The sequence below is a fragment of the Enterobacter cloacae complex sp. 2021EL-01169 genome, assembly GCF_020733125.1.
Classification (GTDB): Bacteria; Pseudomonadota; Gammaproteobacteria; order Enterobacterales; family Enterobacteriaceae; genus Enterobacter; species Enterobacter roggenkampii.
The window spans coordinates 1-103,871 of sequence record NZ_JAJFTC010000013.1; the positions used below are offsets into that span (position 1 = coordinate 1).

Genomic DNA, 103,871 nt, shown 5'->3' on the forward strand with positions numbered 1-103,871 from the left:
AACTCATCAAGGCGCGGGAATAAAATCCCATTCAGACGCCGGATAGATTCAAGCAAGCCAACTTGTCGTCAAAATCGGTGTTGCAAAAACGGGAGTGACCATAGATTCCGTTTTCTGAGACGACCCCAATATGGGAAACAAACGTAAACAGGCGCGTCGCGCAGCTCGTCAGGCACTGAAGTCAAAGCCACGCATCCACGGCTACGAAATTGACACAATCATCGTTGACGAGCTGGCTGCCGCCCCTGCTCTGCCTCCGAAACCGAAGCGCGACAACTCTCCTCTCGAAGCGCGAAACGAGGCCCAGGCCCACTATCTCATCTCCCTCGATACCAAAACGCTAACGTTCGCCACTGGCGAAGCTGGCTGCGGTAAAACGTACCTGGCCGCGGCCGTTGCAGCGCAGCGTCTACTTAATAAGGAAGTGGACAAGATCATCGTGACTCGTCCGGTATTGCAAGCAGACGAAGATCTGGGCTTCCTTCCGGGCGACATGAGCGAGAAGTTCGCTCCGTTCTTCCGGCCCGTCTATGACGTGCTACAGAAGCGTCTGGGTGGCTCGTTTCTCGAATACTGCTTAAAGCCAGAGGTGGCCAAAGTGGAGATTGCCCCCTTCGCTTACATGCGTGGGCGCACTTTCGAAAACGCTGTGGTAATTCTGGATGAAGCTCAAAACGTGACAGCGTCACAAATGAAAATGTTCCTGACCCGTATGGGAGAAAACGTCACGGTTATCGTTAACGGGGACATCACCCAATGCGATCTTCCTGGCAGCGTCAAATCCGGGCTGGAAGACGCTATGGAGCGCTTTAAGCCGTCTGAATATGTTGGACGGATCGAGTTCGAGAGCGAGGACTGTGTACGGTCTGAGTTATGCAAAATTGCGCTTGAAGCCTACCAATAAGGAGATAAGCGTGACCAAAGAATATCTGCCTCACCAGCAGCGTGTGATAGAGGAACAGGAAGATCTGTCGCGCCGTATTTTCAAGCTGGAGTGCTTCACAGCCACCGAGATTTTTAGTCGTCTCCCTCAAGTCGACCGCAACATGCTCATTAAGCAGCTGGACGCGATGAAAGCCTATGAGCTAATTCTTCGTGCCCGAATCGCTCGTTTTTAACGTAAGGAAACCAAAATGACCGATATGGATATCGAAAAAGAGATTGTGGCCAAAGGCAAAACGGCCGCGCGTGTTACCCCGGAACGCATTGAAGCTGTTATCTCAGGCGAATTTTACTTTACCGGCGCGGACGGATATCGCAGCTCACCGTTGTGGCTGAAGCAGGAAGAGCCTGAACCGGCCCCGCAATCACTCGAACTGCTGACATTCTGCGTTCTTGTGCTGGAGAACGGCTACACCGTAACCGGCGAGTCTGCGTGCGCCAGCCCGGAGAACTTTGATCCGGAGATCGGACGTAAAATTGCACGCCAGAACGCGATTGCCAAAATCTGGCCCCTGGAAGGCTATCTTCTCAAGCAGCAGCTGCACGAGGTGAAGTGATGAAGGTCGTTATCTACGGACGGGATAATTGCTCATACTGCAAACGTGCGGTCGAGCTGGCGAAGCAGCTGCACGGCCACGGCTTTGGCGATTATGAATACATCGATATTGTGTCTGCCGGGATCGACAAAGAGAAGTTGAGCGACCTGGTTGGCAAGCCGGTGGAGACCATACCGCAGGTGTTCGTAAATGGCGAACCTATCGGGGGTTATACGGAATTTGCTGCTTTTGCGAGCACCCTGTAATACAATACGGCTCCTTTTGGGGCCGTTTCTGTTTGTCGCAGTTTCAGGGAACGCGTACACTTAGTTACGAGCCAGCAAAAAGCAGGCAGATAAATCATGAAAGACTCAATCACCAAAATCGCAATGGTTGTGGCACTGGCACTAAGCAGCCTGTCACACGGTTCTTATGCCAAAGATCACACCCATGAACGCAGCGCTATTACTTCAGGGGCGAGCGCACCATCCCTCGCAGAACTGCGCGAAAGTGTGGGTAAAATCCAGGAAGTTACCGCTGATGGCCGTGAAATTTACGCCAGACTGGATGCGTTGGCAGAACATGATTTTGAGCAGGCAAAGTTTGCCGCAAAAGGCTTACGTGCTGATGTAATTGGCTCCCTGGCAATTGCCGAGTTCTTATTCCAGGCATTACCAGAGATGTCGATCATCCGGTCTTACGACAAAAACTCCACTGAATACAAGCTATGCAGGGCTGTCGCTGAGATGCGTCACGGGGCCAAAAATCTCGATAATCTGGTTAATCAGATCCTGACAGTTAGCCCTCTTCGCGAATCAGAAATTAGCCATGCGGCTCTTGCTGTTCTGGCAGCCAGTGGCACAGAGGCTTCGACCAAATGGCTCTGATTGTCGAGATCAACCCCGATACACGCGCCGCATTTTTAGACCCCACTTTCAAAAAGTTCCCTGGATTGGAACAGCAGCTCATAGAGGAATTTATTTACTGCAAGGAGCACAACGCCACAACGGATACCTTCGGCAGTGACGCCGTCTTCACTTTTCCACCTTATGCCGTAGACGCTCAACTCGCTCGCATCCACATCAAGCTACCCGACGAACAGCCCTGGCCACCTCGCACTCCAGATCGGCAGAAGAAGAGTAATACTTATTTAGTTTATGCACAGCATTTGTGGAATCCGGACAGATACTCCATTCTTGCAGTTGTTACCCCAGCACACGATCTCATGAGCGCCGCCAACACACAGTTAATCTCCCACTTTTCAGCCTGTGCTGAAGATTTTCACAACCGCTAAAATCATCTTGCTTGTTTCTCAGATTTAAAAAAATCGACTCTCAATGATTCCATACCTATTAAGTATGGAATCATTGTACAAAACAGGCTATTTTATGGTTGATCATACAAAAACTTAAGCCTAATATACTGTTCATACATACAGTAAAAGGTTTCACTCAGTGAGTGGACGATGAAAAACACCTTTGATAAAGCACGCGCAGCAGAAAACACCTCTCGGGAAGCCATCGAGTACCTCGAACGCGCTTCCGGTTTGTCGGCAGTGTCGACCGCCAATTTCGACGGAGACATGTCGTTTTCTTCCGCCTTCATATTATTCACTCGCTTATCTTTACTGATAACGAGACGTCGACCTGAAATAGCCGTTCATTGTGTTTTGATACATATAATGCCGCATATCTCTGAAGTAAAGGTAAGTGATATAAGTAGGGTCTTGGTCAACCAACTGGTGAACCCACTGATACTGGAAGGCAAGATCGTCCAGGGCAGACGCGTATTCTCCCTAATGAAACAGTTCCTGAGCTGGTGCGCTTTTCAGGGGCTGATTGATACATCACCGTTGAATGATATGTCGCTCAATAGAGTTGCCGGTGGCGCAAAGCCAGTGCCGCGCGAACGTAAGCTGACGGACGCCGAGGTCTGGGTATTCTGGAACGTCTGGGATTACTTCAATGTGTGCGAAGGCACAAAGTGGGCGGCCAGGCTCTGTCTTGTCGCCGCCAGACGACCCGATGAAGTGCTCCGGGCCAGAAAGGATGAGTTCAACCTTCAACGTGATGTATGGAATCAAGGTACGCGAAACAAATCGGCCAGACAGCACGCGCTGCCGTTAAGCCCATTGATGCGCCAATGCGTAGAAGGGTTGTTTGAGTACGGGAAAGGCAGCCAGTGGCTCGTTCCTTCGAATAAGAAGAAGGGCGTGGATACGCCAATGTCTAAGGTGGCCATTGCCCAGGCACTGAGAAGGATACTGGAACGACCTGAGTTGATGGAGGTTGAGTCATTCACCCCACGCGATCTGAGACGTACAGCGCGTAGTTATTTCCCTGCTCTGGGGATTAATCAGGAGGTGGCCCGTAAGATTATGAACCACAGTCTTGAAGGGATAGATCGCGTCTATGATCGCCACGATTATATGGATGAGATGCGAGACGCCTTGAATAACTTCTCAACGTACATCGCATCTATCGTGAATCAAACAGACTTAGACGAGATAGACCACAAATTCAAGGGAGATCGTCTAGCCACCGAGCTTATTCGTGTAAATTTCTCACAGTGACTTGATGGCCTCTACCACCTTTTCTGACGCTCCCTGTTGACCGTCAAAACGGTTACGGAACGCTTCTAGAACGAGTTTTTCATCAGCGGAGAGCGGTGCAGTGCCCTCTTCGCGAAAAAACTCAAGCAGCTCAGGATGACGTTCTTCCAGAACCATCAGCATCAGTCGAACCGGATCTGCATCCAGCGCTTCGGCTAATGCTCGAACCTTATCTACTGGAAGTGGGATTTTGCCGCTTTTGATGAGAGAGAGATTGTTGGCGTTCTTGTACCCAACCTCTTTGGCAATGGTAGCCTGACTTTTAGGCGAGATTGTGATTAACGAGTCAATGTAAGCTGCGTAGCGACCTTGTTTGATCTCTGTTTCGTTGGTAGCCATGTAGTGAACCTTGCGTGTTTTGTTTATCTCTGGTAAGTGCTTACTGATATTACAGCAAAGGCCAGGGTTGTAAAGACTTATCTATTTAATTTCGATAGGCACAAAACCCCAGCATACCGCCATTATACTATGGTTTTTAGGCGATTTGTCACTATTCGCTTACAGAGAAAAGTAAGACGTATCTGATATAGGTGCATTCCATATTGATACAATAGGTAGTAGTATTGCCGAACTTTCAAATGTGTTCAGTTGGATGATATGAAATGAAAAATATAACTTCTAAATTGACCGCCCTTGAGGTTGGACACGCATATGCGATTGGGCTGGATGGCGTTGCGACGATCCTGACAGAACTAGAATCTGAAGAGCTTCCCGTGGAGATGGTTGATACGACGGTTTTCACTTTTGAACTAAAAAATAAACATTTCACACTCATCAATACTGGTTGCGGCTCCCTTGCCGTGAGAACCATTTAACACACATTCCTGCCGATAGAAGCCTGTACGAACAGCTTAGTCGCCTGTTCGTACAGTGATAAATTACGCACATCAGAAAACAAATTGTTTTAATAACAAGGAAATTCTCATGTCCAAAGCCATGACCAGAGCTGTGCTGAAAGAGGTACAGGACTTCCGCGACTGCGTAAAACGAGTTGTAGCGATGCTATCAGGCAAACAGATACCTGTTGCAGAGCGAGGCAATGAAGCATATGTCCGCTACAACCGGCGCGGCGAACCAGTGCTGGTAAACATCCCATCTATACCGGACGACGCGTCACCAACCCTCATGAACGCAGTACGTGGTTTTCTCGACCATGAGGTAGCCCATATCCTCTTTACTGATCCGAAAGTCGCAATGAAGATGCGCGAGAGAGGAAAGGCTCCGTCTACCGGGCTTTGGAACGCGCTGGAAGACGTTTTTATTGAACGCAGAATGGGACAGGTATTCAACGGAACCCGTCGCAATTTACTGGCCACACAGAACCTGGTGATCGACAAATACTTCAAGGGCAAAGTGTCAGAGGCGGTTTCAATCTGCCACGGCAACCAGCGTGAATTGTTCCTGAAATTCTTCCTTTGCCCTGTCGTCCGCGCCTGGGATGGCCAAAGCCCTTTCATCGACTTTATGGAAGAACACTGGCACCTCATCGAGAAGCCTATAGCCTTGCTCAAAGAGCATGGTATCGACGTGGCCGTTCGCAATATGTCGAACACAGAAGACTGTGTGAAGGTCGCAGCTGCTATCGCCCAAATCATGCAGGATATGAAAGACAAGCCAGAGGGCAAATTACCAGAGCTTAAATCGTCTGCTAGGAAGCCGTCGAAGAGTGAGGATGAGTCAGAGGAAACCCCAGAAGCCGGTGATGAACCGACTCATAGTGAATCAGCACCAAAGCGTACCAAAGGCGAAGACGACGACAAGGAAGAGCAAGAAGATGATGCCTCAGAAGAGGAAGAGTCTGGGGATTCTGATTTGCCCGAATCAGTAGATAAGGACTTACCTACAGAAGATAAAGAAATTAGTGATACAGAAAGTAAATATACAGAAGCAGGCGAAGAGGAATCAGGAGACACCCCAGAATCCGATGATGCCGGCATGGAATCAGGTGATTCTGATGACGAAGGTGGTAGTGATGACACTGGCTCTCCAACGCCTGGTGATGGCATTCGCGATGACGCCGATGACTCCGATGGTTATGGCTCTGGCGCCGCTGGCGATGGCGATGGTGATAGTGATGACGGCGAAGACTCCGATGCCGGTCATGGGGAGTCCGAAGGAGAAGGCGAAGAGGAAGATGACGCCGCCGATCACACAGACGGCGAAGGTAAAGAAAATGAGGATGCCGCGGAAGCGCCTGAAGACAGTGAATCAGGCTTTGTTCCTGCTCCGGATGAAATGACTCTGGAGGACGCACTCAAGGCGCTCGACGAGATGGAAGACGGAACAGGCGAAATGACCGAAGACGCACTGTCGGCCACCATCAGCAAAGAGCTTATGAGCACCTCACTTTCTGAGTATCGCCCATACGATCGTTCATACGACTTTATCGGGTTGATTGATGAGGCTGAAGAGCATGTAAAGCGCACCAGAAAGACGTTCGGCGCAATCCCAATGCACTCACCTGTCGATCGCTACCGCATGGTTCCGGAAGGCAGAAAGCTCTTTGAACTGAAAATCGAAAAACATCTGTCAGCAGGCGTTTCTTCGACTCTGGCCAAAGACCTGGAGCGAGCTATCGCCAGCCGCAACCGAGTTCAGTTTATCCCAGGCCAGAGACGTGGGCGGATACATGGCGCGAACCTGTATCGTCTGGCAATGAACGACGACCGCGTGTTCCGCAAAAAAGAAGACCACAGAGCGGTGAACGCGTGCGTCCAGCAAGTGATCGACTTGTCCGGCTCAATGGGCGGCAGGAAGATTCAGTTGGCACTCGCAAGCGCCTACACCATTGCGGATGCTCTGGATCGTATCAATGTGCCTAACATCATCACCGGCTTTACCACGTTTGGTAGCCCAGATTATGAAACCATGTCGAAGCGCGGGTTTACTCGCTTCGAGGCGCTAATGCTGCCCATTATCAAAAACTGGAATGAGAAAGCTAACTCTCCAGAGATCCGCGCCCGCATGGGCTGCGTGTGTGAGACGTTCCCCCTGCTCAATAACGTCGATGGTGAGAGCGTCGCGCAGCTGGCGACTCTGTTTGCAGGGCGAATGGAGGACAAGAAGATCATGCTGGTTATGAGCGACGGGGCGCCATGTGCTGCAGGCGATGGGTTCCATCAGCATTTACGAACCGTCACCAAAGAAATTGAGACGTTGAGTGACATCGATTTGATGGCTATCGGCGTTCTGACCGACGCACCACGGCGTTACTACAAAAATTACGCACTGGTAAACAGCGTAGAAGAGTTAGGGCCGTCAGTCGTCACAGAGCTATCTCGTATCATTCTTGGGTAATTGCTTTACCCGTAAAAATAAGTAATCACTTACTATACAGCCTAATATATTTATATAAGATATACCCCACGAACGACAAACAGTAAGGAAAAACACATGACCGCTACTGCACTACAGCAAGAAGAACATTTGCCGGAAGCCATCGTCTGCAAGTGGTGTGGCAAATCCTTTCATTACCTGAAATCCCATATCTCTATGGGCCGCTGCGAGAACATTCCTGAGTCCGCGAAAGGTCTGGACGTGGACGAGGTGGTGAAAATGTACACCTCTGCGTTTCCGGATGAACCAACGATCTCTCGCACGGCACTGGCCAAACTCAATGAGAAGCGTGCCGAAAAGCATTCAGGCGAAGGAAAAGTAGCGGAGATTAGCGCACATCCGGGCTACGCAGGAACGGTCGAATACAAGACCGAACTGGTGGCCGCGCACGAGCTGCTTGGCGTAACGATCAAAGAGCTGGGAACGCCACGCGGAAAACCACTACAGGTGACAGTCAACGTCAACACGCCATATCCGGAGTTCGTACCGGAAGCGAAGAAGAACTATGTGTATGGCGACTTCGACCTGATTAAAGACATCTTCATGATGCTGGAAATCGGAATCCCAGGCTATCTCTGGGGTCATGCAGGAACCGGTAAATCTTCTCTTCCTACGCAGCTATGCGCCCTGCTGAATCGACCACTGATCCGCGCCCAGCATACGGCGTCTATGGAAGAGGCACACGTTACAGGCCAGATCCTCGCTCGCGATGGTTCCACCTACTTCGAGCCTGGTTTGCTGGCGCTGGCGATGAAAAATGGCTGGGTGTACCTCGCTGATGAATATGACTTCGCGTTCCCGCAGATTCTGGGTGTGTACCAGCCAGTTCTTGAAGGAGAACCGCTGATCATCAAAGAGGCAACTCCGGACTGGCGCCGTATCACTCCGCATAAACGCTTTGCCTTCATTGGCACTGGCAACACTAACGGCTCTGGCGACGAAACGGGTCTCTATCAAGGAACGAACATCCAGAACGCGGCGAACTTCTCGCGCTTCGGCATTGTTTCGAACGTGAAGTACATGAGCACTAAGGCTGAAGTCAACATGCTGGCTGAGGCTGGCGTCATCCGCGAATACGCCGAGAAGATGGTGAAATTCGCGAACCTTGTCCGTGAAGGTTATGAACAGCATCTGATCAGCCAGCCAATCGGCCCTCGCGAGCTGCTGCTGTCCGCAAAAATCGGAATGATGCGCGGTGATTTCTCTGCCGGCATCGAAAAGTCGTTTATCAATAAACTTCCATCCACGTCTGCACAGGCAGCGCGTGAAGTGGTTCAGAAGATCTTCGGTTAATCGTGCGTAAAGGATGTTTCGGCTCTCTTATCGCAGCGTCTGAAACTGGCCGGGCTTGTCTGGCGTGTCCGGATAGGCCCGAGTGCCACCAGTCAGCCAAAGAGGTTGCGATTTCGATGTATGGGAAGTTCGTTGGCTTCCCCAATGACAAAATCAAGAAAACCAGAAAGGTAAAAACACATGAAGGCTCTGATGGTCAGAACTGACTTCTCCCTGGGAGAGTCGGCTCTAAAAGCAGAAAACGCGGTGAAAATCGCGAGAGAAGCTGGCTACACCGCTGTCATTTCCGCTGACAGCATGAACATTGCCAGTGTGATCCCCCTGCAGCGTGCCGCTGGCGACGACATGGCGGTTATTTGTGGTGTTAAGCTGAATGTGGTCGACGATCCGACATACGAGCACCGCGCCCGCCTGGCGAAAGAGTCAGGGGGATGTATGGAATCATTGGTACGTGATCGCAGCTACTGCTTTACGGCACTGATAAAGAATGAGCAAGGTTATCGCGACGTGTGCGAACTGATGACCTTAGCCAACAAGCGCGAGCAATTCTACTTTGTCCCTCGTCTGGCACTTGACCAGCTGGCGACCGCATATGCCAAAGGCAACATCATCCTGCTGACGTCCGACATTGGCAGTGTATTCCAGCGCCGGGACTTCACAAAGATTATCGGGACGCTGGTGACAGCTGGAGGACGCGATAACTTCTACAGCGTGGTTTATCCGCACCCTACCCCATTCTACGACCAGATTAACGTCCGGGCGATGAAAGTAGCGAGCGCACTGAAAATAGAGCCAGTGGCGTTCTATCCCGCTTATTACGAAGCGGTCGACGACGCTGACATTAAAGACATTGCGCACATGGTTACGAACAACATCAAAATCGACCAGCCGCATCGTCTGCGTATTCCCCACCAGCGAGATAATGCCGTTAATGGTCGCCGCCATCTCCTTGAAGCGCTGAAAGCCTTCTCCATTCGAATGGATGTGCCGGTAACAGCTGCAATGGCCTCAACAACGCAGGACACCATTATTGAAGCCTGCACATGGCGCTGGCATGAATTGCCACCAGCACTGCCCAAGATGGCAGACGACGAACCTGCAACGCTGATGAAGCTGGCTGTCGCGGGGCTGCGCAAGCGTCTTACTACCAAAGAGTTTGGCTACACACCACCGGCTTCTGAGCACCGTGTGTATGTTGATCGCCTGAAGTACGAAATGGACACACTGACCCGCCTGGGCTTCTGTGGCTACTTCCTGATGGTGCGCGACCTGATGAATCACAGTCGTGAAACTGGCATTCCTGTCGGGCCAGGTCGTGGTTCCTCTGCCGGGTCTCTGGTGGCGTGGTGCATAGGCATAACCAACGTTGATCCTATCCGTCACGGTCTTCTGTTTGAGCGTTTCATTAACCCTGAACGTCTCGACTTGCCGGATGCGGATCTGGACTTCAGCCAGGCACGTCGTCATGAGGTGATCGAGTATCTGAATGAACGCTATGGCGAAGATTACGTTGCCGGTATTCCGAACTTCACCTATCTGGGCGCTGCTTCGGCGCTGCGTGACACTGCGCGTATTTACGGTGTCGACGCTGCGGATATGGCGGTATCCAAAGAGTTCAAGAATCTGGAAGACGATAGCCTGTCGCTGGAAGAGCTGCGCGAGCAACTGGCCAGCCTGGACAAATACGCCACGAAAAACCCGGAAGCGTTCAAAGCGGCGTGTAAGCTGCAAAGCCTGATGCGTGGTTTTGGTCGTCACGCTGCGGGGATGATCGTCGCTGGTGTTCCATTGGTAGAGCGCACGCCCGTCGAGCTGCGTGGCAATGCTCGCTGTATTGCGTTCGATAAACGTTACTGCGAGGCGATGGGGCTGATTAAGCTGGACGTTCTCGGTCTGGCAACGCTCGATCTGCTGGATAGCGCGAAACGCTACATCAAAGAGAGTACCGGGGAAGACATCAATCTCGATGCTATCCCACTGGACGATCGCAAGGTTCTGGATGGGTTCGCTGCAGGGTACACGCAGGGCGTATTCCAGCTGGAGTCCGGCCCCATGCGTAAGTTACTTAAAGATCTGGGCGGTGGCATTGAGCCAATGAGCTTTAAAACCGTTGTCGCTACTACCGCGCTATTTCGACCTGGCCCGATTCAGTCAGGCATGTTGGACGACTATGTCTCCGTAGCCAAAGGCTTCATGGCTCCACATTCAATTCATCCGCGTCTTGAGGAAGCAACTAAAGAAACCAACGGCGTTTTACTCTATCAAGAGCAGATCATGAAAAGCTCTCGCGTACTCGCTGGATTCTCTATGGCTGAGGCTGACGCTCTGCGTTCCGCTATCGGTAAAAAGAACATGGATAAGATGAAAGCGATCGGCAGCGATTTTGTAGAACGAGCGCAAGCAGGTTGGGTGACACTGTCACTTGAAAACGGAAGCACAGTAGAAGTCCACAAAAAGGCCAAGCTGATGTGCTCTGACGGCAAACGCAGAACCTATGACGAAGCGATTGGTGATAACGCTGATATTGTTGATTTTGGAGTTTGACGGTGGAAGAAATTTGGAAATCCATTCCTGAGTTTGAAGGTTATTACGAAGCATCCAGTTTAGGTCGCATTCGCTCTTTAGATGTTATACGAACAGCCCCCAATGGGGGCGAATGGGTGAAGAAGGGGCAAATCCTCAAACCTCGCGTAATCAATGATTTTGGACATCTGGGCGTGAAACTAAGCGTCAACGGCGTCAAATGCGACCGCACAGTTCATTATCTGGCAGCAACTGCATTCCACGGAGAACGACCAGAAGGCTTACTTATTCGTCATCTTGACGGAAGACCATCAAACAATGCGCCCTCCAATCTCGCGTATGGCACTCAAGTCGACAACATGGCTGACGCCATTGCACACGATACCGTTGAGTTTGGTGAGAGGCGCTACAACGCCAAGCTAACCAACGAAGTCGTCATTGCTATTCGCATTAAAAAGTCAGAAGGCGCTCTGAACAAAGACCTCGCGGCCGAATATGGTTTAACTGAGCTTTACATTCACCATATCGTCACCGGGAAGAAATGGGCACGAGTTGGTGGGCCGATCGTTGTCTCAAGAGCATCCAAAAAACTGGATGCTGAAGCAAGAGCTGAGGTGGTCGCCTTGCGCAAGGCTGGCGCAACCTATGAAAAGTTGCGAGAAAAATTCGGCATCTCTAACACTCAAATCGCAAATATCTTAAAAAAAGCTAGCGTTTGAAGCAAATGACGGGAAAAACACATGAAAATTGCCAAAGTTATTTCCGAGCAGGAAGGTCTTAGCCCTGAGAAAGCCCAAGAAATATGGGACGCCTTTGAGAAGTTCGGTGGATATGCCTTCAACAAATCACACTCCGTTGCCTACTCGCTGATCAGCTATCAGTCTATGTGGTTAAAGACACATTACCCTGCTGAGTTCTTCGCTGCTGCTCTCACCATTCTGGGCGAGGATAAGCACCAGGGGCTGGTTAAGGATGCGCTGACCTATGGCATTCGCGTATTGCCACCAGACGTTAACGTGTCATCTAACCGAATTGAGATCCGCACGCTGGAAGACGGCAGCCAGGTTCTGTATGCGCCATTCTCTGCTGTGAAAGGCTGCTCTGAGAATGGTTGCCAGGCCATCATGAGAGCGCGTGAGAAAGTTGGCGGTAAATTCGAGTCACTTGAGCAATTTGAGGAAGCGGTCGAGAAGCGTGCGTGTAACAGCCGGGTACGCGAGTCACTGCAAAAAGTAGGTGCGTTCGCATCGATTGAGCCTGGCAGTCTGCCAGCGACAGATCCGGAACGGCTGCGCGACCAGGCAGAGTTGATGGGCAATCTGGTGATCGACGCTGTAAAAGCCTCTCGACCGTTCGAGATGAACCCTAAGCGCTCTGCTGAAGTGAATGTACTGATGACTCGCATGGCGGCCGAAATGGGTCTGGGAGACGACCTGATCCGCCCAAGCATTGGCATTAAGCCGAAAATCATGGTCATTCTGGACAACGCGAACGGCAATGATGGGCGTACCGGCTACTTCATGGAGAACGGCTACGACGACTTTAAGGCGAAGTTGCTTACTGCAGGCGATCTGCGTATGGGCGATCTCTACGTCACCGGCGTGTGCAAAAAGGTGAAGGACAAAGAGAAGGACTACACCAAAGACGAAATCGGCCAGTTCATCGACTTTGTGCGTGAAGAGATCAATCTGGTGCGTCCGACCTATGTGCTGACGTGTGGCAGCCGGGCGACGTCACTCTTCAACAACAAGAGCAAACCATCCGACCTGGTTGGACGCAAAGAGTATCTGCCAGAGCTGGATGTGACCGTTTTCTACGGATTTAACCCGAACATTTTGTACTTTCGCCCAGAGGAAGGCGAAAAGCTGGAAGCAATTCTGGCAGAGGTAGCGGAGACTATTAGCAAATGAATAAAGAGAACACCATGAACGAGGCACAGAAGATTGCACAAGCGCTGGCGGCTATCCCCGCGGATTTTCAGGATAAAGCAGTTGCGGCCACCATGCGGTCGCAGTTCTGGGAAATCATCGACTGCCCGGTCACGTTAGATCTGGCGCTGGCGTTCGCCGGGCTGGATGGCGCCGATAAAGTCAGTCGTCTGCGTAAATGTGCCAGAGCGCTGGCGCTTAAAACGCAAGATCCGAAGGCGTGCCAGTATCTGCTGGAGATCTACGAATCAGATAACCCAGAGGAACAGCTGGAGGCATTCAAAGTATTCCGCAATCGGCTGGTACTGAAGGTGGCCAAAGAATTTATGGAAGTTAACAAAATTGGCGATGTGAGACAGTACAGGCTGAAGCGCCAGATAAGAGTCACTCTATCCAACATTTTTGGTAAGAAAGTCGCATAAAGCAAAAACCCGCCAAATGGCGGGTTATATGATCTAAATTATTCCGGTTTGAAGCCTTTGAACCGAACGAATACTGCGCACAAATCTGTCGGCAAAATAATACCTCCCTCAAACCCGCCATTGTTTTTCCCCAACCCAGCATTAACAAATGAGAGTAAAAGCGCTTCATCTGATATTTGATGGTGGTTATTTTCATCGTATTTGGAAAAAGTATCTAACTCATCAATCTCAAAGGAAGGGATACGTTCAAGCGCAACCATTAAGCGACGTAATGTAATAAAATCAATGTGCTCAAACGCAAACGCTTTCAAGAATGCTGCTGCAATTTCTGGCTTATTTTCACTCTCCATGCGGTCAATGATTTCAATCAGTCTATCGCCGGCCTTACCCGCAAATTTGTCATTTTCATTCAACCGATTGGCCATATTTATTCGTGTAGCATCGTCTAGATCGGCGAAGCCAGAGATGAAACGAATTAACTTTTCCGTAAACCGACGATCATGCACTGAGCTAACCGTCTTGAAAATTCCAACGAGAGTATTGAGTAAAGGAATCGACTCAAGCGTTCCCGATTCAAGGGCAGAGTCAATAGCTATCTCACCGTATTCCTTGAACAGATCGGTTACATCATCAGATTTTATAACCTCAACCAATTCACTACCACGCTTGGAGTCTTGGGCCATAATTCCTCAATTGCACATCGTTATTAATATAAAATGGAGGGGCAGTAAGACCAAACGCGTAAGGACTATGAAATAGTTTTACGTCGACGTTCGATTAGTGCTGCCGCTATTGACTCAACTTCTTGAAAATCTTTTGAAGCGCTTGCACGTAAGGCAAGGTTCCATTTACTCAGCACACGAGCGTTATTTACCAAGTTGCTGTCTTCTTTTAATCGACCGTTCTTTAGTAACCATTCGGCTACATCAGCCCAATCCCAGAGTGGGGATTGGCCTTTAATGCGTTGGACTGGGCAAGGGAAGTCGCCGCTACCGCGAGTGCCATCTTTCAACATTGCAATCGCCTGTCGGGACATTTCTGTAATTTCTGCAATGTCGCTCAGGCCAACAAGAGCAGAGTCGACAGATTCAACAATAGCGCCGATACCGGCTGATTCGATATTGTCAATCGCTGATGCAATAGCAGCATCCAGCGATTCGGCTTCGCGGTCGAACTCAACATAGACGGAGTTTCCATATGCGCAAATCAGCGCATCGTCACAGCCGCTTTCGTACAGCGCGTCTTCCAGTCCTTCGGTCTCATACGTTACGCCTGAGAGTGTCAGAGTGAAGTTAAAAAGCGCCATAGTACCTCTTCGTTTAGTATTCAGAGTATTCTCTTATTTATTCGGTAAGGAGTTGTTGTAGCAACTCCTTACCGGGCAAAATCAATCGCAGCGTTTAACCATACGAATGATTTGCTTGGCATGGTTTTCAGCACTTTTCGGCGTTGACCATACACTCATTTGGTGATCTCGGTGTTCACCTTCTGGATTGCCACAGCGCAATTTGCAAAAACAGTGTGCAGAATCGCCTGGTGGAACCCAAACCCAGCCTTGAGTTACAGCATATTCAATGGCCGCTTGAATGTGCTTATTAGGATGCGTCTTCAGATACAATTTATCTCCGGCATATTATATGTTCGATGTTGACAACTGTCAACGGCGAGTAAACTCAATCCGTCCGTATCTCCACCACATTGTCGTACGCTGTCTACGGCCAGCTTTTAACGGGCATAGAGTACCAGAACCGCCTGATTTTTCACTGGCTTACCTATCTCATAACCTCCATTTCATCGTGTCATAATCTCCAATGCCTGTTTCCATTATGATAAAATTGATACATATAAATAAGCAGGCAATTAACACTATGAGCACCGATATCTACGAAAAAATCATGTCCGATCTTGAGTTCGATCGCGACAATCTGGAGGAAGTCTGGCGTCAGCAGCCGCGTCTTTTGATGGAGTACGGCTCTAAGCTGGCGCGGGCAGAACGCGAGGTCGCGGATGCAAAACTCTCCCTCGATGCGATTGAGGCGAAAATCTACGATAATGAGCGTAAGAACCTGAGTATGAACGGCATTAAGTTCAATGAATCCGTACTGGAGGCGAAGGTGAGAACCAACCCGCAATACCTCGCAAAGCGCCAGAAACTCGACGATGCCCGGCACATTGCAGATCTGTACAAGCACGCTGTGGCCGCCTTCTCTCACCGCCGCGACATGATTGTCCAGGCGTCCAAAATGGCTATCGTGGAGATTGAACGTTTGGGCGCCGAACGTTTCCACTCTTCCCGTTAATTTATGCTAGATCGTAAGTAAGTACTGATCTATCATCATTCTCGCTCGAAAGAGCCACGAATAAACGAACGCCCAACGCGCATAGCGCCAATGGCCACAATCACAACAAGGAGAAATATATGTCTAAGTCATTACTTGATCTGCTTAACAAGACCCGTGGCGATATTGCTTCTAAACGTGGCAATAACGTTGATTTGACCCGTCTGAAAGACGGCAATAACTATCTGCGCATTTTTCCGAACAAGGACGACCCGAATGGCGTGTTCTTCCAGACTTTCGGTATGCACTACGTTAAGCATCAGAATGAGGAAGGCAAAGATGTAACAACCGCCTACATCTGCGAACAGCACACCCACGGCCACGCTTGCCAGCTGTGTGAGATGGTTATGGAAGGTCGTGCTCGCTTTAAGGGCAACAAAGCGATGGAAGAGCGCATTAACAGTATGCGTGCTACACCGCGTTATCTGGTCAACGGTGTTCTGTCTGCGCGTGAAGACTTTGCAGACGCAGAGAAATGCCAGTTGATTGAGCTGCCGTCTACGGTCTTCGACGATATCTGCAAAGTGATGTCCGAAGATATTGCGGATGATATCGGCAACCCACTGAGCAAAGAAGAAGGCTATGCGTTCCTGATTAAGCGTACCGGTTCCGGTCGTGACACCAAGTACGACGTATCCCCGAAACGTAAAGTCTACAAAGGCGACATTCCTGAGAAGCTCTGGACTACCCAACACGATCTGATCGCATACGCGAACCAGGCTGACGAAACTCGTCTGCTGTCTACGGCTCGCACTATGGGTCGTCTGATTGGTATTGCGGCTCCGGCAGCAACAATGTCCTCTCCGGCCATTTCTTCCGCTGCAAAATCAGCTGCTGCTGAACTGCCAGGCTTTGGCTCTATCACTGGTCATACGGAAGGCGCAGCTGCTGTCGCTACAGCACACACTCCGGCTCCAGAGTCCACCAGTCTGGTTGATGAAGAGATCCTGCGTGCCGCTGAAGCTGAGTTCAAACCGGAAACTAAACCGGAAGAAGTTAAAGCTCCGGAAGCCGCCGCAGCTGCAAGTGCTTCAGCATCTGCTGCCGCTGCATCTGCACCAGCTGACGAAGGTCTCGACGACCTGCTGGCTGAACTGGACGCTCTGTAATCCCATAACGTGACCAGTAAGGCGTCTACGGACGCCTTACTTTTTGGAAGGAGTGTACCGGTGAATTATCTCTTTGTGGACGGTAACAGCCTGGGCTATTACCACCAGCAATCCGACAAATTACACAACGGCGAGATGGAAGTTCAGGCGGCTTTTGGCTTCGTGAAGAACGTTCGTCGTTACGCCTCAATTCTCCATGCCCGCCCAATGATCTTGTGGGATGGATTCAGCGACAAACGTCGCGACTTCTACCCGGAGTACAAAGCGAATCGCGATGACGACCCGGATATGAAGAAGATGAAAGAAGGCTTTGCCATCCAGAAGCCGTACATCTTGAAAATGATGACCGCGCTGGGCGTTAACCAACTCATTGCAAAGGACGCAGAAGCGGACGACCTGGCTGGAATGCTGGTCTCTCGCCTGGCTCCGCAGCCGACCGTCGATCACATCTACCTGCTGACGGGCGATGGCGACTGGCTCCAGTTGGTTCGCGAGAATGTGAGCTGGGTAAGCCTGCGTGAAGATGCCAAGCACAAGCAGGTGAACTTCGAACAGTTCGCAGAGCTGACAGGTCTGCCAACACCACGCGCGTTTCTGGAAGCGAAAGCGTTGCAGGGCGATAACTCGGACAACATCAAAGGCGTCGGCGGCATTGGTGATGGTGGCGCGAAAGAGCTGCTTCATGAGTGGGGAAGCGTGGCCGCAATGGTACGCGGCATTAACGACGGCTCCATTGTCATCAATAAGGGTCGCTATAAGACGGCATTCAACAAGCTGGCAAAGAACGCCTTCAACGAGAAGACGGGCTGCCGGATGCTCGAAGCCTTTAAGCGCAACATGATGCTGATGAACCTTATCGACACAAAATTCCCACCCAGCGAAATCGAGTCGATTAAAGGCGCACGCGACATGAATGCCTTCGAACAGATGTGTTACGAGCTGAATTTCCGGTCGTTTCTGGAAGATCTGGAAGTGTTTGTTCTGCCATTTGAGAGGTACTGCTGATGCTGAAGTCCATCATTAATGGCGGGGCAACTACGCCAACCATGCTGGCTAAAGAGATTGTCTTCTGCCACGGCGAGCACGCTGTGGTGGCGCTGCCGAACATTCTGGGCGCTGCTGGCATTTCTGCAACTGAGCGCGAGTTCGCGCTGGTCAGCGAGCAGGTCGTGAAGATCATCGCTCGCGTCGCCAAACACCTGAACCACGACGCAATCAAGTTTGACGAAGCCGCTGCTTCGAAGCGAATCAACGAATCAAAAGGAGCCTAATCATGGCAAAAGGCAAATCCGCACTGGCACTGGCGCTGAAAAAGAAAATCGGCAGCAATGACGAGATCCAGAAGGTCTCCCACTGGATTGACTCCGGTTTCCCTCCACTAAACAAAGCCATTTCCGGACGTTACGACGGTGGTTTTCCGTGTGGACGTATCGTTGAAGTCTTCGGGCCACCAAGCGCGGGGAAATGTGTTACCGCAGACACCATGCTGCTGACGGAGCGTGGAATGGTAACAGTGAAAGAACTGTTTGAGATTGAGGGGCACAAAGCAACATGCACTACTCGCGATGTAGAGCATAACGTTGGACTCATCAATGAAAATGGCGTGATAGAGAAGACCTCACACCTGACATGGAACAACCGTCGCAAATTCAAGCGCATTAAGCTGGCATCAGGGGGTTACATCGAGGCTACGTTCCGTCACCCAATTCGTGTGGTTGACGACTTAGGCAATATCGTCTGGCGGTATGCTGAAAAAATCAGTGTAGGCGACACGATTCCTTCAATGGTTGGCACACATCAATTCGGCGATCAGCACTTGGATGCCAATATCGCAAAACTGATGGGCTATTTAATTGCTGACGGATACGTGGCCTCTGAAAATTCTGTGCATTTTTCTAACACAGATCCATTCATCAAGGATGAGTACTACCGCCTCATTTCGCTGGTATCAAACAAGATGCCAGTTACGAGAAAACATAACGGCTCGGAAGACCATGTGCTGTTTAGCAAAGAGGTGCGTTCGCTGCTTTTTAAAGAATATGGTCTGGAGTATGAGAAAGCTGCTGGCAAGCAGGTTCCGTTGAGTGTGCGTCGCGCCAATAGCGAGGCTCAAATTGCATTCCTTCGCGGCTACTTTGAGCTGGAATGCCACGTCAATGATGGTCGCTGCATTGAGGTTGTGAGCGCGAGTGGGCTGCTGCTACAGCAAATTCGCCTCATGCTCCTGAATCTGGGGATTACGTCAACTATCTCTGAAAAACACGTCGCAGGTTATAAAAACATATATTACCGGCTGTCATTCAGTGGCTCTAACTACGACCTTTTCCTGTCAACGATTGGGTTCGAGTCTCCGGCTCGTTTAGCAGTGGCAACCAAACGGGACATTAGTTTTGACCGCACTTATTTAGGCTACGTTCCGCACATCAGCGGCTTAGTGAAATCACTCTACGAGTCACTCACCAAGACCTCTCGTAAAGACTACGTTCTGGTAGATCACGTTATTGGCCGCGGCGATCGTGTCGGAATAGACAAACTGCGAGAAATCTATGTCTCCTTCATTGGCAGAAAGAATCGTTTTAACGAGCATCTGTTTGCACAACTGGCAGCGGTAATTGACTCTAACTTGTTCTACGACGAAGTCGTGGCTATTGAGGAAGGTGAAGCACCAACGTTCGACGTAGCGATGCCGGAAACACACTCTTTCTGGTCTAACGGGATTATCAGCCACAACACATTCCTCGCGACGGCAGCGATGGTGTCAGCACAGAAACAGGATGGTCTGGCCGTGTTCCTTGACCACGAAAACAGTTTCGACGTTGGTCTGGCGGTAGCGAACGGACTGAACGCCGACGAAGACGACGGTCAGTGGGTCTACAAACAGCCGGATACCTTCGAAGACTCCGTAGAGCTGATCGGCACAATCCTCAAGCTGGTGCGCGACGAAGAGCTTATCCCGGAAACAGCTCCTATCTGCATCGTTGCCGACTCTCTGGCGTCGATGGTTCCGAACTCGAAGGCTGAGAAGTTCGACAAGATGGCAGAAGGTACTGCGAAGGACAAAGATCAGCTGAACATGAACGACAACACGGCGCTGGCGCGCGCGACGAGTGCGAACTTCCCTACTCTGGCGCTTTGGGCGCGTAAGTACAACGCGTGCATCATCTTCTTGAACCAGGTGCGTACCAAAATTGGCGTGATGTTTGGCGATCCGACGACGTCTCCAGGTGGCGACTCTCCGAAGTTCTACGCGTCGGTGCGCATCCGTCTGGGCGCATCCGTTATGAAGGATGGCAAAGAGAAGATCGGACAGGACGTTGGCGCCGAGTGCATTAAAAACAAAGTCGCGCCTCCGTTTGGCAAATGCTCATGGAAATTCTACTTCGACCCGACTCGCGGGCTGGACGTCATCGAATCGCTGGTTGAGTACATGCTGGAGGAAGGATACCTGCCCAAGAACGCCAGCGGGCGTGTGGAAATTGGCGATAAGAAATACACCAAATCGCAGATCGTCGAGATGTACCGCGAGAAGCCACTCCCGGAAATCATCGCAGCACTCCAGGCGATAGACGAACGGCGAGCGAAAGAGTCGTCCCCAGCAGAGACAGAAGAAGCGTAATCACAAGGCGTCCACTTGGACGCCTTTTTTATTTCCGTATTATCACCAACAAGAAAACAAATTGGTTACTAATACGGAATTAGCATCCGTAGAAGTACAAAGTGACAACGCCACATAGTTGTTCGGCAACGGATGAGAAGGAGATCGGGAATGAAAAATTACAGCGAGATGACGGACTTTGAGATTAACTGCCTGGTCGCGGAAGCCACCGGCCATCGACCGCTTATCTCACAATATGGCTGGAAAGGCTCACAGGAAGGCGATTACACAGCAGTGGTCGCCATCGGCCCGAACGGAGCCGGAACCTTCGACTGGTGTAACGATCCGGAAGATGCGTGGGACATTATTTATCGACACAGAATCGGCGTAATCCCCACCAGACAGCCTGGCGAGTGGAGAGCGGCCCACAGAAAGGTGGATAGCTCAACGCCACAACATCTGATCCAGAACCCTAACCCTTTCAGAGCGGCAATGACCGTGTTCCTTTTAATGCAGGAGAAAAAGCGTGAAGAAACTGTATGACGCGGCCAACGCTGCGCTGGATGTAGTGGATACCGAAATTGCCCAGGGCTTCCCGGAGCCAGAATGGGCGACGCAGCTGCGTGAGGCGATTGCAGAGATGAACGCACCGGAACCTTCAGAAGATGAAGCCGACTGGCAGCGTTTCATCAGAATGTACGCGGAAGAGATTGGCCCGACGCCCACCGCTGAACAGGCCATGCTGCTCAAGTACTTCAAGGAGGCTGGAGAGAATCTGCCGGTTGATGATACACCGCACTGGTTTCACGCCGCCTGGCGTAAGTTCGACGTGATCTACACCCGCGGTATGGGAAGTAAAGATATGGTCGTCTGGCATCTGATGCACATCGATAAAGCTGTCGACCGCACGCTGGAGAAGTTCTTTCCACCAGCCTGAACACAATGATTGTGCGCCGCATGGCGCACATTAATATAAATAAGTACTTACCAACAAGGAGAAGACACATGAAGATTTTGGTTCGAGTTTCAGCCAGCACCGACTATGACGTTTACCCGCTATTCATGGTCAAGTGCGATGGGCTGAACGATGAAGAAATTCAAGCGGCAATTGAGCGCAATCTCGTTGAGTACACTGGCATGGATGCAGATTCTGTGTATGTCGACGATGACGGTGTTTGTTGGCACAACGGTAGTTGCTGGTACGTCGACGACACGATGCCGGTAAGCGATGAAGACGCGGCTCATCTTGAGCGTATCTTAGGTATCAGCACTTTTGAGTGATATTTACAGCAAAAAATATATAAGTTAGTATCTACCTATCATGAAAACTGTATTAGACACTTTATTACTTATTGTCTCGATAGCTTTTGTGCTCGATTGCATCTTCACCGGAGCAATCCGTAAAGCGCTGGCGCCTGTTAATGGCGCGATGATTAATGCGCTGGCCGTAGTGCTGGTATTCGACTCAGCATTTGGCGTTATCAAAGGAGTCGTGGCATGAAGAAAATAGCCCTGGCTCTGGTGCTGCTCTCCCTCCCAGTCTACGCGGACACATACGTCTATGAGTGTGAGATGTCAGTGGCCGAAGTGAAAAACAACGTGATCCGCAATGTCGTCAAAGCCAGCTACGGCGCGATGGTTGTGGACAGCGGCGAACAGTTTTATGTTGTGCGCGATGATCGCGTCCTGTCTTCCCCCTATCTCACCGAACGTAACGGCAAACTGACTGGCGTGGGTGAAGATAAGTTCGTTTACAACAAATCAGGTGATGTCTACGGCGTTCACGCGAAGAACGCCAGCTATCTTTTCGATGACTGCAAGGAGGTTGGTTGATGGCGGTTACACTGGCAGGTCTGGAAATCGAAAAAACAAGCGGCTACTGGCGTGCCAAAGGGTTTAAGCAACCTGGCGTGCTGGAACGTCTGGAACGTGAGGACGGTGTCATTGTCCACCAGCGTCGCGAATGGCGCATGTACGATCCGGAAACAGGTAAGCTCACGACGAAGGCCGGGACACTCTGGGGTCTGCTGAAGAAAATCCACTGATAACACTAACCACTGCGGTGAGTAGCCAGCTCACCGCGTGCGTATCCTGCTCATAACCACTGTGGTGAGTAGAACACCATTCAGGTATGCAATCCAACCACTGTAGTGAGTAAAACGCCTGCCGTGACATCCGGTATCCACTGTAGTGAGTAAAGTGGCGATTATCGACGTCGCTATCCACTGTAGGGAGTAAACAGGCGTTCATTCGCAGCAAACAACCACTATAGCGAGTGATGGAATGCGCTCTCCAGCGGATATCCACTATAGAGAGTAAACCTTCACTGTTTTCAGCGGATATCTACTCACTACAGTGGTTAGTAAACCCAGCCAACCGATTCTGCTCTCCACAGTGGATAGCCAATAACGAAGGGAACAACGATAACCACTATAGAGAGTAGATTTAACAAGATACCCAGTGACCACTAACCTCGCAGCCCTTGATTCATCTAGGTTTGTAACCACTAACATTTATTTCGTTGTTTGCGTGCCACTGCCTACAGTGGTTACTCTTCGGTTGCTGTTACTCACTACAGTGGATAGCGGATTCCAGATAAACAAAAGGCTCACTACAGTGGATAGTGAGCCTTTCTACTCTCTACAGTGGTTGGGCTATTTACGAGTTTTAGCTTTGCGCAGCTCTTCGAGAATCGCCAGTTCTTCCTTGCTTAACATGACCATCTCACCGTCTTTTTCTTCAGGAACAACATCGATGATGTCCTCCTGATCATCACCAGGCAAGCTATCTTCCTGCTCTTCTGGTTCTTCCGGCGCAGCTTTAACTGGTGGCAATGCCGGGCGTAACTTCGGCCGCCTATAGTGGATGATGAAGTAGACCGAGCTGCCGCGCTTCACTTCGGTGTAATCGAGATAGCCGATCTCACGCAGCTGCTCCATCGCCTTCCTGACTGTCGCGTTCTGGGTAATGGTGCGGCTGGTTAAGTTAAGTCTGGCGCGTAAGCGAGCCAGCGAGATTGGTGCCGGGTCAGGTGGCAAACTTTCGATGAAGGTGTAGAGCGCCTGCGCGGATTCTTTTCTGGAGAGTTCGTTAATTGCCCGGAGTTGCAGAAGAACCTTTTTGTCGAACTGGTAGAGTTCGAAAATCTTAGGATCAGCCTGCAGCGAGACCGTGTCGTTCTTTGTGCTGTACTTTGCTGTCTGCACAAGGTGCGTCACGTAATACTCATCAGAGCCTTTACTGCGGAATGAGATAGTGTTTGTGGCAATACGAGTTAGAGAACTGTCCAGGCGCTTGCGTAACTTCGCGGACGATCTGGCCGTTGGTATGCCACAGAGCCTGACGAACTCGACGAACGGTAACGTGACGGTGTCGCCAACAACCTTGTGCTTGGCGAACGCGTGGATGATGCCTACCCACGTTTTGAAGTCGTTATCCATATCCAGACGAACGCCGGAGATCCTTATGTCCTCGTACCCTTCGGCTTTGGCCAGAGACAGCTGTTTGAGTTCAGCAGAGGCGTCCATAGAGACCATTTGCCCCTTTCTGCCCCTGGCGGTCGATTTCAGCGTCGGAACGAAGAGACCAAGACGCATCAGAGCAACAGGCTGAACTGTGTTGTTGGTGTTAGGAACTAACGTAACAACTTCACCGGTCTTTTTGTCTGTTTCTGAGAATGCTTCAACGATCGCTATGTTTTTATTGCCGTTTTCGCTCATTCCAAGTGTCTCTTTTTATTCGACCGCTTTGGTGGCCTTTGCTGATTACAGTGGATAGTAGCACTCATCGCAGCGGTTATCCTACCGCCTATAGTGGTTTTTCTACTCTCTACAGTGGTTGGTTTACTCTTCATAGTGGCTGATCTTCTCTCTATAGTGGATATCGATCACCTCTAAGGCCATGTGGCACAACGGTTTGCGGGGTACGGGGATCTTTTTGGGTCTTTGTGGGTCTATTTGGTTCTCTTTAGGATCTGAATTACTGGATCGGGCCTGTGTATAAAAATCAGGTAATTGCAAAACCAGCCATCACTCCCCTTCTGGGGATAATGTGTGGTCGAAACAAACACGCCTGAACGCAAAACTTCCAACATCTCTATGAATATCAGCCACCTGACGTAGAAAAACAGGCACTGAGTTATCCAGTTAAGACAATGTCTCCTACTCACTACAGTGGATACCGACCACTCTCCAGAGAGGTTGTTTTGCTCTTCATAGCGGTTATTATGCTCTCTACAGAGGTTACTTTCCTCCCCATAGTGGATAGTAACCCCCTCTCAGGCCAGTAACCGCAACGGCTGGAGACGATCGGGGATCTCTTTTGATCTTCTGTAGGATCTCTCTGGGGATCTAATTATTGGATCGGTCCTGTGAATAATGGGTATAAGTAAAACAGGCATTTGCAAACATCGGTGCGCCTTGTCAGTTATCGTTGCCCCGGACAAAACTATTTGAATAAGAACTATGGATCTCAAACGCACGCGCTGGGTTCGCCGTCTTGAAGATGGCTCCTACACCATTGAATCGAACACTAGCCTGAACAAACAGAAGTTGCTCTGCGACCTGTGCGGCATTGCGTCGAAGTGCCCGATTAACGAAACCCGGCTCAAACTCCACGACGCCGGGGCGCACTTCCACCTGAACAACTGCATACGTTACGTGCCACTGCTGGCATTTCGTAAACCGATCATCGGATTAGACGCACCCTACTTCAACACACTCCGCTCTGGTGTAACATGGCGAGACCGGGTCGAACCTGGCAAGCTCGTTTGTCTGGTTGAGGCTGATACTGGAAATATCATCCGGTTCGGGAGAGTCGATAAGGTCTACTCCGGCCCGGTGGATGAGATGCTGCGGAAACACAGCCGGTTTAACCATCTCTGCATGGGTGGAGAGAAGATCGAGAAGGTTGGCGAAGTGATCCGCAAATCCTACGGACACTTCCTGAACGACGACAGCCTTCTTACGGCCATCTACATTCGCCATGTCGATCGGGAGTTCGATACGGAGTATCACAGTGCTGAAGAGTTGAATCTTGTCGACCCTCGCCCAAAAGCTGGGGTAATCGACATCAGCGTAGCGCGTCAGAAGCCCCCTGAGACGTTTTAAACGTAAACTCATGGTTTTACCGGGGCATAAAATATGGTGTCTTAGAAAGACACTGAGAGCTTTAGGGATTAATACATGAGTGAATTTTATTCAAGGGCAGCAACTGTGGCAGACATGCCATTTATCATGGGTGAGTTCGAAGACGGCGCACGCAAGGGTCACTTCTACGAAGAGATCCTCACATCAAAGGGGGGTAAAACCTTTGAGAAGCAGACCAGGCTGGCCATCAAGACGAACGAGCAGGGCCAATACTCCGGGCATTATATCTACATCCTGCTGCGCCGTTCTGATGACAAAAAAGCAGGGCTAATCTGGTTCTGTGCCGCACTCGATCCAACCGGTGCGCCACGACTTGAACTCCGTGCCGTCAGTATCGTCAAAGAGCTACGCGGGAAAGGCTATGGGTCAATGCTGGTGTCCGACATGATCGATTCAAACCCGAGCCAGCCGATGATGGCGAAGTGCTACGTCAAATCCTCGCAAATGGCCGACATGCTAAAACGCAGAGGTTTTCACCTTTTCGACACGTCCCCCAAAGGCACGCAGATGCTGTTTCGCGATCCGAAGTAATAAGCCCCCATACGGTTGAGATATTGTCACCACCATAAAAATAAGTAGGTATTTACTTATATATTTTGTCATAATCGTGTGCCTGTAGATTTTCTTCTGTGCCGTGTTGTCTGGGTTGCTCGCCTCTCAAACACGCTTAACATCTGTATCAAAATAACCACAAAGGAAAAGACACATGACATTGCCATACGGGGTGATATCAGATCCCCATTATCATCGTTGGGATGCTTTTGCGACAACAAACGCTGACGGGCTGAACTCTCGACTGGAGATCCAACTGGACGCCACGAAAGAAGCAGCCAAAGCCATGAAAGCTGCGGGCTGTAAGTACATGCTGGTGGCTGGTGATACTTTCCATGTTCGTGGTGCTATATCACCTTCCGTCCTGCATTTCGTGACTGAAACTTACGAGTGGATCATCAAAGAGTTGGGCCTCGAAGTGGTTATGCTGGCCGGCAACCACGACCTCGAAACCAACGATTCCGTATACAGCGCCAATGCAGCGGCCTCTCTGCGCTCAATCGGTGTGGAAATTGTCTGCGGCAAACGTCCTCACTCCATCAAAATGGGCGACGTAACCGTCCACCTGATTAGCTGGCGTAACAACCACGCAGAGCTTATTAGCGACCTCAAAACACTGCGTTCCGGGCTGGATGGCGACAATCACGATGTCGTTGTGCATACCTCGATCAACAAAGCGATCCCCACCATGCCAGATGTCGGCATCGACGCACAGGAACTGAAAGATATCGGCTTCCGTTTGTTGCTGTCCGGACACTACCACAACCACAAAGAAGTGCTGCCTGGAGTGGTTAGCATCGGGGCGCTGACGCACCAGAATTGGGGCGATGTTGGCTCGCTGGCTGGCTTCATGATCGTCAACCCTGACGGCACATTCACCCACTACGAAACCTCCGCACCCAAGTTCGTCAACCTTGAGGACGATGTGGAAGACGACCAAATTCGCGGTAACTACGTGCGCTTCCGTGCCGTTGTGGAGAGCGATGAAGAAGGCATCAAAATCCAGAACGTCCTGAAAACAATGGGCGCGAAGGGTGTCGTCTGCAACTTCATCCGCAAGGCATCGATGATGGAAGGCACTGCCAGTACTGCGGAGACCAGCAAAATAGACAGCCTGGGCGAGTCCGTCGCGGCGTACTGCAAAATCGTTCACGACACTGACGGCGGCTTCGACCTGAGCAAGCTGGACATGCTATGTCAGGAGATCCTGACCGAAGCGGAGAGTGCGGAGGCAGTGTGAGAACGAGCCATTCTGGGAGCTTTCGGGACTTCATCTCCACGATGAAAAGACTTGAACGAGGCCAGACGGTGATGTTCCACAAGCCCTACCCACCCAACGGAAACCCTGTGGCGTTTTATCTGGGAAGACTGAGCAAACAAGGCGTACTGAAACGGAGATCTTTCCCGGCCCACACAGAGTTTCAACTGCGAAAAGGCCAGCATTTGAATCAAAAAGTTAGAGGCATTGTATGAAATTTCTAAAGCTCCAGGTTGAGAACTTCATGGCGTTAGCCAGCGCCGAAGTTGAGTTAGACCAACGCGGTCTGGTGCTCATTCAGGGTGTTAACAGTGGCGACTCTTCTGCTGCCAGCAATGGTGCGGGCAAATCGACATTGATGAACAGCCTGATGTGGTGTCTGTATGGCGAAACTGCGCATGGCGTCAAAGGTGACGACGTGCTGTCTACAGGTCACGAGAAAAACTGTCGTGTGATGGTGACTGTTGAGGATGAAGGAAAGCGTTACGCCATCATTCGCCACCGCAAACACAAAGAGTTCAAGAACCGGCTGATCGTCCGTGGCGAAGACGGTGATATGACCAAAGGCAAAGACACACTGACGCAGGAGTTCGTTGAACGCCTGATTGGTGCATCGAAAGAGGTGTTCATGGCGTCCATCTACGCCAGTCAGGAAGCAATGCCTGATCTGCCGGGTATGTCCGACAAGAACCTCAAAACCATCGTTGAAGAAGCCGCTGGCGTCGACCGGTTAACGCGAGCCTATGCCATTGCTCGCGAGCGTGCTAATGCAGCTGCCGCACGCATGGATGTTACCAAATCCAAAATGGACGCCTGTCTCACGCTTATCGAGACCGCGCAGTCAGAGATTGAGGCGGCCAAAGCGTCCTCTGATAGTTGGGAGCGCGATCGCGGCGAACGTCTGGACAAGGCCCGCGTCGATTTGGCTGGCGCGGAGGTAACGCTGTCCGAAGTCGTGATGGAAATTCGCTCGCTGCCGGAACAGATCCGGGATACGGAAAACGCGATTGCTGGCGAACGCAGTAAGCTGGCCTCCAAAGAAGAGCATGACGCCAAACTGCTGAAGGTGCGCGGTGCGATTACGGAGATCCGCTCAAGCATCCGCACTTCAGAAGCGGCACAGAACGAGTCCATGAACCGTGCTCGCTCGTTTAAAACCAAAGCAGAAGAGGTTGGCACAAAGGTCGGAGCACCTTGTGTTACGTGCGGAAAGCCCTACTGCGAAGAAGATTTGTCCACCGTAAAGGAGAGTTTCATTGAACAAGCGCGTAATGAGATCGGCCAGGCGCAGGCATCAGCAGCGGCAGTGGCTCAACACAAAGCTCGTCTTGAGAAAGCGCTCGGCATCGAGTCTGCACTGGTCGCAGCCACACCCGACGTATCAGAAATCATCGCCAGAATCGAACGCCTGACCAATGAGCTAAGTGCGCTGCGTCATCGAGAACGTGAAGTTGTGGCCGTCGAAGCGATGGTGGCGCGGGCACGTACCGACATGAATCGCATTATGGCAGAGGTAAACCCATTTCTGGCCGTTATTAAACGTCATGAAGACAACCTTGCTGCCAATAAATCTAATCATTCAGTACTTAAAAATGAGTTAAAGAGTATTCAGGAGCAGGCTCTGTTGCTGGAGAAAGCTCGCCAGGTTTACTCCCCAGCTGGTGTGCGTTCACACATCCTGACCTCTGTTACGCCTTTCCTTAACATCAGAACTGCGGAGTATCTCAACACGCTGTCGGACGGCAACATCGTTGCCGAATGGTCGACAATGGAGACAACGAAGAAAGGCGAGTATCGCGACAAATTCAATATCAGCGTAACCAAAACAGGCTCCAGCAAATCCTTCCAGACGTTGTCTGGTGGCGAGAAGCGTAAGGTACGCATTGCGTGCTCTCTTGCTTTGCAGGATCTGGTTGCCAGTCGCGCCAGTAAGAATATCGAGCTGTTTATCGGCGATGAAATTGACGACGCGCTCGACACTGCCGGTCTGGAGCGTCTCATGGGGATTCTGGAAGCCAAAGCGCGTGAACGCGGCACAGTGATGATCATTTCCCACAAAGAGATGAAATCGTGGTTCCGGGAAACCATCACAGTCGAAGTCAAAGAGGGTCGCAGCTATGTCGTTTAACTTGAGCCGAACGCAGTTTTTGCAGATGTTTGCCGTGATGCAGTCTATAAAGCTGATAAACCACCATACGGCAAAAGCAGCTGCGCCTGCACTTTTGTGGAAAAACGAAAACATCAATGACGACCAGTTCTCGGTATTAACCAGTCTGCTGTCATCGACTCCGTTGATGCCGAGTTTGTCTATGCTGCCGTCAGGAAGCACTGCGCCGATCCTTATTAATCCATTTACGGAAGGTGGATATCTCCCACATTCTGGGCCGGGGTTCGTTGTGATTCCTGAAACCGGAACGCTGAACATCCAAGAAAATGCGCTCTTCAATGCGATGGAGACGCACATCAGCACCGCATTCACTAATCTGATTCGACACGCTAACGCACGCGCGGATCACGTTGCAATGCCGGGTGCTGCTTTCGCCAGCTTCTCTGTTGACTATGACCGACACGCGCCAATTTCAAAGCGGGCGAAACTCTGCTTTTACGAGGAGGGATGTGAAGTAGCGATTATTGAAGTACTTCTCCCCCATGTATTCAGCGCGAATGAAACGGCTGCACGCCATCTGATCGACATCATGCGGCATTTCATCGGCCAGAGCATGATCGATGCAGACATTGCTGCAGGCGTTCTAACCAACGATAGCATTCACGTTGTTAGCGACATTCCGAAGCCGCCAACTCGCGAGCCGGAAAAGACACTTGAACAGAAACTAATGGAATGCCCAACCTGGGCTACGTGGTAAGGAGACCAAAAATGAGTAAAACCATTCGTGTGGTCGGCGTCGACCCTTCAATGAGCAACTTTGGCCTGGCGATTGGCACGCTGGATCTGGAAACGGATAAGCTGGACATTCATGGCCTGACATTGGTGGAAACCAAAGCTGGCGGCAACAAGAAGACGGTTCGCGTAAACAGCGACGATCTGCGCCGCGCTAATGAAATCTGGCGTACCGCCAAGCCCATAATCGAGCAGGCTCATATGGTGTTTTGCGAATTGCCGGTTGGTAGCCAATCGAGTCGCTCTCAGACCTCATACGGCATCTGTATTGGCGTACTGGCGTGCGTGGATAAGCCACTGATACAGGTCACGCCAAACGAGATTAAGCACTATGTCGGGAATAAGCTGACCACGTCGAAGGAAGAGATCATTCAGTGGGCTACGCAGAAGCAGCCAAACGCCCCGTGGTTGCGCCGTAAGCAATCTGGTAAGGAAGTGCTGGTGAATAAAAACGAGCACCTTGCGGACGCTGTCGCGTCGATTTACACCGGTATGCAAACAGATCAATTCCTTCAGGTTCGCGATGTTCTTGCAGGAATTTTATAAGTCGGTAATTGATAGGTAAGTACTTATCTATTAACATGAGGCCACTATATTTAGTGGCCTTTTTTATTGGGTGATACATGATAAGCATCGTAAAACGTAACGGTTCCACTGAGCCGTTGTCAGAGGAAAAATACAACCGCGTTGTGATGTGGGGAGTCGAAAACATTCGCAACGTTAGCGCGTCTGCTGTCGCTATGGGCGCTGCTGCCAGCATTTTCGACGGAATGACCACCTGCCAGCTGCATGAGGCGCTGGTAAAGTCCGCTGCCGATCTGATCTCTCCGGAAACCCCGAACTACTCGCAGGTTGCCGCGCGACTGAGCCTGTTCAAGATCCGCAAGGACGCCTTCGGCCAGTATGACTACCCGAATTTCTACAATCACATCGTCAGCAACGTCAGTCGTGGCGTTTACGATGAAGACCTTCTCAAGTACTACTCTCAGGAAGAAATTGCCGAGCTGGGCGTGTACATCAAGCCTAAGCGCGACGAATACTTCGGCTATGCCGCCACCGTGCAGCTGGCGAGCAAGTATCTCGTTCAAAACCGAGTAACTGGCGCTATCTACGAAGGGCCACAGCAACTCTATATGCTGGTCGGCATGTGCCTGTTCCAGAATTGGGAAGATGGCTGCGCCGGTAAGACGCGTCTGGAGATGGTCAAAGGCTTCTACGATGTGACCAGTACATTCAAGCTGTCTCTGCCAACGCCAATTATGGCCGGCGTGCGCACCCCTACTCGCCAGTTCTCCAGCTGCGTGCTGATTGAAGCTGCTGATAGTCTGAAAGGGATTAGCGCTGCGTCTTCCGCAATCATTGACTACGTGTCACGTCGCGCGGGAATTGGTATTGGCTTTGGGCGTCTGCGTGCGCTGGGAAGTGAGATCCGCAATGGCGAGGCCACCCACACTGGCGTTATTCCATTCCTGAAACACTTCCAGACAGCTGTGAAATCCTGCTCTCAGGGCGGTGTTCGCGGCGGCGCTGCTACAGCGTTCTATCCGATCTGGCACTTGGAAGTAGAAAGCCTGCTGGTGCTGAAAAACAACCGTGGCATTGAAGAGAACCGCGTTCGTCATCTCGACTATGGCGTGATGATTAACCGTCTGATGTATCGCCGCCTGGTGCGCAACGAAAACATTACGCTGTTCAGCCCACACGATGTGCCGGGCCTGTACGACGCGTTCTTTGTTGATCAGGACAAGTTCGAAGAGCTGTACCTGAAGTACGAAGCCGACGAGAGCATCCGTAAGAAATCTATCCCGGCCGTCGACCTGTTCTCTACGCTGATGCAGGAGCGTGCCTCTACTGGTCGTGTTTACATTGCCAACGTCGACCACATGAACGATCACGGCGCATTCGTTCCGGAAATTGCACCGGTACACCAGTCCAATCTCTGCATGGAGATCACGCTACCGACCAAGCCACTGGCGTTCACTGACGATCCGAACGGGGAAATCGCGCTTTGCACTCTGTCTGCGTTTAACCTGGGCGCGATCCGCACGTTGGACTCACTGAAAGACGTGGCGTTCTACGCTGTGGCGGCACTGGACTCTCTGCTCGACTATCAGGACTACCCGATGGCTGCTGCAGAAATCCCGGCTAAAGCACGTCGTAGCCTGGGCATTGGCGTAACCAACTTTGCCTACTATCTGGCGAAGAACGGCTTTAACTACTCTGACACTGCGGGCAACCAGCTGGTGCATGAGACCTTCGAAGCCATTCAGTACTACCTGCTCGATGCGAGCTGCCGACTGGCCGAAGCGAAAGGTGCATGTGACTGGTTCTCCCACACCAAATATGCACAGGGCCAGCTGCCAGTCGACCACTATCGCAAAACGCTGGATACCAACCCGGAGACCTCTTTCGAGCTGAAAATGCCGTGGGAAGAGCTGCGTGGCCGTATCCGTGAGCATGGTCTGCGTAACTCCACTCTGACCGCCCAAATGCCGTGCGAGACGTCCAGTCAGATCACCAACTCCACCAATGGTATTGAGCCGCCCCGCGGCCCGGTGTCCGTGAAGTCGTCCAAAGACGGCATCGTGAAGATGGTCGTTCCGGACTTCGCGCAACTGAAAGACCAGTACGAGTACCTGTGGGATATGCCGGACAACCGCGGCTATCTGACTAAGGTGGCCATCATTCAGAAGTTCTTCGATCAGGCCATCTCTGCGAACACCAACTACGACCCGACTCGCTTCCCTGGCGACAAGGTTCCAATGATGAAGCTGCTGGAAGACCTGCTGTTTGCGTATCAGCAAGGTGTGAAGACGCTTTATTACCACAACACGCGTGATGGCGCTGGTAAGCGTGATGACGACGATCAGGTGTCAGAACCTTCCGCTGCGGAGGTTGTTGAGCCAGAAGATGAGTGCGATGGTGCGTGCAAAATCTGATGAGCGTGGGGAGAAATCCCCACCTTTTCATTGAGTTGAGCACCTTGTTTAAACCAATAAGATAACAATTTGTTTAAAGCCACTCGATAACATTCAGAGGGAAACACATGACTTATTCTACTTTCCGTTTGGGCGCTAACGACGCAACGAAGGAACCTATGTTCCTCGGCCAGTCTGTCAACGTAGCACGCTACGATCAGCAAAAGTACCGTGACTTCGAAAAGCTGATTGAGAAACAACTCTCGTTCTTCTGGCGCCCTGAAGAAGTCGACATTACCACTGACCGCATCGACTTCAATACCAAGCTGCAAGAGCACGAACGCCATATTTTCCTGAGCAACCTGCGTTACCAGACGCTGTTGGATTCCGTTCAGGGTCGCAGTCCTAACGCAACACTGCTGCCGCTGATCTCCATTCCTGAGCTGGAGACATGGGTCGAGACCTGGTCGTTCTCCGAGACGATTCACAGCCGCAGCTATACGCACATTATCCGCGGTATGGTGGATGACCCGAGCATCGTTTTCGACGGCATCGTCACGGACGAAGAGATCATCAGCCGGGCTGTAAGCATCTCAAGCGAATATGACAGGCTGTACGAAATGACCTGCGCTCGCCAGCATCTTGGCGAAGACGAATTTGAACGGCTGTATGTCAGCGAGTTTGATGGCAAGCCCTACCCTCTCCAGCGCCAGCTGTTCCGAACACTGGTGTCGGTGAATGCACTGGAGGCGATTCGCTTCTACGTGAGCTTTGCGTGTACGTTCGCCTTTGGTGAGCGGAAGCTGCTGGAGGGCAACACGAAGATCATGCGCTTCATCGCGCGCGACGAGGCTCTGCATTGCGAAGGTACTGAACGCATGATCCGCTTTATGCGTACCGGTCGTGAAGGTCTGATGTGGAAGATGATTGCCGCAGAAGAAGAGAGCTTCATCTATCAGACCATGATGGACGTGGCCGGGCAGGAAATGCGCTGGGCTGACTATCTGTTTAAAGACGGCTCAATGATTGGCTTGAATGCCGACATCCTCAAAAGCTATGTGAAATACCGCACCAACCTGGCAATGCGTCGTCTTGGGCTGCGACCGCTGTTCCCGGAAATCAAAGACGATCCACTGGTATGGATGAACAAATGGCTGCTGTCAGACACCCTGCAGATCGCTCCGCAGGAAGCTGAACAAAGCAACTACCTCGTTGGCCAGATTGACTCCGCTGTCGATCGCTCCGGCCTGAGCCAGTTCGCAGACCTTTAAGCCGAGTTTAACCACTTTGTGGCCTGGCGCTGCTGGGTCACAATTGACGTATCAAATGAAGTCCAAAGGAAAGAAAGAAGACATGAAATTTACGAAACTGACCGATCATCTGAAACTTGCCGCAGACAAACTCGTGGGATTTAAGGCAGAGCCTTACGAGTTGAATCCCGGTTTTGGCAAGGCAACGGAAAGCATCTACCTGATGGTTGACCAGTTCCACACACTGTTTCATCACCCACGCCGTGCCATTCCAGATCCGGCACTACTGCGTCTGCGTGCCAAGCTGATCCACGAAGAAGCTGTTACCGAGGGCATCCCGGCAGCTAAAAACGGGGACATGACGGCGCTGCTGGATGCGATGGCTGACTTCCTTTACGTGGGCGTCGGCACAATGGTGGCCATCAAAGGCGGTATCTCTACAGGTATGAGCTACTACACCCAAGAGCAGAGTGTTGATCGCTTCATCCACACCATCATGGTTCCAGGCAACACGGTCTTTGACGACATGGCCATCCCGTTTGAAGAAGCAAAAGAAGCTGCATTAATGCTGAATGCGCTGGCTGACAAACTCGAAGCGAAGCCGATTAGCGATTCCGAATTGGTGCAGGAGCTGCGCCGCGTGATGAATAAAATCTACGTTGCCTGCATGATGACCTACCGCCTGGCTGATTTTCTCGGTATCGATATTGTTGAGCTGGTGGCAGAAATCCATCGTTCCAACATGACCAAGCTGTGGCCGGCTGGCGCCGAAGAGCGTCGTGTGGCGGTAGAGAATTGCAAATACGACAAGGAAGATCTGGGCTTCCGCCACGCTGAAGGGACTGACATGATGATTGGCTTCAGAGTTTCTGATGGCAAGATCCTCAAATCCCCAACCTACAGCGATGTGGATCTGACTCGCTTTGTTGAGAAGGCGAAAGCCTCATCTCTTTACGAGATGGTAAAAAAATAATTGTAAGTATCCACTTATCATTATATATTGCCTGGGCGTGTTTTATTGTCCAAGTTCTTAATTGCTCATTGCAATGGTGGCCTAAGAGCCACCATTTTTTTTACTCCCCTCCTAGCCTTACACACTTCTGACAGATAAACTTGTATAAAATAATATGTATGTACTTACTTATCTTGTGTGAGGTTGATTTTGTCTATCCTACTGAATCGAGACTTTACGAACGGTCAGTTTGCCAGTGGTTCGTATGCCAAAGTGGTTGAAACGGTGCTCAACACTGGCGTTCACGCGGGTGATCGCACCGGAACCGGCACAAAAAGCGTTTCATATGTCCCTTCCTACTACATGCTGACGGGAGGCTCTGTTCCACTTATCTCCGGAAAAGCCGTCAACCTGAAGCCGTTACTGGTTGAGCTGGAGTGGTATCTCAAAGGAACGGGCAACATCCAGTTCCTGAAAGACAATGGCGTCAAAATCTGGGATGCCTGGGCTGATGAAAATGGCGATTTAGGCCCGGTCTATGGCAAACAATGGCGTCGGTGGGAAGATACCCGCATCGTGAGCCATAGCGAGTATTTGAGCAAAATCGACACGTTCCGTGAGCGCGGGTACAAGGTCGAGGGGTATCTGGGCGTAAGTGAAGATCGCGTTGTGTTGTCCCGTGAAATCGACCAGCTACAGCGTATCGTTCACACGCTTCGCACCAACCCGACAGATCGTCGCATCCTGCTGAATGCCTGGAATGTTGGCGAACTGGAAGATATGAAGCTGCCGCCATGCCATTTCGTGTTTTCACTGTGGAGTCGCGAGCTGGACTTTGAGACTCGACTGACGATGGCCACCGACATTGGCATCCAGCACAACCGCCACGGCCACGAATCCATTTACACCCAGATGCTGTGTCTTCTGGAAAGAGATGGCGGCATTACTGAGAACATGCTGGACGAGCTGGGCATCCCGAAACGCATTCTGAACTCATGTCTGGTGCAGCGCAGCGTCGATACCTTTGTTGGTATGCCGTTCAACATCGCCGGTTACGGCATTCTCACCCACTTCCTCGCGAAGATCACCGGCCACATGGCTGGCGCATTCGTGCATTTTGGCTTTGACGTTCATCTCTACGACAACCACATGGAAGGCGTTGAGGAGCTGATGAAGCGCGAGCCGCCCAAAGAGTCCGACCCGGTTGTCATTTTTCCGCATGAATGGGCCGAACTGGACGACTTCAAATGGGAAGGTGTGCAGGTGTGCGGCTACAGCCCTCTTCCGTGGATCAAGGTTCCAGTGGCGGTGTGATATGGCCAGAGGGATGTATGTGTTGTGTGAAATTGAAGGTGTGCTGGCGAGAGCCAGCCATCGCAAAGCAGTGTCTGATGCGGATGCAGGCGCTCTCATTACCGGTGATGAACTCATCTTTCCCACCAGCCGCATGTTGCGTGGTTTTGCTCGCTCCGGTGCTGAAGTGGTGCTTATCAGTAGTCGTCCGGAAGCGCTCGAAGGCCCAACCAAACGCTGGCTGAAGGACTTCGGCATTGATTATGACTGGCTCCACCTTGTTCCGCGCGGTGTCAGTTTTGAAACCCATATCAAGCGCACGCTGGCAGAGCACAAAGGCGACTTACTTATCGCCGCACTGGTTCATGATCCGCGTCTGCGTTCTGCGCTGGCAGATTCTCACCAGCGACCAACCATCTATGAGGTAAGCCAATGAAGATGATTGCAGCTGTCGGCCGCAACTATGAAATCGGCATTGGCAACGAACTTCCCTGGCGTTGCCCGACCGATCTGAAACTGTTCAAACAACTCACCAAAAACGCCACTGTCGTGATGGGACGCAAGACGATGGAAAGTCTCAAGCGCCCGCTGCCAGAGCGCCATAACCTCGTTTTGACGCGCTCTCGTGGGTATATCCCCAATGGGTTCTACCCCGCTGGCATCGATGACGTTTTGAGACTGCCAGATCCGGTCTGGGTGATTGGTGGCGGGCAGATTTACTCGCTCTTTATGCCACACGTAGAAGAGATCTGGCTGTCGCATATTGGCGTGGATGTGCCGGGCGCGGATGCGTTCTTCCCGGCGCCAATGATGCGTTCTTTAGGGTTCGTACCAGTCGAAACGGCTTATACCCAACGTGCAAATGAGGATGAGCCTGGCTTTTTGCAGATCGTATACAGAAGGTCGTAATGGATTACCGGATTGGAATCACTGGCGCACAGGGCAGTGGAAAAACAACCCTGGCAAGGTACATCGATGCGCATTATGGCATTCCGTATGTGGATGCCGGCGTTGGCAAGCTGATGGGCAGTCTGGGGGTGAAGGTTGGCGAGCGTTTGCCCCTTTACGAACGTCTTCAGGTTCAGATGGAGATTGCCAGACATATCGAGATGATCACCCGCGGCGTTGAAGGTTTTGTTATCGACCGCACGCCAGCCGATGTCATGGCTTATACGCTTGACCTGGTCGGCCAGACCAACGAAGACCGCTGCATCGAGCTGGCTCTCGACATTGAGCAGTTTTGCCACAAAGCGGCCATTTCCAACTTCAATGCTATCGCGGGTCTTCGCCCGGGCGTTGAGCTTTCCAACAAAGATCTCGCGCGTCCCCAGCGAGGATCGCTTGACCGTCTCTATGTTGCTCGCATCGATGCACTTATGTGCGGTGAGCTGACGAAAATCAACACGCTTCCCCAAACCGGCGATCTGCAGGTGTTCGTTATCTCTGAAAAGTGCCGCACGGTTGAAGCGCGAGCCAGATCGGTATTGCGAGTGCTGGACAGAGCCGCTGAAAACATCGAGCGCCGTATAACAGGACGAGTGACCTTCCACTGAATATTGCTCCCCTGTTGGGCAGTGTGACAATAAGACACGCGAAATGAATCGAGGAAAAACAGAATGATAGATGAACTTCCCCTCTCGGATGAATTAGATCGTAAAGCGATTGAAGCACTGATCCGCATTGCTGACGAACAATCCCGCTCTTTGATGAGTGAACGTGAAGCACGTCTGGCTATCCGCGCAGTGTTTGAGTCCGTTCAAGGGCTTGTTGGGGAAGAGGTTGGCGAAGCCATCAATGTGGCGATGTCGCAGTTCAATGGCGGCACCAAGCGCCCTCTGTTTCCTATGCACCTCAAACTCTCAGGCGGTACGGTTTTGTACGTGTCCGTCTGCCTGGAGACCAACCAAATCCAGATCCTCAACACATCAACGGGCGAATGGCGCGAGCCGGTCGTCTGCGAAAGTGGCGAGGACGCACTGAAAAAGGCTGCTCAGTTTGTGCGTGGCGCACTGCTGAAAGGCGCGAAGAAGCTGTAAGGAGTACCAATGACCACGATTGTCGGTGGCGTCGATATTGAGTCCACAGGGCTGGACTTCACATCCGGCCACAAAATTATCGAAATCGCGATAACCCGTTATGAACTGGAAACCCAGAAGCACATCGACAGCCTTGAGATGCGCTTCAACCCGCGTCGCAGTATCGATCCGAAGGCGCAGGCAGTGCATGGCATTTCACTGGAAGATCTGGCGACGGAACCGCTACTGGCTGACCACGCAGGCAAGATTGCTGCGTACATGGGCGCATGTAGCGCGTTAGTCGCCCATAACGGAGAGGCTTTTGACCTTCCGTTCATTCGCCACGAGTTCGGTAGCTATGGGGTGAAATTGCCAGATATCCCTCTGGTTGACTCCATGCTGGATGGCTTGTGGGCTACCGAGGATGGGAAGCGCCCACGCCTGGAAGAGCTGGCGTTCTCACTTGGCTTCACTTACGACCGTGAGAAGGCCCACAGCGCTCTCTACGATACTGACCTGATGATGCAGTGTTTCTTCAAAGCCCGAGAGAAATACGGCTTCTTCGAACTCCCATTCGAAAGCGCCTGATGGCGCTTTTTCTTTGCCTTCAGTTCTTCTAACTGCCTGTAATTATGACTTTTCCGCCTGATAGGTTTTGCCAGAATACGCTCAACCAAAACGCGGAAACGCACCAACGAAAACATAAGGAGTTAAAAATGAGCGCAGTTACAAACACTGTTAAAAACGATGACCTGGACGAACTGACTGCAATGTTGCAATCTCTCGACGAACCAGTGCAGAAAGCTGCGAAAATGAGCGGTGTCGACGAGATCGACGATCTTCTCTCTGGTCTGGATGATGCAATCGCAAAACCAGTCGAGGCGGTGGCGGATGAAGTCATGAATGCCAGCTCTACCGGCGATCTGAGTAGCGTTCTGGAAGAGCTTGAGATTGAGCACGAATCGGTGAAGGTCGAGGAACCAGAGCGTGACCTTGTTGCGGAGATAGTGAACGAGACAGCGCCTGAACTTGACGCTCGAAGTACTGAGACTACCGGTACAGATCCAACCCCTTTACCTTCAGTGGCGTCAGAGCCTAAACCTGAAGAAGAGCAGCCAAAACGCCAGAAGGCAAAATCAGAGCGTACACCGGCCAAACCTCGCTTCACGCTGGAAGGTAAGGACGAATCGTTCTATGCGACAGCCGGTCTGGAAAGTGAGAGCTTTACTGCCGCATTCGAAGGGGCGCCAGTCAAAGCGAAAGACAAGATCTTAAACCTTTTGAACTGGTTTAGTGGTGGGCCGGAAATCAGCGTCTACACGGTAATCGCAATGCGCCATATCCTTGACGCGAACACGGCGACCAGCAATAGCATTAAACTGGCGCTAATGAGCAACCCGGAAAAACCATATCCGCTCAACACCGCTTCGACTCAGGCTGGTCAGATGATGGCTGTGTTTCCAGCTACTGGCATTGCCACCAGGGAAGGTGGAAATCTAACCCTTAATAAAGAGTCGCCGATCGTCAAAAAATTCATAGCGGAGTATTCCATTGGATGATGTTCCCCTACCCGATCTAAAGCCCCCTGAGAGCTTTAGGACGCTGGGTAAGCCAATCGCATACCCAGCATCGATAAAACGCGCCAGAGAGCTTCCCGTTTGCGGATCTGGCGCGTTCTTCTTTGTTTGCTATCCGTTGGATTAAATGAAAAAATAGGTAAGTGTTTACCTATTAAAGCAAAGTAATGATCGCAGCCGAAAAAATCAAAAAGCGAGAGCGTGATGCCTCTCTTCGCGACCTTTGGCGCACACCGCAGTGGTTGTTTGTCGCCATCCAACGTTACATAGGCGTAAAGTTCGATGTGGACGTCGCCTGCAACAAAGATAATGCCCTCCTGCCGAACTTTATCGGTGTTGAGCGTGATGCGCTCAAGTGCAGCTGGGGAGAACCTGGCACTGTGGCGTTCCTTAACCCGCCCTACTCCAAAATCACCCCCTGGATAGACGCAGCTATTCGCGAGCAGGCGCGTGGAGTGACGACAGTCATGTTGATACCACAATCCCTCGATACGCAGTGGTACGAGCGTGCGGCTGAATGCGCCAACGAAACCGTCATCTTGTCTGGCGGCCGCGTGGCGTTCGTTGAGCCGGATGTTGAACTTGGGCTGGTGGAGGTGAACATCAACCCTGGTGGTAGCATGTTGCTTATCTTCCGTGGCTACTGTCAGGAAGCTGGGCACACCATCAGCAAGATACCGCTGGCGGTGATGAAAAAGCTGGGTGGTTATGATCCTGCCAATGTTGTCAGGAAGAAGAGACCACGTAAAAAGGCAGCGTAAACACCAGTCTGGGAGTTAGTTTGAGAACCTGCTTCCGTATATATAAATAACTAAGTACTAATTATTAATATATACAGACGCAGGCTTTTTAAGACGTGATTTCCAAACAACTCCCAGACCGTTTTACACCTCCAGAACCCACTGGAACCCCTCTTCAGACGCTCTAGAATCGATTTTATGAACCACAGTAAGGAAAACTATCATGGTATACCCGACGAACGTCGTAGCGCTCGTTGAGAGCGATTTTCTGGCCAAAGTGCGCGACATGATGAAAGATCGCGATAAGGCTTTCAGTCTCTACGAATGGTCGCTCAAATGTCTTCATTCAGGCGAGCACAAAGAGCTGGTGGAGCAGCTGTTAGGGGAACTCATCAATGAGGTGTTTGCCCTGAACGTCCAGCTTCATGGGCGAGAAAATAATCAATCGAAATAATCGGTAAGTACTTACCATTTAAAACGCAGATCGCCAGTGATAAAATCTACCCGCTTTCCGGATTGATTCCGGCAGCTCGACCTGATGGGTGGGGGATAGCGTCACTGGCGTCAGGTTTAAAAAAGCTCACTACCAGCGTAGAACCGGCACCGTTTAGGGGTTGGGGAAGGGGGAACCAAAGTGAGCAGAGAGAAGGGTCACTTTATGATTGTCGAGTCTGGAGTGTTTCGAGAGGTTGAATCCAGTACTCCCCTTCATAAAGTGTGGGAAGATCTCGGTTCTGGGGTGCTGTCATCCATAACTTCCCAAGCCTAAGCTGGCAGTAGACTTAGGTCATAACTTTTCAGGTTATGTAACGACCAGGTTGGTGAGGAAATTTTGTACTCACCTCCCTGGGAGAGTATTACCTGAAAAGACAACCTCTCACTTCGTTCGAGGTGAACTTCACTCACTTCGTTCGTTCAGTTCAGGTTTTAATAAAACCTGTTCTGGGAAGTAAGTTTTTCTTTTCTAAAAATTTTTAATATTTACACGCACGCGTGCGCACACGCGCGAGGGAAAAAAAATCGTCGCGGCGCGCGATTCTGGAGCCAAAATGACGACCAAGACCCCAGCCCGGCAACATACTGGCTGCCGCACGAAGTCCAAAGCCAGATACCAAACCCACCAGCAATCCCGTACCAACTTCAAAACCCCCGTAGTCGAGTTCAATCCCCAGCTCAAAACCGTAAAAGTATTCAGTGATGGCTCTTGCCTCAAAAATCCGGGCGGGCCGGGCGGTTACGGCATCGTTCTCCAGTATCGAGGCGAAGAGCGCGAGCTTTCTGAGGGCTTCCACAGCACGACCAACAATCGGATGGAGATGATGGGCGCCCTGATTGCGCTGGAGCGTCTGAAGTACCCCTGCAACGTGATCCTGCATTCCGACAGCCAGTATTTAAAAAACGGCATGACGCTCTGGATGAAAGGCTGGAAGCGTAACGGATGGATCACGTCTGAGAAGAAGCCAGTCAAAAACGTCGATCTCTGGAAACGTCTCGATTCGGCCGCCAGCCGTCACAATGTCCGCTGGAAGTGGGTTAAAGGTCATGCCGGTCATCGCGAGAACGAAATGTGTGACCGCCTGGCGAAGATCGCCGCCTACTCCGCAGCTGATATGCCTCACAAGCGTGACATTGGATTTTTGTCACAAAATGATAAGTAAGTATTTACCTATCATTTTAAATCAGGTATCTTACCGTTCGTCAGGATGACGAAGTACCGGTTAGGTACTGTTCCAGGATGGAACGCCAAAAGGCGGCTGGCCAAGCCAGCCGCAACTCTTTCTGACACAGAATGGAATCCAAATGGCACGTCAAACGCCTTTCACTTCTTTCAATAAACGTCCCCGTTCAATTCGCCTGGTTCTGGCCGAGCTGTTTAGCGGTCGTGTTTCTGCACGCCTTGCGGAACTGGAAGAACGAGTGTTTGAGCTGGAGAAGCGCATTGATGCGCAAGCTACCGCCATAGCAAATCTGGGTGCGACAGTAGGCATGGGGAAGGTGCGTGATTCCGTCGCCTCTCGTGTGTTGCGTGAATCCCAGGCACACAAGGACAGTTCCCATGGAAAATTTTCAACGAAATCGACTGAAGCCAATGGCCTACGGAGTAATTTTAGCAACCCTGGCAGCGGTAGCCGTGCCAGCCGGTCAGAGTCTGTTGATACCGGACACAACTACTTCCACCACAACCTTGCAGACGACACCCCTGCCAGAACGACCTCCTGTCTCTCTGGATGGGATGCTGCTGGACACGATTCCAGCTCGACCTGCAACTCCGGATCTTCCTTCTACTGTGACTGAGGCTATTGCATGAAATGGAGCTTCCAGAAAGTCACCGCGATGATTGTTGGCCTCGCCATTTTTCTGCTTGGTGGCTGGATCATGAATCTGGTGAAACTCGTGAACGGTGGCGATCTTCAGTTTGATGCCGGAATGACACTTGCGCGTGTCGTGGGAATTTTCGTTGTTCCGGTGGGCAGCATTCTCGGGTTCTTTTGATGCCGAATCCATTTTCGGCACTGTTAAAACAAATTGTTTAGCCAATTAACCAATGAGAGTTAACAACAAGGGCCACTGACGGCCCTTTTTACACTGAATGGAGAATGTATGTTTGAGATGACTACTTTATCGATTCCCGGTGTGCTCCCGGACAGACCATTGATGTCCTCAAAAGAAATCTCAAAGCTGACCGGTAAACGACACAGCGACATTCTTCGCGACATCCGTAGCGTGCTGAATGAGCTGTATGCCGACGATTACCATAACGCAAAATTGCGTTATGAGAAAAATCAGTTACTTACAATTGTTGAAGGCATTGTTGTCAACATCGATTACCGGGGAATGGAAGGCGAGTACATGCTCGACCGAAAGCATACCGATGTTCTCATTACCGGCTACTCGTTGAAGTACCGCGCTGCTGTCATTGAGCGCTGGCATGAGCTGGAAATGAGTGTTTCAAGCGGGGCGCTTTACGGTGCCTACCCCAGCATCCCGGAAACCTTTTCAGAAGCACTTCGACTGGCAGCCGATCTTGAAGAACAGCGTGCTGATCTTGAGCGCAAGCTGTCGGTGGCAAGGCCAAAAGCCATTCTCATGGACACCATTTGCGGCACTGCTGATGAGCTTTATGGGCTGAATGAAGCTGGTCGCATTCTCAGAACGTCCGGGGCTGTTCTGGGTGCGCTGATGGACTCGCTGGGTGATGTGTACGTTAAGCGCAAATACACCACTGTTAACCGCCAGTTCCTCAAGATCTTCATTGACCGCGGATATGGCAAAAACGTTGTCATCGGAAACGGACGCAACCAGGCCAAGTTCACTTTTAAAGGACTTTGCTTTGCTGCCGTGAAGCTAATTGCTGCCGGGAAAATTACCGCCAGCGCCATTGAGTATGAGCCGTGTCGTGAGCATGTCGAACGTGAAATGAAGGAATCCAAACGTCTTCATTAACCGTCAGTGTGGGCGTCCGCCTTTACGTAGCGTTTGCCCACCTTTTCAGTCACGCCACGATAACGCCATCGAGAAAACAACTTGTTTAAAAACATAAGGAAAAAACACATGTGCGAAAAATGCAAAAAAACTAATGCCAAAGTTGAAAGCGTGATTAAAAAAGTTGGTGCGGCCGAACTGGTTGAGATCATGGGTCTTGTGGTTGGTCACGAAGACGACGCCTCCCCTATCGACCGCCTTTTCAGCGTTCTCAAGTTCTCAAGCATGATTGATGATCCGATTGAAATTGTGATGCTGGCGCGTCATTTCGGCGAAGCGTATCTGGAAGAGAAAGAACGCGCCGACAAACTTCAGGCAACTCTGGAAATGGTAAGCAAGCCGAAGTGCTCACCGGATTCAGTCAAGGCAGATGAAACCAACGCCAGCAAAGATCGCGAAATCGCCGGACTGAAGTCTTCTCTGGCGATGTTGCTGGCCGCCTTCAAACTGATGTCTTCCCAGGCTGGGTTCAAAATGCCTGATCTGAACAGCGACGATCCGATGGCCGTTCGCCAGCTGCTGGGGACAATGGCCGACCAGCTTGACGACACCAAGAGCCGTCTTGAAGACATGATGCGCGAGCTGACCCATCGCCACGACCTGAACAAACAGCCGCACAAAACGCAGCACGTACACCACTAATTTCTCACCTGCCGACAGGGGGCGAAAGCCCCCTTTTTTACGCCTTAAATCAGCTGCAACGCCTGTGAATGCTGCTTTTACGCCTTTTCAACTTTGGGAAAATAACACCAACAAGAAAACAATTTGTTTAATGGTGCAATCATGAATACAGCCCTTTCCATCATTGACGCTATCACCCCAAACACTGATATCGACTACCGGCAGGAAATGAACGTCATCCACGAAATTGTGGCCGAGTGCGAGAAAGAGATCGCATTTATGCATCAGGTTCACGACTTCGTTTATGGCGACGAACGCCACAACATGATTAACCGCCTGCTGCGACTCAACCACCGGCCGGATGACGAGCGCACACGCTTTAACAGAGCCTGGCTGGACAAGGTCGACCTTGAATGGGTGAAACAGAATATCTGGGCCGAGTACTGGAAGAAGGTCACGGATATGACAAACGTTCTGCTGATCATGCCAGCTTCCCGCCGCGACGAGTGGCGTGAGCAGTTTATCGAGGGCAAGCAGGAGACCATCAGGACTGACAGAACCGGCTACCAGATGAAGGTTAAGGAGTTCGTTGGTGTGCCGGAGTTCAAAGCAGAAACGGTCATCCCAACGATGCTCAATCTGCTGAATGACAGGCACAAATATCTCTCTGAGCGCGTGTATGGCTTGTTTAAAGCGCTGAGTCCTGCCCACAAGACCAATAAGACGAACGGCTTTAGCGAGCGTCTGATCATCGCCAACTGCATTTCCGAGTTCTGGCGGGACAGCGTCAGCGTGAACTACCGGAAAGAGGACTACATCGACGACCTGCGCGTCATGCTTCATTTCTTCGCACACAAAGAGTTCATCACCATCAACCGCACAACTGAGATGCTATCAGCTGCGTACCGGGCAAACGACTGCCAGACCGGTGACTGGATGAATGTCGACGGAAACCTGATGCGCGTGAAGATGTTCAAGAACGGCAACGTTCACTTTGAAATACATCCTGACGTGGCCTGGAAGCTGAATGAGGTGCTGGCTTACAGTATGCCTGCAGCAATCCCGGCGCCATGCCGTACTGCACCCAAAACACGGGCACCAAAAGAGTTCGGGTTAATCCAGAAGACGATCTCCGAGCCGGTTCGTACCGCGCTGCGCGACGGGCGATTCAGCAAAGACAAAGGCGTCTGGTACTTTTCTGATTCCAACCTCCAGAAGTCGCAGGTGGAAGAGCTTGAGCGCACACTGAACTTCATTGGCGGCGTACAGGAGAAAAAGCACTGGCAGTTCCCGTATGAGATCGGCCATACGCTCAATACGATTGTGGCCACCGGCTTAATACCGGATACAAAATCACACCAGTTCTACCCTACCCCACGTCTGATAGCGGAGTACGTTGCCAGAGCCATTGAGCTGAAGCCAGGTGAGAAGCTGCTGGAGCCTGAAGCCGGGCGCGGAGATCTGCTGGCCTGCATCGACGCCAATCCGGAAGACGTTACCTGCATAGAAGTCGCACCTCTCTTCGCTGATATCCTGCTTGGCAAGGGGTACACAAATACGGTCTGCTGCGACTTCATGAAGTGGTCTGAGGACAACGCAGGTTATCAGTTCGACAAAATCGTCATGAACCCGCCCTACTCTCTTGGCCGTCACAGAGAGCATACGCTGGCCGCGCTGGAGCATCTTAAAGTCGGCGGGCGACTGGTGGCTGTACTGCCGGGTGATGCGCCAGTTCTGAACTGGATGTCGCTGGATAATTACGTTTATGCCAAAGGGAAGTCGTTTACTGACGAGTTTGAAGACACCGGAATCACTGTCAGCGTATACGTTTTCAAACGTGTAAAATGATAGGTAAATACTTACCTAGTTTATGTAAGAATAGAGCCACTTTATCAGAGGTAAACACATGAGCGAAAAATCGAGAATTACATTCGCCAGCGTTGAGCAGGCGAAGCTGCCATTTAATTTAGTGCTACAGGGGAACGCAGGAGCGCCTGCCGGAACCATCAAAATCGACAAGGAGCTTGTGACGTTCGAAGGTAACTTTGATGAATCGGCGCAGGTTTTTATCGACCATCTGGCACGCCGTTGGAGCCAGCAGTGGAGAGACCTTGAGAAACGCGCCAATGAGTTTGCCCGGTTCATGGACGCAATGGACACAGCAAAAGAGGCTCTGGCTGCCGGCACTCCGTTAGATCTGGAGCGCGTGGGAGGCTGCATGAAGGTCGAGAAATTAGATGTTCTTTCCTTTGTGCTGACGGATCTGGAACGTCTCGACCCGGTACGCGTAATGATTGAAAACTACGAGCCGGGTAAGGGAAGAGTCACCATAACCTGCTATGGGAAAGCGTGGACTGCCGCCTGGTTTGCGATGGGCGGTGATGATGTTCAGACATTTATTAAGCGAGTGAGTGATGATTACTTGATTGGCTGCCTCGCCCCTCAACTGCGAAGTACGGTCGGCGATGACAACGACGCAAATCTGATTTTCGTAAAGTCCGAAATCATAAAGTTGCGCAGAGAGAGGGAAATCGACGCAGAAACGGCCAGAAATATGTGGGACGAAGCTGAAAACGCTGATGACGTAAAAGAGAGTTGCTGCTGTTTCGGAGTAGGTAACGAACTGCTGAGTTTGTTTGGCGATGAACCGTGGTATGCAGGCTGGCCAACGGTGCCAAATCCAGCATACCAATACCTTGAGCGTATGTCAGAGCGGTACGTGATGGACTGAAAGTGGTTGACGATCAGTCGAGAGAAGCAGTTGGTTAAGTGATATAGTCAGGCGCTTTTGTATTTATGGAGTGAATATGAAAAATATCCTACTGGCATCATTGTTGGTGGCATCGCCGGTCTCATTTGCAGCCAGCTTTGACTGCCAAAAGGCTTCGACAGAAATCGAACACAAAATCTGTGACAACGAACGCCTGTCAAAATTAGACGAACAACTTAGCGCAACCTATTCCAGCGCGCTCAAGGCTAACCCAGAAAATGCAGATACCCTAAAGACGGTTCAACGACAGTGGGTAAATATGCGTGGAAAACTCACTGATGATAAGGCTCTGGAGCTGGCTTATCTTATCCAAATTAATGGTCTCAATGGCTTAGGTGTTCCGGCCGCTACAGCAGCGGTCAATGAGACACCGAAGCCGACGCAGAAACAGCCTGAAGTTCAGGAAAAGACAAGCAAGGCAGACGCAAAGCCGGCCAAGAAAGGTAATGAGCTAACTCTGGAATCATTCCGGGCTAAGTATATTGAGGTCAATGGTGAGTACTACAGTACGACATCTCTTCCCAGAGGGAGTTCGTTTTTGTTCACCTGCGCCAGTCGCATTGCTGACGACCAGGTAAATGTCTGGAAGAAGCACGCAGCAAAAGAGGGCAAGATCGACCTTTTCTTTGAGCTTGAGAATCGCATACACACCGCGATGTTGAATGCCAATTTTCAGCAGCTGAATAGTGATTTAACTAAAACAGGCATTTGCGATCTGATTACCGCTGTGCCATAAGACAGATAAGGCCACTAATTGTGGCCTTAAACAATTTGTTTTATTGATGGTGAAATCAATGGAACCCCAGGCGAACTAAATCCATTGGGCAGAACAGACCTTCCACACCTTCGATAGACACGCAGTCAGAGCGGCGTAATTGTTCTTCTGATTTGCCTTCTCCACAGATTTCCCTGATGACTCCCGTTGCACCATTCGTTGCCACCATCACCCGGCTGCCGGCAGTGATAGCGTTACGGTTGCGATCATAGGTCTTCATCGTTTCCTCCTTTCACATGGGTCAAATCAGGTCTCAAACGTTGTCGTTTTCCATGTATGTGCAATTACCGAAATCTCAAGTGCCGAAACAAATTGTTTTCACCACCTAGTTATTTAATTAACCATCAAAGTTGATTCATTGCATCTAAAATACTACTGTTTATACATACAGTATTGGGGTGTGTGAAATGGGCAGAGAAAATTCCAAATATGTGATCGTCTACAGGGGAGAAGTGCTCAAGTACTTAATACCTGGACAGTTCGTTTTCTTCCAACGTAAAAAAGAATACGGCGGTGGATTCTGGCTTGGTAAAACGCATGAGAACGGGTTCGAGTTTGTGCTGGAACAACCCACTTCACTTAGTTACGGGCTTGCATATCTGATCAGACTGTCTAGTGTTGAAGCCAGACATATGGAGTTCGTGGACGACATAGATGACTTTAAATTGACCTAATTACCCCTTAAACATTTTGTTTTCAGCCTTTTGTTATCTGAGATAATAACGAATATAAGAAAACAATTTGTTTAAGGAGTTGGTATGTTGAAGTTCACGGAAGTCTACAAAACGGCAGTGATCAGCACCGCCCACGTAACGGCAGCGGATTCAGAGCGGCTACCCATTGCCTGCTTCGACCCACTTACCGATCGCGGGTTGAATTGGGTACACGGTACACAGTACGGCTGGATTGTTCGTGCTGGAATGCGTGGCAGTGACTGGAAAGAAGAGCTAAGTGAATACGGCATTTCGAAAGAGGCGATCTCCAACATACAGGCCATACTGGATGCCGGCTTTGACGCGGTGCAATTCGATTGCGACGCCGAGCTGGTGGATGGGCTGCCTGCATGGGACTGGTAATTGCTTGTTCCGAGTGGACAGATCGGCTCTCTGTGTGAGATACAAGACGGCAGAGTCGATCTAATCAGGGACACTTTATGCATGGAACTATTCCAGTACCTTCAGTCGCGATACCCGCCGCTGACCCCACAGAACTGCAAAATTCATTTAGCTAGCACCAACGAGTATAAAGAAAACCCGATAACGGAGTTCGTAAACAAGACGTTTGATAGTTGGCAATGTCTACAGAAGCATAAAAGCTTTGATAGAACTTATGTTGTCTCACTCATTCAGACTGAAGATAAGGAACGATTTCTCTATGCCGGGACCTATATCAAGAAGGGGTGTAGTCTGACGGCATCTCATTATGTCCCAGGTCGGAATGAAACATACAATCTCTATCAACTGACCCCTGTTACTGAACTGGATGAATATCGTGGGCGTATGTACGTTCGCACGGCTCGTCCTCGCAACTTTATCCTGAAAGGTGAGACGCTAGCTGGGACGATGCAAATCGTCGAGATCTCCCCTGTTTGTCTCTCGTTTGGTGAGTTTCCCGGCTACAAAAACGTGGTACTGGATAGAGTCAGTCTGGGAGCCATCATCCGGCAGGAGCTAAAATCGTGGAAAACAGCGCTGAGTATTGTCAAAGGCATTTACCTGCTAACCGATGTCGATGGAGAGAAGCTGTATGTTGGCCAGGCTAACGGCAAAGACGGAATATGGGGAAGATGGAAGACCTACTTTACGACGGGACACGGTGGGAACGCCGGACTGATTGAAGCGTTCGGTACCTGCGACGAGGAACGGCTCAAAAACGTCACGTTTTCCATTCTGGAGATCATGGACAACAACAGCGACAAACACGAAATCAACAGGCGTGAAAAACATTGGAAAAGTATCCTGCTTTCGCGCTCAATAGGTCACAACCGGAACTGAGCACCGGTGAGTTCGGATTATGGTTTTGTTTGCGAATATAAGAAAACAAGTTAATAACACCGATAAGTAAACAAGGAGAGTCAATGAATTTTCGTTTGACCTGTGCTTTCGCGTTGGGCATATCGTTTTCCGCAGCGGCTGCTGAAAGCACAGATGAATTGATACGCACAGCGCCACCGGCAGGACGCGATACCATGCTGCTCTGCAACGCAGAGCTTCTTTCAGGCAAAACCGCGACCCAATTGTCTGGAAAAGCCTACCTAGAAGGCGTGGGAGAGCAGATCTTGTTTGCGATAATCCCAACCACTAAATCTGACGAATACATGCAGGCATTTTTCAGCGCTTGGGGATTCACGCCATTTGGACAGGTCGAAAGCCGCGAGCAATTCCACAACTGGGCACTGATTCATCTTGGACGGCAAAATCTCGTTCGTGGGAAGACTTCCGATTACACCTTCGTTAATGCTACGCCACAGGACAACATCGATTTTCAGATGCGGGATATCCTCCGCTTTTACGACTGTCAAAACCAGAATGCACGTCCTGACTGGACCCGACAAGAATCCGCCACCCAAAAACACTTCAATGGGAATGTCTATTAGACATTGAGCCAGGACTATCAATCCATTGACATTGGCGGTCACAAATTGAGGATTTCTATAAGAGTCCGTTGATCGCCACTTTCCCCACCCTTCCAACCTACCCCAGCCCAGGCGTGACAAGGCATTTAAGTCAATTACACTCATAAGAAAACAAATAAATAACACATCAACGAAATGTCAACGATTTCCCCTGATTTGGTCTAAAAAGTTGACGTTTTCGCACGCCATCTCTTATACCCAAAATCCTGCGCACCAGAACCCATCTCCCTGCGACCAAAACGTCAAAAACGACTCGTGATACCACCCAAAAATAGACATGCTCAGAAGCGCTCCCGTTGCGTTGTATTGGATATCTAAACAAGTTGTTTTCAGGTACAGGAAAACAAGTTAACCACACCCACAGGAAACCCAGAGACGCCATTACCCAAAATCCCGGAAACACCCACCTCTTCCTGTCAGGCTACCGGAAAGACCCACCTCTTTGCCCCAGGCTACAGACCACCCACCTAATCTTCCCAGGCAATCGAGAACGCAGCTCGCGCACGCAAACCCCGAGACGCCATTACCCAATACACGGAGAAGAACAGCCAGAACGAAACCCCGGACAAACCAAGACCAGAACAGAACCGTCGCAATCTCGCTTACCCACTATTACCCCGAAAGATTACGCAAATTCCTGAATAGCAGGGAACGCCATTACTTCATATGCGGAGAACAACAAAAGCGCCCTACTGCCATTACCCACACTTCCATCATTTCACGTAAACGAAGAGAAAAGCGCACCTGCCATTACTCCATACACGGAGAAGAACACTCACCAAAACGACGAGAACGACCCAGACGAAAACACAGAGAAGAGCCACCTCAAGAAGAACGAAACCACATACGCCGGTAGAGAGAACAAACCTCCCGTTTCACCCAAAGAAATACTCGCCGTATAGAGCGTTATCAGGGGGGAGGTATACGCCCCCATAAGAGGGAGAATTAGAGGTAGGTATAAGTGGGAAGGGGAAGAGGGGGATCGCTACTTCCTCCGTAGAAATTCAAGCCATAGTTTTCATCCCCCGTGACGTCCATTTTCACCCCTTCGGTCAGCCTTCGGGCCATCCAGGGAAAAGGTCATGTCCCTTTTCAGGAACGGGAGCGTCGCCGCAGGGAAAAGGCTGGAGGTTTTCAGGGAAACGGTGGGAATCCCGCTATACGAACCGGGAAAAGGCTGGCTGCCGGTCGGGGAACGGGTACATCCCGGTACAGAGAGAGGGACGACTGCGGGAGTATGCCTTATTCCTCATTCACCTGAAGAGTGCGGGAAATGGTGAATCCCGCAGTTAAGCGTTGAGACCAGATCAGCTTCGCACGCTCATGTCGGGAAGCCAGATCTAGTGTAAAGGGTTACGGGTTTTGGTGGCGAAATCGCCGATGACGCTTATTCGAAAATCTCACTGCCCTGATTCGCATCGTCCCTGTTGTCCCACAAATCATCGAGCGCCTCTTCTCTTGTCCCGAAGGGGCCGGAGACGACAGGTGCGTCTGAACTGGTGTCGTCCAGCTCTGTATAAATCTGACCGTTGGTCAAAATGATGCGTCCGACAGAGATACCGCCATGTAGCAGTTCGCCTCTCTCGACGTCGATGCTGAAGTAACCGTCTGTGTAGTTGTTAGTGCTCATCACATTCCCTCTGAGTTAGCCAGATACATACATAGCAATAAATCGACACAAACACATCAGCCTTTAATGAATACTTTTTCCCCGCTTTCTTATTGCGATAATAACAACAACAAGAAAACAACATGTTTATTTAACGGAGATAAGCGCATGACCATTTTCATTTGCCAGCACTGTGGCCGCGAGTATGAAGGCGCTACAGTTTGCGCCTCTGACGATTGCCCGGGGAATGAAATTAAGATGCCTGTGCTGGTGGAGGTATGGAGTGTGGATTCGCTGGCCGAATGTCTGGATGCTGTAGGGCCGGAACTGCACCGCAAGCTATGGTCGTTCGTCCCGGCAGAAGGGGAATCGCCCAAAGGGAAGGATATCTGGCACCTGCTCAGTGAAGATGAACAGCGGGAGCTGGTGGACGCGGTACACATTGAGTTCCCGGACGACGAAGATTAAGAGTGAGGCCACCAGCACGGTGGCTTTTTGCTGTTTGCAACCTCCGGGGCAGCGCAGCGCCGTAACGCTATGCTTTGTAGCCGTTTTCTCGCTGGTATTATTTACACAAATAAGAAAACAAGTTGTTTACGGAGTGAATTATGAAAAACGCGATGATCACCAAACTGAGTGCGGGCCAGCCACGTAAAGAAAAACCAACCGCAATGAGCCAACTGACCCTGCTCGATATCATCGCCAATGGCACTGCCATTCGCCTGTTCAAAGAGACGCTGGTCTCGTTCGACAATGGTTCCCGCACGCGTTACGTAATGAGTGTGCGTCGCCAGAGTGGAAGAGGGTGGATGGCAAAACAAGTTATCTGGCCGGAAGGAGAACTGGAAATGGCGCTACTGGAAGCGAACAAAGTCGCCCAGCAAGAAATCCAGCGTGCTTCTCTTCTGGCGACAGCCTGACATGTGCAAAAGCGATTAGTCGACCCTACGACAGCCCCGTTCATCCTTCGGGGCTTTTTTAGCCTCTTGTATTGTAAGTACATACCTATGACAATAATATAGGTTAGTCAACTACAGGGAGATAAAGATGACTGTTTTACGCGAAAATCTTGTGATGGATTTACATTATGCGTCCGAAACCACCTTCGGCGAGAAAGTTGCCAAACTGACCGTCGTTCTGCGTGACAACACTACCGGAACGGAGGTTCACACCAGCACCTTAGTGCGCGAGGGAGAAGGTGAAAGTGCGGTATACACCGTAGGTTATCAGAACATCAGCAACGCAACCGACCCGCTGCTGCTAACGCTGGAAGCGTATTTCCGCACCGCAGACAAGGCGATGTTCGATAAGCTGATGACCAGAGTGGATACGCTGTTTACCTCTGATTTGAACTCTAACAGCACCTGGATGGGTCAATACGGTCTGCGTATCGTTTCCAGCGCGATGGTAGACGAATTTATTCCCGAAAGCGTGTTTGAATAATCCCTCCAATGGCGCGTACCCCGCGCCATTTTCTTATCCCCGATAACAAAATGTTTTCTGCCTTATCCACACTGCGATAATTAAACAAACAAGAAAACAAGATGTTTACGCATGGAGGATATGCACATGACCGATTTCACTATCTCACCTAAAGCTGAAAACGTATGGCTGGAATCCTGGCTCGACCTGTCGCCGGAAGAGCAGCTGGAAATGGATCACATTGAACAGGACGAACAATGTGATGCCCGCTTCTTCCGCTTTGAGGACAGCGTTTATGACATTGCCGACTTCATGCGCGATGACCGCTTCCCGGACTGGCACGCAGGCTACCCATTAAATGCCTTCGCCATGCTGATGATCCGCGTGGATGGCTCAGGCGATACCATCGACGTCGGTCTGCTCCACTAAGAGAACGAGGCCCCCATGCTGGTGGCCTTAAATGACCATCCTGTTTCCCGCAGGCAAAAAACACCCACCTCTTGTCGCCAGGCTACCGAACAACCCTCCGACTCCCTGCCGGCCACCAGCTGCCGGAACAGAACGCTTGGACGCCTTATGCGCGTAGCGATAATTAAACCAACAAGAAAACAAGTTGTTTAAAGGATTATCACCATGAACTTTATCGCTACCGTTAACACCCCTGCGCATGGCCATATTTCTGTGACGTTCTCTGATAACGAGAAAAGCGTGCTGGGCGCCTGGCGTGACAATGTAACCATCGAGCTGTCCGGAAAAGAGAAACAGCAGATCACCAATGACATAATCTGCAACCGTCGCCATAAGCGCGTATTTGAGAAAGCGTATGTCTCCACTTCGGGATTTGGCATATTCATCTTCCCGGTACGCAGCGGTCGCTTCTGCCAGTCAAAACTCATCGAGTTCGCCACGCAGATCGCGCTATGGGTTAAAACAGAATCTGGGTTCGACTTCAGCGAACAGGAAGCAGTGGGGGAGGGGATGCGTATCGCCAACAATGCCATCAAGTGCAAAAACGTCATCTACGAAGCAGGAATCGACTCGTGGAGTGTCTCGTGCGGAGACTATGTGAAAGAGGTGTACGGAAACAACCGCATTCACATCATGGCTGGCAAGTAAGAGGGAGGGGCTGGAAACGGCCCTCTCTTTTCGTCCACCAGCTGCCGCAGGGATATTCAGAAACGGCCAGAGAGCTGTCCGGGGAACCGAAGGGAAACGGCCAGGGAATTTTCGGGAAACGGCTGGGTTTGCCTTTATGTAGAAAACCGAGCGGGAGAAGCCCAGAATCCTGCGAGAAAATATCGCAGGGTCGCTGGGGTAGCGCTGGTGGGGTTTCAGCCCCTGAGCCATCCAGATAGCTTTCGCTATGTGATTATGTGAATCCGTGGGTAAACCACAGGAAGCGCGTACACGTCGCGCCAACGTGCTAATGATACGCGAGCGCCCACGGATAGCGCCAATATTGCCGACACGTCCCGAAGGATAGCGCGGATCACGTCGCCAGATATCGCCAGACGATCACGCCCACGACACGACAAAATAAGCCACGCGCTAAAATGCTGTAAAACGTGCTATAACGTGTTTTTTATTGTGGGTAATGGATATGTACCACCACACATAAAAACGCGTTAAATTGGCGCGTTTATGGCGCTTATTTTGGTCTGTTTTGGCTGACTTCAGACAATAAAAAACGCGCCAACAATGGCGCGTTATGGTGTGCGGATCTTGAAACGAAAAAAGCGCCCATGGTGGGCGCTATTGCTTAAATGCTGTTTTGCAGTTTTCCGATCATTTCAGACAAGCGCAAATATTCACGCTTGCGCTTACAGTCTCTTTTGCTGTTAAGCAAATCAGAAAACGTAAAATTTAATTTGTCACGTTGCGCTTTTAAGTCGTCGATTAATTCAAGTTTATAAGCGCGATATTTTGCGCGATATTCCGCGCGGATCTGGTCATAACTAATCATGATTTTTATCCTTAAAAATAGCGCCCATAGTGGGCGCTATATCCATCTAATTACGCTTTGAAAGCATCAGCCAGATAGTTATAAAAATCATTCTTGATAAAGCGATATTGCTGAGATCCGTTTTTAGCAGCGCCCATTCCTTTGATCTTCTCGACCAGTCCGAGACGTTCACAAAGATTAATCAGCTGGTTGGCTTGAGTGTAGCCAGCGTCTAATTTAATTTCATTTTCTTTTTTGGCTTCATTCATCAAATCGAAAACAGCGCCATTTGTGAATGTCTCCATTTCATCATTAATCATTTCGATTAATGCGAATACGCGAGATCCGGACATATCAGCGACGGAATAAACGCATTTACCAGACTTGATAGATTTAACCAGATAAACCAATTTTTCGAGTGAATAGCTATTGGTCATAGCTTCGCGGAAAAACACTTCTGGCGCTTGTTTGCTTGCTTTAATCGCGTAGTAAAAGACACCAGCTAATTTCTCATCATTAACAGCGTTTAAAACGTTGTTGGTGAAGTATGCAAGTTTGGTAGTCGCTGCAAGCATGTTAGCTTTATCTGCTTTTGTGTGCGTACCATTCTGATAATGATTGTTATAAGTCTGAGTAGCATTATTGGCTGCAACTTGTAATTCATTAGCGATAACTACAGCAGCGTCGATGATGGATTTTTTAGAGATAGCAACGTTAGACATGATATTAATCCTTATGTAATATTGATAACTTAATTTGTTATTTGTTTATCGTTAGCGTGTTCGCTTTCGATGTGACTAATTATCGATATACAGAAATTAAAATCAAGAGTTTTTTACGCGGGAACGAAAAAAATTTTTCTTCAATAAAAATCAAAGTCTTAGAAATAAATCGCGTTTTCTCGAAGGTGTTGCCTAAATAAATTCCCTATTCGGTCATTCACCCTTATATATTTAAAGCGGAATCGGGATTAGGGGAAATAAATATAACGGGAAGTGACACATAAAATAATAACCGGACTTAGCCGGTTATTACCCTTATAGATTTAAAACGGTAAAATCCGTTCGACCCAATCGAACATGACGACTGTCTTCCGACCGTCCCCCATGTTGAGCGTGACCTGGCAAGCGTCAACGCCTGAAGACACCCCCTCAATTTCACGGCCATCCGCCATGTAGACCCTTATAGACTTCTGCATCTCATGAGCCTGGCGACAAATTTTGAAGAAATCACGGCGAGATGGCCGATTGTCCACATAGTCTGGGTGTACCGTTGTCCGACCCGTGAAATCGTGCGCAATGCCTTCTGTCACACCTGATTCAATCGTACTGATTCGCTCAAGTGGGAGCCTTATACGATTTTCTTTGTCGAACGGGGCAGGGCAAAGATCGACTTTGTTGCGCGACGACATGAGACCCTGAACGTACATGCAGAACACCTGACCATCTTCCATCGTGACCCTTACAGGAATGAGAGACTTACGCCAGAACATCAGCGCCTTCTCCACGTTGGTGTAATCGCGCGGCCAGACTTCTGCAGGAATCCCGTAGGTGATGTCAGTAATATTCGTCATATCGTCACAGTGTCGTTGGTAGGATATCGATGTCACCTGCGTTGCTGGTGAACACCCGGAAGACTTTCGTCTCGCCAGCTTTGGTGATGGTCTCGCGTTCCTGACGAGCAGGGTTCAGTGCGCACAGCCCGGTGCCTTCCAGTGAAGCGCCAACAATCCATTGCCCGGCATCAAGATGGAACGTCGCTTTTTCACCGGTCTCAAGTTTCGCAACCGTCTCACCATTGATGAAGATGGACGCGTCACAGCCCGCACCTATCATACCTTTGTCCCTCATAACCACCAGCGTGGTTGGTGCAGACGTCTGGTATTTGAAAACTCTGGCCTGCGGCGCCGGTTTTGCATCGGCTACAGACACAGGGCGGGATGAACATGCACTCAGGAGTAAAACGGGGATGGTAATCAGTGGAAGTAGAACGTGTTTCATGGCTTGAACTAAATCCTTATCACTTCAACGAACAAGGCGTCTTGCGACGCCCTTAATGCTTAATCGAGACGTTTGAGAATATCGGCCAGATCTTCTTTGGTCATGCCAGAGGATTCGTAAATCTTCATGACCTTTTCACGGGCCTTTGCAGAAGCCTCTAATGACGTAGCTGCCTTATCAAAATCAGCCATCGTCATGTTGGACAGCACCAGATTGATGATGTCTGCCTTTGACAGCTTAATATTGCGTTCACGCAGTCGATTCTGAAAGGTTTCCAGCTTGTCGTTTGCTTTTTCGGTTAACTGAACCTGGCAGTGTATAGCGCGTTTCTCGCTCATGCTTACTCTCTATTCAAAACAGTGAAATCGAATGTGCCACCCACCGGCAAAACGCCCTCGGCAAACCCAGGCGTCGTATCGATAATGTGCTTCCGCTCATATGAATGTGACATGAGGTATTTGTTGCTCACGTCGATGAAGTCGGTGATAAAGCACACGTTAGCCTGATTCTTTTTGGCTCGAAGACCGCGACCAACACGTTGGCGCATCTCAACTTCGGCTTTGCCGCCACCACCCAGAATCACTGCCCCTACGCTTGGAACGTCGACACCAACATCCAGAATGGTTGAACCAATCAGAACATCTATCTTGCCTGCCGCCAGACTGTTGAGCTTTGCTTGTCGGGTAGTCTGGTTTGATTCTCCGTAGATGAAATCGACCTTCAGGCCGCTTTCCTTCATCATTTCCATCAAAATCTGACCATGACGCTTCAAACGAACCAGCGTCATACAGTTCAGACCGTGACTTTTGTACATTAACGCTTCGCGCACAATAGCCTCGTTGCGGCCCAGATTGTAAACGATGCCTAACTGATAGGCTTTCTGGTAAGCCGTACTCATTCCAACCCGAAAGTTCAGGTGTTTCGAAGCAAGTTCGGCCCTAATCCGCACCTCGTCTGGAGTGTACGCGATTTTATGATATAGAAAGTATGGTTTCGCTAAAATACCTCGATCGATCAAATATTTCTCCGTTACCTTTATCTCAATGCGGCCGGCAACGGCCATGAGACGCATATTTGCCTCGGTCGAGTCCTTCATGAACGGCGTAGCTGTCAGCGCCAGACGGTAATCGGCATTGATGCACAACCTGGCGATATCGTAGAAGTTTGAACCAGATGATTCGTGTGCCTCTTCCAGAATCAGCAGAGAAACGCTGGACAGAAAGCGCTTAACCAGTTCCCGGCGCTTCAGGTGGTACTGTTTTTTCTCCGGTGATGCGTCGCGCGGTGGTTCTTCGAGAAAACTGGCCAGGGTCTGCACCGTGGCAACGTTGATATGGCGCGAGACCTGGAACTCACCAGATCCAATCACCCCAACTTTCTGACCTTTCAACCACGGCTCGCCATTCTCCGCGCGGTAGTCGATGGATTTCTGGAAGTTCTCTGCCATCTGGAACATCAGAACCGAGCGCGTGGTTAAAAACAGCGTCATACGACCAATGCGAGCAGCTGCCTTACACGCTACGTTCGATTTACCGCCACCCGTCGCAATCTGGGCAATCATCATCCCTTCGCGCACCAGTGTTTCCACAGTCTGATCCTGATACGCATAGTCCGGGTTATACGGGAATGGGTTAACTACCGGGTTCGGCTTGCCAAGCGCGGGGGCTTTTTCCTTGCGCACATGCACGCATTTGATGCCAGCTTTCAGAAGGTTGGCCGCTACTGGCTTCGCAAACCCAGCCGGGAACGCGTTTTTGCTCCAGTTGAACATCGTGCTGGTTCCTTTCCAGTCACCAGCCTCCACTTCATAGCTCAACATCTCCTGAACGAGCCGTTTCACGTTGTCATCAGCGCCAGAAATCAGCGCATTGACTGCATTCGATACAATCCGAACTGTCATAAACCTCTTTCCTTCGTGCCTTTTGTATGGTAATTGGCTATTATAGTAAGTAAGTACTTATACAATGGATTGTATCAGAATTATGGATGTGAAAATTACGATTCTGCAGGTGGAAGTCGCGAACCTGCGTCCGAATCCCTGGAATACCAACTCCGTTGGGGCGCAAAACTTCGAAAAACTGAAAGGCTCTATCGAAAAATTGGGCTTTTTTAAGCCAATTCTGGCGCGGGAGCTGGACGGGGGCGTTTTTGAGATCCTCGGTGGCGAACACCGCTGGCGTGCCGCGATGGAGCAGGGCATTTCAACGGTCCCCGTCATCTCCGTGGGCAAAATTAACGACCTGGTGGCCAAACAGATGTCCCTGGTCGATAACGAGCGCTACGGCGAAGACGATCAGGTCGCTTTGCAGCGCTTAATCGAAGAAATCCAGTCTGAAATCGACTACCGGTTGTCCGATATCGCCCCGTATGACGACGAAATGGCGGCAACACTCGCCAAAGCGTCCGTTATCGATCTTGAAGCGCTGGAAGCGCTCTCCCGTGGCGATGACGAGTCGGTCGATGAGGACAAACGCGAGAAAACCGAGCGAGTCGGCGCTGAACACCAGACGATGCGCTTCAAGGTGACGTTTGATGCGTCAGATCGCGTCGCCGACACCATCAAAACCATCATCAAAGAGCAGGGGATCAATACCGGTAACGAAATGGAGAACGCCGGGGAAGCCCTGGTGTGGCTGGTCGACTACTACAAGGAGCGTATGTAATGACCAAAAACTTTGAAATCGTCTATCGAAACCCGGCAGAACTCATCCCGTATGAGATGAACGCCAAAAAACATGACGAACAGCAGATCCGCGATCTGGCGGCCGCCATCAAAAAGCGCGGTTTTGACCAGCCGATCACGGTCGACAAGCACGATGTCATCATTACTGGCCACGGTCGTCGCGAGGCGGCACTTCTGGCTGGTCTGGAGCGTGTGCCGGTCATCGTTCGCGACGATCTGAGCGAAGAAGAAGTGAAGGCGAAGCGTCTGGAAGACAACCGCCTGGCCAGTATTGACTACGACGCCATCAAATTGCAGCAGGAACTGGAATCCCTGGTGCTGGGCGACGTCGAGGTCTTCGGTTTTGAAGAGCGCGAGCTGAACGTGCTTGTCGGCAGCATGACCGAAGAGATGGAAACCGGCTCTCTGGTGCTCGATCTGGGCGAAGAGACGGAACGCCAGAAAGAAGAGCACACCGAGATCAGTCGCGAAGTGGCCTCTGAAGAAGTCCGCGTCATCGACGTATTGGGCTTTAAAACGCTCCCTGCTGGCTCTGCCATTGTGGTTGGGGATTTGCTTGCCCACATGGAAGAAATCACGGGAGAGAGCGGGGTAGACGCTTTCGTGGCGTATGCGGAGAAAGTTTCTTCTGGGGAGCTGGCTGCATGAGCAAATACACCATCAACGTATCGTTTCAGACCCGCGTGAATAAAACCACGCGCACGCTGGAGATTGCCGAATCGTTCGGTCTTGGCCTGGACGAAAAAGAGTGGACGCTTTACGACAATCTGGAGCTGGAAGTGAAGCAGGGCGATGTGGTGTACATCACCGGCCAATCCGGTTCCGGTAAATCCGTTGTGCTGCGCGAGCTGCAACGCCAGATGAAGGATGAAGGGCTTTCTGTAGCCTCCATCGATGACTTTACCTTCGACAATGAGGTTAACGTCATCGACCAGCTGGGCAAAACCACCAGCGAAGCGCTGGGGCTGCTGTCTATGGCCGGATTGAATGACGCCTATCTATTCGTGCGCAAGCCATCCGAGATGTCTGACGGCCAGAAATACCGTCTCAAGATCGCCAAGCTGATCGAGTCAGGCGCCAAAGTCTGGGCAGCCGACGAATTTGGCGCTGTTCTCGACCGTGTAACCGCCCAGGTTGTGGCGTCGAACCTCCAGCGTGCCGCCCGTAAGGTTGGTGCGACGGTAATGGTGGCGACGACCCACGAAGACCTGAAGAACGCGCTGCGCCCGGATATGCAGATCACCAAGCACTACAAAGAACGCGTGAAGGTGGAATATGCCTGATTTGAAGATCGTAGAGCTGAAGCCATCGAAAGAGGCTGACAACAACAACGTTGAAGTCATCCGCCTGCTGGAAGAAGCACTCCAGTACGCCAGAGAAGGCAAAAGCCAGAGCCTGGCGCTGCTGATGATCAACAACGACGGCAATGTTCTGGATTGCTGGCATAACGGTGGGCGTCCATACGTCATGGTCGGGGCGATGGAATCGCTTCGCCTGGACTTCATCAATGCCAATATCGAGCGCAGGTGATCGACATGACAGACATCATCATCAAACGCTACCGCCCGGAAGAGTTCCCGCGTCATCTGGACTTTCTGGAGCGTATGACCGTTACCAAAGGCACGGTTGAAGACTGGCACGCGCTGAAGTCGCTGCACTACAAGACGGATGGTAAGCCGTTCGCGCCAACGTATTATCGCTGCGAACTGGACGACCGGCTGGTGGGCGTCGTGGTTATGGCTTACCCGAAACTGCTGCTGGCGCCTCGCCATCGCATGTTTCCTAAGCTGAAGCCAACCACCAATACCACCGTGGCCAACCAGTATTGGGGCCGGTACGTGAACAACAACTTTGCGGTGATCAGCCGTTCCGTTGTTGACACTCAGTACCGCGGTGTCGGCGTCTCCTATCGTATGATTAACCTGGTTAGCAGGATGCACGACCGGCCAATCATCGAGATCCAGTCGTCGATGAGCAAATACAACCCGTTCGCCATGAAAGCAGGGTTCCAGTTCATCCGTCCGGAGCGTCCGAAGAGCTATGAGAGTGCGTTGCGCGTCTTCCAGCGTCATTTCCGTTCCGACCCTGGCGACAACGAAGCGATCGTCAAAGAGCTGTTCGCCATGAGTGAGTCTCGCCGCCGTCGTGCGCTGCGTGATCTGGTTGCCGACTACCACAAGAACAGTTCACTGGCCAAAGCCGGGCGTAACCGAGGCACTACCATTCAGGACATTGCCGACAGCCTGGTGGATGAAGCCAGCATCGTGAAGCTACTCAAAGATATTCATAACCTGAGCTTCACCTCACCGTTATATGGGGTGTACCGCAACCCGGATTTTGGTCGTCAGCTGCCGGACACGCTGCCACTGCTGGCATTCGACAAACAGCCTTTGAATAAACCTCTTGAAATTGCATTACCGGCATAAGGATTTGCCATGACGTCTACCGACAAACAAAAAGACATCATCAAAACCATCAATTTAGGCCATGAGCGTGGGCATCTGCTCGATCTGGACGAGCTGCTTGAAGTGCTGCCGTACAAAACGACCAAACAGAGTATGCAGTTCTCTATCCGCGCACTGGTGAAAAAGGGGCTGGTGGAGAAAGGAATGTGCCGCCAGCGCGGAGATTCCGGCTACCACCGTCGCACGCTGGGACTGACCACGTTAGGTCGTGCCCGAGCCAAATTACTGGTGATGTAAGTCGGTCTGGGAGCCAGTTTGAGAGCCTGCTTCCGTATATATAAATACTAAGTGACTTATTAAATATATACGGAAGCAGGTTCTGAATACTCCCCAGCCCGGTTTTAAACACCCAGAAAACAAATTGGTTAGGCACTGAATTAAACAAGTTGTTTAGGAGCGCAAGGATGCGCTCTGAGTGTTTTAGAGGGATCTATGACTGTAGAAAAAGACGAGAGCAAAACTCGCCTGACACCAGCTGAGTGGGCAGAAGCCGAAGCAAAGTGGACTTCCGGCGAATACACACTCTCCAAGCTGGAGGAAGAGTACGGCATTCGTCGTGAAACGCTCTCCAGACATTTCAAAAAGCGTGGATTAGAGAAAGGCGCGGACTCCGTTGGGAAGATGGTGCGCGAGTCGCTCAAATCCGACGCAGAGCTGCGTGCGAAGGCGCGTGCAGAGAAAATCGAAGAGCGCCGGACTCGTTACGACGATTGGGCATTCGCACTCGGGCGCATGGTCATGCACGAAGTTGCCACTGCCAAAAAGGATGGCAGACCTCTCGCAGCCATAGAAGATGACCTTAAAAGTCTCCAGCGAGCCAGCGGCACACTCGCTAAGTGCTTCGAAATATCCTCGAAAGCGCTCGGTATGGATCGCGCTGAGAACGAAGAAGACGAAATCCCGAACCTGGTATTTGGCGAACTTACGCCTTCCCAGGTGGCGCAGCTGCGTAAGGAAGATGATGAGCCGGATCTGATTGATGACGATCTGCTTGAGTCACTCGAAGAGGAAGCACTGAGCGAAGCAGAGGGCGATTCTGACGCGTCTGGTGATGAAAGTGATGGGAGCGTCTAACTATGGCCATCCCGTCGTCTCTGAGTCTCGTACAGCTGCATTCTGGGCAGATGCAAGTCTTTCAGTCGCCACATCGTTTCAAAGTGGTGTGTGCGGGTCGACGCTGGGGTAAATCCCGGTTGTCGATCTCCACCATCATCCGCGCGGCAGCCAAAGAGAAGAAGCAACGTGTCTGGTACGTCGCACCGACGTACCAGATGGCTCGCCAGATCTTGTGGGATGACCTGCAGGAAGTTCTGCCGCGTAAATGGGTTCGTAAGAAAAACGACACCACGATGACCATCGTGCTGAAGAACGGCTCTGAAATCGCGCTGAAAGGTGCGGATAAGCCCGATACGCTTCGTGGTGTGGCACTGCACTTTGTGGTGCTCGATGAATTTCAGGATATGAAGCCGGACACCTGGTACAAGGTACTGCGTCCGACACTGTCCTCTACCCGTGGCGGTGCGCTGATCATCGGTACGCCAAAAGGCTTCTCCGAGTTCCACAAGCTGTGGACTATCGGTCAGAACAAAGATTTGCAACGCAAAGGGCAGTGGAAGAGCTGGCAGTTCGTTACGGCTGATTCTCCGTTCGTACCGAGCGCGGAAATCGAAGCAGCGAAGAACGATATGGACCCTAAATCGTTCGCACAGGAATACCTGGCCAGCTTCGAAAACATGTCCGGACGCGTTTACTACCCGTTCGACCGCAATGTGCATGTGAAGCCACTCCAGTTCAATCCGAAACTGCCGATCTGGGTTGGTCAGGACTTCAACATCGACCCTATGTCATCGGTCATCCTGCAGCCGCAGCCAAATGGCGAGTTGTGGGCCGTGGACGAGGTTGTGCTGTTCTCTTCCAACACGGCTGAAGTGTGTGATGAGCTGGAGCGCCGTTTCTGGCGCTGGAAGTCTCAGGTCACTATCTTCCCTGACCCGGCAGGTGCGTATCGCCAGCACGCACGCGGCGAATCGGACGTCGATATCTTCAAGGAAAAAGGTTTCCTTCGAGTCGATTATCCGAAGAAGCACCCGCCGATCGCAGACCGTGTTAACGCAGTGAACCGCATGTTGATGAGTGCCTCGGGCGAAACCCGGTTGTACATCGATCCGAAGTGCAAACACCTCATCGACTCGCTGGAGAAGGTGATCTACAAGCCAGGCTCACGCGATATGGATAAGACTGGCGGCATCGAACACAGTGCGGATGCGTTGGGTTATCCGGTTCATCGTAGGTATCCGGTGAAAAATCGTGTTATTCTTGGTGGATCTAGATAGGTAAGTGCTTACCTAAGTGGAAAGGGAAATCAAATGGAATTGACTGACAAGCAAATCAAAGACCTTGTGGCACGACGCCACCCTGAATATGAGAAGAAAAAAGAACATTGGGACTTCCTCGCCAGCACCTACGCTGGCGGGCGTGCCTGGTTCAACGACAATATCTTCCGTTACTTCAAAGAGGGCGATCAGGAGTTCAAAGAGCGCCTGGAACGCGCTTATCGCTTCAACCATACGCGCGAAGTGGTAAACCTCATCAACAAATACCTCTTCAAAGAGGTCATTCACCGCAACACTGATGAAGCACCGGAGCAGATCCGCAATTTCTGGAAGCGAGCCACGCGCCAGAACGCCTCCATCGATGCGTTTATGGCGGCTATCGATCTGCAATCATCCATTTATGGCCGTATCTGGGTTGTCGTGGACAGCACCATGAACGTCGATGTTGAGTCTGTTGCAGACGAGAAGAAAAATGATGCGCGTGCCTACGCTTACTGGATTTCGCCGCAGCAGCTGCTTGATGTTGCCTGGGATGAAGACGGCAATATGTTGTGGGCGCTGATTGTTGAAATCGCGCGCGACGACGAAGATCCGTTCACATCAACCGGGCAGGAATACCAGCGTTACCGTCTGTGGACGCAAAACGAGTGGTATCTGTTCCGTGAAGAAGTGAAGAAGGGTTCCGGAAATAGCGGTCGCCGTCAGGCCAAAGTCGTTCTGGAGGATAGCGGCCAGCATAATCTGGGCGTGGTGCCGGTGTTCCCGGTGGATTGCATTGGTGAAAGCGAGTCTCCGTATTTCAGCCCGTCGTTGATTGACGATATTGCCTATCTTGATCGCGCCGTGGCCAACTACCTGTCGAACCTTGACGCGATTATTCAGGATCAGACATTCAGCCAGCTGGCGATCCCGGTTCAGTCATTGCTGCCGGGCGATGAAAACCACACCAAAGTGCTTGAAATGGGGACAAAGCGCGTCTTCACCTTCGACTCTGAGAGCGGTAATCAGCCATTCTACCTGTCTCCGGACCCGAAACAGGCCCAGATGATTATCACCACGATTAAGACGGTGATTAACGAGATCTACCATTCCGTTGGCGTGGCAGGTGAGCGAACCAAGCAGGATAACGCACAGGGCATCGATAACTCTTCGGGCGCAGCGAAGATGTACGACTTCCAGCGCGTTAACAGTCTGCTGGTGACAAAAGCAGAGCGCCTCGAAAGGGCAGAGCGCCAGATGATGCAGCTGGCAGCGAAGTGGATGGGTGTCGAACTGGATGAAGACCACTCTCTGATCGCGTACCCGGAAAGTTTCGACATCCGCGGTCTGACTGATGAGTTTGCAGTTGCTGAAAAGCTCTCGCTGCTTCAGGCACCTGATTCCGTTCGTCGTCACCAGATGGAAATGCTCATCGAGAAAGTGTTCCCGAACATTTCTGAGGCGATGAAAAAGGAATTTGATAAAGATCTCTTGAAATTTCCTCCAAAAAATGATCTAAACACCCTTGAAAATAAGTCAATACTTACTTATGATCGAGATACAGCCCAAGAAAGCGGGCAAGATCAACCCCGAGGGAATGGGGACTCATCTACTCAAGAGACCGAGTGATAAGTAACGAAAAGGAATTTCTATGAATCTGTGGCAAATGCTTTTGGCCCGTCGTGGCCTGATGGATGCAGCCGAAGCGCATGAGCGCGGCGGCGCTGGTGGCGGCGCTCCTGCTGGAGACAATGAGCAGGGTACGCAAGACCAAGGCAAACAGGGCGAGCAAAAAGAGCAACCGAAGGGTGACGACGAGTATGCCGGTATGACTCAGGAAGAGTTGCTGGCAGAACTACGAAAGTCCAAGAAGACCGGTGCAGACCTGCTGAAAGAGAACATGAAGCGCAAGGAGAAAGAGCGCACATTGGCCGATCAGCTGGCTCAGTACGGCGATATTGACCCGGCGCGTGCTCGCCAGCTTCTCGAAGCTGAACAAGCCGCAGAAACCGCACGCCGTGAGGCAGAGCAGGCTGAACTGGAACGTCGCGGCGAATTCGACGCTGTGAAAAAGCAGATGATCGAAGCGCACCAGGCTGAACTGGCACAGCGCGACGAACGCTACTCCGCTCTGGAGAGCGAGAACGCCGCACTGAAGGCTCAACTGGTCGAAATGACTGTTGGCGCTTCCTTCAGCGGCTCTGCCTTCCTGCGTGACAAAGTTCTGATGACTCCGGCTAAGGCTCGCGTTATCTACGGCTCTCATTTCGAAGTGGGTGAAGACGGTAGTGTTGTGGGCTTTGATAAGCCAGCCGGTCAGAAAGAACGTGCAGTTCTGGTTGACGGTGAAGGCAAACCGTTACCGTTCGAATCCGCGATTGAGCGCATTCTGCGTGCAGATCCGGAAGCTGACGCACTGTTGCGCAGCGAAGCCAAGCAGGGTGCTGGTTCCAATAGCAAACCGACCCACAAAGTAAACCAGCCGAAGAGCAAGTCGACTATGGATAAGTTGACCTCCGGTCTGGGGAAAATCGGACTCAAGTAACATCTTAAATCATAGGGAAATGAAAGATGCCATTACTGCGTGATGAAGCTGAAAAGCTGTCTAACAACGAACTTGAGCAGGGTGTGATCGAGACCATCATCGATCGCGATGACCTGTTCGCTGTTCTGCCTTTCATGAAGATTAATTCTAAGGCATACCTCTACAACCGCGAAGCTACCCTGAGCGAAGCAACCTTCATTGATGTGAACGACACCATCACCGAAGGCGCTGCAACCTTCACCGAACACGTTGCGAAGCTGCGTATCCTGGCAGGCGACGTAGACGTCGACAAATTCCTGGCGACCACTATGTCCGACACCAACAACCAGCTGGCAATCCAGGTTCGTCAGAAGGTGAAAGGTCTGGCTCGCGCATTCCGCCGCAACCTGATTCTGGGCGACTCCAGCACCAACACCAAAGCGTTCGACGGCATTCCGAAGCTGATGCACGACGATCAGAAGATCGATATCGAAGGCGCTTCCATGACCTTCTCCATGTTCGACGAGCTGGTCGACGCGGTGAAAGATCTGGGCGCAGACTGCATCATGATGCGTTCCGAGCACCTGCGTGCTTATCGCGCTCTGCTGCGTACCGTTAGCCTCGGCCCGTCCGAAATCATGATGGAAAACTTCGGCCGTCCGATGCTGTGCCACAACGGTGTACCGTTCATCGTGAACGACTTCATCCCGACTGACGCGGGCAAAGCAAGCATCTACTGCCTGCACCTGTCCGAAGAGAACGGTGTGACTGGTCTGTATGGCGGTGAAAACGCAGGTATCGTTGTTGAGAACATCGGTACTGTTCAGAACAAAGACGCAACCCGTACCCGCGTTAAGTGGTACTGCTCTCTGGCGAACAAGCACGACAAGGCTATCGCCGCGCTGACCAACGTAAAAATTTGATCAGTATGGTAGGTAAGTAATTATCTACCCTTTAAGGGTGGGCTATACGCCCACCCTTTTTGTAGGAGCGAGAAATGCCAGAACAAAAGATGAAGATCACGGAAGAGGCGTTTGCGGATTTCACGGGGCATATGTGCCGTGCCGGATTCACCAATTCCATCTCCAACGAGCCTCTGAGCGAGCGCCAGCAGAACCATCTTGCGGCTTGCTTCCGGGCAATTCCGTTCACTCAGTCTGTCACCATTACACCGGCTGCGTAACCAACACATGGGCGGCGATGACGCCCATTAAGTGAGAAGAAGAATGAAACCAGCAAAAATTCGTTTATTGGAGCCTCAGTTTTTGGGGTATACGGGCATTCTCTGCGGTATCCAGTTTGTCGACGGCATCTCGGTTGCTGAACTGCCATTCATCGATCAGCAGCGAATTTGTGCCTCCATGCGTGCCACTACCGTTGAAGGCAAAAATGTATCTCCTTCTGCCGCGTACAGCAGCCGCAATGATTTGACTGCGGACGACATTGTCGAGACGGCGGCCCCGGATATTGTGCCAATGAAACGTGGTACGGCTGAAGTGGAAGCCAAACCGGTACAACGCTTCACTCGTGAAGAGCTGGAGTCGATTGCGGACTGTGAAGGTATTGCGGGTCTGCGTCAGATCGGCAACCAGATTGGCGTGAAAGCCAAAGGTATCGTTGAAATGATCGAAGGCATCCTGAAAGCACAGGGCGGTGAGTAATGGCGCAGATCGACACGTACCGTAGCGGGGAAGCAGTTTCCCTGTCGTTTGCATTTAACGTTCTGGATATTGAGTCGGCCACGTATACCGTCAGAGATGGCGCAGGTGCGATCATCGTCGATAACGAACCTCTCGATATTACTGAGGGGCAGATGTCCATTCCGGTTGTCGTGTCGGCCGAACACAACCTGCTTTCAGATAAAGAGCGCGATCTGCGACACGTCATTGTCAAAGCGGTGGCATCCGGGCTGACGCATGAAGAGCGCAAGATGTACGTTCTGCTGAATAGCTTCGAGCTGTCAATTCCTGGCCAGTCATTCGCAACGGTCGCAGACGCCCAGATGCAAGCTATCGATATGCTGAACGGCGACACCCTGTTAGCTGATGGCGAAGGGCTGATGCGCAAACGTCTCATTGAGGCCACCAGACGCGTCAAAACGCTGCCGTTCTCAATCCGCAAAGTCCTGCGTATCGACTTCGACCGTTACGACCGCCCGCAAAACATGCTGAACGTCTATGACATTCCGTGGGGCGCTGACGGGGCATATCGTCACGATCAGATCGATTGGGAACAGATGACGCCGGATAAATTCGAAGAGTTCCCGGACTACTTCAAACTGGCATTAATGCTGGCCGTGGTTAATGAAGCCTGCGAAATCGCTAACGGTAATGACGTAGCGGCAGCCCGCGAGGACGGCATTCTGTCTGAGTCCATTGGTGAAACGACCAATATGTACCGCACCGGCAAAGCGGCAAATGTGCATGTGGCTCGCAGTACCTGGCGACTGCTGGTCAGTTACATCAATAACCGCATGATTGTTCGCCGTGCGTAACGCCAGTCGCATTATTTACTTCTGGTCGAAAGGCTCAAGACGAGCAATCGCGCCTTCGCCTGGTAATGAGTGCGGCCGCCAACCACAGGGAGAGTGCATGAACATTTCATGGCAAGCAGAGATTGCGATTTACCGTCTTGGTTCGAAGAACGTCTACGGTGAAGCGCAATTGCAGTTCGTCAGGAAGACGAACGTCGGCGTAGTTAAGTTTGAGCAAAGTAACGAGAAGTCATCGGTACGTGCGGACAGCTCCGGCAGTCGCGGTAAAGCGAATCTGGAATTGTTCGATGCTGTTCTGGTGATCCCACTTGAGGCCGCAGTGCAGCTTGATGACGTTCTCATTCTGGAGGGGCAAAAGCTGAAGGTATCCAGCGTGCATCGTCGCTGGGGACTGCGTGGGCGCCCTGGGCACCTGGAAGTAGGGGCAAACATATGGGTCTGAAGTACGACTCGCATCAGTTTAAGCGTGCTGGCGACAGGCTCAATAACAGCCAGAAAGCTTTTAAGCGTTATCTCATCCGTGACATGGAGAAGCTGGCGCGTCTGGTTGAGCGTCTGGCGCGGGCAATGGCCCCGCTGGAGACTGGCTCACTCGAAAGCGCGATCTTCGCGAGAGTGGTCAAAGAAGGCTATACCGGGCTGCGTATTGAGTTATCGGTATCTGGAGCCAAACCACGAGAAGGGCATCCGGGCGTTGAGGTTGGCGATTATGCGGAGTACATGGAGTTGGGCAAGTATCGTCTCGGCTATCTCTCCCGCATGAAGAGCGTCACCAACCCGCCAGTCGCTGGTGTGAAGCCACGAGTTGGGCCTTTGTTCCTTGAGAGAGCCGTGCAGATCAGTGAGAAACAGTTCACTCAGACGATTGCAGAAGCGGCAAGGAAAGCAGGTTTTACGAGAGGTTGATGTGTTTATTGAGGCATTTGCGAGCCTGATGCAGAAGGCGAAGATCGGTACAGTCGGCACTGACATTTTCTGTCACTACATGCCAGCCAATGTGAAGTCCGGTGTTCTGTTGGTTACTCCCAATACGGGGATCACCATTGACCATGAGTTAAAAGGCTTCTATCACGACTCTTTCACCGTCATCGTGCGTAATGCGACGATCACAAAGGCGGTGGCGAAAGCCAATAAGATCATGGACATGTTCCCGGTCGAAGAAACCGTGTCAGAGGGCGTTTACTTCCGGTTGGTTCGGCCAATGTCGATGCCGATTACTTATCCCAAAAACGAAGGTTCGCTGATTGAAGCGGGTATCCCGATTGAATTTGCGGGCTATTTGTTGAATTAATAAAATAAGTAAGTATATACTTACCATTGGCACCATGAAGGTGCTGATTTAACGGAAAAAGGAGTTTTCCAACAATGTCCAATACCCATGTAAAAAACATCAAACTTGGCGCCTGCAAAGTGTCGTTTGGTGGCGTTGATCTGGGTTACACCAAAGGCGGTGTTCAGGTTGAAGTTGCGACCGAAACTCTGAAAGTCACCGTAGACCAGTTGGGGCAGACCACCATCTCCGAGCTGGTGCAGGGTCGTAACATCACTATCACTGCGCCGCTGGCCGAGTCTGTGTTGCAGAATATGGTCGATCTGATGCCGGGTTCTACTCTGAGCGAAGAAGATAACGCTGTGACCATCACTTCCGCACAGGGCGTCAACCTGATCGACGTAGCCAAAGAGCTGGTTCTGACCCCGCAGGATACCACCGACTACGTTCTGACCATCCCGAAAGCTGCGACCGCAGGTAACTTCACCATGACCTACCAGTCTGATGATGTTCGCGTGTTCTCCGTTCAGTTCACCGCTTACCCGGATGACGACGGCGTGCTGGGGAAAATGAGCGGCCCAAAGCCGGTTAAAACCGTCTCTATCTCTCCGGAATCTCCGGAAGTTAAAGCCGGTGAGACCGTGCAGCTGACTGCCCAGATCACCCCTGCAGATGCCGGCGATAAAACCGGTGTGTGGGAATCCGACAATCAGGAGAAAGCAACCGTTGACCAGACTGGTCTGGTTCGCGGAGTAGCTGAAGGTTCGGCAAATATCTCCTTTACCAGCAATAGCGGCGGCAAGAAAACGACCAAAGCAGTAACGGTTAATTCTGCCGAATAATCGCGACGTAACTAAGCAGAGGCTCAGGAAGAGCCTCTCTTTCAAAAGGACTTTAACCAATGACCAAATTACTCGATCTCGACTCCATTCTGCCGCCGAAGAAAAGCATCAAGTTCGGCGGCCAGGAATATCCCATCGTTGAAATGACTGTTGGCCTGTTCGTCTCCATCAAGCAGATGGAAGGCAAAGACCTCCAGAACATGTCGCCTGTTGAGCAGGTTACTGCTTACGCCGACCTGGTTCGCAAGGTCATCCCATCCGTGCCGGACGCTGTACTGGAAAAACTGACTGTTCCGCAGCTCCAGCAGATCTTCACCTTCGCTATGGAAGTGATTGATGAAGAGAACGAAAAAGCGGCTGGTGAAGGGGCAAAGTAATTTCCCGCGATGAATCCGGGGTAAAGACCGTATCGATAGATCTCGGATTCTATTTCAGTCGTGTAGTTGCTCACTACGCCGTGTCGCCATTAGAGCTGCTGGGCGTCCCTCTAACGATGTTCTGGATGCTCAGCCGCAACATCGACCGTCTGCGTGCGGAAGAGGATGTCCGCAACCTGCAAGTCGCTCGCGCTGCTCAGGCAGATGGCGAGGGCGTGAAGGCGTTCATGGAGGGTTTGCAACTCAGGATTGGAAGACCAGTCGTAACCGATAAAGTCTACGATCCTCGCAAGGATAAGGCAGACCCTGACGCCAAAGAGCAACTGATGCAAATTTTTGGCAGAGGATGACAAGGGAATGTCACAAAACGTAGAGTTTATCCTGTCGCTGGAAGACAAGCAGTTTACAGCGTCAATCGACCGGGCGGGTAAGCTACTTACCAGATTCGGGGAGCAGGCCACAAAGCCAGCTCAGAAAATTAACAATCTGGAACGCTCGTTGGGTTCGGTCTCCCGCATCATCGGCGTTCTGGAGTCCAAGCTCGATGCCACGGCAGACAAACTACAGGATGTAGCTGCCGGCTTCGAGCTTGTGTCTGATGTTTCGCGCAAGACGCGAGGCAACATTACCAGCCTCAACTCAGGTCTCAAAACCCTGATTGAGCGCGTCGACACAACCACCTCATCCGTTAATAAGCTCACCACATCGCTGCGCAAGGTTCAGTCTGAACTCAACGAGTTTTCCGATTGGGCAACGTTCGCTGGCAAGAGCGCCAGCCGCTTCGGTACGGAGGTAAAAGAAGCCTCTTCCTCCGTGAGTGGCATGAATACGCGCCTTAACACCACGACGAAGCGTCTCAGTAATTGGGGTGTCACAACGAGCCAGGCTGCCGAGGGGCTGAAGAAAGTCCGCGATCAGATGGATGCCGTGATTGGCCGCCAGCAACTGATCAGCAAGCCGGTACGTGTACGCACCAGCGGCTACGGTGATGGCGGTGGTGGTCGACACAGCGGTTCCTATGGCCACGGCGGGCGTGGTGCTGAAAGTGGTGTGTTCTCTGGTCTGCGCGGCAACATTTTCTTGCTTGGCGAGATTGGTGATGCGGCAAGAACGGTAACTGACATCCTGTTCGGCTGGCAGAAGCCAATCATCGAAGCCGCCTCCGAAATGGAGCGTATGCGTGTCATGTTGCGCGGGCTGAACAAGGACAAGGCCAACCCTGGCAAAGCAGCCGCAGAGGATATGCAGTACATCGTGGATATGGCGCAAAACGCCCCGTTTGCGATGCAGGCTCTGACCGATTCCTTCGTTAAATTCCGCTCGGCAGGTCTCGATCCTACTGACGGGTCGCTGAAAGCACTGGTGGACTCCGTTGCACGCTTCGGCGGCGATAGCGAACTGCTTAAACGTGCTGCCGTGGCTGTCCAGCAGATGTCCGGTAAGGGCGTCGTGTCGATGGAAGAACTGCGTCAGCAATTAGGTGAAGCCGTTCCTAACGCGATGAAAGCGATGGCAGACGCTGCCGGTATCACTATGGGGGAACTGACCAAAGCAGTCTCCACCGGTACTGTGGAAGCGAAACAGGCGCTATCGCTGATGTTCGTTGGTCTGCGTGCGGAGAACGAAAACGCCGCCAAAGACATGATGCAAACCTACACTGGTGCGCTGGCGCAATTGCAAACCTCCTTTACGCTGTTTGCCGATCGTGTCGGTCAGGCGGGCTATCTGGATTCTCTCACAAAGGGGATGAAAGAGCTTGCTTCCATCATGAACAGCGCTGAAGGCATTTCGTTCGCTAACTCGCTGGGTTCCGGACTCTCCACGGCGATCGACGGCTTACGCGAGCTGGCGCAGTGGCTGGCTAAAAACCAGGAGCTGGTTATCAGCCTGGGCAAAGTTGTTGCTGCGATGGTGGCGTTCAAGCTGATGCGTGCCGGGATTGCAGGTGTGATCGGTACTGCCGGGCAAATGGTTAACACATTTACCAAGATGTCGACCGTTCTCCAGGCTCCGTTCAATCTGGGCGCGACAGCGGTCACCCGCTTTAATCGTGCGGCTCGTATGGGGCTGGCTCCAATCCCATCGCTGATCTTCGCTATCCGTGGCGCGATTACGGGGCTTCAGGGCGCGTTTGCTGGGCTAACTGCGTTCATTGCAGCAAACCCCATTGGTGCAGCGTTCACCGTAGCTACCGTGGCTGTAGCCGGTCTTATCACGTATATGACCATGCTCCGCAGCGAAACGTCCAAAGTTGTGGACGAGATCCGCAAAATCCCGGAGGCGATGACTGCGGCCAAGCGTGCGCAGATGGCAGCGCGTGCAGCCGAGCTTGAAAAACAGATCCAGCGAGACCAGCAGGCGCTTAAAACCGGTGAAAGCGTGAACTACTACTCCACAGCGGCTGGCCCTGTCGCCGTGAAGGAGTCCAAAGAGGTTGTTGAGGCTCGCCTGAAGAAAAATCAGGAAGAGTACGAAAGAACCACAGGCACGATGGCGCTGGGTGATGGCGCGGTGGCCAAACGGCTGGCAAAAGAGGCTGCTGAATCCCAGATTGAGAAAATCCGGGCAGATAACCAGGTCTTCTCTGCAACGTTTGTGAAAGCCCGTCAGGAGGCTCTGGATAAGATCCAGAAAATCAACGACGACAAATCGCTTTCGGACGACGAGAAGAACAAGCTGCTCGCACCGCTTCGCGAGAAGGTGAACAAGTCCTATCTGGAACCGGCGCAGAAGCTGGTCGACGACCTGTCTTCTCGCAAAAACGCAACCGAGAAGCAAATTGCCCACTTCAGCGACATGCTGGAGAAAGCGAAGAAAGAGGGGAACACCGAGCAGGTTCAGAAGCTACAAGGCAGCATCCGTGGGTATCAGGAGCATCTTGAAGCTGTTGCTCAGGAGCTGACTCAGGCGGAGTTCGAGCGTGATAGCGCGGCGAAAACCGGTAAGGGCGTAATGTCCAACCAGGGAACCGTTCTAGGGCTGGGAACGACCGATAAAGCGGCTCAGAAAGCACTGGCGCAGTATATGCGGAACCAGATGGACTCCGCGACCTACCAGCGCACACTGCCAGACGGTACGGCGATGCTGGACTTCGAAGGCAAGCCGATCATCGGGCCGAAACAGCTCAAAACCCAGTTGAACCTGCAGAAAGCCTCCAGCGCCAGCTCTCTGGAGAAAATGAGCGACGAGGAACGTGCTGCCGCGATCGCCGCACTGACCAAAGCGCGTGAGCAGGACGCCGCAGCAGCGGAAAAAGCCGGGCAGCGTACTGCCAATGCTTCTCAGCGTGCCGCTAGGAAGGAAGAAAATGCGCAGCGTAAGCTGGCGGCCGGCTACCAGAAAGCCCTGGATAAAGCCGATCAGCTTATGGGGCAGATGGGTGAAAGCTCAAAAGCGACCGTGTCGTTTGATCAGTCTCTCCGCGATACCACCAAATCGCTGACCGAACTGGCCAACGCCGTACCGAATGAGTTCATCACTCAGGAGATGATCGACAAAGCCAAGTCACGCCTGGCTGACCTGGCTAACGCGAGCGACGACTATCGCGAGATGTTCAACCGCCGCAACGTCGAGCAGATGATCTCCACCTGGGCGCCGGAATCCGATTCCATCATCAGCGCGGGTTACAAGCCGTCTCGTGAAGAGAAGGTGGCCGATTTCAACGACACCTACAACCGTAACCTGAAAGCGTTGATGGATCTGCGTGACCAGGCTTCTGATCCGAAAATCGTGGCGCTTTACACCAAGCAGATTAACCAGCTGGTGGCGGCAGGCAACACCGCTCTCATCAAAGAGACGGGTACGGCGACACAGAAGCTGGCGCTTGAGTACGAGAATCTGGCCGATCAGCTGGAAAATAGCTGGAGCAACCTGTTCAGCAACATGACGGATACGCTGACCGACTTCGTCATGAAGGGGAAAATGGACTTCTCCAGCCTGGCAGAATCCATCCTCCGCGACATCACCAACATGGTTGTGAAGACGCAGATCACCCTGCCTCTCATGAACATGCTGGGGATGGGAACGACGGCAGCGGGCAGCTCTCAGAGCGGCAATCTGCTTTCTGGTGTCGCATCAGCGGTTGCCAACCAGGGCGTCCGGATGAATGCGGTCAACGGCGATAAGAGCGTGGGTGAGGCGACGAAAGAGACCTCCAGCTCGGTCTCCGGTCTGGGGCAGACCACTCAGCAGACGACCAGCGCGATTGGCTCTGCAACCAACGCGATCGGCAGCTGGGTGAATGGACTGTTCACCAGCACTGAAGCCAAAGACGCGGAAACCAAAGCGGTGAAGACATCCATCTTCTCCATGCAGAACCTTAGCTCTGTCACGGGGGCGCTTTCTGCCGCGTTTGCCATGCTGGGAGCAAACATGTCCGGCTCTGGCAATAAGTGGTTGAGCTTCGGCGCCACCATTGCCTCCGGGCTTGTGTCTGCCTGGGCTGGTGGTGGCTTCGACAACATCGGATCGGGTTCCTCCGGCTCTAACTCCGGGTTCAACAATCTCACCGGATCGGCATCTGATGGTACTGGCGGCATCCCGGCAATTCCGAAGTTCGCCAAAGGCGGCATTTTCGGGAAAGACGGCGTGGTTCCGCTGCGTGCGTACCAGAAAGGTGGCATCGCTGACTCTCCACAGCTGGCGCTGTTTGGTGAAGGGGATATGAACGAAGCCTACGTTCCGCTTCCGGATGGGCGTTCCATCCCGGTTACGCTCAACGCAGAGGGTGTTAAAGGCGGCGGTGGCGGCGTTTTCTCACCTGTCAGCATTGAGATCAACGTCAACAGCGACGGCAGTGTCTCGGAGAACAGCAATTCCGAAGGCGCATGGAGTCAGGCAGCGCAGCGCATGAAGGCGATCGCGCTTGAAACCATCGCTCAGGAGAAGCGGCCAGGCGGTTCGCTCAACCCTAACTCTCAACGTAACTAACCACGGCTGCCCCGGAAGGGGCAGTCTCACAAGGATGTGAGATGGAAAGACTGACTTTTAACTGGTATCCCGACTACGAGTCGGAAAAGACCGTGAAGCCTAACGTGGCGGTTCTGAATTTCGGTGACGATTACGAACAGCGCCAGGCCAAAGGTCTCAATCGCATCAAAGAAGAGTGGAGCCTGACATTTACGCGCTCTTACGACGTCATCAATGCCGTCGATGACTTTCTGACGGCACGCGCGGCCGTTGAGTCGTTCTACTGGACGAACCCTCGTGGCAAAAAGATTGTTGTGGTGTGCGACAGCCATACGGTCAAACGTTACCAGGGCTATCAGGTTCTCACTGCGACCTTCAGACAAATTTATGAAGGATAATTTAACCTACTAGATAAGTAAGCACTTATTTACTATTATTTATAGGCGCTGACAGGATGTTGGCGCCTCTTTATTTCAAGGAAGAAACGATGGGTATTAAAGCTGATATTCAGAGCTTGTCGCCCTCCGCGCTCATTGAGTTGTTCGAACTTGATATGTCGAACACCACCTCTGGGGGCAAGCTGTTTTTCCACGCCGGCACAAACGAACTGATGGAGCCAGTCGTTTGGCAGGGTGTGTCCTACGAACCGTGGCCAATCAAAGCGTCAGGCTTTGATAAGACTGGTCAGGGTACTTTGCCGCGTCCAAAAATCCAGGTCTCCAACTTTGCCGGAACTGTCTCCGCTGAAGTTCAGGCAAACGACGATCTGGTGGGTTGCCGCATCATCCGCAAGATGACGCTGGCGCGTTTTCTCGATGCGGCCAACTTCAAAGACGGGAATCCAACCGCAGATCCAAATCAGCACTTCCCGGATGAGATGTGGTTCATCGAACAGAAGACTCTCGAAACCCATGAGGTCGTCGAGTTTGAGCTGTCGAGTGTGTTCGATCTGATGGGCGTGCAGCTGCCGTACCGCCAGATCATCAAAAACACCTGCCCGTGGAAATACCGCGGCCCAGAGTGCGGCTACACCGGCCCATATTTCGACAAAAACAACCAGCAAACCACCATGTCAGGCGCGGATTACTGCACGAAACGCTACGACTCATGCAACGCTCGCCGTAACTACTTTGCCAATGGCGTAATCCACTTTGGCGGGTTCATCGGAGCAACACGTTATGGGTAATAAAGTGCTCCCTGAGCTTGGCTCGGACGTTATGCAACAAATCTATCTGACAGCCATCAAACGCTACCCGAACGAAGCGTGTGGCTTTCTGGTGCGCACCACTGGCGAGAAATATCGCTTCATTGAAGCCCGGAACGTGTCGGAGTACCCGGAAAACACGTTTGTTATGCACGCTGACGACATTATCGCTGCGGAAGATGCGGGGGACGTGGTTGCCATCTGGCACTCCCACACTGACGAATCAGCTGATGCGTCAGACGCCGACCGAGCCGGATGTGAGGCAACGGAAGTTCCGTGGTTGATTCTGGCTGTTCGGAAGAATGTCGAGGGCGATGCGCCATTTCACTTCAGTGAGATGAATGTGATCACCCCAGACGGCTTTGAGATGCCTTATCTGGGGAGACCCTATGTGTTCGGTGTCTTCGACTGCTGGATGCTTTGCCGCGACTATCTCAAGCGCGAGTTTGGTGTTGAGCTGAATCCGAATGCGCACCTGCATATCCCGTCATGGTACACGGGCGACAACGACATTCTCGACCAGAACTATCGAAATGAAGGGCTGGTGCGTCTTGCGCCAGGGACGGAACCGCAGCGCGGCGATGTCTTCTTCATCCAGTACGGAAAAATGCCTGACCACTGCGCGGTGTATATCGGAGACGGCATGATCCTGCATCACCAGATCGACCGCCTGAGTTGTCGCGCTTATTACGGTGGCATGTACCAGAAACACACGACGCACCACCTGCGTCACAGAGACTTACTCAAGGGAGATGAGACGTGTCTGAGTTAGTTCATGTGCAACTTGGCGGCCCTATGGCCAAACACTTCGGTCGTCACTGGCATTTGAAGGTTCGCAACACCAAGCAGGCTCTGGATTTGATTGAGGCTAATCGCCCCGGATTCAAAGCCTGGATGAAGCGAAACCTCAAAACCTACGACAAATACCACATCCAGATCACCAACAAGCAGGGCCACAAATGGTCGGTCGACGAAGGTGAGTACCAGATGATGGGGCAGTCCGACAACATCGCGAAGATCCGAATTACGCCAGTTCCTCGCGGTAGTGGCGGCTCTGCGTTTGGTTGGTTTCAGACGGTGGTGGGTGCTGTTTTGATGGTCGCCTCCATCTGGGTTCCAGCCCTGGCTCCGCTCGGTTTGTCATTAATGATGGGCGGCGTCGCGCAACTCATTTCGCCACAGGCGACGAACGACAGTGTGAGACAGGCGGATAACTCCGACTCGTTCTATTTCGATGGGCCGCAGAACACCACTAACCAGGGAAACCCGGTGCAGCTCATCTATGGAGAGGAAATTTTGGTTGGCTCGCAGGTTGTGAGTTCTTCTATCACCATCGACCAGCTTATGTAATAAGGGATTTTTTGAACATGGAACAGTTCAAGAAGAAAAGGTTGCCTCTCCTGATCGCAGGTGCAGGCGGCAAGAAAAGCAGCAGCTCCAGCCGCACGCCGGTTGAAGCCGATGATACCGTTAACTCGCGTGCTATGGCGTCTATCCTCGACTTGCTCGGGGAAGGCGTTATTGGTGGTCTGGTTGACGGTGCAAAATCGATTTTCATCGATGATCTGCCGATCCTCAATGAAGACGGCTCGGCCAACTATAGCGGCATTACATGGGATTTTCGCGACGGTTCGCAAGACCAGACGCCTATGGCTGGCTTTGATTTTGTTGAAACGCCCAAATCCATCAACATTCAGCTGAAAAAGACACATGAGGTGACAGTCTCCATCGATAACGATGAAGCTGACCGCGTTCGCGTCATCCTCAAATTTCCCTCTCTGCGTAGCGTGGATAAGAAATCGGGTGACACCAACGGCACAACAGTCAAATACAAGTTTCAGATCGCCAATGGCGATGGAACATTTGCTGATGTAGTTGCTGAAGGCGAGAAAAGTGTTGAAGTTGCCCTGACAGCGAAGAAGACAGGTGTTTACTACCGCAGCTACGAACTCAAACTGCCGAAACCTGGCCGCGCATATAAGGTTCGTGTCATACGCCTAACCGACGACAGCAAAACTCAGTATCTCTATAACGATACGTGGGTGGACTCCATCGGTGAGATCGTCGATACGCCAATGAACTATCCGAACTCTGCGCTTGTTGGACTCAAGGTTAACTCAGAGCAGTTCGGCAGCTCTATGCCTTCTCGTTCGTATCTGGTGCGTGGTTTGAAAATCCGCGTGCCGTCAAACTACAACGAGAACACCAATACCTATGTTGGTGTTTGGGACGGTACGTTTAAGCTGCTGTCATCTTCTAACCCAGCCTGGATTCTCTTCGACGTTCTGACCAACGCCCGATATGGCCTTGGGCAGTTTGTCTCTGAGTCCATGATTGATCTTGGACAGATGTATCAGATCGGTCGCTATTGCGACGAAGAGGTCGACGATGGTTTCGGCGGCAAGGAGAAGCGTTTCGCCATCAACACCCAGATAACCAGCCGGCAGGATGCTTATCGACTGATTCAGGATATCGCTGGCGCCTTCCGCGGTATGGTCTTCTGGGCTGGTGGAATGGTCAACGTCATGCAGGACAGTCCGTCAGACCCGGTCATGATGTTTACCAACGCAAACGTCAAAGATGGCCTGTTCAGCTATAAAGGTTCAGCTCGCAAAGATCGTCCTTCCGTTGCGCTTGTCACCTACAACAATAAAGAAGACGGCTACAAGCAGAACATCGAGTACGTCGAAGACCAGGAGGCGATGCGCCGTTATGGCGAGCGCAAAACTGAAGTGGTTGCGTTCGGTTGTACCAGCCGTGGACAGGCGCATCGTGTCGGTTTGTGGTTGCTGTATACCGCTCGCATGGAGTCTGACGTTATCACCTTTACTGCAGGTCTCGATGCTTCGTTCTTGATGCCTGGTGAAACCGTGCTAATCCAGAACAAGTACCGTTCGGGCAAGCGCAACTCCGGTCGCATTATGTCCTTTAACAAGAGCAGCATTACATTAGACGCACCAGTATCGTTGAAGAAAAGCGGCAGCTACATTCGCATCTTGAACCAGGAAGGCAAGATCGTCGAACGCGACATTCTGGAGACGGGGGAGAATATCACTAAAGTGACGTTCTCGAAGTCTCTGGCATCCGGCGAAATGCCAGTAATGAATGGCATCTGGACTATCACCGAACCAGACCTGGAGCCAATGCGAGTACGCGTTATCAACGTTGCACAGGGTGATGCGCAAGGGTCTTTCGATGTGACGGTCGTCCAGAATAACCCTTCGAAGTACGAAGCGATAGACAATGGGGCGACGCTGATTCCGGAGAACAACACCGTTCTCGATCCAACATACTCGAAGCCGACAAACCTGCAGGTGACGGAAGGAACGTATATTTCCAGCCCAGGCAACCTTTCCATCAAGCTTATTGCGACCTGGGAAGGTAAGTCTGCTGAGTATTGGATCAGTTGGCGTCGCTCGGACGAGAACAACGTTTCTAACTGGCAGTCCGCGCGTGTCACTGAAGAGCAGTACGAAATCATCAATATTGCCGAGAACGGCCAATATGATATCCAGCTTTATGCTGTGTCATTCAGCGGCAAAAAGACTGAGATCATCAGTACAGTCTATAAAGTTCAGGGAACGATGACACCGCCAGGCGCACCGACTGCGTTGACGGCCGTGGGTGACTATCGCAACGTGATTCTGAATTGGGTTAACCCTGATTCAATCGATCTCGACCACATCAACGTGTATGCGTCACAGACCAACGACCTGGACACCGCAAAACTGATTGCCGAGGCCGCCAGTACTACTTTCACCCATGCAGGTCTGGGAGATAGCGAAACGTGGTTCTATTGGGTTCGCGCGGCAAATAAGAGAGGCATGTTGAGTCCGCCGAACTCCAATTTGGGTACCGAGGCGATGACAAAGGATGTTCTCTCATTCCTGACAGGGAAAATCACATCTTCTGAGTTGGGACAGGAGTTGCTTGAGGAAATCGACTCTAAGGTTTCTCAGGAGGCTGTTGATTCTATCTATCAGCAGATGGAGGAAAGCCTCAAAGATCTCGATGACAAGTTGACGGCGGCAGATCAGAGACTAGAAGAAGCGCAAAACGGGCTTAAAACGGAAGTGTCCGGCACTTTGGATAAGGTCAATGACGCTCTGCAACAGGTTGAAGATTCCAATGCGGCTTTAGTTGAGTTACAGGAAACTGTATCCGAGCAGGGCAAAGCCGTAGCTGGCGCGGTCGAAGCAGCTCATGCAGCACTCGATAATGCTTCTGCATTGATTGCCGAAGAACGTGAGGCCCGAGTAGAAGGCGATATGGCGAACGCCAAACAGATTGAGGCGATGAAGTCTTCTGTTGACGATAGCGTTGCTGCTGTTGAAGAGATGAAGAAAACTGTGGCCGAAGTCGAGCGAGCCAGCGCGGAAGTAACCACCAATATTGAGGCATTGGCCAAAACCAATATCGATCTCGCTCTGCGTCAGGATGAAGACCAGCACAAGCAGATGGTCAATAACGCGAAGATCGCAACCACTCAGAAGACGTTTGCCGACGATATGTCTGCAATGGCCTCGAAAGTGGAAGAGATCCGCGCAGAAATTGGTGAAGATATTCGCGCTTCTATCACTGAAGAAACGACGGCTCGTGTTGAGGCTGATAAGGCTATTGCGACCCAAATAACCAAGCTTGAAGCTCAGATTAACGACGATATCGCTGCGGCAATTGTGACCGAACAAGAGGCTCGTGCAACGGCGGATGAGTCGTTGTCGAAGCAGATCACAACATTGCAAGCGAAGGTTGAGGGAGATATCAGCGCGGCGCTGGCCGAAGAGCAGATTGCAAGAGCGACCGCCGACGAATCGTTGGCACAACAAATCACAACACTAAAGGCCCAAACAGGTGCCGACATTAAGGCGGCTGTTGCGGAAGAAACGAAAGCCAGAACCGATGCCGACTCTGCGCTGGCAGGGCAAATCACCAATTTGCAGGCTCAGACAGGAAAAGATATCAGTGCCGCTATTACTTCTGAAGCAACCGCACGCGCGGAAGCCGATAAAGCACTAGGTGGTCGTATTGATACGATTAAGGCTGAAGTAGATGGCAACTCGGCCACTATCCAGCAGCAGGCCCAGGCAATTGCCGATACCAACAAAAAGGTTTCGACAGCGTGGACGCTTAAAATGGAGACCTCCACGAGCGGTGGCCAGAAATATGTTGCCGGTATCGCGCTGGGCATTGATAGCACAGGTCTTTCTCAGTTCCTTGTTCAAGCAGACCGCTTTGGTCTTGTGAACTCGGTTAACGGGAAAATCACCACACCGTTTGTGGTCGAAAACAGCGTTGCTTACATGAACGGCGCTTTTATCAAGGATGGAACAATCACCAACGCCAAAGTTGGCGACCTACAGTCCACCAACTTTATCTCTGGCCGTTCAGGATGGCGCTTTGGGAAAAATGGCGTGCTGGAGATCAACGGCAATAGTGGCGGTAACGGTCGTCTGGTCATCAACGGCCAGCGTATCGATGTCTATGACGACAACAACGTTCTCCGGGTGAGGATTGGGCTTCTTTGACAGTAGAAATATTTCTTCATATCGGTAAAAATAAGTAGGTACTTACTTAATAACGGGCAAGGATGCCCGTCTTATCAAGGAGCGAATATGTGGTACAGGGAAGGTACTATCACATTTACACAGGGGAGTGACACACTCACCGGCACCGGTACGTTCTGGAACGTAACCGCGAATGGTGTGCTGCCGGGCATGATTGTCATTGGCCCTGATAACAAACTGCACGAAATTAAGCGCGTACTCAATGACACCAGCCTGCTGCTGGTGGAGCCGTATTCAGGCGAAACCCAGACGGAAGTTCCGTGCCGCATCATTACAACCTATGAGGGCGATTTAACGCAGTTCAGCGCACGTTTTACCGCGCTAATGACCCGTATGTCAGCCGACTCGAAGACGATGCGCAGCTGGTTGACAGCTGTTGATGAGGTCACGCTTGAGCGTGAAGACGGTACGGAAGTGACCGTGAAGTCGCTGACGCAGATCGTCAATGAGCACAATGCCAATCAGCAATGGTACAAAGACAATACCGACGCTATCGATGCCGCTGGTGAAAAGGCCAAAGCAGCGGCTGCCAGTGCTGCGGCCGCTGCGGAAAGCGCCAATACAGCGACGACCAAAGCCACCGAAGCAAGCCAGAGTGCTACCGCCGCAGCTGCATCAGAAAGCGCTGCCGGTGTAAGTGCATCCGCTGCCAAAACGTCTGAAACCAATGCTGAAAGCCTCAAGGTCGATGCTGCTGCGTCTGCCGCGACAGCGTCTGCCAAAGCGACTGAAGCTGGTGAATCAGCCACGAGTGCCGCGGCATCCAAAGATGCGGCTAAAGCATCTGAAGCTCAGGCTGCGACCAGTGCATCCGAAGCCTCTGCTTCAGCGTCTGCTGCGTCTGACTCTGCTGCTGCTGCAAAAACCTCTGAAACCAATGCCTCTGCCTCAGAGCAGGCCGCCGCTGGTAGTGCAGCTGATGCGCTGGCCTCGAAAAATGCGGCTAAGGAGTCAGAAACTCATGCTGCTTCGAGCGCCGGGGAGTCGGTGGCCAGTGCTGCTGCGGCCAAAGTTTCAGAAACCAACGCCGACGCATCGCAGAAGGCTGCTGCTGAGAGTGAATCTGCCGCAGGTCTGAGTGCCGAGGCTGCGGCTAATAGTGCTTCGGCATCTGGCGAATACGCTGATGCTGCGTTAGCCAGCAAAGAAGCCGCTGCATTGAGCGCAGGTGAAGCTAAGAAGTCAGAGACGAGTGCAGCTGCGTCGGCAACAACAGCGGCAGATTCTCTGGCTGGGATAGAAGTCAAAGCGAATGAGGCGGCTGAGTCCGCTGTGCTCGCATCGAAGAAGGCAACCGAGGCGTCAACCTCCGCGGGTGAAGCAAAAATATCCCAAACAAAAGCGAAAGAGTCTGAGGATAAGGCGTATGAGTATGCTCAGAATGCCCAATCAAGTGTAGCGAGCGTGAAGTGGAAAGGGACTTCCGCAGAGATGGACCTAACTACCGATTCGCCTAAATGGGTGAAGATTTCGCGCGCACGTATGCCGCAGTCGACCAGCACCGTTTATATCGAGATCATTGGCGGTGCGGGATATGAAGTCAACAGCCCTTATCAGGCGGCAATGGCCGACATAGTGCTTCGAACAGCTAGTGGCGATCCGCGTGGCCTGAATGTAGTTACCTATCGCACAATGGATTCTGCCGTGCAGAACGTAGCCACTGTGAACACCGATGAGGACAACTACGATATCTATCTGAATGCCGGTGCGGGTGCTCAGAAGCTGATTGTTAACCTTCAGTTCTCTGGCGCAGCGGTAGAGACCCTGGAAGTTTTTGAGGTTCTGGATACGCTACCGGAAAACGCCGTTGTGGGAGTTGTTTATCATCGTGTGCTTTCCGATGCAGATGGCTCTATTACCGGATCGCTCATGGGTAACGCAAGTTCAGCGACTGTACTGCAGACCGCTCGCAGCATCGGTGGCGTATTGTTCGATGGCAGCAAAGATATCGTGCTTCCGGGGGTGAATGCTCAGGGCAACCAGAGTACTTCCGGTAACGCTGCAACGGCGAGCAAGCTCCAGATCGCTCGTAGTATCGGAGGTGTGTCTTTCGATGGCTCCGCAGATATCAATCTACCAGGCGTAAATACATCGGGTAATCAGAATACTTCCGGTAATGCAGCCACAGCTACGAAGCTGCAGGCGGCCCGAAAAATTGGTGGGGTTTCTTTTGATGGGTCAGCCGATATCAACTTACCTGGCGTAAACACAGCAGGCAATCAGAGCACTACGGGCAATGCTGGTACGGCGACAAAACTGCAAACAGCGCGAAAAATTGGCGGAGTTTCTTTTGATGGGTCAACTGATATCAATTTGCCGGGCGTAAATACTGCGGGTAATCAGAGTACAACAGGCAATGCAGCAACAGCGACTAAGCTACAGACCCCAAGAACGATTAATAACGTGTCTTTTGACGGGTCAGCAAATATCTCCATTCCCACACTTGTGTCATGCGGGAGAGTCGCAGCGCTGGAAGCTAACTCCCAGGGGGCAATGTCCGGCATACAAATGTATGAAGCCTACAGCAACAATTACCCAACGACTTATGGCAACGTCATTCATCTTAAAGGTGCGGCGTCTTCAGGTGAAGGTGAACTATTGATTGGCTGGAGCGGAACGAGCGGTACTCATGCGCCAGTTTACGTTCGTTCTCGCCGTGATGCTAGTGATGCAAATTGGTCGGCGTGGGCACAGCTCTACACCACACTCAACAAGCCGAGCGCCGCAGATGTGGGGGCTTTGCCTTTGTCCGGTGGCACGCTTTCAGGTGGTCTGACTGCAGCAGGGGATATCATTTCCAGATCGGCCAACGCCTACCGCGCGGCATATGGCAACTATGGTTTCTTTATCAGAAATGATGGGGGGAACACCTATTTCCTTTTGACCGCATCTGGAGATCCGCTTGGAAGTTGGAATGCTTTACGACCGATTACTATTGCAAACGCAAGCGGTGCAGTTTCAATGGGGAATGGCTTGAGCGTTGGGGGAGGGGTGGATGTCACGAGCGGAAATATCCGAATCCCGACGTCGAGCACATCGTGGATCGACATGAGGACTAACGCAGCGCTTTCAAACAGTTCTGCTGTAGCAACGTCCTCAGCATCAGCAATTGTTCGTCAAGAGCACGCCGATCGTTACTTTATGGTCGGTGGGTTGGGGAACTCGCAGTTCGGGTTCTACATGATTAACAAGTCGCGTACTGCTAACGGAACGGATGCACAGGCTTTTCTGCAGAGCGATGGCGTGTGGTATTGCGGGGGCAATGGTAGTTTTAACGACGTTTATATTCGCTCTGACCGACGCAGCAAACGCCAGATCCGCAAGATTGAGCGGGCGCTTGATAAAGTGGAGCAGATTGAAGGCGTTCTTTATGAAATTCAGGTCTATGACCGTTACGAACAGTCTGGTGGGCTTATCGCGCAGGACGTTCAGAAGGTCCAGCCTGAGCTGGTAACTGTCGACCACAATGATCAGTCCGGCCAAGCGCGTTTACGTCTGAACTATAACGGTGTGATCGGCATGTTGGTCGAGGCTGTGAAGGAGTTACGTGAAGAAGTGCGCGAACTCCGTGGAGAAATGTCTGTTTTAAAGGGAGGTAATTGATGGCTATTGGCTCCGGATGGGTCGGGTCGTCAGCCGTCGCAACAACTGGTCAGCGGTGGATGTCCGCCGCTGGCTCGGCTGTTAAGGTCGGCACACCGTTCTGGATGAGTGGCTTGGTTGGTAAATCTACTGCCGACTTTACCATCACAACTGGACGCAGTACTTATGATGCCCGCGTGCAGGTAACAAACATGCAGTGGGTCGTTGTGTCCACTAACTACACCGGTTTTGCAACCGCTACAGGCAGTATCCAGAATGTACTCAGTAACGTTCTAACCGTGCGCCCTACTGGTTCTCTAAGCGGTAGCTTGTTTGGTTGTGAAATCCGACATTTTTATCAACCAAGCGGTTATCAAAATCTCTATTTGGGATTGGTTAATGGGCCTGCACAAAACTTTAATCTATCTCTTAATGGTACTGTGCTGTCGTTTGTCAATTATATGTACCTGAATGGGGTGCGGACTTATTACGCATTAACTGCACAAAACTGGTTTTTCAATCAGGTAGGAGCGACGTTTACCGTCTCCAGAGTCTGATTTTAAGAGGTACGTTAGTGCCTCTTTTCACGGAGGGAAAATAATGAGTTATGGAGCAAAAATCTGGTCGCCTAGCCGTCAGGAAATGGTTGACGCATTAGCGCCAATTTATTATCTGGATTATTTTCTACCGACAGGTAGTGGCAGCAGAAGTTATGCAATTGAGCCAGGTATGTCAATTGATTACTACATAATGGAAACAATCAATGGATATATTGGAAGTGTTTCGGTATCGGGCAACTCGATTAACTGGTCTGATGCTCGCGGTACAATTTATATATTGGTGTTTCAGAAATAATGTACGGAAGCAAAATTGTTCGTTCTGATGGGAAGGTCTGGATGTCTCCAAGTCTTACCCCGATGGTGTTCCAAAGTAAGCATGTGGTGTCGTTGCGAGGCGGAAGTGAGTTCAATACTGGCCTGTCTCCAGATCGGTCGCCTATTGTTTTCGTTGCTTATTCAAAGGCTGTTTCGCTGCTCGCAAGCCGATTAGTTCGCAATAACCAGGTTATTTACAGCTTCGGCGGGGTAGGCAGCGACTCCAGTGTAACGGTGTATGTGTTCGCAACTGGCATTTCAAAAAAAGAGAAGTGGGGGATGAGTTTCTTTAATTCATCGGGAGTGGAGATCTATAACACGGCAAATATTCCATTGTCATTTACGTTTCTTGATAATAAGAGCTGGAACAGCGGAGATAAACACAACTTTGATTATCCAGTAGCTATTGTGCCTACATATGCTAACGCATTCGCCATACCGATGCCGGGTGGTGCGAAGACCCTAGTATACGGTTACACATGTTATGGGAACACCGTGAGTTCGATTCTCGTTAATGAAATTAACGGTGGGGCTACATTAGCTATCAATAACCGAGTTCCAGTTTTGAACAGAAACCTCTACGGATAACGGAGAATAGAATGAAAAAGATGATATTAATTTTAGGTATGGCTTTAACTTTGACTGCGTGCCAGAAACTACCAGAGCCGGTTTGCTATGGGCGAGCAATGGTAGGCGGCGTTGACACTGGTGTGCCAATCTATGCGATTAAGAAAGAAGGGCATTACACATTATACCGTGCAGGTAGTGTCTTTAACTGGCGTTGGGTCGGCTCTGGTGCTTTCACCTCACTAAGCTCATGCCCAAAAATTTAAAACTCATTTTGTAGGTAAGTGCTTACCTACAAAATACAGTTATATTGTGATATAAAACTGCCATCCCGATTTGACTTTTCATGGAGGAAATCATGTCGAACGAGATGGCAGGCGTAACGCCTGAGCAGGTTGAACGCATTGCCGCAATCGTTGCGCGTGAAGTCGTTGGCAAATTAGGTAAGGAGTTGCGTGAAGAAATTGGCCAGGAGGTCAATGACCAGCTCAAAACCTACTTTGGCGATATGACGCCTGCACAACACAGCATTCAGCACTCCAACCTGGACAAACTTCTTAACCGGCTCGACACCATCTCCAGCGGGTTCTTTGGCGGCATTATCTCAAAGATTACGTCGTTCCTGATTACCGCGCTGCTGCTGGGGTTAGCCGCCTACGGCGTCAAGAATGGACTGCAATAAAGGAGATCAAGGATGAAAACTCCAAGAGGTATTCGTAACAACAACCCAGGCAATCTCGATAAGGGGTCGCCGTGGCAGGGGCTTATTAGCAACCCTTCCGAACCACGTTTCTGCACGTTCAAAGATCCTGTATGGGGGATTCGAGCGCTGGCGGTAACGCTCATCACTTACCACGACAAGCGCCGGGCGAAGGACGGCTCAAGCATCGATACCATTCGCGAGGTCATCGAGCGCTGGGCGCCGCCAAACGAAAACAACACCAGTGCCTACGTGAACGAGGTATCTAAAGCCGTTGGTGTCACCCCGGACATGATCATCGATCTACACGACTACGACACTCTGCGTCCGCTGGTAGAGGCGATCATTCGGCACGAGAACGGCCGTGGCCCACTGAAAACGCCAAACACCTGGTATGCGGCAGAAGTTATTGAGGAAGGTCTGCGTCGCGCTGGCGTCGTTAAGCCGATCAAGACGGTTAAAGCGGTTCCTGTGACCAAAGAAACGGCTGGCGCAACTGTCACGGCAGGTATTGGGCTGGCGCAGCTGGCCGACGTAATGCCCCAAGTGTCTGTGGCGATGGATAAGGCACAAGGTCATATCACCAGCGGTGATACGGTTCGTATCATTTTTGGCGTAGCCACCATCATTGTGGCCGGCTTTATTGCCTGGTCTCAGGTACGCAAACACCAGAAAGGGATGGTTTAAAATGTTCGGCAGCCTGGTTTCGAAGTTGAAAATTGCTCTGATTACCCTAGCTGCCGTTCTTTTCGTGCTTGTCGGTGCTTATGCGATGGGTGGTCGTGCGGCTCGGCAAGCGATCGAAGAGAAGGCAAGGCAGGAAGACAGGAAAAGGCTTCAAAGTACAGTGGACGTCAAAAATGAGACATTTAATGAAGTGCGGCGGAAAGGCGCTTCTGCTGTTCATCGTGAGCTGCATGGTAAGTGGGTGCGTGATTAAGACACAGACTTCCGGCGTGCTCTTCTGCGATGCAGCCAACCCTATCTATGTGAGTAATGAGGATTTAATGACCGAAGAGACAGAGCGACAGATCTTGACTCACAATATGGTGGGCGAGCGTTTGTGCCAATGGAGCGGCAAAAAAGCAGACGGAAGCGCGTAAGCGCCCGTGGTTAGCGGGGTTTTGGGGAGTGGTCAGGTTGCAATTAGTTTGTGACTGATGTAGATTTAATCAACGAGTGTCAAGGCATTCATACATTATTTCAAAGAAGCGCTGCATTCTCGTAGCCTCTAAACCCCGATGGGGTCGCCGCACGACATCAACGTCTTAACGGCTAAGGTGGAAACATGCTCAACTATCATGACAAAACACGTACTATGCAAACGATCCGCACGAACACTGCGGTAGTCGATAGCTTCCCTATGCGTTTTCATAACAGTGAAGACTCAGTGGAAGTGCGCCGCATGTTATGTCGCGAAACAGCTGACCGCCAGCACTTCATTGTCACATTCAAAAGCGATGTTACTCGCGCAGAGAACATCTCCAACAGCACCTCAACTGTAACTCCTTTGGCAGAGGTCGTTGTGCGCAATAACAAATTGCGCTTTGTTCTCAAGCCGCAAGAACAGTACCCCGAAATTGTTGATGTTAAAGAATCCATTGTTCCAAAAATTGAGAAAGCCGTTGTACAATTCATGAAGAATAAGTTCAACGACCTCAAGGAAAGCGTTTTACCAGAACGCAAAAAAGAACAATGGCACCTTCTTTAATTGATGAACGCTACCACAAGCAGTTGAACAAAATGCCGCTCTCTATGGGCGGCTATACTATTTTAGAGACCTTTCATTTCGCGACACCAGAAGGCGATGTTGTTCGTCTGGTGGAGATGCGTGCCGATAAAGGCGAGTTCGACAACTTTCTCGTTGTGTATCTTTTGCCCTCCTATAACTCAGATTATCAATTTGACGAAATCACGCGGGTTATGGATGACGAGGGGATGAGTGCGTTTGAGGCTGCCGAACACATCATCAAAATTGAGATCGTGGATGCGACTCTTAGCCCAGAAGAGCTGAAGGTTGTGGGTCGGTTTGCCTATAACGATTTTTCGTTTATTGGCGTCGATGGGAATGAATACCTCGGTAAGCAAATCAAAGGCGCTTATCTCGAACCGCCTTTTGACTCAGCCCGCATAGGCTCTACAGCATATCGCTTCATACTGGACAAATACCGCCACCTCGTTTGCGACAATTTGCAAACCATTCTGGGTGCGTCCATGTGGTCAGGTACTATGCGGAGATATGGCGAGGTTATGATCTACGATACCGTGAAAAAATGTTGTCTTGACCAGCTCGGCGACAAGGCAAAGGGTTCTACCACCGGCTTCCTGCCGTGGGATATTGGCAGTTTGCCTTTAAGTCGCGTAACAGACGAGTGGGGAGACCGCGAGCTGCGACTTGATAAAGGCTCTTGTACGCACATCGTCAACATCATCTCTCTCCCATAAACCCGCTACGGCGGGTTTTTTGATCCCACGCTCCACATTCCTCAAGTACCTATCATTTAACCTTTACACCGCAGCCGTAGGCATTTAGGCTATATCACATATAAGAAAACAAGTTGTTTCATACGACAATAATTCACGCAAAGGGAACTCACCAATGACCAAGATCATTGTGGTTGGCGGCACAAAAGGCGGCCCAGGCAAATCTACCGTTGCCCAGCAAATTGCGGTATGCCTCAAAGTTAAAAAGAAAAAGAAGGTTCACGTCACCGATATCGATATCCAGCGTACCACGACGAGCTGGTGTGAAGACCGTCGCCAGAATGATGATCTTGAGCTGATTCCCTTCGCATATGTTCAGGATGATATCGTCAAACATCTTAAATCGCTTCAGGGGCGCACCGATTATGTAGTGGTAGATGCTGGTGGCTTTGACTCCGAAATTCAGCGTCTGGCGATGCTTATGGCTGACGTGATAATCATCCCGCTGCGTCCTAAACGTCGTGATTTGAAATCTCTGCGTGATATCGACCCGATCATCGACAACGTTCGCAATGTGAACGAGACAGTGAAGATCCGCGCGGTAGTGAACCAGTGTCCGTCACTGCCTTCCCAGGCATCACGTATTCTGGCGGCGAAAGAAATTGTCGAGACATTTGGCATCGAGGCTGCGCCGGTTAATCTGTACAACCGTAACGTTTATGACGATGCGGAAGAGGCCGGTCGTTCTATCTTTGAAATGACCGGCGCGGAACGCGATAAGAAGGCAGAAGCCGAGTTCGAAGAGTTTGTAGATTACATCATGAGTCTGGAGGAAGAATAATGTCCATGAGAATGGGAGACCTTGCAAAGCGCAAAGAGCCGGAAGAGCAGCCAAAAAGCAGCACCCCAATGCGCCAGCCAGTCAGACCGCAGGGGCGTCCGACTCGTGGGAAAGAGAAGATTAAGAGCCGCACAATGTCGCTGGAAGACGAGTATTTCGATCTGCTGGAGATGATGAAATTCATCCCTCGTTTCGAGAAATTCACCCGTTCTGACGTGATTCGTGCAGCCATTTTCCATCTGGCAGAGAAGTCGCCGCAGGAAATCGAAGACATCGTGAAACTGAACGAGGCGATCACAGCTGCCGACGTCACGATGCGCACCGATGAAATCAAACGTGAGTTGATGAAGAAAGGTTAAATAAGAGGCGTCGAAAGACGCCTTTAACTCAAAAGGACTTTGTTTGTGCTGTACAAATACGTAGGGCATGAAGACCCAAACGAATTAATCAAAATTCTTAAATTCTTCATCGAAGATGGAACCATCCGAGCCACCCGGCCACACGACTTCAATGACCCTGCCGAGTTCAAAGCCAAATTTAGTTTTGACGCCACGATCCCGGAGAAGCGTGTCCGATATTATGAGATGTGGCCTGGCAAAAGCGACGAGGACGGTGAGAACTGGTTAAGAGGGCGAACCAAAAACGCCGAAGAGTTTGACGCCTATATGCTGCGCGGAAATCTGCTTTTGAATACCGGTGTGATATGCCTCACCAGAACTGACACCAATTACCTGATGTGGTCGCATTACGCCAGCTCCCACTCTGGATTTTGCATAGGGTTTGATGACGCTATTGTGGAAGCGCTGGATGACCAACACACAGCGTTAAACGGTGATGTGGAGTACGTGAAATCGCCGCCTGAAGTGAACTTCTATACCGCTGATGTGTACGACATTGTCAGAGCCATCTTTCTGCACAAGGGTGAGAGCTGGAAGTACGAAGAAGAGTTCCGGATTATCTCTGAGCTGCCAGGGATTAAGAAGTTCGACACCTCGCTCATCAAAGAGATTTCTATCGGATGCAAACCCTATCCAGAGCTGGAAAGTTTTGCCCGTGAACTGCTGGACAGCAATCTGGCCGTGTACAAAATGCTTTGCCCTACCGACTCGTACCAACTGAAGCGTGTGGAGCTGGACAAGAACCTTACTTTTCAAGGTTACTAGTTCTGGCAGCTTCAATTAAGAACCTGCTTCCGTATATATAAATACTAAGTTACTTATTATTATTTATACGGAAGCAGGTCTTTTTCTATGCCAACTTCCCAGACACATTCCCTTCCGTTTCCACTTCCAAAAAACATCTCCAGTCGCTATGATTCGCCCATTATGATAAGTAAGTGACTACCTATCGGCGGAGCACATGAGCCAGATCTTCTTTAACACTATTAACAACGACCAGTACGACTTCATGACCGAGTGGGACACCACAGTCATGGACAAGTGGGTGGCCGAGAATATTGGGCTGTCACGCTGCAAGGATGAGGCTGAGTTGTTCGAGACAAAGTGGTTTGATTACCGCGACATGCACCCGCTTATGGCCACATGCCTTTTCACTGAGGCATACAAGCGCCAGTACTCATACATCATGCTGTCGCATGGCCGCGAACACTATGAGACGGCCCCATTCACAACCGGTTTGAAACGTGTGCCGTATCAGGAGCTGTCGACGGCGAACAAAACGTCTCTCTGGAAAGCACGCCAGTTTGCCGACCAGTACTGCTGCTCTTATGACTACTTCATTTCTACCGTTCTGTCCGCAGCTGCACGCCGTCTGTGGGACAAATTGCCTCGCCCCCAGCATCTCTGGCAGCCCGAGCTGATCGAGATATTCGAAGAGAAGTTAGCCAAACGCGCTGTAACCCGTCTGGATGACTCTCTGGTGAGTTTTAAGCATCTGGGAGATATGCAGCACGACCCGATTCAAGAACGCTATTTTGAGTGGGTTCTGGAGCGTCTGCGTGGCATTACCCGAGACAAGCGCGTCCGCATCATCTTCTCCGCTGTCTGGTTGATGGAAATCGTGCCTGAGCGTGTGATTTACGCGCACTTCCCGGAAGAACTGGAAGAAGCACGGCGATTCTGTTGATCCCCTATCTGGCTTTTTTAGTATTAGAAAACAAATTGTTTAAGCACCAAAGGAAAGCACATGACCGAACTTTGCCACACAGGACGAGGGTTGTCTGAAGAGTTCGACGACGACTTCCAGAATCGACTCGCAGCCTACTTCTGTCGCGACCATGAGTTTCTGACTCGCGCCGGTGATCTGGTTGCGCCAAACCAGTTCTCCAATGCGGCCAACGCCATTCTGGTGAACATGGTGTCGGGCTACTACAGAATGTATAAGAGCGCACCATCATCGTCGGCCATACTCGACATGCTCAAACGCGCCAAACGCGATAAGACGATCCGCGAAGAGCTGTTCCCCGACGTCGTTGAGGCGTTTAAGCGGATTCTCGCTGAGAAGCTGTCAGACACGGCGTACATGGTCGACCAGGTCGCCACGTTCGCCAAAAGCGTAGCATTCGACGACGCGCTGATTAAAGCGGCTGAGATGAAAGAGAAGGGCGATTTCCAGGGCGCGATGGCAATCATGGCTAAAGTCCAGCAAATCGGCTCTAACGAAGCGACCGGCATTTACGATTACTTCTCTGAATCAGCAGAGCGTTACAAGGCGCGTGAGTATGAAGCGTCCGACGATTACGTGCCAAACAGCATCACAACGGGTCTACCGCTGCTCGACAAGCTGCTTTACCAGAAAGGCTGGGCAAAGCGTGAAATGGTGCTGTTCATGGGCTTCGCGAAGTCTGGTAAATCGACGGCGATGGGTGAGTTCTCCATCAACGCCACGCTTGCCGGTTACAACGTCCTGTATCTGTCGCTGGAAGTTCACACCTCCATTCTGTCAGATCGCTTTGACGCCCGTCTGTCTGAGACCGAAATGTCCAAGCTGGTGGAGCGCCGCGACGACGTCCATCGCAAACTGGCAGAGCTGGGCGCGACGAAAGGCGTGGGGAGCTTGTGGATTGTTGAACGACCGTCCGGAAGCATGTCGCCTGCAGATCTGGATCGTATGTTGGGCAGCATGAAAGCCAATGGCATGATCCCCGACATGGTCGTGGTCGACTACGCTGACCTGATGCGTGCCAGCTACGACCTCCGCGACGACCGCGCCAACATTCGCAGCATCTACACTGACCTGCGTGCGCTGTACGACAAACACAACGTTGCCGGCATCACTGCATCGCAGACTAACAGGGAAGGTGGTGCTTCTGAGGTGGCAACAATGATGCACGCAGCGGACAACATCGAGAAGGTGCGTATCGCTGACCTCGTTATCACGATCAACAAAACGGAAGAGGAAGAGGCGAAAGGCGAAGCGCGTCTGTACTTCGCTGGTTCACGTAACCAGAAAGGCGGCGTAAGCATCCGCGTTAAGCAGAACCTCGAACAAATGCGATTCATCGAACGCATTATGGACGTCCTCTAAAAAAAGAAGGCGTGGAGAAACGCTCTCCACGCCGGTCTCCATAAGAGAACAAATTTTCTCTTTTGCCAAAGCCACAAAAGAAAAAACACATGAGCCTTTATGGTATTCAAATACCGAGGATTATCAAGATATTACCTGCAAAAAGTAGGGTTAAGAACGTGAGCGACTTGAAAGAATTACTGACCGAGCTGGATTTTGAACAATGGCTCGATATGGAAGGAATCATCTACCGTCGTGGTGGCGTCAGTACTCGTGGACGTGAGGTGAATATCAAGGAGTGTCCGGTATGCGGCAGCTCAAACTGGAAGGTTTATTTCAACCTGACCAATGGCGTCGGCAAATGCTTTGCTGGTGATCATCCCGAAGAGATTCAGTTCAACAAGCTGGTCTTCCTCAAGCACTACAGCGGCAAATCCCGTCGCGATTTTGAAGAGTACGTCCAGAACGCGCTGATCTCACAAGGATGGGCGCCGAAGACGGAAGAGGTCGTGCTGGCCAGCAAGGTTGAACTCGAAGGGCCAGTAGCTCTCCCGCGCCATTACGAACTCCCCATTGACGGTCGTCTTCCTGATTATCTGGTGGAGCGCCATATCTCCCCGGAGCTGGCCAAATACTTTGATCTGCGTTACTGCGTCGAAGGCAAGCACGCATACGTCGATCCGTACACAGACCAGGTCAAAGGGCAGGTGTTTGATATGCGCATCCTGATACCGGTTTACGATCTGGATGGCGTGATGAAGACCTTCCAGGGGCGTGACATTACCGGTGCAGCAGAACGCCGTTATCTCTTCCCCATGCAGCTGCCGGCGTCGGGTAAGTTTCTCTACAACGGCCACAATGCAGTCGGAAAACAAACGGTCGTTGTGTGTGAAGGGGCATTTGACGTAATGGGCGTGAAGCGAGCCATCTTCGACGAAGAGACGCTGCGGGATTATGTAGAGCCAATTGGCACGTTCGGGATGCACTTGTCCGGAAATATGAATGAGGACGCTGAAGATCAGTTAGGCGCGTTCCTGACGCTCAAGGCGCGTGGATTACGCAACGTCATCATGATGTGGGACAGCGAAAAGCAAGCGATCCGCAACACCATGTCAGCGGCCAAACGTCTCACCAGCATCGGACTGAATGTCAAAGTGGCCTGTCTGGGCGAAGAAGGTCTCGACCCCGGCGACGCGACGCCAGAGCAGATACTAAAAGCCTATTATCGTGCCAAGCCGTACTCCAGACAGTTGGAGCTACAAAGCAAGGTACTCGGCATTAAAGCTCTTGTATAAATTGCACGCCTTTAATGATAAGTAGATACATACTTATTTTTCTGTAAGAATATGCTCGACGAAGGAATTGAGGAACCTTTATGAAAGCAGATATTCAGAAGTCCGTTACCGAAATTATCGACAAATCAGGCGTAGAAATTGATACAGAAGAGCGCCAGAAGATTATCGATGAGGCGATCCAAACTGCGCTGGAGCACATCGCCACGTCTGTGAGCACAGCACCTCTTGGGGAAGGCTCGAAATACATGCGGGTATGGGTTCGTTTTGGAGAGTCCCCGGAGCTGCCTGGTGTTAAACAGAAACGCGCGGCACTCGTGGCGTTCACTCGCAAAATGAAGGACGCAACGGTCGAAGTACGTGCCGGTGCATGGTACGACGGTCGCGTTGTCTACACCAATCAGGCGGTGTGTGATGAAGGTGAACGATTTGAGGAAATTGTCGACGCAACTCTTCGCGCGATCAAAGGCAGGGCTGGTGTAGAGGATGATCCGTCTATCGCGGCGTTCCTGAGCATTGTCGAACTGCCTGAAGTTACCGAACGCGTTACCGATCTGACAACACCACCTGGTTTGCTGGAATTGGTGGTCAGTGGCGATACCAAAAAAGCCGTTGAGCGCATTCGTGAGGTGGAATACGGCATCATCTGCGATATGTGCCGCAGCGACTTAGACCTGGTGCGCATCATTGTTGACGCGGGTCAGGCATGTGACGGTGTGCTCGCCAGTTTTGCAGGGCAGGTGGCACGCCTGGCCAACGAGCTGCCGATGATTAAACAGGAGGCAAAATCATACGCCGTCCACCATGCCAACGATTTACTGGAGCCATACCGGTTCGAAGCCGCTCAGGACAAAATGACTGGCTGGGCGACCTGGTAAGCCTCGAAAAACCATTTAGCCCCCTGGTGGGGCTTTTTTAAACTGCGCTTAATAAGTAAGTACACGACTACGGTTAGAAGCATGTCCACAAGAACAGATTTGTCGAAAATCCCGTCTATCTCCGGAAACAACGGTTATTCGCTGCGCTGTCCGGAAGTGAAGATCAACGGCCATGAGGCCCATTGCAGCTATACAGTCTGCCAGCACACCATCCTCGCCTACAAAGAGAAGCGCCTCCCGGCGACATCGTTCCAGTCCTGCGCTGCGGCCATTGCTGCTGGCAAATGCCAGGCGCTGAAGATGATGGTCGAAGAGATCCGCAAAGGCGAACAGCTCTACTTCATCGATATGGCTGCGCTTATCAAAGAAGTGGAAGAGCAAAACGACCACGCCAGAACGCTAACCCGGAAGCGCAACACCATGACGATTAACAGTCTGGTTAAACGCACGAAGAAAACAGAACCAGCCAAACCCGAAACCACGTCCACCGATTCACTGGCGCCCGTCACTGACGTGTACGCGGCACTCATTGAAGAAGCAACCAAAGAAAACACATGAAAACTCCCGAGCGACCGATGGAGGTTAAACACTAATGGAAAAACTGATCGCCCTAAAGCACAAGCTGGATGCCATAAAAACGATGGGAACCAACGCCAAGAAAGAGGCGCTGGCCAACCTTGATGAATTTGAGCAGAGCATGGTCTCGCTAATGCTCAACCCATTCATTCGATTCGGTGTGAAGAAGTACAAAGTGGCCGAGCCACTCGATACTTCCGTACCCAGCGATCAGAAGGTAGTCGAGCTGCTGGAGAAGCTGGCGGCGCGCGAACTGACCGGGAACGCGGCCATTACTGCTGTCGAATCACTCGTTGCCTCAATGTGCGCTGACGGGCAGGACGTGTTTCGTCGCTTCCTGCTGAAAGATCCGAAAGCCGGCGTCGGCATTAGCCTGTGCAACAAGGTGTTCGAAAACCCAATTCCGAAGTTTGAGGTACAGCTGGCGTCTCCGTACAAGGAGAAAGGCGACAAATACCCATTTAAACAAAACCCAAAGGCCAAGTGGCCAATGATCGGCAGCCTCAAACTCGATGGTCTCCGGGTTATCTGCGAAGTTATCGTTGACGAGGAAGAGGTGAACTTCTTGACGCGTACCGGCAATCCGATTACGTCACTCGATCACCTTAAACCAGCCATGCTTGAGCGAGGCAGACTCTCCGGTTTCAAGCACATCTTTTTCGATGGTGAGGGTACTGCAGGTACGTTCAACCAGTCCGTGTCGGCGCTTCGCAAGAAGAACGTGACAGCCATTGGTGCCGTTTACCATATCTTCGATTTCTTCTTACCGGAGTGGCGTGCTCAGGCAAAAAGCAAAGAGTACCTGAAGACCGGCATGAAGCTGAAAGAGCGCCTGGCTATGCTGGTGGCGTTATTCCGCAACACTTGCGGGGAAGATTACGCGCAAGATATCCACCTGCATCCGTTCTACATCATCCATAGCCATGAAGACTTTATCGAACGCTTCATGAAGCGCCTGGATGAGAATGAAGAGGGGGAGATGGGCAAAGATCCGGATTCTGTTTACGAGTTCAAGCGTACCCGCAGCTGGTGGAAGCTGAAAGACGAGGATTCCGAAGACGGTGAAATCATCGACTTCGAGCCAGGCGACCCGGACTCTGGCTTTGCGCATACGCTAGGCAAGATAGTGATTCGTCTGGAGAACGGCGTCATCGTGCGTGCCAGCGGTATCAAACATAAGTACCTGGATGAGATCTGGAACAATCAGGAGAAATATCGTGGACGCATCGTCGAGGTTCACTGCCATGAGAAAACGCCAGACGGTAGCTTACGCCACCCACGTCTGAAGTGGCCGAAATGTCTGCGAGATACCGAAGACCGTATTGGAGATAAAGACTGATGCTCGGCTGGATGATTGTATTTTTGGTCGTCGGCATTGTTATCGGCAGTCTGGTTATGTCCAGCTGCATCAACGATTACGTAAAAGCCGGTGTCATGCAGAGGCGCGGCCGCATTTACCGCATTGTAGATATCACGTACACACTGAAGGAGATTAAGGATGATCATGTTAAGTAAACGGGAGAAAGAAACTCTGCGTGAAATCAGCCAGTGGAAACAGTTCTACGCCAACTGGAAGCCAAAGACCCGCGCCAAACTGGAACGTATGAATCTTGTCGCTAACGTTTCGCCAAAAGGATGTGTGGAGAACTATCAACTCACTGAAAAAGGACACTCACTGTTACAGCAATTGACTGAGGCGGGGGCGTTCTGATGATTCCATACATCCTGTTATCTTTTGCTGGGGGCGTGGCCCTCGGCTTCAGTATCTGTCGCGATCTGGTCAGGCAGGAACTGAAAACCAAAACGCTTCGCATCGGTAAGCGTCTGTATCGGGTTGTTCACGAGACGGGAGTGCAGAAATGAGCAATTTGACCTCATTCGACTGGTGGCTGGCAACCTACCTTGTGGCGGCCGGCTTCGGATATGCCTTTTACATTGGTCAGTTAATCGTAAAGCTACTGCTGATCAGATTTGCCAGCCATAAACGCATAGACGACGGTCTGTGGCGCCTGGGTTCTCTGCTGGAGACTCACTACGGCGAACTCAAGGAGAACGAAACTATCACTATTCAAGCGAAGCGTTTTACGGCCATCATCACGAGAACGCCGGAACAGAAGGTGAGTTTGATCAAAAAGATAGCAACTGAACGAGTCACAGAAAAATAAGTATTTACTTACTTATCTAATATGTATAAGATTCACTTGTTTTCGTTGAGACGCGACTGTTTGAACGTTAAATATAACTGCAAACGAAGATACGTACCTGGCAGTAGCCTAAGAAGCCAAACACCAGCGAGGTCAGTTTCCAGCCTCGTCACCGAAATGGGACACACTGAGCGAGTGTGATTGCAGAACGCAGGATAGGGCATGTTGCACCACCCATGCCCTATTCGATGAAGTAACAGGATGGGCGGTTGGTTTTCCTCATTCCATTCCATCATCCCGGTTTCAGCCAACTGACCGTCCATCCTGTTACGTCATTTCCATTACTTATGTCGTTTAATCTTGGGTTAAAAGCGGCGACGTAACCCGGCTGGCTTGGTTAGCCAGCGCACAACGTTGAGGTCACTGTTTTTCTTTTAATCATACAGGTGATTCCACAGAGCTGTAGTGACTGATCAATATGTTGGGTCGAACATAAATCGGTTCAGTGGCCTCAACGTTGTGAAAGCAGGATTCTTTAACCCTCTGGTGAAATCATTGTTGCCTATGTAGCCCCTGGTTTCACAACATGGATGATTCCATACATCCAATAAGATCGAAGAATCTGGCGGCCATCAACCGCCGAGAAGGATTCCAGATCTTCGCTCTATGTGAGCAAGCCACAAGCCTCGTCTGGCACTAACGTAAAGTGCAAGTTGCGGGAAAGTTCTTGGTTGCCTGGTTGTCCATGAACAAGTACCGCCGCGAATAATGATGGTGTAGCTCAGTGGTAGAGCGGTTGACTGTTAATCAACTGGTCGGTGGTTCGAGTCCACCCACCATCGCCAACACAGCGCTGAACGGTTTGGAGTTCGCCACCACCGTCCGAACGGAAAGACTCCGCAAATGTCGCCAGACCGTTCAACGCTGTGATAGACACGGCAGACGTTCTTAACCATAGTGCTTCTTAGCATCGTAGTTACACTTTTTTCAGCGCAAAATCCAAAGGGGCTTCGGCCCCTTTTTTGTTGATGGTTCTCGTCGCTTCCCACTGCTGTAATGCTATTTGTTGCCGGAATGAGAGGGTTAATGCTAATGTACGCGTACATTAGCATTAACCAAGTTTCGATAACCGCGCAGCAACAGTCTTCCAAAGACTGAAACAATGAGTCTTGAATGTCTCATAAAAATGCAATTGATAAGTAATGACTTACCTATTATTTGTCGGTATAGTTCTTTCGGTGACTCACTTGAAAGGACTCAATATGGGGGTCGTCTCAGAAAACGGAATCTATGGTCACTCCCGTTTTTGCAACACCGATTTTGACGACAAGTTGGCTTGCTTGAATCTATCCGGCGTCTGAATGGGATTTTATTCCCGCGCCTTGATGAGTT

The 103,871-nt window shown here is 51.2% G+C and carries 119 protein-coding genes, 1 tRNA gene and 4 pseudogenes; 111 read left to right on the top strand and 13 right to left on the bottom strand.

Going from position 1 to position 103,871, the window contains the following annotated elements; translation table 11 throughout:
• The first annotated feature begins 130 nt into the window (after positions 1-130).
• From phoH to LLF79_RS21725, 7 genes are all read left to right on the top strand, one after another.
• A complete protein-coding gene (gene phoH, locus LLF79_RS21695) occupies positions 131-904 on the top strand; it encodes a phosphate starvation-inducible protein PhoH (RefSeq protein WP_022649889.1) in 774 nt (257 codons plus the stop codon).
• 10 nt (positions 905-914) lie between these two features.
• Positions 915-1,118: a hypothetical protein gene (locus tag LLF79_RS21700; protein ID WP_022649890.1), complete on the top strand. Its 204-nt coding sequence runs from the start codon at positions 915-917 to the stop codon at positions 1,116-1,118.
• Positions 1,119-1,133: 15 nt separating this feature from the next.
• On the top strand, positions 1,134-1,499 hold the full coding sequence (locus LLF79_RS21705; RefSeq protein WP_006812571.1) for a Gp49 family protein: 366 nt from the start codon (positions 1,134-1,136) through the stop codon (positions 1,497-1,499).
• The gene (locus tag LLF79_RS21710; protein WP_006812570.1) at positions 1,499-1,744 is read left to right on the top strand and encodes a GrxA family glutaredoxin; all 246 of its coding nucleotides are present in this window, start codon (positions 1,499-1,501) and stop codon (positions 1,742-1,744) included. The genes LLF79_RS21705 and LLF79_RS21710 overlap by 1 nt, the downstream gene beginning before the upstream one ends.
• Positions 1,745-1,840: 96 nt before the next feature.
• On the top strand, positions 1,841-2,365 hold the full coding sequence (locus tag LLF79_RS21715; protein ID WP_227880413.1) for a hypothetical protein: 525 nt from the start codon (positions 1,841-1,843) through the stop codon (positions 2,363-2,365).
• The gene (locus LLF79_RS21720) at positions 2,356-2,772 is read left to right on the top strand and encodes a type II toxin-antitoxin system YafO family toxin (RefSeq protein WP_006812568.1); all 417 of its coding nucleotides are present in this window, start codon (positions 2,356-2,358) and stop codon (positions 2,770-2,772) included. The genes LLF79_RS21715 and LLF79_RS21720 overlap by 10 nt, the downstream gene beginning before the upstream one ends.
• 171 nt (positions 2,773-2,943) lie before the next feature.
• A complete protein-coding gene (locus tag LLF79_RS21725) occupies positions 2,944-4,050 on the top strand; it encodes a site-specific integrase (RefSeq protein WP_022649891.1) in 1,107 nt (368 codons plus the stop codon).
• On the opposite strand, the gene LLF79_RS21730 is transcribed toward LLF79_RS21725, so the two are convergent.
• Entirely contained in the window at positions 4,042-4,428 is a 387-nt protein-coding gene (locus LLF79_RS21730) for a transcriptional regulator (protein ID WP_022649892.1), read from the bottom strand. The genes LLF79_RS21725 and LLF79_RS21730 overlap by 9 nt on opposite strands.
• A 263-nt stretch (positions 4,429-4,691) precedes the next feature.
• Here LLF79_RS21730 and LLF79_RS21735 point away from each other — a divergent pair, with 263 nt between their 5' ends.
• The 7 genes and pseudogenes from LLF79_RS21735 (at position 4,692) to LLF79_RS21765 (ending at position 13,591) form a co-directional block, all read left to right on the top strand.
• Positions 4,692-4,904, top strand: a complete 213-nt coding sequence (locus LLF79_RS21735; RefSeq protein WP_004110118.1) for a hypothetical protein — start codon at positions 4,692-4,694, stop codon at positions 4,902-4,904.
• 109 nt (positions 4,905-5,013) lie between these two features.
• The gene (locus LLF79_RS21740) at positions 5,014-7,386 is read left to right on the top strand and encodes a porphyrin biosynthesis protein (protein ID WP_039264847.1); all 2,373 of its coding nucleotides are present in this window, start codon (positions 5,014-5,016) and stop codon (positions 7,384-7,386) included.
• A gap of 96 nt (positions 7,387-7,482) precedes the next feature.
• Entirely contained in the window at positions 7,483-8,718 is a 1,236-nt protein-coding gene (locus LLF79_RS21745) for an AAA family ATPase (protein ID WP_022649894.1), read from the top strand.
• A gap of 180 nt (positions 8,719-8,898) precedes the next feature.
• On the top strand, positions 8,899-11,262 hold the full coding sequence (gene dnaE / locus LLF79_RS21750; RefSeq protein ID WP_022649895.1) for a DNA polymerase III subunit alpha: 2,364 nt from the start codon (positions 8,899-8,901) through the stop codon (positions 11,260-11,262).
• A gap of 2 nt (positions 11,263-11,264) precedes the next feature.
• Entirely contained in the window at positions 11,265-11,960 is a 696-nt protein-coding gene (locus tag LLF79_RS21755; RefSeq protein ID WP_022649896.1) for an NUMOD4 motif-containing HNH endonuclease, read from the top strand.
• A gap of 51 nt (positions 11,961-12,011) precedes the next feature.
• Positions 12,012-13,151, top strand: a pseudogene (locus LLF79_RS21760) (DNA polymerase III subunit alpha); the annotation flags it as partial.
• Positions 13,148-13,591 carry a hypothetical protein gene (locus tag LLF79_RS21765; protein WP_022649898.1) on the top strand — a complete coding sequence of 148 codons (444 nt, stop codon included), beginning with the start codon at positions 13,148-13,150 and terminating at the stop codon, positions 13,589-13,591. The pseudogene LLF79_RS21760 and the gene LLF79_RS21765, both read left to right, overlap by 4 nt.
• A 38-nt stretch (positions 13,592-13,629) precedes the next feature.
• Here the strand turns inward: LLF79_RS21765 and LLF79_RS21770 are convergent, their stop codons facing one another.
• The 3 genes from LLF79_RS21770 to LLF79_RS21780 form a co-directional block, all read right to left on the bottom strand.
• Positions 13,630-14,274, bottom strand: a complete 645-nt coding sequence (locus LLF79_RS21770) for a hypothetical protein (protein WP_022649899.1) — start codon at positions 14,272-14,274, stop codon at positions 13,630-13,632.
• Positions 14,275-14,339: 65 nt separating this feature from the next.
• Positions 14,340-14,897, bottom strand: coding sequence for an AlpA family transcriptional regulator (locus LLF79_RS21775; protein WP_022649900.1), 558 nt, complete (start codon positions 14,895-14,897; stop codon positions 14,340-14,342).
• 81 nt (positions 14,898-14,978) lie between these two features.
• Positions 14,979-15,203: a hypothetical protein gene (locus LLF79_RS21780; RefSeq protein WP_071785233.1), complete on the bottom strand. Its 225-nt coding sequence runs from the start codon at positions 15,201-15,203 to the stop codon at positions 14,979-14,981.
• A 256-nt stretch (positions 15,204-15,459) separates the two neighbouring features.
• On the opposite strand from LLF79_RS21780, the gene LLF79_RS21785 reads away from it, so the two are divergent.
• The 11 genes from LLF79_RS21785 (at position 15,460) to LLF79_RS21835 (ending at position 22,679) form a co-directional block, all read left to right on the top strand.
• Positions 15,460-15,891, top strand: coding sequence for a hypothetical protein (locus tag LLF79_RS21785; RefSeq protein ID WP_022649901.1), 432 nt, complete (start codon positions 15,460-15,462; stop codon positions 15,889-15,891).
• A 119-nt stretch (positions 15,892-16,010) separates the two neighbouring features.
• Positions 16,011-17,039 carry a hypothetical protein gene (locus LLF79_RS21790; RefSeq protein WP_004110098.1) on the top strand — a complete coding sequence of 343 codons (1,029 nt, stop codon included), beginning with the start codon at positions 16,011-16,013 and terminating at the stop codon, positions 17,037-17,039.
• Positions 17,040-17,099: 60 nt separating this feature from the next.
• Positions 17,100-18,044 (top strand): 5'-3' exonuclease H3TH domain-containing protein, encoded by a 945-nt coding sequence (locus LLF79_RS21795; RefSeq protein WP_022649902.1) that lies wholly within the window; start codon positions 17,100-17,102, stop codon positions 18,042-18,044.
• Positions 18,044-18,310 carry a hypothetical protein gene (locus LLF79_RS21800; RefSeq protein WP_000920226.1) on the top strand — a complete coding sequence of 89 codons (267 nt, stop codon included), beginning with the start codon at positions 18,044-18,046 and terminating at the stop codon, positions 18,308-18,310. Before LLF79_RS21795 ends, LLF79_RS21800 begins: the two co-directional genes overlap by 1 nt.
• A gap of 2 nt (positions 18,311-18,312) precedes the next feature.
• Positions 18,313-20,655, top strand: coding sequence for an intein-containing recombinase RecA (locus LLF79_RS21805; protein WP_022649903.1), 2,343 nt, complete (start codon positions 18,313-18,315; stop codon positions 20,653-20,655).
• A 150-nt stretch (positions 20,656-20,805) separates the two neighbouring features.
• Positions 20,806-21,177 (top strand): DUF2591 domain-containing protein, encoded by a 372-nt coding sequence (locus tag LLF79_RS21810; RefSeq protein WP_022649904.1) that lies wholly within the window; start codon positions 20,806-20,808, stop codon positions 21,175-21,177.
• Positions 21,161-21,571: a hypothetical protein gene (locus LLF79_RS21815; RefSeq protein WP_004110040.1), complete on the top strand. Its 411-nt coding sequence runs from the start codon at positions 21,161-21,163 to the stop codon at positions 21,569-21,571. The genes LLF79_RS21810 and LLF79_RS21815 overlap by 17 nt, the downstream gene beginning before the upstream one ends.
• 68 nt (positions 21,572-21,639) lie before the next feature.
• Complete coding sequence (locus LLF79_RS21820; protein WP_022649905.1) at positions 21,640-21,915, top strand: hypothetical protein; 276 nt, start codon at positions 21,640-21,642, stop codon at positions 21,913-21,915.
• A 40-nt stretch (positions 21,916-21,955) separates the two neighbouring features.
• Positions 21,956-22,135 (top strand): hypothetical protein, encoded by a 180-nt coding sequence (locus LLF79_RS21825; RefSeq protein WP_022649906.1) that lies wholly within the window; start codon positions 21,956-21,958, stop codon positions 22,133-22,135.
• Entirely contained in the window at positions 22,132-22,467 is a 336-nt protein-coding gene (locus tag LLF79_RS21830) for a hypothetical protein (RefSeq protein WP_022649907.1), read from the top strand. Before LLF79_RS21825 ends, LLF79_RS21830 begins: the two co-directional genes overlap by 4 nt.
• On the top strand, positions 22,467-22,679 hold the full coding sequence (locus tag LLF79_RS21835) for a hypothetical protein (protein WP_006812558.1): 213 nt from the start codon (positions 22,467-22,469) through the stop codon (positions 22,677-22,679). Before LLF79_RS21830 ends, LLF79_RS21835 begins: the two co-directional genes overlap by 1 nt.
• Before the next feature lie 609 nt (positions 22,680-23,288).
• On the opposite strand, the gene repA is transcribed toward LLF79_RS21835, so the two are convergent.
• Positions 23,289-24,353 (bottom strand): replication protein RepA, encoded by a 1,065-nt coding sequence (gene repA / locus LLF79_RS21840; RefSeq protein ID WP_016051671.1) that lies wholly within the window; start codon positions 24,351-24,353, stop codon positions 23,289-23,291.
• A 744-nt stretch (positions 24,354-25,097) separates the two neighbouring features.
• On the opposite strand from repA, the gene LLF79_RS21845 reads away from it, so the two are divergent.
• From LLF79_RS21845 to LLF79_RS21975, 27 genes and pseudogenes are all read left to right on the top strand, one after another.
• On the top strand, positions 25,098-25,742 hold the full coding sequence (locus tag LLF79_RS21845) for a hypothetical protein (protein WP_049002211.1): 645 nt from the start codon (positions 25,098-25,100) through the stop codon (positions 25,740-25,742).
• 114 nt (positions 25,743-25,856) lie between these two features.
• Positions 25,857-26,312, top strand: coding sequence for a GNAT family N-acetyltransferase (locus LLF79_RS21850; protein ID WP_227880427.1), 456 nt, complete (start codon positions 25,857-25,859; stop codon positions 26,310-26,312).
• A 175-nt stretch (positions 26,313-26,487) separates the two neighbouring features.
• Positions 26,488-27,573, top strand: coding sequence for a metallophosphoesterase (locus LLF79_RS21855; RefSeq protein WP_022649910.1), 1,086 nt, complete (start codon positions 26,488-26,490; stop codon positions 27,571-27,573).
• Positions 27,528-27,806 (top strand): hypothetical protein, encoded by a 279-nt coding sequence (locus LLF79_RS21860; RefSeq protein ID WP_045261882.1) that lies wholly within the window; start codon positions 27,528-27,530, stop codon positions 27,804-27,806. Before LLF79_RS21855 ends, LLF79_RS21860 begins: the two co-directional genes overlap by 46 nt.
• Positions 27,803-29,719, top strand: a complete 1,917-nt coding sequence (locus tag LLF79_RS21865; protein WP_022649911.1) for an AAA family ATPase — start codon at positions 27,803-27,805, stop codon at positions 29,717-29,719. Before LLF79_RS21860 ends, LLF79_RS21865 begins: the two co-directional genes overlap by 4 nt.
• The gene (locus tag LLF79_RS21870) at positions 29,709-30,455 is read left to right on the top strand and encodes a hypothetical protein (protein WP_004110014.1); all 747 of its coding nucleotides are present in this window, start codon (positions 29,709-29,711) and stop codon (positions 30,453-30,455) included. The genes LLF79_RS21865 and LLF79_RS21870 overlap by 11 nt, the downstream gene beginning before the upstream one ends.
• 11 nt (positions 30,456-30,466) lie before the next feature.
• A complete protein-coding gene (locus LLF79_RS21875) occupies positions 30,467-31,036 on the top strand; it encodes a hypothetical protein (RefSeq protein WP_022649912.1) in 570 nt (189 codons plus the stop codon).
• A 77-nt stretch (positions 31,037-31,113) separates the two neighbouring features.
• Entirely contained in the window at positions 31,114-33,429 is a 2,316-nt protein-coding gene (nrdA, locus tag LLF79_RS21880) for a class 1a ribonucleoside-diphosphate reductase subunit alpha (RefSeq protein ID WP_022649913.1), read from the top strand.
• A 107-nt stretch (positions 33,430-33,536) separates the two neighbouring features.
• Entirely contained in the window at positions 33,537-34,679 is a 1,143-nt protein-coding gene (gene nrdB, locus LLF79_RS21885; protein WP_002231164.1) for a class Ia ribonucleoside-diphosphate reductase subunit beta, read from the top strand.
• An 82-nt stretch (positions 34,680-34,761) separates the two neighbouring features.
• A complete protein-coding gene (locus LLF79_RS21890; RefSeq protein ID WP_227880415.1) occupies positions 34,762-35,631 on the top strand; it encodes a phosphoribosyl-ATP pyrophosphohydrolase in 870 nt (289 codons plus the stop codon).
• A 189-nt stretch (positions 35,632-35,820) separates the two neighbouring features.
• On the top strand, positions 35,821-36,924 hold the full coding sequence (locus LLF79_RS21895) for a thymidylate synthase (RefSeq protein WP_022649915.1): 1,104 nt from the start codon (positions 35,821-35,823) through the stop codon (positions 36,922-36,924).
• A gap of 19 nt (positions 36,925-36,943) precedes the next feature.
• Complete coding sequence (locus LLF79_RS21900) at positions 36,944-37,339, top strand: hypothetical protein (protein WP_023315986.1); 396 nt, start codon at positions 36,944-36,946, stop codon at positions 37,337-37,339.
• Positions 37,336-37,812 (top strand): trimethoprim-resistant dihydrofolate reductase DfrA51, encoded by a 477-nt coding sequence (dfrA51, locus tag LLF79_RS21905; protein WP_000781812.1) that lies wholly within the window; start codon positions 37,336-37,338, stop codon positions 37,810-37,812. The genes LLF79_RS21900 and dfrA51 overlap by 4 nt, the downstream gene beginning before the upstream one ends.
• Positions 37,812-38,456, top strand: a complete 645-nt coding sequence (locus tag LLF79_RS21910; protein ID WP_227880416.1) for an AAA family ATPase — start codon at positions 37,812-37,814, stop codon at positions 38,454-38,456. Before dfrA51 ends, LLF79_RS21910 begins: the two co-directional genes overlap by 1 nt.
• A 63-nt stretch (positions 38,457-38,519) precedes the next feature.
• Entirely contained in the window at positions 38,520-38,939 is a 420-nt protein-coding gene (locus tag LLF79_RS21915) for a hypothetical protein (protein WP_004109992.1), read from the top strand.
• A 9-nt stretch (positions 38,940-38,948) separates the two neighbouring features.
• Positions 38,949-39,506 (top strand): 3'-5' exonuclease, encoded by a 558-nt coding sequence (locus tag LLF79_RS21920; RefSeq protein ID WP_049002213.1) that lies wholly within the window; start codon positions 38,949-38,951, stop codon positions 39,504-39,506.
• A 128-nt stretch (positions 39,507-39,634) separates the two neighbouring features.
• Positions 39,635-40,477, top strand: coding sequence for a hypothetical protein (locus tag LLF79_RS21925; protein WP_049002214.1), 843 nt, complete (start codon positions 39,635-39,637; stop codon positions 40,475-40,477).
• Between the two features lie 185 nt (positions 40,478-40,662).
• Positions 40,663-41,256, top strand: coding sequence for a phage N-6-adenine-methyltransferase (locus LLF79_RS21930; RefSeq protein ID WP_004109976.1), 594 nt, complete (start codon positions 40,663-40,665; stop codon positions 41,254-41,256).
• A gap of 202 nt (positions 41,257-41,458) precedes the next feature.
• Positions 41,459-41,689, top strand: coding sequence for a hypothetical protein (locus tag LLF79_RS21935; RefSeq protein WP_000262979.1), 231 nt, complete (start codon positions 41,459-41,461; stop codon positions 41,687-41,689).
• Positions 41,690-42,214: 525 nt separating this feature from the next.
• Positions 42,215-42,893 (top strand): annotated as a pseudogene (rnhA, locus tag LLF79_RS21940) (ribonuclease HI).
• Positions 42,894-43,035: 142 nt separating this feature from the next.
• Positions 43,036-43,530 (top strand): hypothetical protein, encoded by a 495-nt coding sequence (locus tag LLF79_RS21945; protein ID WP_049002215.1) that lies wholly within the window; start codon positions 43,036-43,038, stop codon positions 43,528-43,530.
• Positions 43,531-43,539: 9 nt separating this feature from the next.
• The gene (locus tag LLF79_RS21950; RefSeq protein WP_000872126.1) at positions 43,540-43,728 is read left to right on the top strand and encodes a hypothetical protein; all 189 of its coding nucleotides are present in this window, start codon (positions 43,540-43,542) and stop codon (positions 43,726-43,728) included.
• A gap of 108 nt (positions 43,729-43,836) precedes the next feature.
• Positions 43,837-44,679: a Rha family transcriptional regulator gene (locus tag LLF79_RS21955; protein WP_049002216.1), complete on the top strand. Its 843-nt coding sequence runs from the start codon at positions 43,837-43,839 to the stop codon at positions 44,677-44,679.
• Between the two features lie 108 nt (positions 44,680-44,787).
• Positions 44,788-45,360, top strand: a complete 573-nt coding sequence (locus LLF79_RS21960; RefSeq protein ID WP_049002217.1) for a hypothetical protein — start codon at positions 44,788-44,790, stop codon at positions 45,358-45,360.
• Positions 45,361-45,501: 141 nt separating this feature from the next.
• Positions 45,502-47,187: a DUF4942 domain-containing protein gene (locus LLF79_RS21965; RefSeq protein WP_049002218.1), complete on the top strand. Its 1,686-nt coding sequence runs from the start codon at positions 45,502-45,504 to the stop codon at positions 47,185-47,187.
• Positions 47,188-47,245: 58 nt separating this feature from the next.
• Positions 47,246-48,070, top strand: a complete 825-nt coding sequence (locus LLF79_RS21970) for a hypothetical protein (protein ID WP_227880419.1) — start codon at positions 47,246-47,248, stop codon at positions 48,068-48,070.
• Between the two features lie 76 nt (positions 48,071-48,146).
• Positions 48,147-48,845: a lysozyme inhibitor LprI family protein gene (locus tag LLF79_RS21975; protein WP_022649925.1), complete on the top strand. Its 699-nt coding sequence runs from the start codon at positions 48,147-48,149 to the stop codon at positions 48,843-48,845.
• A gap of 55 nt (positions 48,846-48,900) precedes the next feature.
• Here LLF79_RS21975 and ydfZ read toward each other — a convergent pair whose 3' ends face one another.
• Positions 48,901-49,104 (bottom strand): putative selenium delivery protein YdfZ, encoded by a 204-nt coding sequence (ydfZ, locus tag LLF79_RS21980; RefSeq protein ID WP_022649926.1) that lies wholly within the window; start codon positions 49,102-49,104, stop codon positions 48,901-48,903.
• Between the two features lie 187 nt (positions 49,105-49,291).
• Between ydfZ and LLF79_RS21985 the strand changes: the two genes are divergently transcribed.
• The 4 genes from LLF79_RS21985 (at position 49,292) to LLF79_RS22000 (ending at position 51,480) form a co-directional block, all read left to right on the top strand.
• Positions 49,292-49,558 carry a hypothetical protein gene (locus tag LLF79_RS21985; RefSeq protein WP_022649927.1) on the top strand — a complete coding sequence of 89 codons (267 nt, stop codon included), beginning with the start codon at positions 49,292-49,294 and terminating at the stop codon, positions 49,556-49,558.
• A gap of 84 nt (positions 49,559-49,642) precedes the next feature.
• Positions 49,643-49,960: a hypothetical protein gene (locus LLF79_RS21990; RefSeq protein WP_022649928.1), complete on the top strand. Its 318-nt coding sequence runs from the start codon at positions 49,643-49,645 to the stop codon at positions 49,958-49,960.
• A gap of 81 nt (positions 49,961-50,041) precedes the next feature.
• Positions 50,042-50,878 (top strand): GIY-YIG nuclease family protein, encoded by an 837-nt coding sequence (locus LLF79_RS21995; protein ID WP_022649929.1) that lies wholly within the window; start codon positions 50,042-50,044, stop codon positions 50,876-50,878.
• Between the two features lie 83 nt (positions 50,879-50,961).
• Positions 50,962-51,480: a hypothetical protein gene (locus LLF79_RS22000; RefSeq protein ID WP_022649930.1), complete on the top strand. Its 519-nt coding sequence runs from the start codon at positions 50,962-50,964 to the stop codon at positions 51,478-51,480.
• A gap of 1,426 nt (positions 51,481-52,906) precedes the next feature.
• Here LLF79_RS22000 and LLF79_RS22005 read toward each other — a convergent pair.
• The gene (locus LLF79_RS22005; RefSeq protein ID WP_022649931.1) at positions 52,907-53,149 is read right to left on the bottom strand and encodes a hypothetical protein; all 243 of its coding nucleotides are present in this window, start codon (positions 53,147-53,149) and stop codon (positions 52,907-52,909) included.
• Between the two features lie 231 nt (positions 53,150-53,380).
• Between LLF79_RS22005 and LLF79_RS22010 the strand changes: the two genes are divergently transcribed.
• From LLF79_RS22010 to LLF79_RS22030, 5 genes are all read left to right on the top strand, one after another.
• Complete coding sequence (locus LLF79_RS22010) at positions 53,381-53,596, top strand: hypothetical protein (protein ID WP_161496784.1); 216 nt, start codon at positions 53,381-53,383, stop codon at positions 53,594-53,596.
• Positions 53,597-53,736: 140 nt separating this feature from the next.
• On the top strand, positions 53,737-54,048 hold the full coding sequence (locus LLF79_RS22015; protein WP_016051706.1) for a hypothetical protein: 312 nt from the start codon (positions 53,737-53,739) through the stop codon (positions 54,046-54,048).
• A 127-nt stretch (positions 54,049-54,175) separates the two neighbouring features.
• Positions 54,176-54,571: a hypothetical protein gene (locus tag LLF79_RS22020; RefSeq protein ID WP_049002219.1), complete on the top strand. Its 396-nt coding sequence runs from the start codon at positions 54,176-54,178 to the stop codon at positions 54,569-54,571.
• A 126-nt stretch (positions 54,572-54,697) separates the two neighbouring features.
• Positions 54,698-54,979, top strand: coding sequence for a hypothetical protein (locus LLF79_RS22025; protein ID WP_039264869.1), 282 nt, complete (start codon positions 54,698-54,700; stop codon positions 54,977-54,979).
• A 204-nt stretch (positions 54,980-55,183) separates the two neighbouring features.
• Positions 55,184-55,666 carry a hypothetical protein gene (locus LLF79_RS22030; protein ID WP_049002220.1) on the top strand — a complete coding sequence of 161 codons (483 nt, stop codon included), beginning with the start codon at positions 55,184-55,186 and terminating at the stop codon, positions 55,664-55,666.
• A 643-nt stretch (positions 55,667-56,309) separates the two neighbouring features.
• Here LLF79_RS22030 and LLF79_RS22035 read toward each other — a convergent pair.
• The 6 genes from LLF79_RS22035 to LLF79_RS22060 all read right to left on the bottom strand — a co-directional run bounded on the left by LLF79_RS22035 (position 56,310) and on the right by LLF79_RS22060 (position 60,392).
• Positions 56,310-56,513: a hypothetical protein gene (locus LLF79_RS22035; protein ID WP_016051712.1), complete on the bottom strand. Its 204-nt coding sequence runs from the start codon at positions 56,511-56,513 to the stop codon at positions 56,310-56,312.
• A 50-nt stretch (positions 56,514-56,563) separates the two neighbouring features.
• Positions 56,564-57,214 carry a hypothetical protein gene (locus tag LLF79_RS22040; RefSeq protein WP_022649938.1) on the bottom strand — a complete coding sequence of 217 codons (651 nt, stop codon included), beginning with the start codon at positions 57,212-57,214 and terminating at the stop codon, positions 56,564-56,566.
• A gap of 323 nt (positions 57,215-57,537) precedes the next feature.
• A complete protein-coding gene (locus LLF79_RS22045) occupies positions 57,538-58,065 on the bottom strand; it encodes a transcriptional regulator (RefSeq protein ID WP_006812523.1) in 528 nt (175 codons plus the stop codon).
• Between the two features lie 4 nt (positions 58,066-58,069).
• Entirely contained in the window at positions 58,070-58,492 is a 423-nt protein-coding gene (locus LLF79_RS22050; protein ID WP_032623531.1) for a hypothetical protein, read from the bottom strand.
• 59 nt (positions 58,493-58,551) lie between these two features.
• Entirely contained in the window at positions 58,552-58,830 is a 279-nt protein-coding gene (locus tag LLF79_RS22055; protein ID WP_001291547.1) for a hypothetical protein, read from the bottom strand.
• Between the two features lie 2 nt (positions 58,831-58,832).
• A complete protein-coding gene (locus LLF79_RS22060; RefSeq protein ID WP_022649940.1) occupies positions 58,833-60,392 on the bottom strand; it encodes a DEAD/DEAH box helicase in 1,560 nt (519 codons plus the stop codon).
• Positions 60,393-60,451: 59 nt separating this feature from the next.
• Between LLF79_RS22060 and LLF79_RS22065 the strand changes: the two are divergent.
• The 50 genes and pseudogenes from LLF79_RS22065 (at position 60,452) to LLF79_RS22310 (ending at position 103,324) form a co-directional block, all read left to right on the top strand.
• A pseudogene (locus LLF79_RS22065) lies at positions 60,452-61,155 on the top strand (ParB/RepB/Spo0J family partition protein).
• Positions 61,155-61,823 carry a ParB/Srx family N-terminal domain-containing protein gene (locus tag LLF79_RS22070; RefSeq protein ID WP_000164561.1) on the top strand — a complete coding sequence of 223 codons (669 nt, stop codon included), beginning with the start codon at positions 61,155-61,157 and terminating at the stop codon, positions 61,821-61,823. Before LLF79_RS22065 ends, LLF79_RS22070 begins: the two are co-directional and overlap by 1 nt.
• Positions 61,820-62,458, top strand: a complete 639-nt coding sequence (locus LLF79_RS22075) for an ATP-binding cassette domain-containing protein (RefSeq protein WP_006812519.1) — start codon at positions 61,820-61,822, stop codon at positions 62,456-62,458. The genes LLF79_RS22070 and LLF79_RS22075 overlap by 4 nt, the downstream gene beginning before the upstream one ends.
• Complete coding sequence (locus LLF79_RS22080; RefSeq protein ID WP_022649942.1) at positions 62,451-62,705, top strand: hypothetical protein; 255 nt, start codon at positions 62,451-62,453, stop codon at positions 62,703-62,705. Before LLF79_RS22075 ends, LLF79_RS22080 begins: the two co-directional genes overlap by 8 nt.
• A 5-nt stretch (positions 62,706-62,710) precedes the next feature.
• Entirely contained in the window at positions 62,711-63,601 is an 891-nt protein-coding gene (locus LLF79_RS22085; RefSeq protein WP_002211789.1) for a hypothetical protein, read from the top strand.
• 9 nt (positions 63,602-63,610) lie between these two features.
• The gene (locus LLF79_RS22090) at positions 63,611-63,877 is read left to right on the top strand and encodes a hypothetical protein (RefSeq protein WP_227880423.1); all 267 of its coding nucleotides are present in this window, start codon (positions 63,611-63,613) and stop codon (positions 63,875-63,877) included.
• Positions 63,878-64,072: 195 nt separating this feature from the next.
• On the top strand, positions 64,073-64,714 hold the full coding sequence (locus LLF79_RS22095; RefSeq protein ID WP_022649943.1) for a hypothetical protein: 642 nt from the start codon (positions 64,073-64,075) through the stop codon (positions 64,712-64,714).
• A 2-nt stretch (positions 64,715-64,716) separates the two neighbouring features.
• The gene (locus LLF79_RS22100; RefSeq protein WP_002211787.1) at positions 64,717-65,973 is read left to right on the top strand and encodes a phage terminase large subunit; all 1,257 of its coding nucleotides are present in this window, start codon (positions 64,717-64,719) and stop codon (positions 65,971-65,973) included.
• A gap of 33 nt (positions 65,974-66,006) precedes the next feature.
• Positions 66,007-67,581 (top strand): phage portal protein, encoded by a 1,575-nt coding sequence (locus LLF79_RS22105; protein WP_227880426.1) that lies wholly within the window; start codon positions 66,007-66,009, stop codon positions 67,579-67,581.
• 22 nt (positions 67,582-67,603) lie between these two features.
• Positions 67,604-68,497 carry a DUF6651 domain-containing protein gene (locus tag LLF79_RS22110; RefSeq protein WP_022649945.1) on the top strand — a complete coding sequence of 298 codons (894 nt, stop codon included), beginning with the start codon at positions 67,604-67,606 and terminating at the stop codon, positions 68,495-68,497.
• A gap of 26 nt (positions 68,498-68,523) precedes the next feature.
• The gene (locus LLF79_RS22115; protein ID WP_001130336.1) at positions 68,524-69,399 is read left to right on the top strand and encodes a major capsid protein; all 876 of its coding nucleotides are present in this window, start codon (positions 68,524-68,526) and stop codon (positions 69,397-69,399) included.
• A 74-nt stretch (positions 69,400-69,473) separates the two neighbouring features.
• Positions 69,474-69,656, top strand: a pseudogene (locus LLF79_RS22120) (hypothetical protein); the annotation flags it as partial.
• Between the two features lie 46 nt (positions 69,657-69,702).
• Positions 69,703-70,137, top strand: coding sequence for a hypothetical protein (locus LLF79_RS22125; protein WP_000801184.1), 435 nt, complete (start codon positions 69,703-69,705; stop codon positions 70,135-70,137).
• A complete protein-coding gene (locus LLF79_RS22130) occupies positions 70,137-70,970 on the top strand; it encodes a hypothetical protein (RefSeq protein WP_022649947.1) in 834 nt (277 codons plus the stop codon). Before LLF79_RS22125 ends, LLF79_RS22130 begins: the two co-directional genes overlap by 1 nt.
• A 97-nt stretch (positions 70,971-71,067) precedes the next feature.
• Complete coding sequence (locus LLF79_RS22135; protein ID WP_001027662.1) at positions 71,068-71,412, top strand: hypothetical protein; 345 nt, start codon at positions 71,068-71,070, stop codon at positions 71,410-71,412.
• Positions 71,403-71,876 (top strand): hypothetical protein, encoded by a 474-nt coding sequence (locus LLF79_RS22140; RefSeq protein WP_022649948.1) that lies wholly within the window; start codon positions 71,403-71,405, stop codon positions 71,874-71,876. The genes LLF79_RS22135 and LLF79_RS22140 overlap by 10 nt, the downstream gene beginning before the upstream one ends.
• A gap of 1 nt (position 71,877) precedes the next feature.
• On the top strand, positions 71,878-72,261 hold the full coding sequence (locus tag LLF79_RS22145; protein WP_000469441.1) for a minor capsid protein: 384 nt from the start codon (positions 71,878-71,880) through the stop codon (positions 72,259-72,261).
• A 74-nt stretch (positions 72,262-72,335) separates the two neighbouring features.
• A complete protein-coding gene (locus LLF79_RS22150) occupies positions 72,336-73,082 on the top strand; it encodes an Ig-like domain-containing protein (protein WP_022649949.1) in 747 nt (248 codons plus the stop codon).
• Between the two features lie 59 nt (positions 73,083-73,141).
• The gene (locus tag LLF79_RS22155; RefSeq protein WP_000163862.1) at positions 73,142-73,459 is read left to right on the top strand and encodes a hypothetical protein; all 318 of its coding nucleotides are present in this window, start codon (positions 73,142-73,144) and stop codon (positions 73,457-73,459) included.
• Positions 73,460-73,584: 125 nt separating this feature from the next.
• Positions 73,585-73,809, top strand: a complete 225-nt coding sequence (locus LLF79_RS22160) for a hypothetical protein (RefSeq protein ID WP_000952684.1) — start codon at positions 73,585-73,587, stop codon at positions 73,807-73,809.
• 7 nt (positions 73,810-73,816) lie between these two features.
• Entirely contained in the window at positions 73,817-78,388 is a 4,572-nt protein-coding gene (locus LLF79_RS22165) for a tape measure protein (RefSeq protein WP_063929952.1), read from the top strand.
• 41 nt (positions 78,389-78,429) lie between these two features.
• The gene (locus LLF79_RS22170; protein ID WP_016051623.1) at positions 78,430-78,765 is read left to right on the top strand and encodes a phage tail protein; all 336 of its coding nucleotides are present in this window, start codon (positions 78,430-78,432) and stop codon (positions 78,763-78,765) included.
• 89 nt (positions 78,766-78,854) lie between these two features.
• Positions 78,855-79,553: a phage minor tail protein L gene (locus LLF79_RS22175; protein ID WP_016051624.1), complete on the top strand. Its 699-nt coding sequence runs from the start codon at positions 78,855-78,857 to the stop codon at positions 79,551-79,553.
• The gene (locus LLF79_RS22180; protein WP_022649951.1) at positions 79,546-80,343 is read left to right on the top strand and encodes a C40 family peptidase; all 798 of its coding nucleotides are present in this window, start codon (positions 79,546-79,548) and stop codon (positions 80,341-80,343) included. Before LLF79_RS22175 ends, LLF79_RS22180 begins: the two co-directional genes overlap by 8 nt.
• On the top strand, positions 80,331-80,921 hold the full coding sequence (locus LLF79_RS22185) for a tail assembly protein (RefSeq protein ID WP_016051626.1): 591 nt from the start codon (positions 80,331-80,333) through the stop codon (positions 80,919-80,921). Before LLF79_RS22180 ends, LLF79_RS22185 begins: the two co-directional genes overlap by 13 nt.
• 17 nt (positions 80,922-80,938) lie before the next feature.
• On the top strand, positions 80,939-85,096 hold the full coding sequence (locus LLF79_RS22190) for a phage tail protein (protein ID WP_022649952.1): 4,158 nt from the start codon (positions 80,939-80,941) through the stop codon (positions 85,094-85,096).
• 87 nt (positions 85,097-85,183) lie between these two features.
• Entirely contained in the window at positions 85,184-88,738 is a 3,555-nt protein-coding gene (locus LLF79_RS22195) for a tail fiber domain-containing protein (protein ID WP_022649953.1), read from the top strand.
• Positions 88,738-89,274: a hypothetical protein gene (locus tag LLF79_RS22200; protein ID WP_022649954.1), complete on the top strand. Its 537-nt coding sequence runs from the start codon at positions 88,738-88,740 to the stop codon at positions 89,272-89,274. The genes LLF79_RS22195 and LLF79_RS22200 overlap by 1 nt, the downstream gene beginning before the upstream one ends.
• Positions 89,275-89,317: 43 nt before the next feature.
• Complete coding sequence (locus LLF79_RS22205) at positions 89,318-89,572, top strand: hypothetical protein (RefSeq protein WP_022649955.1); 255 nt, start codon at positions 89,318-89,320, stop codon at positions 89,570-89,572.
• Positions 89,572-90,180 (top strand): hypothetical protein, encoded by a 609-nt coding sequence (locus LLF79_RS22210; RefSeq protein WP_022649956.1) that lies wholly within the window; start codon positions 89,572-89,574, stop codon positions 90,178-90,180. Before LLF79_RS22205 ends, LLF79_RS22210 begins: the two co-directional genes overlap by 1 nt.
• An 11-nt stretch (positions 90,181-90,191) precedes the next feature.
• Complete coding sequence (locus tag LLF79_RS22215) at positions 90,192-90,425, top strand: lipoprotein (RefSeq protein ID WP_016051632.1); 234 nt, start codon at positions 90,192-90,194, stop codon at positions 90,423-90,425.
• A 92-nt stretch (positions 90,426-90,517) separates the two neighbouring features.
• Entirely contained in the window at positions 90,518-90,841 is a 324-nt protein-coding gene (locus LLF79_RS22220; protein ID WP_016051633.1) for a hypothetical protein, read from the top strand.
• 12 nt (positions 90,842-90,853) lie between these two features.
• On the top strand, positions 90,854-91,546 hold the full coding sequence (locus LLF79_RS22225; protein ID WP_016051634.1) for an endolysin: 693 nt from the start codon (positions 90,854-90,856) through the stop codon (positions 91,544-91,546).
• Position 91,547: 1 nt separating this feature from the next.
• Complete coding sequence (locus LLF79_RS22230; protein WP_016051635.1) at positions 91,548-91,799, top strand: hypothetical protein; 252 nt, start codon at positions 91,548-91,550, stop codon at positions 91,797-91,799.
• A 348-nt stretch (positions 91,800-92,147) separates the two neighbouring features.
• Positions 92,148-92,570 carry a hypothetical protein gene (locus LLF79_RS22235; RefSeq protein WP_016051638.1) on the top strand — a complete coding sequence of 141 codons (423 nt, stop codon included), beginning with the start codon at positions 92,148-92,150 and terminating at the stop codon, positions 92,568-92,570.
• Entirely contained in the window at positions 92,555-93,304 is a 750-nt protein-coding gene (locus LLF79_RS22240; RefSeq protein WP_022649959.1) for a hypothetical protein, read from the top strand. The genes LLF79_RS22235 and LLF79_RS22240 overlap by 16 nt, the downstream gene beginning before the upstream one ends.
• Positions 93,305-93,458: 154 nt before the next feature.
• Positions 93,459-94,124: a division plane positioning ATPase MipZ gene (locus LLF79_RS22245; protein WP_022649960.1), complete on the top strand. Its 666-nt coding sequence runs from the start codon at positions 93,459-93,461 to the stop codon at positions 94,122-94,124.
• A gap of 5 nt (positions 94,125-94,129) precedes the next feature.
• Entirely contained in the window at positions 94,130-94,483 is a 354-nt protein-coding gene (locus LLF79_RS22250) for a hypothetical protein (protein ID WP_161496783.1), read from the top strand.
• Between the two features lie 45 nt (positions 94,484-94,528).
• Positions 94,529-95,287: a DUF2971 domain-containing protein gene (locus LLF79_RS22255; RefSeq protein ID WP_022649962.1), complete on the top strand. Its 759-nt coding sequence runs from the start codon at positions 94,529-94,531 to the stop codon at positions 95,285-95,287.
• 196 nt (positions 95,288-95,483) lie between these two features.
• Positions 95,484-96,209 carry a hypothetical protein gene (locus LLF79_RS22260; RefSeq protein WP_022649963.1) on the top strand — a complete coding sequence of 242 codons (726 nt, stop codon included), beginning with the start codon at positions 95,484-95,486 and terminating at the stop codon, positions 96,207-96,209.
• Positions 96,210-96,269: 60 nt separating this feature from the next.
• Positions 96,270-97,610, top strand: a complete 1,341-nt coding sequence (locus LLF79_RS22265; protein WP_006812582.1) for a DnaB-like helicase C-terminal domain-containing protein — start codon at positions 96,270-96,272, stop codon at positions 97,608-97,610.
• A gap of 158 nt (positions 97,611-97,768) precedes the next feature.
• A complete protein-coding gene (locus LLF79_RS22270) occupies positions 97,769-98,884 on the top strand; it encodes a hypothetical protein (RefSeq protein WP_022649964.1) in 1,116 nt (371 codons plus the stop codon).
• Positions 98,885-98,964: 80 nt separating this feature from the next.
• Positions 98,965-99,759, top strand: coding sequence for a hypothetical protein (locus LLF79_RS22275; RefSeq protein ID WP_022649965.1), 795 nt, complete (start codon positions 98,965-98,967; stop codon positions 99,757-99,759).
• A gap of 81 nt (positions 99,760-99,840) precedes the next feature.
• The gene (locus LLF79_RS22280; protein WP_022649966.1) at positions 99,841-100,317 is read left to right on the top strand and encodes a hypothetical protein; all 477 of its coding nucleotides are present in this window, start codon (positions 99,841-99,843) and stop codon (positions 100,315-100,317) included.
• Positions 100,318-100,351: 34 nt separating this feature from the next.
• Entirely contained in the window at positions 100,352-101,674 is a 1,323-nt protein-coding gene (locus LLF79_RS22285) for a hypothetical protein (protein ID WP_022649967.1), read from the top strand.
• 11 nt (positions 101,675-101,685) lie between these two features.
• Positions 101,686-101,850, top strand: coding sequence for a hypothetical protein (locus tag LLF79_RS22290; protein WP_172687143.1), 165 nt, complete (start codon positions 101,686-101,688; stop codon positions 101,848-101,850).
• The gene (locus LLF79_RS22295) at positions 101,834-102,046 is read left to right on the top strand and encodes a hypothetical protein (protein WP_022649968.1); all 213 of its coding nucleotides are present in this window, start codon (positions 101,834-101,836) and stop codon (positions 102,044-102,046) included. Before LLF79_RS22290 ends, LLF79_RS22295 begins: the two co-directional genes overlap by 17 nt.
• Complete coding sequence (locus tag LLF79_RS22300) at positions 102,046-102,198, top strand: hypothetical protein (RefSeq protein ID WP_000613550.1); 153 nt, start codon at positions 102,046-102,048, stop codon at positions 102,196-102,198. Before LLF79_RS22295 ends, LLF79_RS22300 begins: the two co-directional genes overlap by 1 nt.
• Complete coding sequence (locus LLF79_RS22305) at positions 102,195-102,500, top strand: hypothetical protein (RefSeq protein WP_004110169.1); 306 nt, start codon at positions 102,195-102,197, stop codon at positions 102,498-102,500. Before LLF79_RS22300 ends, LLF79_RS22305 begins: the two co-directional genes overlap by 4 nt.
• Positions 102,501-103,249: 749 nt before the next feature.
• A tRNA-Asn gene (locus tag LLF79_RS22310) sits at positions 103,250-103,324 on the top strand.
• Positions 103,325-103,871 lie beyond the last annotated feature (547 nt).

Excerpts from the sequence above, each read along its gene's own strand:
- phoH (WP_022649889.1), top strand. The coding sequence starts at position 131 with ATGGGAAACAAACGTAAACAGGCGCGTCGCGCAGCTCGTCAGGCACTG.
- LLF79_RS21705 (WP_006812571.1), top strand. The coding sequence starts at position 1,134 with ATGACCGATATGGATATCGAAAAAGAGATTGTGGCCAAAGGCAAAACG.
- LLF79_RS21710 (WP_006812570.1), top strand. The coding sequence starts at position 1,499 with ATGAAGGTCGTTATCTACGGACGGGATAATTGCTCATACTGCAAACGT.
- LLF79_RS21715 (WP_227880413.1), top strand. The coding sequence starts at position 1,841 with ATGAAAGACTCAATCACCAAAATCGCAATGGTTGTGGCACTGGCACTA.
- LLF79_RS21720 (WP_006812568.1), top strand. The coding sequence starts at position 2,356 with ATGGCTCTGATTGTCGAGATCAACCCCGATACACGCGCCGCATTTTTA.
- LLF79_RS21725 (WP_022649891.1), top strand. The coding sequence starts at position 2,944 with ATGAAAAACACCTTTGATAAAGCACGCGCAGCAGAAAACACCTCTCGG.
- LLF79_RS21730 (WP_022649892.1), bottom strand. The coding sequence starts at position 4,428 with ATGGCTACCAACGAAACAGAGATCAAACAAGGTCGCTACGCAGCTTAC.
- LLF79_RS21735 (WP_004110118.1), top strand. The coding sequence starts at position 4,692 with ATGAAAAATATAACTTCTAAATTGACCGCCCTTGAGGTTGGACACGCA.
- LLF79_RS21740 (WP_039264847.1), top strand. The coding sequence starts at position 5,014 with ATGTCCAAAGCCATGACCAGAGCTGTGCTGAAAGAGGTACAGGACTTC.
- LLF79_RS21745 (WP_022649894.1), top strand. The coding sequence starts at position 7,483 with ATGACCGCTACTGCACTACAGCAAGAAGAACATTTGCCGGAAGCCATC.
- dnaE (WP_022649895.1), top strand. The coding sequence starts at position 8,899 with ATGAAGGCTCTGATGGTCAGAACTGACTTCTCCCTGGGAGAGTCGGCT.
- LLF79_RS21765 (WP_022649898.1), top strand. The coding sequence starts at position 13,148 with ATGAATAAAGAGAACACCATGAACGAGGCACAGAAGATTGCACAAGCG.
- LLF79_RS21770 (WP_022649899.1), bottom strand. The coding sequence starts at position 14,274 with ATGGCCCAAGACTCCAAGCGTGGTAGTGAATTGGTTGAGGTTATAAAA.
- LLF79_RS21775 (WP_022649900.1), bottom strand. The coding sequence starts at position 14,897 with ATGGCGCTTTTTAACTTCACTCTGACACTCTCAGGCGTAACGTATGAG.
- LLF79_RS21785 (WP_022649901.1), top strand. The coding sequence starts at position 15,460 with ATGAGCACCGATATCTACGAAAAAATCATGTCCGATCTTGAGTTCGAT.
- LLF79_RS21790 (WP_004110098.1), top strand. The coding sequence starts at position 16,011 with ATGTCTAAGTCATTACTTGATCTGCTTAACAAGACCCGTGGCGATATT.
- LLF79_RS21800 (WP_000920226.1), top strand. The coding sequence starts at position 18,044 with ATGCTGAAGTCCATCATTAATGGCGGGGCAACTACGCCAACCATGCTG.
- LLF79_RS21805 (WP_022649903.1), top strand. The coding sequence starts at position 18,313 with ATGGCAAAAGGCAAATCCGCACTGGCACTGGCGCTGAAAAAGAAAATC.
- LLF79_RS21810 (WP_022649904.1), top strand. The coding sequence starts at position 20,806 with ATGAAAAATTACAGCGAGATGACGGACTTTGAGATTAACTGCCTGGTC.
- LLF79_RS21820 (WP_022649905.1), top strand. The coding sequence starts at position 21,640 with ATGAAGATTTTGGTTCGAGTTTCAGCCAGCACCGACTATGACGTTTAC.
- LLF79_RS21825 (WP_022649906.1), top strand. The coding sequence starts at position 21,956 with ATGAAAACTGTATTAGACACTTTATTACTTATTGTCTCGATAGCTTTT.
- LLF79_RS21830 (WP_022649907.1), top strand. The coding sequence starts at position 22,132 with ATGAAGAAAATAGCCCTGGCTCTGGTGCTGCTCTCCCTCCCAGTCTAC.
- LLF79_RS21835 (WP_006812558.1), top strand. The coding sequence starts at position 22,467 with ATGGCGGTTACACTGGCAGGTCTGGAAATCGAAAAAACAAGCGGCTAC.
- repA (WP_016051671.1), bottom strand. The coding sequence starts at position 24,353 with ATGAGCGAAAACGGCAATAAAAACATAGCGATCGTTGAAGCATTCTCA.
- LLF79_RS21845 (WP_049002211.1), top strand. The coding sequence starts at position 25,098 with ATGGATCTCAAACGCACGCGCTGGGTTCGCCGTCTTGAAGATGGCTCC.
- LLF79_RS21850 (WP_227880427.1), top strand. The coding sequence starts at position 25,857 with ATGCCATTTATCATGGGTGAGTTCGAAGACGGCGCACGCAAGGGTCAC.
- LLF79_RS21855 (WP_022649910.1), top strand. The coding sequence starts at position 26,488 with ATGACATTGCCATACGGGGTGATATCAGATCCCCATTATCATCGTTGG.
- LLF79_RS21860 (WP_045261882.1), top strand. The coding sequence starts at position 27,528 with ATGTCAGGAGATCCTGACCGAAGCGGAGAGTGCGGAGGCAGTGTGAGA.
- LLF79_RS21865 (WP_022649911.1), top strand. The coding sequence starts at position 27,803 with ATGAAATTTCTAAAGCTCCAGGTTGAGAACTTCATGGCGTTAGCCAGC.
- LLF79_RS21870 (WP_004110014.1), top strand. The coding sequence starts at position 29,709 with ATGTCGTTTAACTTGAGCCGAACGCAGTTTTTGCAGATGTTTGCCGTG.
- LLF79_RS21875 (WP_022649912.1), top strand. The coding sequence starts at position 30,467 with ATGAGTAAAACCATTCGTGTGGTCGGCGTCGACCCTTCAATGAGCAAC.
- nrdA (WP_022649913.1), top strand. The coding sequence starts at position 31,114 with ATGATAAGCATCGTAAAACGTAACGGTTCCACTGAGCCGTTGTCAGAG.
- nrdB (WP_002231164.1), top strand. The coding sequence starts at position 33,537 with ATGACTTATTCTACTTTCCGTTTGGGCGCTAACGACGCAACGAAGGAA.
- LLF79_RS21890 (WP_227880415.1), top strand. The coding sequence starts at position 34,762 with ATGAAATTTACGAAACTGACCGATCATCTGAAACTTGCCGCAGACAAA.
- dfrA51 (WP_000781812.1), top strand. The coding sequence starts at position 37,336 with ATGAAGATGATTGCAGCTGTCGGCCGCAACTATGAAATCGGCATTGGC.
- LLF79_RS21910 (WP_227880416.1), top strand. The coding sequence starts at position 37,812 with ATGGATTACCGGATTGGAATCACTGGCGCACAGGGCAGTGGAAAAACA.
- LLF79_RS21915 (WP_004109992.1), top strand. The coding sequence starts at position 38,520 with ATGATAGATGAACTTCCCCTCTCGGATGAATTAGATCGTAAAGCGATT.
- LLF79_RS21920 (WP_049002213.1), top strand. The coding sequence starts at position 38,949 with ATGACCACGATTGTCGGTGGCGTCGATATTGAGTCCACAGGGCTGGAC.
- LLF79_RS21925 (WP_049002214.1), top strand. The coding sequence starts at position 39,635 with ATGAGCGCAGTTACAAACACTGTTAAAAACGATGACCTGGACGAACTG.
- LLF79_RS21930 (WP_004109976.1), top strand. The coding sequence starts at position 40,663 with ATGATCGCAGCCGAAAAAATCAAAAAGCGAGAGCGTGATGCCTCTCTT.
- LLF79_RS21935 (WP_000262979.1), top strand. The coding sequence starts at position 41,459 with ATGGTATACCCGACGAACGTCGTAGCGCTCGTTGAGAGCGATTTTCTG.
- LLF79_RS21945 (WP_049002215.1), top strand. The coding sequence starts at position 43,036 with ATGGCACGTCAAACGCCTTTCACTTCTTTCAATAAACGTCCCCGTTCA.
- LLF79_RS21950 (WP_000872126.1), top strand. The coding sequence starts at position 43,540 with ATGAAATGGAGCTTCCAGAAAGTCACCGCGATGATTGTTGGCCTCGCC.
- LLF79_RS21955 (WP_049002216.1), top strand. The coding sequence starts at position 43,837 with ATGTTTGAGATGACTACTTTATCGATTCCCGGTGTGCTCCCGGACAGA.
- LLF79_RS21960 (WP_049002217.1), top strand. The coding sequence starts at position 44,788 with ATGTGCGAAAAATGCAAAAAAACTAATGCCAAAGTTGAAAGCGTGATT.
- LLF79_RS21965 (WP_049002218.1), top strand. The coding sequence starts at position 45,502 with ATGAATACAGCCCTTTCCATCATTGACGCTATCACCCCAAACACTGAT.
- LLF79_RS21970 (WP_227880419.1), top strand. The coding sequence starts at position 47,246 with ATGAGCGAAAAATCGAGAATTACATTCGCCAGCGTTGAGCAGGCGAAG.
- LLF79_RS21975 (WP_022649925.1), top strand. The coding sequence starts at position 48,147 with ATGAAAAATATCCTACTGGCATCATTGTTGGTGGCATCGCCGGTCTCA.
- ydfZ (WP_022649926.1), bottom strand. The coding sequence starts at position 49,104 with ATGAAGACCTATGATCGCAACCGTAACGCTATCACTGCCGGCAGCCGG.
- LLF79_RS21985 (WP_022649927.1), top strand. The coding sequence starts at position 49,292 with ATGGGCAGAGAAAATTCCAAATATGTGATCGTCTACAGGGGAGAAGTG.
- LLF79_RS21990 (WP_022649928.1), top strand. The coding sequence starts at position 49,643 with ATGTTGAAGTTCACGGAAGTCTACAAAACGGCAGTGATCAGCACCGCC.
- LLF79_RS21995 (WP_022649929.1), top strand. The coding sequence starts at position 50,042 with ATGGAACTATTCCAGTACCTTCAGTCGCGATACCCGCCGCTGACCCCA.
- LLF79_RS22000 (WP_022649930.1), top strand. The coding sequence starts at position 50,962 with ATGAATTTTCGTTTGACCTGTGCTTTCGCGTTGGGCATATCGTTTTCC.
- LLF79_RS22005 (WP_022649931.1), bottom strand. The coding sequence starts at position 53,149 with ATGAGCACTAACAACTACACAGACGGTTACTTCAGCATCGACGTCGAG.
- LLF79_RS22015 (WP_016051706.1), top strand. The coding sequence starts at position 53,737 with ATGAAAAACGCGATGATCACCAAACTGAGTGCGGGCCAGCCACGTAAA.
- LLF79_RS22020 (WP_049002219.1), top strand. The coding sequence starts at position 54,176 with ATGACTGTTTTACGCGAAAATCTTGTGATGGATTTACATTATGCGTCC.
- LLF79_RS22025 (WP_039264869.1), top strand. The coding sequence starts at position 54,698 with ATGACCGATTTCACTATCTCACCTAAAGCTGAAAACGTATGGCTGGAA.
- LLF79_RS22030 (WP_049002220.1), top strand. The coding sequence starts at position 55,184 with ATGAACTTTATCGCTACCGTTAACACCCCTGCGCATGGCCATATTTCT.
- LLF79_RS22035 (WP_016051712.1), bottom strand. The coding sequence starts at position 56,513 with ATGATTAGTTATGACCAGATCCGCGCGGAATATCGCGCAAAATATCGC.
- LLF79_RS22040 (WP_022649938.1), bottom strand. The coding sequence starts at position 57,214 with ATGTCTAACGTTGCTATCTCTAAAAAATCCATCATCGACGCTGCTGTA.
- LLF79_RS22045 (WP_006812523.1), bottom strand. The coding sequence starts at position 58,065 with ATGACGAATATTACTGACATCACCTACGGGATTCCTGCAGAAGTCTGG.
- LLF79_RS22050 (WP_032623531.1), bottom strand. The coding sequence starts at position 58,492 with ATGAAACACGTTCTACTTCCACTGATTACCATCCCCGTTTTACTCCTG.
- LLF79_RS22055 (WP_001291547.1), bottom strand. The coding sequence starts at position 58,830 with ATGAGCGAGAAACGCGCTATACACTGCCAGGTTCAGTTAACCGAAAAA.
- LLF79_RS22060 (WP_022649940.1), bottom strand. The coding sequence starts at position 60,392 with ATGACAGTTCGGATTGTATCGAATGCAGTCAATGCGCTGATTTCTGGC.
- LLF79_RS22070 (WP_000164561.1), top strand. The coding sequence starts at position 61,155 with ATGACCAAAAACTTTGAAATCGTCTATCGAAACCCGGCAGAACTCATC.
- LLF79_RS22075 (WP_006812519.1), top strand. The coding sequence starts at position 61,820 with ATGAGCAAATACACCATCAACGTATCGTTTCAGACCCGCGTGAATAAA.
- LLF79_RS22080 (WP_022649942.1), top strand. The coding sequence starts at position 62,451 with ATGCCTGATTTGAAGATCGTAGAGCTGAAGCCATCGAAAGAGGCTGAC.
- LLF79_RS22085 (WP_002211789.1), top strand. The coding sequence starts at position 62,711 with ATGACAGACATCATCATCAAACGCTACCGCCCGGAAGAGTTCCCGCGT.
- LLF79_RS22090 (WP_227880423.1), top strand. The coding sequence starts at position 63,611 with ATGACGTCTACCGACAAACAAAAAGACATCATCAAAACCATCAATTTA.
- LLF79_RS22095 (WP_022649943.1), top strand. The coding sequence starts at position 64,073 with ATGACTGTAGAAAAAGACGAGAGCAAAACTCGCCTGACACCAGCTGAG.
- LLF79_RS22100 (WP_002211787.1), top strand. The coding sequence starts at position 64,717 with ATGGCCATCCCGTCGTCTCTGAGTCTCGTACAGCTGCATTCTGGGCAG.
- LLF79_RS22105 (WP_227880426.1), top strand. The coding sequence starts at position 66,007 with ATGGAATTGACTGACAAGCAAATCAAAGACCTTGTGGCACGACGCCAC.
- LLF79_RS22110 (WP_022649945.1), top strand. The coding sequence starts at position 67,604 with ATGAATCTGTGGCAAATGCTTTTGGCCCGTCGTGGCCTGATGGATGCA.
- LLF79_RS22115 (WP_001130336.1), top strand. The coding sequence starts at position 68,524 with ATGCCATTACTGCGTGATGAAGCTGAAAAGCTGTCTAACAACGAACTT.
- LLF79_RS22125 (WP_000801184.1), top strand. The coding sequence starts at position 69,703 with ATGAAACCAGCAAAAATTCGTTTATTGGAGCCTCAGTTTTTGGGGTAT.
- LLF79_RS22130 (WP_022649947.1), top strand. The coding sequence starts at position 70,137 with ATGGCGCAGATCGACACGTACCGTAGCGGGGAAGCAGTTTCCCTGTCG.
- LLF79_RS22135 (WP_001027662.1), top strand. The coding sequence starts at position 71,068 with ATGAACATTTCATGGCAAGCAGAGATTGCGATTTACCGTCTTGGTTCG.
- LLF79_RS22140 (WP_022649948.1), top strand. The coding sequence starts at position 71,403 with ATGGGTCTGAAGTACGACTCGCATCAGTTTAAGCGTGCTGGCGACAGG.
- LLF79_RS22150 (WP_022649949.1), top strand. The coding sequence starts at position 72,336 with ATGTCCAATACCCATGTAAAAAACATCAAACTTGGCGCCTGCAAAGTG.
- LLF79_RS22155 (WP_000163862.1), top strand. The coding sequence starts at position 73,142 with ATGACCAAATTACTCGATCTCGACTCCATTCTGCCGCCGAAGAAAAGC.
- LLF79_RS22160 (WP_000952684.1), top strand. The coding sequence starts at position 73,585 with ATGCTCAGCCGCAACATCGACCGTCTGCGTGCGGAAGAGGATGTCCGC.
- LLF79_RS22165 (WP_063929952.1), top strand. The coding sequence starts at position 73,817 with ATGTCACAAAACGTAGAGTTTATCCTGTCGCTGGAAGACAAGCAGTTT.
- LLF79_RS22170 (WP_016051623.1), top strand. The coding sequence starts at position 78,430 with ATGGAAAGACTGACTTTTAACTGGTATCCCGACTACGAGTCGGAAAAG.
- LLF79_RS22175 (WP_016051624.1), top strand. The coding sequence starts at position 78,855 with ATGGGTATTAAAGCTGATATTCAGAGCTTGTCGCCCTCCGCGCTCATT.
- LLF79_RS22180 (WP_022649951.1), top strand. The coding sequence starts at position 79,546 with ATGGGTAATAAAGTGCTCCCTGAGCTTGGCTCGGACGTTATGCAACAA.
- LLF79_RS22190 (WP_022649952.1), top strand. The coding sequence starts at position 80,939 with ATGGAACAGTTCAAGAAGAAAAGGTTGCCTCTCCTGATCGCAGGTGCA.
- LLF79_RS22195 (WP_022649953.1), top strand. The coding sequence starts at position 85,184 with ATGTGGTACAGGGAAGGTACTATCACATTTACACAGGGGAGTGACACA.
- LLF79_RS22200 (WP_022649954.1), top strand. The coding sequence starts at position 88,738 with ATGGCTATTGGCTCCGGATGGGTCGGGTCGTCAGCCGTCGCAACAACT.
- LLF79_RS22205 (WP_022649955.1), top strand. The coding sequence starts at position 89,318 with ATGAGTTATGGAGCAAAAATCTGGTCGCCTAGCCGTCAGGAAATGGTT.
- LLF79_RS22210 (WP_022649956.1), top strand. The coding sequence starts at position 89,572 with ATGTACGGAAGCAAAATTGTTCGTTCTGATGGGAAGGTCTGGATGTCT.
- LLF79_RS22215 (WP_016051632.1), top strand. The coding sequence starts at position 90,192 with ATGAAAAAGATGATATTAATTTTAGGTATGGCTTTAACTTTGACTGCG.
- LLF79_RS22220 (WP_016051633.1), top strand. The coding sequence starts at position 90,518 with ATGTCGAACGAGATGGCAGGCGTAACGCCTGAGCAGGTTGAACGCATT.
- LLF79_RS22225 (WP_016051634.1), top strand. The coding sequence starts at position 90,854 with ATGAAAACTCCAAGAGGTATTCGTAACAACAACCCAGGCAATCTCGAT.
- LLF79_RS22230 (WP_016051635.1), top strand. The coding sequence starts at position 91,548 with ATGTTCGGCAGCCTGGTTTCGAAGTTGAAAATTGCTCTGATTACCCTA.
- LLF79_RS22235 (WP_016051638.1), top strand. The coding sequence starts at position 92,148 with ATGCTCAACTATCATGACAAAACACGTACTATGCAAACGATCCGCACG.
- LLF79_RS22240 (WP_022649959.1), top strand. The coding sequence starts at position 92,555 with ATGGCACCTTCTTTAATTGATGAACGCTACCACAAGCAGTTGAACAAA.
- LLF79_RS22245 (WP_022649960.1), top strand. The coding sequence starts at position 93,459 with ATGACCAAGATCATTGTGGTTGGCGGCACAAAAGGCGGCCCAGGCAAA.
- LLF79_RS22250 (WP_161496783.1), top strand. The coding sequence starts at position 94,130 with ATGAGAATGGGAGACCTTGCAAAGCGCAAAGAGCCGGAAGAGCAGCCA.
- LLF79_RS22260 (WP_022649963.1), top strand. The coding sequence starts at position 95,484 with ATGAGCCAGATCTTCTTTAACACTATTAACAACGACCAGTACGACTTC.
- LLF79_RS22265 (WP_006812582.1), top strand. The coding sequence starts at position 96,270 with ATGACCGAACTTTGCCACACAGGACGAGGGTTGTCTGAAGAGTTCGAC.
- LLF79_RS22275 (WP_022649965.1), top strand. The coding sequence starts at position 98,965 with ATGAAAGCAGATATTCAGAAGTCCGTTACCGAAATTATCGACAAATCA.
- LLF79_RS22280 (WP_022649966.1), top strand. The coding sequence starts at position 99,841 with ATGTCCACAAGAACAGATTTGTCGAAAATCCCGTCTATCTCCGGAAAC.
- LLF79_RS22285 (WP_022649967.1), top strand. The coding sequence starts at position 100,352 with ATGGAAAAACTGATCGCCCTAAAGCACAAGCTGGATGCCATAAAAACG.
- LLF79_RS22290 (WP_172687143.1), top strand. The coding sequence starts at position 101,686 with ATGATTGTATTTTTGGTCGTCGGCATTGTTATCGGCAGTCTGGTTATG.
- LLF79_RS22295 (WP_022649968.1), top strand. The coding sequence starts at position 101,834 with ATGATCATGTTAAGTAAACGGGAGAAAGAAACTCTGCGTGAAATCAGC.
- LLF79_RS22300 (WP_000613550.1), top strand. The coding sequence starts at position 102,046 with ATGATTCCATACATCCTGTTATCTTTTGCTGGGGGCGTGGCCCTCGGC.
- LLF79_RS22305 (WP_004110169.1), top strand. The coding sequence starts at position 102,195 with ATGAGCAATTTGACCTCATTCGACTGGTGGCTGGCAACCTACCTTGTG.